We start from the raw sequence: 115343 nt of genomic DNA, 5'->3' as shown, positions 1-115343 counted from the left end.
AATGGCCTTGATCTCGGCCCAGCGTTGTTCGCCCTGGCGGGTGAGAATTCGCCCTTGCCATGACCAGTCGCTATCGGTGTCCAACGCCAGGTCCTGAGTCTGGTGATAGCTGGGCTTGTCAGCCGGATGCACCAGGCTGCGTAGTCCTTTGTCGCGATGAGCGAGGGTCGCCGGGGAGTAACCCACCAGGGTTTCGCTGCCTTCACTGATATAGGCAAAGTCGATCTGCCCCGTCACTGGCGCCCGCTCCAGGCGAAAGACCAACCCCGGGACGTTGGCGGCAATCCCCTGCAGCCGCGCTTCGCTTTCCTGCAGTGCGGCCAGGGCGCGACGGCGCTCGGTGACATCGTTGAGGTAGACCACCAGGTACTCGCCGTCACGAAATCGCAGGAAGCTCAACGACACGTCCGTTGGCAAAATACTGCCGTCCGCCCGAACGCAGTTGGTTTCGAAACTTTGCGGCCCCTCCTCGCTGGCACGGGCGCGCTTCCACAAGTTCAGCCAGCGATCCATGTGCAGGCCGGGTTCGAAATCGATCAGTGGCCGGTCAATAATCCCGCCTGCGGCATAACCCAGCATGGTTTCGGCGGCGCGGTTGGCATAGCGCACATGGCTGTCCCAATTCACCCACAGGATGCCGACCGTACTTTGATCGATGGAAAACTGCGTGAGCCGCAAGGCTTCTTCGCTGGCGGCACGCAAGGCAATGTCCTCGCGGGCGGCGGCCAGACGCTGCTCCAGGCTGTGCTGCTGGCGACGTTGCCAGAAGACGATGGCCATGCTGCTGAGCATCAACACCGCAAACAACAGGCACAGGTTTTGCCAGAACCCTGGCGACTCGGACAGCCGAGGGTACTTGGGCTGCAACCACTGGTTGTGCAATTGTTCGAGGTGCTTGGCCGGTATCGCCCGCAACGCCGCCTCGACGATGTCCGCCAATTCAGGCCAGTCGCGCCGAGTCGCAACCCGCAGCAATTGCGGCAAGCCAATGTCACCGACCACCACCAACCCGGCAAACTCCGGCTCGGCGGACAATCGCCCGAGCTGCGCCTCATCGACCACCGCGTAACTGGCCTGCTGGCTCAACAGCAGTTGCAATGCCTGGCGCTCGTTTGGTACGCCTTGCAGATTCAGATGCGGGTAGTTACCGCGCAGGTAGTCAGCGGTGGCACCGGGCATGCGCACCGCCACCCGGGTCTGGCTATCGAGTTCTTCCAACTCAACCACGCCAGCGCTCTTCTGATCACTGACCACCAGTTGCGGCACCCGCATATAGGGGTCGGAAAACTGCCACAGACGCAAACCGCTCGGGGTTTGCGCCAGCCCAGGAGCAATATCGATTTCGCCTTCTCGTGCGGCAGTCTCCAGTTGCGCAAGGTCGGGGAAATTACGCCAGCTCAATTCGACCTTGAGCGACTTGGCTACCCACTTCATCAGTTCGACATTGACCCCGGACAGCCGCTGCAAGCGCCGATCGTATTGGGCATAGGGTACTTGCAGCACCAGTCCGACGCGCAATTCGCCATGGCTGGCCAGCCACTGGCGCTGCGCCGACGACAGTTGCGCAAGGTGCTCAGGGGGCGCGGACGCAGCCCAACCCGCCAGGGAAAACCACAGACAGCCGATCATTAACAGGCAACGCACAAACATCATTAAAGCCCCACACACTGACAAATACTGACTAACCCATTAGGCTGCCGGAATCACTTCTGGCCTGGAAAATCCGATGCCCCCTGTCCACCGCCTGGCACTGCCAGCATTGTGCCTGTCGCTGATCCTGCCTTGCGCGCTTTCCGTCAAGGCGGCTGACCCGGCCCCTGCTCTTGCCGATTCCCCCGCAGCAACTGAGCCAACGGAACGCCAGCCGCTGCTTGAGCGTAGCCAGGAAAACGCTGCCGCACTTGAGCGCACCCTCCCCGCTCAGGAACAGCAACAGCTGCAAGCCGGTAGCGAAACTTTCCTGGCGCTGTGGAAGCCGGCGAATACTGCCGAGCCCAAAGGCGCAGTGATTATCGTCCCTGACGTCGGCGAGACAGCTGACTCACCGCAAGCGATCGGCCCATTGCGTCGCAAATTGCCGGATGCCGGCTGGAGCAGTCTGAGTATCACCTTGCCAGACCTGCAAAGCGATGCCATTGCCCCCCGCGTCCTCGAAGTGCCACCGGCCATCAAGGCACCTGATACAGGGACCAAGGATTCGACCACTTCCACTCCAATTGAACAGGCCGCCGGGGGCGAAGCGGATGTGGCAGACAAGGCGGTGGTCGAAAGCGTCGACGAACAGCGAAGAGTCGATGCCGAACGAATATTTGCCCGGATCGACGCGGCAATTGTCTACGCCGAAGGACAAAGCGCTCGCAGCATCGTCGTGCTAGGACATGGCACCGGCGGTTACTGGGCAGCCCGATACCTGAGCGAGAAGCAGCCGCCACAGGTCGAGAAACTGGTAATGGTGGCGGTCAAGACGCCGGCAGCCATCAAACCCGAACTGGTCGAGCTGACCTCGACACTCAAACTGCCTACCGCAGACATTTTCTACATGGACAAGCGGCTGGATCGCGATGCTGCGCTGAAGCGGTTGCAGGCGAGCAAGCGGCTGAAGACGGCAGCGTTCAGCCAGGTTTCGTTGAAAGGCTTGCCGGGCAACACCAAGGATCAACAGGAGCAACTGGTGCGCCGGGTGCGGGGCTGGTTGAGCCCGCACCCGGCGGATTGATTACCCGCAATTGGGTTGCTAACGAAAATCCCGGCGCTGACGAATCACCGTGTAGGCGTTGTGCAACTCGCGGGTCTTGTCCGTTGCCTCGCGAACCTGCGCTGTGGTTGCACCACTGCCGGCGATTTTGTCCGGATGATGCCGACTCAGCAGGCGACGGTAGGCATGCTTGATCTGCGCCGGCTCACTGGTGGCGGACACCCCCAATAGTCGCATTGCGTCCTGGTAACTCAGCGCACTGCTGATAACCGGACGTTTCTGTGGCTCGTATTCGCTGGCCAGTGCCTGCGTTTGTTGTGGCGTCCAGCCCAGCCAACGCCCCCACTGGGCAATCAGTTCAAGCTCACTGCGACCGGCACGCCCATCCGCCCAGATCATGCGCCAGCACGCGCGCAACACGCCTTCGGCAGCGAACGGTTGCGCGCTCAAGCGCCGCAGATATCTGCCCAGCCGGTCATGTCCCGATTTGCCGCGGTTGAACGCGGCAATCGCCCGGCGTTGCGCCGACTCGGTCATTTCCAGCGCACGCATTTCCTCTCGTGCCTGCTGGATGTGACCTGCCACCACATGCCCATCGCATTTGGCCAACCGCCCCAGCAGGATGAACAGCAGTTCATCATTGCGCAGGACTGGCCGGCCGCCGAGCTTTTCCCGCAAATGTCCCCAGCTCTGCAGCTGTAGGCGTCGATCCAGCGCCTGCCCTAATAATGCGCCGAGCATGGCCCCCGGAATGCTGGCGATGGCGAAGCCCGCCCCGGCTCCAATCAGAGTCCCTGGCCACAGCATCTCAGCGGCTCGCTTCTATCAGGGCTTGCGCTTGTGCCAGGCGCTCGTGAGTGCCGACATCCACCCAGTGCCCATCGAGGCGCTCGCCCGTCACTTGCCCTTGCTCCATGGCCGCGCGCAGCAAGGGCGCCAGTTTGAACGCGCCCGCCGAGCAATTTTTGAACAACTGCGGGTGCAGCACCGCAATTCCGCTGTAGGTCAGCGTTGCAGCATTTGCTTGGCCGTCATACACCTGCCCGTTGGTCAGACTGAAATCACCTGCCGGGTGATGCGCGGGGTTGTCCGCCAGTACCAAATGCGCCAGTCCGCTGATGGACTGATGCAACGCTCTGAAGTCATAGTCGGTCCAGATATCACCGTTGACCACCAGGAAAGCGTCGTCACCCAGCAACGGCAGCGCACGATGGATACCCCCGCCGGTCTCCAGCGGTTCGCCTTCCGGGGAGTAGTGAATTCGTACGCCGTATTGTGATCCGTCACCTAGATAGTTCTCGATCTGCTGACCTAGCCAGGCATGGTTGATCACAATCTCGGTAAACCCGGCGACCGCCAGGGCCTTGAGATGATATTCGATCAACGGCACGCCGCCGACACGCACCAGGGGTTTGGGGGTGGTCAGCGTCAGCGGCCGCATGCGTTCACCCTTGCCTGCAGCAAGAATCATCGCCTTCATGCTTCAGCTCCAGCACGCAAGCTATCCAGCAATGCGCCCAGCTCGGCCAACTCGGGTCGGCGCGCCACCACGGTGTCTATATAAGCAAAGAAGCGCGGCACGTCAGCCAAGTAGCGCGGCTTGCCGTCGCGGTGACAGATGCGGGCGAAGATGCCGATGACTTTCAGGTGACGCTGCACCCCCATCAGGTCGCTGGCGCGCAGGAAGTTTTCGAGGTCCGGTTGCACGGCAATGCCCAGCGCACCGGCCTGCTGCCAGTAATCCTCCAGCCAGCCGCGTACGCGCTCCTCGGGCCAACTGAGGAACGCGTCCTTGAACAGGCAGGTGACGTCATAGGTGACGGGACCGTAGACCGCATCCTGGAAATCCAGCACGCCGGGGTTCGGTTCGCTGAGCATCAGGTTGCGCGGCATGTAGTCGCGATGCACCAATACCTTGGGCTGGGCCAGCGCACTCTCGATCAACAGGTCGCTGGTTCGCTGCCACAGTGCTTGCTGGGTGGAGTCGAATTCGACGCCCAGCTCATGTTTCACATACCAGTCTGGAAACAATTCCAGCTCACGACGCAGCAAGGCCACATCATAACTCGGCAGTGGCGCCACCATTGGCAGTTGCTGAAAGGCCAGCAGGGCTTGCAAGGCGTCCCTGAACAAATCGTCGGCGTTTTCGCTGTCGATAACGTCCAGGTAGGTCTTGTTACCCAGGTCATTGAGCAAAAGAAAACCGCGCTCCAGGTCTTGTGCGTAAATTTTCGGCACATTGATACCGGATTTCGCCAGCAAAAAAGCGATGTCGACGAAGGGTTTGCAGTTTTCCTGGGGCGGCGGCGCATCCATCACGACGAAGCTGCGGCCCTCGCCCTCCCAGCGGAAATAGCGTCGAAAACTCGCATCACTGCTGGCCGCAGTCAACGTGGCCGGGGGTACGGCTCCCCAGCCCTGCTCTGCAAAGAGGGTGGCCAACTGTTCTTCGAGCCAAACTTTCAGGTGTTGCAAACGTACATCTTGGTCAGGCATTGCAAGGGTCTCCGACGGCGCTAGCCGTCAAGCGGGTCATGCTTTATTATCCAGCATCTTTTTCAGACCATCGAGAGGCGTGCGGCCCACACCGCGGGCAGATGGCACGCAGGAAGCCCGGACTAATAAGATGGCATTGAAATCCCCCGCGTTTCGTAAAAAATTTCCGTTGTTGGTTACCGGCAGTCTGCTGGCCCTGCAACCTCTAGCCACTTCGTTCGTGGTCGCCGCGGAACAGTATGACTGCTCAGTCTCTGCTTCGGGTGCCTGGGACTGTGCGCCAAAATCCCCAGCCGCTGCTTTACCTCCTCGCCCCGTCCATGACGGCAGCGCGGTGAGTGCAAGCGGCGAGACGCCTGCCGACAACGGTACGAGCGACGACACCGGCGCCAGGCCGGCACTGGTGACCGAGGCCAAGGGCCGCGGCCTGAAGTCTCGCAGTGCAGACTACAGTCACCTCGACTGGGTTCCGCGCGAGAACCTCACCGCAGCGCAATTGGCTGAAACCGGTCCTTACTGCTCTGGTTCCTATATCGAACCGATTCGTCCTGGCATGAATGACAAGACGAATAAAAGTGACGCCCCAACCTTTATCGGCGCTAAGGCCTCTCGCTACAAGCAGGATGAACAGGTTGCAGCACTGGCCGGTGACGTCGTCATGCGCCAAGGCAGCATGCAGGTCGAAGCGGACGAAGCCAACCTGTACCAGGCCGAGAGCCGCGGCGAACTGAACGGCAACGTGCGCATTCGCGACAATGGTGCCCTGATCGTTGGCGATCACGCCGATGTGCAACTGGACACTGGTGAAGCCAAGGTCGACAACGCCGAATACGTGATGCACAAATCCCGTATCCGCGGTAACGCCCTGTACGCCAAGCGTGCCGAAAACGCGATCATCCGTCTCAAGGACGGTACGTACACCACGTGCGAACCGAACAGCAATGCCTGGCAGCTCAAGGGTAATAACATCACCCTGAACCCAGCCACCGGCTTCGGTACCGCGACCAACGTGACCCTGCGGGTGAAGGACATTCCGGTTCTTTACACGCCGTACATCTACTTCCCGATCGATGACCGTCGCCAGTCCGGCTTCCTGCCGCCAACTATAGGCACCGGCAGCGATACCGGCTTCATGCTGGTGACTCCGTACTACTTCAACCTGGCACCGAACTACGACGCCACGTTGTACCCACGCTACATGAGCAAGCGCGGCCTGTTGATGGAAGGCGAATTCCGCTACCTGACGCCGTCCAGCGAAGGCCAGTTCGGCGCCGCGTACCTGAACGACGACGACACCGAGCGCAGCAAACAGACCGACTACGAAAAAACCCGCTACATGTACAACTGGCAGCACAAGGGTGGCCTCGACTCGCGGGTTCTCACGCAGGTTGATTACACCAAGATCAGCGATCCTTATTACTTTCAGGATCTGCAGACCGACCAGATTGGCGTGAAAAGCTCTGATTATGTGAATCAACAGGGGGCTGTCAGCTACCGTGGCGACAGCTACACCGCACGTGTGAACGCTCAGGCTTATCAGTTGGCGACTGTTTCAAACATCACGCCGTATGACCGTCTGCCTCAGATCACCTTCGATGGTGCTCTTCCGTACCATCCAGGCGGCCTAGACTTCTCATACAACACCGAGCTGGTGCGTTTCGACCGCGACTTGAAAAACGGTGGCTTCTCGGACGAAGACGGCATCGTGACTCCGCGCCTGGACACCAATGTAGTTGGCCTGGCCCGCGCCAATGGTGACCGGCTTAACCTGGCGCCTGCAGTCAGCCTGCCGCTGGACTGGTCCTACGGCTTCCTGAAACCGACACTCAAGTATCAGTACACCCAGTATCAACTGGACCTGGACAGTATCGGCAAATCTCAAATTGCCGCCCAGAATGCGGAACAGGACAAACTCAACGGCACGTTTGATACCAATCAAAACCGTGGAGTGCCGATTGCAAGTATTGACAGCGGCCTGTATTTCGACCGCAAAACCACATGGTTCGGCAAAAACTACAACCAGACACTCGAGCCGCGCCTGTTCTATCTCTATGTACCTGAGACGGACCAGGAAGACATTCCCGTCTTCGACACCAGCGAGTACACCTTCAACTACTCGTCGCTGTTCCGTGACAACCGCTTCTCCGGCACCGACCGCGTGGGCGACGAGAACAAGCTGTCCCTGGGTATCACCAGCCGCTGGATCGAAGAAAACGGCTTTGAGCGTCAACGTATCAGCGTTGGCCAGGCGCTTTACTTCAAGGACCGTGAAGTTCAGTTGCCGGGCATTAATGCCAAGACCCGTGATGACGCGAAATCCAATGTTTCGCCCTACGCGCTGGAATACGAGTACCGCTGGAACCGTGATTGGCGCACCACTGCCGATTACAACTGGGATCCGGACAGCCGCAGCCCCCGCTCGGGTAGCGCGATGTTCCACTACCAGCCTGAAGACAACCCGAACAAGGTCATCAACGCCGGTTATCGCTATCGCAATGACCAGGTTCGTTACGACCAGAACACGGGCAAGTGGGCTGTCGGCGGCGGTGACTACGGCACTCCAGGCCAACCGGGCTACGTGAAGGACTACTACAAGATCCAGCAGCACGACTTCTCGGTTATCTGGCCGATCGTGCCGCAATGGAACGCTATCAGCCGCTGGCAGTATGACTACAACCGCAACCGTACACTGGAAGCCTTCGGTGGCTTCGAGTACGACAACTGCTGCTGGAAACTGCGCGTGATCAATCGCTACTGGGTTGACTACGACGAAACCAGTCAAGACGCTCCGCAAAATGAAAAAGGCGACCATGGCGTCTTCCTCCAAATTGTTCTGAAGGGACTCGGCGGCCTCACCGGCGCCAAAGTAGAGAGCTTCCTCGACAAAGGCATCCAAGGTTATCGTGAACGTGAAGACCAAGCTTTCTGATTGTCTGCGCCCGCTCGTGCTGGGCGCGCTGTTCCTGGGTACCGCGGCCAACGCCGCGGTGCAGTCCATCGATAGAGTGGTGGCCATCGTCGATAACGACGTGGTCATGCAGAGCCAGCTGGATCAACGGGTTCATGAAGTGCAGCAGACCATCGCCAAGCGCGGTGCTGCCGCGCCGCCGCCTGGTGTGCTGGACCAGCAGGTACTTGAGCGTCTGATCGTCGAAAACCTGCAGCTGCAGATCGGCGAACGCTCCGGCATCCGCATTACCGATGAAGAGCTGAACCAGGCTGTCGGCACCATCGCCCAACGCAACAACATGTCGGTGGATCAATTCCGCGCCGCCCTGACACGTGACGGCCTGTCCTTCGACGACGCACGTGACCAGATCCGTCGCGAAATGATCATCAGCCGTGTACGTCAGCGTCGTGTGGCGGAGCGCATCCAGGTGTCCGAGCAGGAAGTGAAAAACTTCCTCGCTTCCGACCTGGGCAAGATGCAGCTGTCCGAAGAATTCCGCCTGGCCAACATCCTGATTCCTACGCCGGAAAGCGCCAACTCTGAAGCGATTCAGAATGCTGCCAAACAAGCGGATGCGGTTTACCAGCAGCTCAAGCAAGGCGCTGACTTCGGTCAATTGGCCATCGCCAAATCCGCCAGCGAGACCGCACTGGAAGGCGGCGACATGGGCTGGCGTAAAGCTGCTCAATTGCCACCACCGTTCGACCGCATGCTGAGCACCATGGCTGTGGGCGACGTCACCCAGCCAATGCGCACCCCGGGGGGCTTCATCATTCTGAAGATCCTCGACAAGCGTGGCGGTGAAGCCCAGGTGCGTGACGAAGTACATGTACGCCACATTCTGGTCAAGCCAAGTCCGATCCGTGACGAAGCGAAAACCAAGGCACTGGTCGAGTCCCTCTACACTCGCATCGAGTCCGGCGAAGACTTCGCCGAGCTGGCGAAAAACTATTCGGAAGATCCGGGTTCTGCCCTCAACGGCGGCGACCTGAACTGGATCGACCCGAATGCACTGGTGCCAGAGTTCCGCGAAGTGATGGCTAATACCCCGCAAGGCAAGCTGTCCAAGCCGTTCCAGACTCAATATGGCTGGCACGTCCTGGAAGTCCTGGGTCGCCGCGCCACCGACAGCACCAACCAGGCCCGCGAACAGCAAGCGATGACCGTGCTGCGTAACCGCAAATACGACGAAGAGCTGCAAACCTGGCTGCGTCAGATCCGTGACGAAGCGTATGTCGAGATCAAACTTCCTGGTGCAGACCAGGCAGCGCAGTGAACCCCAAACGTTTCGCGCTGACACCCGGCGAGCCAGCCGGCATAGGTCCTGACCTGTGCCTGCTGCTCGCCTCGCAAGCCCAGCCACACCCCCTGATAGCCATCACCAGCCGCGACCTGCTCATTGAGCGGGCCGCGCAACTGGGTGTGGCCGTTGATCTGCTGGCAGTGACACCGAACAGTTGGCCAGACGCTCCGGCGCCGGCCAACAGCCTGTATGTGTGGGATACGCCGCTCACTACCAAGGTGACTGCCGGGCAACTGGACAAGGCCAATGCCGCCTTCGTCCTGGAAACCCTGACCCGCGCAGGCAAAGGCTGCATGGCCGGGGATTTCGCCGGCATGATCACCGCTCCGGTACACAAAGGCATCATCAACGAATCCGGCATCGCCTTCTCCGGGCACACGGAGTTTCTCGCTGACCTGACCCACACGGCCCAAGTGGTAATGATGCTCGCGACCCGTGGCCTGCGCGTGGCGCTGGTCACCACTCACCTGCCGCTGCGCGAGATTGCCGACGCAATCACGCCTGAGCGCCTGGAGCGCGTGACACGTATCCTGCACACCGACCTGAAAGAGAAATTCGGCATCGCCCAGCCGCGCATCCTGGTTTGCGGGCTCAACCCGCACGCCGGTGAAGGCGGTCACCTGGGCCATGAAGAAATCGACATCATCGAACCTACATTAGAGCGCTTGCGCGGTGAGGGCATGGACCTTCGCGGCCCCCTTCCCGCCGACACTCTGTTTACCCCCAAATATCTGGAGCACTGCGACGCAGTGCTGGCGATGTACCACGATCAGGGCCTGCCGGTGCTCAAGTACAAAGGCTTCGGCGCGGCAGTCAATGTGACTCTCGGCTTGCCGATCATCCGCACTTCGGTCGACCACGGCACTGCCCTGGACCTGGCCGGCAGCGGCAAAATCGACACCGGCAGCCTGCAAGTCGCCCTGGAAACCGCCTACCAGATGGCCGAGACCCGTTTATGACCGAGCATTACCAACACAAGGCGCGCAAACGCTTTGGCCAGAACTTCCTGCACGATGCTGGCGTCATCGACCGCATCCTGCGCTCTATCCACGCCAAGGCCGAAGATCGCCTGCTGGAAATCGGCCCCGGCCAGGGCGCACTGACCCAAGGCCTGCTGAGCAGTGGCGGCCAACTCGACGTGGTGGAACTGGACAAGGACCTGATCCCGATCCTGAACCAGCAGTTTGCCGGCAAGAGCAATTTCAACCTGCACCAGGGTGATGCGCTGAAGTTCGACTTCAACAGCCTGAACGCAGCACCCGCCAGCCTGCGGGTGGTCGGCAACTTGCCGTACAACATCTCAACCCCGCTGATCTTCCACCTGCTGCACAACGCCCACCTGATCCGCGACATGCACTTCATGCTGCAGAAGGAAGTGGTCGAGCGTATGGCTGCAGGCCCCGGCGGTGGAGACTGGGGCCGCCTTTCGATCATGGTTCAGTATCACTGCCGGGTCGAACACCTGTTCAATGTCGGCCCTGGCGCATTCAATCCGCCGCCCAAGGTTGATTCGGCGATCGTGCGCCTGGTGCCTCACGCAGTACTCCCGCACCCGGCCAAAGACCACAAGCTGCTGGAACGAGTGGTTCGTGAAGCGTTCAACCAGCGTCGCAAGACCCTGCGCAACACCCTCAAGCTGCTGCTGAGCAATGCCGAAATCGAAGCCGCCGGCGTCGATGGCAGCCTGCGTCCGGAGCAACTCGACCTGGCCGCCTTCGTGCGCCTGGCCGACAAGCTCAGCGAGCAGGTACTGCAGGCACCTGCCGCCGACTGACTAGCGATGAGCGCTATCGGGTAGGACGCCAGTCTGGTTTACTACCCGGTACTTGGCCTAGACTGGTTCCATCAGCTACGCCCCGCGTCCCGCTTCGTTTTTAAGGCCTCTTGCATGTCCGATCCTCGCTATCAGGTCGACGTCAGCGTCGTCACCCGCTATCTGGCAGAACAATCGCAACCCGAGCACGAACGCTTTGCCTTCGCCTACACCATCACCGTGCACAACAATGGCGAGCTACCCGCCAAGCTGTTGTCGCGGCACTGGGTGATCACCGATGGCGATGGGCATGTCGAGGAGGTTCGCGGTGCGGGCGTCGTCGGCCAGCAACCGCTGATCGACCCGGGTAAAAGCCACACCTACAGCAGCGGTACGGTCATGACCTCCAAGGTCGGCACCATGCAGGGCACTTATGAAATGATTGCCGATGACGGCAAGCACTTCGACGCCATCATCGCGCCATTTCGCCTGGCGGTGCCCGGAGCCCTGCACTGATGGCAACGTACGCCGTCGGAGACCTGCAAGGCTGCCTTGACGCACTGCAATGCCTGCTCAGGAAAGTTGCCTTCGACCCGGCCCGCGACCGCCTGTGGCTGGTAGGCGACCTGGTCAACCGTGGCCCACAGTCCCTGGAAACCCTGCGTTTCCTCTATGGCATGCGCGAATCGCTGGTGTGCGTACTGGGCAATCACGACCTGCATTTGCTGGCGGCCGGGAAGAACATCGAACGCCTGAAAAAAGGCGACACCCTGCGCGAAATCATCGATGCGCCCGATTGCGCAGATTTGCTCGACTGGTTGCGCCAGCAAAAGCTCATGCATTACGACGAACAACGCAACATGGCGCTGGTGCATGCCGGTATCCCGCCACAATGGTCGCTACGCAAAGCCTTGAAATGCGCCGCGGAAGTCGAGACTGCCTTGCGCGACGACAACCTGCTGCCGCCCTTCCTCGATGGCATGTACGGTAATGAGCCGGCGAAATGGGACAGCGAACTCAAAGGCGTCACGCGCCTGCGAGTGATCACCAATTACTTCACCCGCATGCGTTTCTGCACGGCCGAGGGCAAGCTTGACCTCAAGAGCAAGGAAGGCCTGGATTCGGCACTACCGGGCTATAAGCCCTGGTTCCAGCACAAGGAACGCAAGGCCAAGGATCTGAAGATCATCTTCGGCCACTGGGCAGCGCTGGAGGGCAAAGTACTGGAGCCGGGCATTTCAGCCCTCGACACCGGCTGCGTCTGGGGCGGCGCCATGACCCTGATGAATGTCGACAGCGGCGAACGTCTGTCCTGCAAATGCGACGCCCACGGCCATGTCGCCGCTGCGCCCATCGACCCCACACTCACCGCATCATCGTCAGCCAGCGCTCAGCGCTAGGCTGCGCTTTCAGCCGAGCCACAGGAGCCCGCCATGAGCGAATTCAAACGTATCCCCCCAGAACAGGCACAGGCCCTGCGCGAGCAAGGCGCCGTAGTGGTTGATGTCCGCGACCCGGCGACCTTTGCCGCCCTGCACATCGCAGGTTCCAGACACCTGGACAACCACTCCTTGCACGCCTTCATTCAAGGTGCCGACCTCGACGCGCCGACCGTCGTCGTGTGCTACCACGGCAATTCCAGCCAGGGCGCGGCCGCTTATCTGATCAGCCAGGGCTTCTCCGATGTCTACAGCATGGATGGCGGTTTTGAGCTGTGGCGTACGACTTATCCTGCGGAAACTGCGCAAGGCACTGCCGAATAATTTTTTTGTAACGCGCAAGCCCCAGCCACTGCGGGCTAGCGCCGTGGCAGACGAACGGTCTGCCACAACTAATTACGTATCTCGCCTTTACCTCCCGAATTCCCAACTATCCTTAAGCCCAGGCCATCCAAAACAGGGGAGAGCCGGTACACCGGCGCGCGGGTCATCGGGAGTAGCTTTCGGAGTCGTCAGCTCTGAAAGAGTTCTGGGGGGTAAACAGCGACCGCCTGTTCGGTTGCTGCCAGCATCGACTGAGTGATCCGGCGTCGGCTCCACGTATCGAGCGAGGTGACGTCATGAGTATCTTTAGCCACTTCCAACAACGCTTCGAGTCCACACGCCAGGAAGAACTCTCGCTGCAAGAGTATCTTGAGCTGTGCAAACAGGACCGCAGTGCCTACGCTTCCGCCGCCGAGCGTCTATTGCTGGCCATCGGAGAACCGGAGCTGCTGGACACCTCGACCAATTCGAGGCTGTCGCGAATCTTTTCCAACAAGGTGATTCGTCGCTATCCGGCCTTTGAAGACTTCCACGGGATGGAAGAATGCATTGACCAGATCGTGTCGTATTTCCGCCATGCCGCTCAGGGCCTGGAAGAGAAGAAACAGATTCTTTACCTGCTCGGCCCCGTCGGTGGCGGTAAATCGTCCCTGGCCGAAAAGCTCAAACAGCTGATCGAAAAAGTGCCCTTCTACGCGATCAAGGGCTCGCCGGTCTTCGAATCCCCCCTGGGTCTGTTCAACGCCACAGAAGATGGCGCGATCCTCGAGGAAGACTTTGGTATTCCGCGGCGCTACCTCAACACCATCATGTCGCCATGGGCCACCAAGCGCCTGGCAGAATTTGGCGGCGACATCAGCCAGTTCCGCGTAGTGAAGCTGTACCCGTCGATCCTCAACCAGATCGCCGTGGCCAAGACCGAACCTGGGGACGAGAACAACCAGGACATCTCAGCACTGGTGGGCAAGGTCGATATTCGCAAACTGGAAGAATTCCCTCAAAACGACGCCGACGCCTACAGCTACTCGGGTGCATTGTGCCGGGCCAACCAGGGCCTGATGGAATTCGTCGAAATGTTCAAGGCGCCGATCAAGGTGCTGCACCCATTGCTGACCGCCACCCAGGAAGGTAACTACAACAGTACCGAAGGCCTGGGCGCGATTCCGTTCACCGGGATCCTGCTTGCTCACTCCAACGAATCGGAATGGCACACCTTCCGCAACAACAAGAACAACGAGGCCTTCATCGACCGGATATACATCGTCAAGGTGCCGTACTGCCTGCGCGTCAGCGACGAAGTGAAGATCTACGACAAGCTGTTGTTCAACAGTTCGTTGGCCAAAGCCCACTGCGCACCTGACACCTTGAAAATGCTCGCCCAGTTCACCGTGCTCTCGCGCCTCAAAGAGCCGGAAAACTCGAACATCTACTCGAAGATGCGCGTGTACGACGGTGAAAACCTCAAAGACACCGATCCGAAGGCCAAGTCGATCCAGGAATACCGCGACAACGCGGGCGTCGATGAAGGCATGAACGGCCTGTCGACCCGTTTCGCGTTCAAGATCCTGTCCAAGGTCTTCAACTTCGATCCGCACGAGATCGCCGCCAACCCGGTACACCTGCTGTACGTGCTGGAACAGCAGATCGAGCAGGAACAATTCCAGGCTGAGACCCGCGAACGTTATCTGCGCTTCCTCAAGGAATACCTGGCACCGCGTTACATCGAATTCATCGGCAAGGAGATCCAAACCGCCTACCTCGAGTCCTACAGCGAGTATGGGCAGAACATCTTCGATCGTTATGTGCTGTATGCGGATTTCTGGATCCAGGATCAGGAGTATCGCGATCCGGAAACCGGAGAGATTCTCAACCGTGTAGCGCTCAACGAAGAGCTGGAGAAAATCGAAAAACCGGCAGGCATCAGCAATCCGAAGGATTTCCGCAACGAAATCGTCAACTTCGTCCTGCGTGCCCGAGCCAATAACAACGGCAAGAATCCAACCTGGCTCAGCTACGAAAAACTGCGGGTGGTCATCGAGAAGAAAATGTTCTCCAACACCGAAGACCTGCTGCCCGTCATCAGTTTCAACGCCAAGGCCAGCAAAGAGGACCAGCAGAAACACAACGACTTCGTTACACGAATGGTCGAGCGTGGATATACCGACAAACAGGTACGACTGCTGTCCGAGTGGTATCTACGGGTGAGAAAGTCCCAGTAAGGGAGCTGCGGGCGGCAAACGACGAACCCTCCACAAATACATGGTGTTTGCGTACTTGTGGCCATATGTCGCGCGCCGCTTGTTTCTGAAGCTTCTGTCTTGCAGCTTGAAGCTTATGACTCGAAGCTCCCCGGAGGGCCTATGAGCTATGTGATCGACCGACGCCTCAATGGCAAGAACAAGAGCACGGTAAACCGCCAGCGGTTCCTACGGCGCTACCGTGACCACATCAAGAAAGCCGTCGAAGAGGCGGTCAGCCGGCGCTCCATTACCGACATGGAACACGGCGAACAGATCAGCATTCCTGGTCGCGATATCGACGAGCCGGTGCTTCACCACGGCCGTGGCGGCAAGCAGACCGTCGTGCACCCAGGCAATAAGGAATTCACCAGTGGCGAGCACATTGCCCGTCCACCTGGCGGTGGCGGCGGCAGAGGGCCCGGCAAGGCTGGCAACTCGGGTGAGGGCATGGACGAGTTCGTCTTCCAGATCACCCAGGAAGAATTCCTCGAGTTCATGTTCGAGGACCTTGAGCTGCCCAACCTGGTCAAGCGCAACCTGACCGGTACCGACACCTTCAAGACCGTGCGCGCGGGCATCAGCAACGAAGGCAATCCGTCCCGGATCAACATCATCCGCACCTTGCGCTCGGCCCATGCTCGGCGCATTGCGCTGTCCGGCAGCAGCCGGGCAAAGCTGCGTGAAGCCAAGGAGGAGCTGCTGCGGTTAAAGCGCGATGAACCAGACAACTTCGGCGATATTCAGGAAATAGAGGCGGAAATCGAGAAACTCAGTGCGCGCATCCATCGCGTGCCGTTCCTCGACACCTTCGACTTGAAGTACAACTTGCTGATCAAGCAACCCAACCCCAGTTCGAAGGCAGTGATGTTCTGCCTGATGGACGTTTCAGGCTCCATGACCCAGGCCACCAAGGACATCGCCAAGCGCTTCTTCATCTTGCTGTATCTGTTCCTGAAACGTAACTACGACAAGATCGACGTAGTGTTCATTCGCCACCATACCAGCGCACGGGAAGTGGACGAGGAAGAGTTCTTCTACTCTCGCGAAACCGGCGGCACCATCGTCTCCAGCGCCTTGAAACTCATGCAGGAGATCATGGCCGAGCGCTATCCGAGCAACGAGTGGAACATCTACGCGGCTCAGGCCTCCGACGGTGATAACTGGAACGATGACTCACCGATCTGCCGCGACATCCTGATCAACCAGATCATGCCATTTGTGCAGTACTACACTTATGTCGAGATCACCCCGCGCGAACACCAGGCCTTGTGGTTCGAATACGAACGCATTGCCGAAGCTTTCTCTGACACATTTGCCCAGCAGCAACTGGTCTCGGCCGGGGATATCTATCCGGTCTTCCGTGAACTCTTCCAGCGCAGGTTAGTGACATGACCGCCAAAGAGCAGAAGCGCCAACCCATTTCAACCGGCTCCGAGTGGACGTTCGAGCTGATCCAGGCCTACGACCGGGAAATCAGTCGTATCGCCGCTCGCTATGCACTCGATACTTATCCCAACCAGATCGAAGTGATCACCGCCGAGCAGATGATGGATGCGTATGCGTCGGTCGGCATGCCGCTGGGTTATCACCACTGGTCCTACGGCAAACACTTCCTCAGCACCGAAAAATCCTACAGTCGCGGCCAGATGGGGCTGGCCTACGAGATCGTGATCAACTCCGACCCATGCATCGCTTATCTGATGGAAGAAAACACCATCTGCATGCAGGCACTGGTGGTGGCGCATGCCTGCTACGGCCACAACAGCTTCTTCAAGGGCAACTACCTGTTCCGCACCTGGACCGATGCCAGTTCGATCATTGATTACCTGGTGTTTGCCAAGCAGTACATCATGCAGTGCGAAGAGCGTCATGGCATCGACGCGGTCGAGGACCTGCTGGACTCTTGCCACGCGCTGATGAACTACGGAGTCGACCGCTATAAGCGCCCCTACCCTATTTCGGCCGAGGAAGAACGCCGTCGCCAGAAGGATCGCGAGGAGCACCTGCAGAAGCAGATCAACGACCTGTGGCGCACCATTCCCAAAGGCGCGGACAAATACAGCGATAAGGACAACGCACGCTTCCCCGCCGAACCTCAGGAAAACATCCTGTACTTCATCGAAAAACATGCACCGCTACTGGAGCCTTGGCAACGCGAAATCGTGCGCATCGTGCGCAAGATCGCGCAATATTTCTACCCACAACGCCAGACTCAGGTGATGAACGAAGGCTGGGCTACGTTCTGGCACTACACGCTGATGAACGACCTGTACGACGAGGGCCTCGTCACCGACGGTTTCATGATGGAGTTCCTGACCTCTCACACCAGTGTGGTGATGCAGCCGGGCTTCGACAGCCCGTACTACAGTGGCATCAACCCCTACGCCTTGGGGTTTGCGATGTACCGCGACATTCGCCGCATGTGCGAAAGCCCCACTGAGGAGGATTACCGCTGGTTTCCCGACATTGCTGGCACGGACTGGCTCTCGAGCATCAAGTTTGCCATGAGCAGCTTTAAGGACGAGAGTTTCATCCTGCAATACCTGTCACCCAAGGTGATACGTGATCTGAAGCTGTTCAGCATTCTCGACGATGACCAGAAGGACGATTTGCTGGTCCCGGCCATTCACGACGAAGGAGGCTACCGGACTATCCGGGAAACCCTGGCGGCACAGTACAACCTTGGCAATCGTGAACCCAACGTGCAGATTTACAGCATCGATCGGCGCGGCGACCGCTCCCTGACCCTGCGCCATCAGCAGCACGACCGCAAACCGCTGGGCGAATCCACTGATGAGGTGCTTAAACATCTCCATCGGCTGTGGGGCTTCGATATCCATCTGGAAACCTTGCAAGGGGACCAGGTGATGAAAACCCAACATGTGCCCCCCAGAGGCGAACACACCGAAGGCGATTACGGCCGGCTAGACCTGGCGGTCATTCATCTTTGAATCCGTTTGTGCCTCCGTTGGCTCGACGCAAAGGTTATTCTGTCGAGCTAACGGAGGTTTTTTATGCAGATTTATAAAGTCGGCGGCGCGGTGCGCGATCGCCTGCTCGGTATACCGGTTACCGATATCGACTGGGTGGTGGTAGGCGCCACGACCGAGGAAATGCTCGCCAAGGGCTATCGGCCAGTGGGTGCAGACTTTCCGGTGTTCCTGCATCCAAAAAGCGGGGAGGAATATGCCCTCGCCCGTACTGAGCGCAAGAGCGGGCGCGGTTACGGTGGTTTTACTTTCCATGCCAGCCCCGAGGTCACGCTCGAGGAAGACCTGATCCGCCGCGACCTGACTATCAATGCCATGGCCGAGGACGAGCAGCATAATCTGACCGACCCCTACCACGGCCAGCAGGACTTGAAAGACCGCCTGCTCCGCCATGTTTCCCCCGCTTTCGCCGAAGATCCGCTCCGAGTGCTGCGCGTTGCCCGCTTCGCGGCTCGCTACGCCGCGCTCGGTTTCACAGTGGCGCCAGAGACTCTGGCGTTAATGCGCCAGCTCTCGGATTCCGGCGAACTGGAGGCGTTGACCGCTGAGCGCAGCTGGAAAGAAATCTCCCGCGCACTGATGGAAGACCAACCGCAAATATTTATTGAGGTGTTGCGCGAATGTGGCGCGCTCAAGGTGTTGATACCGGAAGTCGATGCGCTGTTCGGGGTGCCACAACCCGAAGCCCATCATCCGGAAATCGATACAGGGATCCATACACTGAGCGTGCTACAGCAGTCAGCGCTGCACAAACTGCCACTGACCGTGCGCTGGGCCTGCCTGCTGCACGACTTGGGCAAAGGGCTGACCCCGACAGAAGAATGGCCTCGACACATCGCCCATGAGCACACGGGGCTGAAACTGATCAAGGCGGTCAACGAACGCTACAAGGCGCCGAAGGACTGTCAGGAACTGGCGCTGCTGGTGGGCCAATACCACACCCACGGCCATCGCGCCCTGGAGCTGAAACCCTCAACCTTGCTGGAACTGTTGCAGAGTTTCGATGTGTACCGGCGACCACAGCGCTTCGAGGAGTTTATTGCGGCCTGCGAGATGGATGCGCGCGGGCGCAAGGGGCTGGAGCAGAGAAGTTATCCACATGCAGACTACATGCGCGGGGCGGCGACGGCCGCCCGTGGCGTGGCGGTTCAGCCGTTGCTGGAGCAAGGATTTAAAGGCCCTGAGCTGGGAGAAGCGATCAAGCGTGAACGGCTCAAGGCTTTGAAGGTTTACAAAGAGACTGCGTCGACCTGACTGACGCCATTGCGGGCAAGCCCGCCCCCACAGGAATTGCATCGTACCTGTGGGAGCCGGCTTGCCCGCGATGGCGCCATAACTGTCACAACAAATCTGAAGGTGTCAGTTGCCGACCGCGCCACTCAAACGCCACCGGCGCCAACACCTGATCAATCTGAGCTTCACTCCACAAGTTCGCAAAGCTTTTGCCTACACCCGGATGCACCCGGCCCGGCGCAATCAGCGACAACGGCCACAACACAAAGGCATTTTTAAGGATTTCTGCCCTCGGCAGAACCAGGCCATCGAAGTTGCCCACCAGGTCACCGAACAGCAACACGTCGATATCCAGGGGCAAACCTCGGCGATCCGGTGCGTAACGCCCGTTTTCAGCCTCGATAAACTTCAGCCGGCGATCCAGCTCCATTAGCGGCAGGTCGGTGTAGGCCGATACCACGAAGTTGAAAAATGGCCCGCTCTTGATGCCCACCGGCTGGCTTTCGAAGACCGCCGAGCAGCGTATATCCACCAGAAAACCCGCAAGGGCATCCAGGCCCGCCTGCAAATGGGCTTCGCGCTCGATATTGCTACCAAGCCCGAGATAAACCTGGGTCAGCGACATCCGCGCTCGATCTCCACACCCACGCCCCCGGTCGCCGCCGGGACAGCACCGGGTTTGGTCAGCTTGAGCCGCACCCAGGTGATCTTGAATTCGCTCATCAGGACTTCCACCAGACGCTCTGCAAAAGTCTCGACCAGTTGGTACTGCGCCTGCTCGGCAAAGGCCTGGATACTCGACGAAACGCTGGCGTAATCGAGTGCCAGGGTCAGATCGTCCCCCGCCGCAGCCGGGCGGTTATCCCAGGCAAAACTCAGGTCAAGACGCAAGCACTGCCGGATGCCCCGCTCCCAGTCGTAGGCACCAATGACGGTGTCGACTTCCAGCCCCTCGATAAACACTCTGTCCAAGCACTTTTCTCCGCTGCACGACAAGGGCGCAATGCGCCGTTAGAATCAGGGCGTCCTCGCCCGGAATAGTTAGCATGTTTTGGTTACTGGCGACTCTCGCCTACCTGCTCGGCTCGCTGTCCTTTGCCATATTGCTCAGCCGCATGACCGGGAACCCCGATCCGCGAATGAGTGGATCAGGCAATGCCGGCGCCACCAACATGTTGCGTCTGGCCGGCAAGAAACTGGCGGTCCTGACCTTGATCGGCGACCTCTGCAAAGGCCTGGTGCCCGTGTTGATCGCGGGCCTTGCGGGCCTTTCACTGCAGGAACAGGCCTGGATCGGCGTCTGCGCCGTGATCGGCCATCTGTTCCCGTTGTACTTCCGTTTTCGCGGCGGCAAGGGTGTCGCCACCGCTGCCGGGATGTTGCTCGGACTTTACCCACCCGCGGCATTACTGGCCGCTTGCGCCTGGCTTCTGACGTTCTACCTGACCCGCACCAGCTCGCTCGCCGCGCTGATCGCCACCCCACTGACCCTGCCATTGCTGGCGTGGCAGGAGCCGGCGGCCCTATTGCCCATCAGTGCGCTCACAGGGCTGATTGTCTGGCGTCACCGTGGCAATCTACGCGACCTGTTTGCCGGGCGCGAACGGCATTTCTAATTCTGCACGTGAGCGCCATTCATCGCAGGCGGATCAAAGCGCCGACAACTGCTCCATCGGCCATCGCGCCTGCACGCTGATCGCCAGGCTTTCATGCTGGCCAGCCTGCAAGCGCTGACAACCGGCAAACGCGATCATCGCACCGTTGTCGGTGCAGAACTCCGGACGCGCATAAAACACATCGCCCCGCATGTCGCCGAGCATCTTTTCCAACGAAGTGCGCAGCGCTTTGTTGGCGCTGACGCCCCCAGCGATCACCAGGCGCTTCATGCCTGCCTGTTTCAGGGCTCGCTTGCACTTGATGGTCAAAGTCTCCACCACGGCCTGCTGGAACGCCAGCGAGATGTCGCAACGAGTTTGATCACCGTCGTCCCCGGCGCTCACGCACTGCTGCCAGGTATTCAGCGCAAAGGTTTTCAGGCCGCTGAAACTGAATGCCAGGCCTGGGCGATCACACATCGGCCGCGGAAAAGTGAAACGTCCCGCAACACCCTGCTCTGCCAGACGCGAGATTTCAGGCCCACCAGGATAATTGAGGCCCATCATCTTCGCGGTCTTGTCGAAGGCTTCACCGGCAGCATCGTCGAGGGTTTCGCCCAGAAGGGTGTACTGGCCGATACCGTCGACCTGAACCAGTTGCGTATGCCCACCTGACACCAACAAAGCGACGAACGGAAATTCGGGGGGTTGCGCCTCCAGCATGGGTGCCAGCAAGTGGCCTTCCATGTGATGCACTCCCAGGGCCGGAATACCCCAGGCAAAGGCCAGCGCCTGAGCACAAGACGCCCCCACCAGCAATGCACCGACAAGCCCGGGACCTGCGGTGTAGGCGATCGCGTCGATTTCTGTAGGCACGCAGTCGGCCTCGGCCAACACCTGCCGAATCAAGGGCAGCATGCGCTTGACGTGGTCACGCGAGGCCAGCTCTGGCACGACGCCACCATAGGCGCGATGCAGGTCGATCTGGCTGAATAGCGCGTCGGCCAGCAGGCCGCGCTCACTGTCGTATAATGCGACACCTGTTTCGTCGCAAGAAGTCTCTAATCCCAGTACTAGCATGGGTTTGCGCCTTGTTTAGGCTGAATTCGAAGGCGCGCATAATAGTCGCCACGCGGAGCCCCGACCAGCGGTTTTCGATCAGAGGCTTTGCATTCCGAGCGATGAGGGGTTAACATCCGCAACCCTTAAAAACCGACGTCTTCAAGTGCTCTTTTGCCACGAGGATGTTGACCCCGGTAATGAATGAAGGTAGCTCTGGATGCCAGCCGTCAAAGTAAAAGAGAACGAACCCTTCGACGTAGCTCTGCGTCGTTTCAAGCGCTCCTGCGAAAAAGCCGGTGTACTGGCTGAAGTTCGTAGCCGCGAATTCTACGAGAAGCCTACTTCTGAGCGTAAACGTAAAGCAGCAGCCGCTGTTAAGCGTCACGCCAAGAAAGTACAGCGCGAACAGCGCCGCGCCGTTCGTCTGTACTAATACACAGACGTTCGTAGCAAGCTTCTGCCAAGCCCGGTCCTCAGCCGGGCTTATGGCATTTGCGGAAAACGCTTGATGCTTCACCGTCAAAGCCGCAGACGCGACTTAGACAAATCTGCTTCACAGCGTCAGACCTGGCTCTTTTGCCAGCGGTGCACGTCTTTTCTGACGAGCCTTCCAAGGCTACTGACGAGCACACCCACTGATTCCTCTCACGACGATCAGCCCAAGGCACCCTCTTGCGTGCCCGCTTATGAGCTATCCGAGGCCACCGACTGGCGGTAGCGGATTTCAGCGCAATATTTTCAAACGGTCGAATACTGATGGGTACTAACGTCAGTTGATTTTCGACAGATACACTTCCCTACAGCGATTACGCAAACGAAAGGTTCGAGCCGCCTTAACACGCGCCTCAAGCAGCGGACCGCGCTCGCTCGCCGCAGGTTTTGGATCCATTCAGCGCAGATGACGAGAACGCCATGGCCGGGCTAATTCCCCAGAGCTTCATTGACGACCTTCTGAACCGCACCGACATCGTCGATGTGGTGAGCTCGCGCCTGCAAATGAAAAAAGCCGGCAAGAACTACACTGCCTGCTGCCCGTTCCACAAAGAAAAAACCCCGTCTTTCAGCGTCAGCCCTGACAAGCAGTTCTACTATTGCTTCGGCTGTGGCGCTGGCGGTAACGCCCTCGGCTTCATGATGGACCACGACAACCTGGATTTCGTCCAGGCCGTCGAAGAGCTCGCCAAAGCCGCGGGCATGGAAATCCCCAGGGAGGAAAGCGGCCGGCCGCACAAACCGCGACAGCCGACCGACTCTCCGCTATATCCCCTGCTGACCGCCGCTGCCGAATTTTATCGGCAGGCGCTCAAAAGCCATCCATCGCGCAAAGCCGCCGTGGATTACCTGAAAGGTCGCGGCCTGACCGGCGAAATAGCCCGGGACTTTGGCCTTGGTTTCGCGCCTCCTGGCTGGGACAACCTGTTCAAGCATTTGAGCAGCGACACCTTGCAGCAGAAAGCCATGGTCGACGCCGGCTTGTTGATCGAGAACGCCGAAACCGGCAAACGCTATGACCGCTTCCGCGATCGCGTGATGTTTCCGATCCGCGACAGCCGGGGCCGCATCATTGCCTTTGGCGGCAGGGTACTGGGTGACGACAAGCCCAAGTACTTGAACTCGCCGGAAACCCCAGTGTTCCACAAGGGCCAGGAACTCTACGGTCTCTACGAAGCACGCAAGAACAACCGCAATCTCGACGAAATCATCGTGGTCGAAGGTTACATGGACGTCATTGCCCTGGCCCAGCAAGGCCTGCGCAATGCCGTCGCAACGCTGGGCACAGCCACCAGCGAAGAGCACTTGAAGCGACTGTTTCGCGTAGTGCCCAACGTACTGTTCTGCTTTGACGGCGATCAGGCCGGCCGCAATGCCGCCTGGCGCGCGCTCGAAGCGACGCTGCCTTGCCTGCAGGACGGGCGGCGTGCGCGCTTCCTGTTCCTGCCAGAAGGCGAGGACCCGGATACCCTGGTCCGCTCGGAAGGCACCGACGCCTTCCGCGCCCGGATCAACCAGCACGCACAACCACTGGCCGACTACTTCTTTCAGCAACTGACCGAAGAATCGGACCCGCGCTCGCTTGAAGGCAAGGCCCACATGGCCACTCTGGCCGCACCGCTGATCGACAAAGTCCCCGGTGCCAACCTGCGCATCCTGATGCGCCAGCGCCTGAGCGAAATCACCGGCCTGAGTGGCGAAGCCGTCAGCCAGCTGGTGCAGAGCGCACCGCAAGATGCGCCACCAGCCTACGATCCGGGCATCGATTACGATGCCATGCCCGACTACAGCGACTACCATCAGCCGCAGTCCCCCGACATGTACGCGCCGCAGCAGGAGTGGACGCCGAAGAAACCCGGCGCCAGCGGCAAGAAGTGGGACAAGAAGCCCTGGGACAAGAACGGCAAGCGTGGCGGTGATCGCGATCAGCAGAGCGCACCGCGCACGCCGATCGCTGTAGAAGCCCCTACGCTGATTGCACTTCGCACACTGATTCATCATCCGCAACTGGCCGGCAAGGTGGAAACCGCCGACCATTTCGCCAATGAAAGCAATACCTACGCACAACTGCTAGTCGCCCTTATCGAGGCGGTGCAGAAAAATCCTAAGCTAAACTCTATCCAGCTGATGGCCCGCTGGCACGGTACCGAACAGGGTCGCCTGCTCAAGGCTTTAGCGGAAAAGGAGTGGCTGATTGACGGCGACAACCTTGAACAACAGTTTTTAGACACCATTACTAGGTTGTCAGCAGGTCAACACACAGACAGCCTGGAAGTTCTGATCAGGAAAGCAAGGCAGCCAGGATTGACTGCCGAGGAAGCAAATCAGATCGCAAATCAGATGCGCGACCTATTAAAACGTAATGTGGCTGTATCAAACCCGACCTCAACTGGCGCGTGAGGTCATAGCTCAGGTATAATCCTCGGCTTGTTTTTTGCCCGCCAAGACCTTCAGTGGATAGGGTGTTATGTCCGGAAAAGCGCAACAGCAGTCTCGTATCAAAGAGTTGATCACACTCGGTCGTGAGCAGGGCTACCTGACTTACGCGGAGGTCAACGACCACCTGCCGGAGGATATTTCAGATCCGGAACAGGTGGAAGACATCATCCGCATGATCAACGACATGGGGATCAACGTATTCGAGGTTGCGCCAGATAAGGATTCCCTTATGCTGGCCGACGCCGATACCGACGAAGCCGCGGCCGAAGAGGCAGCAGCAGCGTTGGCAGCGGTCGAGACCGACATTGGTCGCACCACCGACCCAGTGCGCATGTACATGCGTGAAATGGGTACGGTAGAGCTCCTCACTCGTGAAGGCGAAATTGAAATCGCCAAGCGTATTGAAGAGGGCATCCGCGAAGTGATGGGCGCAATCGCGCACTTCCCTGGCACGGTTGACCATATTCTCTCCGAGTACACTCGCGTCACCACCGAAGGTGGCCGCCTGTCCGACGTCCTGAGCGGTTATATCGACCCGGACGACGGCATTGCGCCGCCTGCTGCAGAAGTGCCGCCGCCAGTCGATCCGAAAGCCGTGAAAGCGGATGACGACACCGACGACGATGACGCCGAAGCAACTGACGACGAAGAAGAAGCCGAAAGCGGTCCGGATCCGGTCATCGCAGCACAGCGCTTTGGCGCTGTCTCCGACCAGATGGAAATCACCCGCAAGGCCCTGAAAAAGCACGGTCGTGGCAACAAGCTGGCAATTGCCGAGCTGGTGCTTCTGGCTGAGCTGTTCATGCCGATCAAACTGGTGCCGAAGCAATTCGAAGGCCTGGTCGAGCGTGTTCGCAGTGCCCTGGATCGTCTGCGTCAGCAAGAGCGCGCGATCATGCAACTTTGCGTTCGTGATGCCCGCATGCCGCGTACAGACTTCCTGCGCCAGTTCCCTGGCAATGAAGTTGACGAAAGCTGGACCGATGCGCTGGCCAAAGGCAAAAGCAAATACGCTGAAGCCATTGGTCGCCTGCAACCGGACATCATTCGTTGCCAGCAGAAGCTGACCGCGCTGCAAACCGAAACCGGTTTGACGATTGCCGAGATCAAGGACATCAACCGTCGCATGTCGATCGGTGAGGCCAAGGCCCGCCGCGCGAAGAAAGAGATGGTTGAAGCGAACTTGCGTCTGGTGATCTCCATCGCCAAGAAGTACACCAACCGTGGCTTGCAGTTCCTCGATCTGATCCAGGAAGGCAACATCGGTCTGATGAAAGCAGTAGACAAGTTCGAATACCGTCGCGGCTACAAGTTCTCGACTTATGCCACCTGGTGGATCCGTCAGGCGATCACTCGCTCGATCGCCGACCAGGCCCGCACCATCCGTATTCCGGTGCACATGATCGAGACGATCAACAAGCTCAACCGTATTTCCCGGCAGATGCTGCAGGAAATGGGTCGCGAACCGACCCCGGAAGAGCTGGGCGAACGCATGGAAATGCCTGAGGACAAAATCCGCAAGGTATTGAAGATCGCGAAAGAGCCGATCTCCATGGAAACCCCGATCGGTGATGACGAAGACTCACACCTGGGTGACTTCATCGAAGACTCGACTATGCAGTCGCCAATCGATGTAGCTACCGTTGAGAGCCTTAAAGAAGCCACTCGCGAAGTGCTGTCCGGCCTCACTGCCCGTGAAGCCAAGGTACTGCGCATGCGCTTCGGTATCGACATGAATACCGACCACACCCTCGAGGAGGTTGGTAAGCAGTTCGACGTGACCCGTGAACGGATTCGTCAGATCGAAGCCAAGGCGCTGCGCAAGCTGCGCCACCCGACGAGAAGCGAGCATCTGCGCTCCTTCCTCGACGAGTGATCACAAAACCCCCGGCCCAGGCCGGGGGTTTTGCTTTATGCAGATTAAATCCCCCGCACCTCCCTCCCGCCGAATTGCCCGTCTACACTCGAAACATTCCCCCGAGCCATAACGAGAGCGTTATGCCCAGACTGCCGACCGTGCTTTTTTTGCTGTCGCTGATGACCTGGACCGCAACGGCTGGCGCTCTGACTCTAACCGACGACGAACGTAGCTGGCTGAACGCACATCCGCACCTGCGCCTGGGTGTCGATGCATCCTGGCCACCTTTCGAGTTTCGTGACGATCAGGGCCGCTATCAGGGTCTTGCCGCAGACTATATAAATCTAATTCGGCAACGCCTGCCCGTCGACCTTAAACCTGTCGAGCCTGTCAGCTGGACGGTGGTCCTGGAACAGGCAAGACAAGGCAAGCTGGATCTGTTGCCGGGCGTCATGTCGACCCCGGAACGCCAGTCATATCTATCCTTCACTCGCCCCTACCTGGACTTTCCAATTGTCATCCTCGCCCACGTGGGCGGCGCCCAGCCGCGCAAAATCGCTGACTTGTACGGGCTGAAAATCGCCGTGGTGAACAACTACGCCCCCCATGAACTGCTGCGCACCCGTCATCCCGATCTGAACCTGGTGGCCATGCCCAACGTCAGCTCGGCGCTTCAGGCGCTGGCAACGGATGAGGTGGACGCCGTGGTCGGCGACCTCGCCTCCAGCGTCTGGAGCCTGCGCCAGCTCAAGCTCGACGGTCTCTATGTGAGCGGCGAGACGCCCTACCGCTATCAGTTGGCCATGGCCGTGCCCAAGGACAACAAAATACTGGTTGGCATCCTCGACAAGGTTCTGGCAGACATGAGCCCGGCCGAAATCAGCGCCATCCAGGAGCATTGGGTCGGCAACGTACTGGACCACCGGACATTCTGGTCTGACCTGCTGGTTTATGGCCTGCCAGGATTATTGCTGCTGATTACCGTGCTGGCTGTGGTGATCAGGATCAATCGCCGATTGAGCTCGGAAATCTCGCGCAGGGTCGATCTCGAGCAGGAGTTGCGCAGCAGCGAGTATCACTACCGCGGCCTGGTCGAGAGCCTTTCAGCCATTGCCTGGGAAGCGCGGATCAGCGACTTCACTTACAGCTACGTGTCGCCGCACGCCGAAGACCTGCTCGGCTACCCTCTCTCCCACTGGCTGATTCCAGGCTTCTGGCGCAACATCATTCACCCTGCAGACCTGACCCGTGCCCAGACATTCTGCGACCATGAGGTCCTGGCCGGGCGTGATTACTCGATCGATTACCGGGTAATCACGGCGGACGGTCGCTGCCTGTGGGTACGCGACATCGTCAGCCTGATCGAGCATGGACATGAACCGGTGCTGCGCGGCCTGATGATCGACATCAGCGACGCCAAACGCACGGAAGAAGCACTGCGCCTGTCAGAGCAGAAATTCGCCTCGGTGTTCCAACAGTGCCCCGACATTCTGGTCATTGCGCGACTGTCCGATGGCTGCCTGCTGGAGGTCAACGAAGCGTTCGAGGAGCAAATCGGCCTCACCGCCGAGGAGGTCATCGGCCAGACTGCCACCAACCTGAACATCTGGGGCATCCCCGGGGTCGGGCCGGGTCTGCTGCAGAGATTGCAGGCAGGTAGCATCCGCAACCTTGAGATGCCCTTCCGCCGCAACAACGGCCAAGTATTCACCGGCCTGATCTCCGCCGAACCCTTCGACCTTGATGCCACACCGGCGCTGGTCGTTGTCGTCCGTGACATCAGCCAGCTCAAGGAGACCCAACAGCAACTGCAAATCTCCGAAGAGAAATTCGCCAAGGCATTCCACGCCTCCCCGGACGGCTTGCTGCTGTCGCGCCAAAGCGACGGTCTGCTGATGGAGGTCAACGACGGTTTCAGCCGCATCACCGGCTTCAACAGTGCGATGTCGGTGGATCGTTCCTCTCTGGAGCTGGGCATATGGGTCAACCTCAACGAGCGCAAACAGATGCTCGACCTGCTCAAGCGCGATGGTTTTGTCCGCGACTTCAGTTGCCACATCCGCCGCAGCGACGGGCAGATCCGCCTTTGCGAGGTGTCCAGTCGGCCACTACCGATTGGCAATGAAGATTGCATGCTGACCATCGCCCGGGACATTACCGAGCGCCACCTGATGCAGGAGAAGCTGCAACAGGCAGCCACCGTGTTCGAGAGCACCGCCGAGGGCGTGTTGATCACCGACACCCAGCAGCACATCAGCGCGGTCAACCGTGCGTTCACCGAAATCACTGGCTACAGCGAAAGCGAAGCACTGGGCCACACCCCGCGCCTCCTTGCATCAGGTCTGCATGACAGCGCGTTCTATGCCGCCATGTGGCATCAACTGACTGCCGAAGGCCATTGGCAAGGGGAGATTTCCAACCGCCGTAAAAATGGTGAGCTGTACCCCAGTTGGCTGACCATCAGTGCGGTGCGCAACCGCGATCGATTCATTACCCACTTTGTCGCCGTGTTCGCCGATATTTCCAGTATCAAGCACGCCCAGGCCAAACTCGACTACCAGGCACACCATGACCCCCTGACGGGCCTGCCTAACCGCACATTGTTCGAAAGCCGACTGCTGACTGCGCTGAACCATCAGCAGGAAAACGGCAGCCAGGGCGCAGTGCTGTTCCTCGACCTCGACCGCTTCAAACACATCAACGACAGCCTCGGCCATCCGGTCGGCGACCTGTTACTCAAGGGCATCGCCGTGCGCCTCAAAGAGCAACTGCGGGACATAGACACCGTGGCGCGACTCGGTGGCGATGAATTCATCATTTTACTCCCGGGCTTGCAACAACCCAGCGATGCCGACCACCTCGCCAATAAGTTGCTCAATTGCTTCTCGGCGCCGTTCCAGGCCGGCGAACATGAGTTCTTCATCAGCGCCAGCATTGGCACCAGCTTCTATCCCCGGGACGGCAATGATGTGTCCACACTGGTCAAGAATGCCGACGCGGCGATGTACCGCTCAAAGGCCAAGGGCCGCAACCGCGTCGAAAGCTACACGCGCGACCTGACCGCCCAGGCCAGTGAACGGGTCGCACTGGAACACGAATTGCGCCGCGCCATCGAACGCAATGAGCTGCACTTGCACTACCAGCCGAAGATCAGTCTCGACGACCATCGACTGGTCGGCGCCGAAGCACTGATTCGCTGGCGCCACCCCACTTTCGGTGATGTGCCGCCAGAGAACTTTATTGCCCTGGCCGAAGAAAACGGCATGATCCTGCAGATCGGCGACTGGGTACTGGAAACCGCCTGCCGCCAGATGTTCGAGTGGAATCAGCGCTACCAAAGCCTGGGCCCGCTGTCGGTTAACCTGGCAGGCGCCCAGTTGCGTCAGCCCAACCTGCTCGGACGCATCGAACAACTGCTCAAGGACAACCGTCTCAGACCGGATCTACTGCAACTGGAAATTACCGAAAACTTCATCATGAGCCAGGCAGAAGAAGCGCTGACAGTCCTGCACCAGCTCAAACACCTGGGCGTGCAACTGGCCATCGATGACTTCGGCACCGGCTATTCATCCCTGAGTTACCTCAAGCGGCTGCCGCTGGACATCCTCAAAATCGACCAGTCTTTCGTCCGTGGCCTGCCGGACGACCCACACGACGTAGCCATCGTTCGCGCAATCATCGCCCTGGGCCGCAGCATGCAATTCACCGTAATCGCCGAAGGCGTCGAGACCCAGGCCCAGCAGCAATTCCTCACCGCCGAAGGCTGCGAACAGATTCAGGGCTACATCGTCAGCCTGCCCCTGCCCCCCGACGAATTCGCCGCGACATTTCTTCGTACAACAGTTTCAAGCTTTTCAGATAGCACAGCCGAGAAACCATCGTTATAATCCGCGACCTACTGAGGGCCTATAGCTCAGTTGGTTAGAGCAGAGGACTCATAATCCTTTGGTCCACGGTTCAAGTCCGTGTGGGCCCACCAAACAAAAAAAGCCGCGCATTGCGCGGCTTTTGCGTTTTTCTCTTCCTGGCTTAATTCTAGTCAGAACCCCACGCGCAACACTGTCCGCCACAGATTCTTCAGCACGGAGCGCTTATGCCGCTTCCAGTTGCGCTCCCACCACTCATCCTCATTAATGCCCACCTTCTCGATGTCGCTGCCTGTCACCACCGCTGCGTGTTGGCGGAATAGCATCGGAAACACGCAGTGTTGCTTGATCCGGCGCTTGAACACGACATCGACCGGTACTCCACAATAAGGTGCATCCGCGAGGATCTGGCAGCCTTCGCGAGAGAGGATGTAGGCGTGCAACGCCACCACTTTGCCGCGGGCGATGAAGGGGAACCACGTCATCCATGTGCGGCCCATGCTGTAGCCCAGATGCAGTGCCTGGAAAGGCTGCTCGCGGACAAACCGGTTGACCCAACGAATCTGAACCTTGTGCAAGTCGTAAGGCTGGGCATCGTCCTCGAATATCAGGATCCTGTCCCAGCCCTCGGCCAAGGCTTTTCTGGCGAGTGCCTGATGCGATTCATAGCAGCCTCGCACCGGGTCGCTGCAGCGTTCCGTCAGATGAAACTCGATCCGGTTGGTAATGAGTGATTCGACGGTTTGACGGAACAGCCAGCGCCTGTCGGCGCGCTCGGTGAGCGATATGCAGTACGCATGGTCGACGTCAAAGGAGGTCCTGGCCACAGGCCCTCCTTGCCTTTACACAACGCAGATAGAAGTACGCCACCTGAAACCCTTCCAAGACCTTCGCCGCAGCGCTGTGCCGCAGGAAAGAACCCATGATCAACACAACGCAACGTGCTGTATGTCAGACGCGTCTCTAAATCATGCGCGACAGTCAGCACTGCAAGGTGGAGTTTCGTTTACTTCAGGTGTCGGAATATCGGATGACGCCTGCAGACGTTGTAGGCAAAATCCGAATCTGGCGTCTGGGCACTTTGATGCCTTGTTGTGCTTTTCTTTGACGGGATACTCTCCGGGCGTCGCTGCAAATGCAGTGATCGGGTGTGGTAACCCGGTGAAACCAGCGCAACAGTGTGATCGTCGCGAATATAGGCAGTGGTTCAGGCCTGATATCGATATGGCGGCTGTGCGTGGGACGTCCTCGGGCGTGCCGGTTTCCTTGGTTCCCGGTTTACCACCCTGCGTACAGCTGCCACCCTTTCGTGTGGTAACGAAGATGGCAGCTCCTCGAACCAGGAGCAAAAAGCATGACCCACAAAACCCCGTCCGAACCCTCGGAGCTGAAAACCGTCGGCTTCACCCCCTTCATCTACTGTTCGAACCAGGCATTGTTCCATGTCAGCCGTGGCGTCCCGCTCGGCGATGCGTTAGCCATGGCTTCCGACTTTCTGTTTCTCGCAAAAGAGCTCACTGAAGAGGCGGCCTACGGCAGGGACACTCAACGCCACGCGCGGGCTGCGTATTATCTGACCACCATGAGCAAGGCCGTGATTGATGATGTAACGAAAGTGCTGACGCGGGAAACAGCTCAAAGTGCGATGAGTCTCAAGGCATAGAGGCCAACACCTGAGCGGAACCAGCCCCGTTTTTCGGGGCTTTCACAGGTTCTACAACACACCTCACTGTGTCGGTGCCACCCGAACCAGTGGAATATCCCGCACCAAACCCAGCCGCTCAAGCATTGCCCCGGTCAACACAACTTCATACGTATCCACCGGCCGGCCCCACTGCTCCACGATAGTCATGCCATCTACTAACACGCTTGCTAACCCAGTAATCGTCTCGGCCAATTCCTCGACGATTTTCTGAGTCCGGGCCCACAGGTCGTCTGTCATCACCTTGAGCTGCGCCGTTACCCGTTCGCACGACGCGGGATCCGTATCGGGACAAGTGATATTGCGCAGCAGATGCTGAAGCTCTTTAACTTTTGCGTAGTCCTGTTCAGCGCCATGCGCTCCTTTGAGAATGGTTACTGCCTTGGACTTATCGACTCGCCTGGCATTCGGATTCGTTGGCGCCAACGTCTGACCCACGGCGCCCGCCAGCAGCACAATCACCCTGGCCTCCAGATGCGCCTTCATCGCCTCCATAGAAGCAATCGGGCGCGCCAAAGTGATCGAAGCCCCGCCTTGATGTCGCAAGTCCATGGTCACGGACAGCGTCACGCCGCCCGTTGCAAACCCCATGGCTCGGGCGACGACGTAGTGCCCCATTTCGTGGTGCGCAATCTGCAGTGCTCGTTCCCGGATGGCCGGGGGCAACTTGCTCGTCATTTTTATCGCCTCGCATCCCTGGATATGCCATTCGACTACGAGCGACGGTAGCTGTCCATCCTGGCGCACGGCACCCATAAAAAACCGCGCAATCCGCGCGGTTTTTTCGCCTCTGCAATCAACCCTTACTCAGGCAGCGCATACGCAATCACATAGTCACCACGATCCGGCGACTGCCGCGCACCATCCACTGTGAGCAGAATGTACTGTTTGCCAGTCTTGGGCGAAACATAGGTCATCGGGCCGGACTGACTACCTGTCGGCATCCAGGGCGAACACCTTGCCGTAGGCGGTGCAGGTGTAGACCGTGTCGCCGATTTGCAGTTCTCAGCCTGGATCTACCATCCGCGATGCGTGGCAGGCCTGTAACATGCAGCCCTAATGATTCATGCCGCTGGAGACGCCCTTGCCTGACATTCGCCCGCCTGTCCTTGACGAAATCGACCGCCAATTGATCGCCGCCCTGCAGATCAACGCCCGTGAAAGCGTGGCCATGCTCGCCAGGCAACTGGGCATCGCCCGCACCACAGTGACTTCGAGGCTGGCACGCCTGGAAAAGGCCAAGGTCATCACCGGTTATGGCGTGCGTTTGGGCCAGCGTGTGGTCGACGGTGGGCTGCAGGCGTATGTGGGGATCACCGTGCAACCGCGCTCGGGCAAGGAAGTGCTGCGCCGGCTCAGTGCCATGGCGCAGGTCCAGCAACTGTGTGCGGTGAGTGGCGAGTTTGATTATGTGGCCTGGTTGCGCACGGATTCGCCGGAGCAGCTGGATCAGTTGCTGGATCAGATCGGGAGTGTGGATGGGGTGGAGAAGACCACCACTTCGATCATTTTGAGCAGCAAGATTGATCGGGGGCAGCCGGTTTGAGTTTCAAGTTTCCATAGATGGTCGATATGCATGTTTAATTCGTCACACTGATTGGTAAACCATCAAAACGACGACACATTGCGTCTTATTAACGTATTCAAGGCTCTCTAGAATGGCTGACATCTTTTCCTATACTCAGATGCGCATTCCGCGTCGGGTCGCCAGCAAGGTCAGCCATGAACAAGAACAATCGCCATCCTGCAGACGGTAAGAAACCAGTCACTATCTTCGGCCCGGACTTCCCGTTTGCCTTTGACGACTGGATCGAGCACCCGGCAGGCCTGGGCAGCATTCCTGAACACCACCATGGCGCCGAAGTCGCGATTGTCGGCGCGGGCATCGCCGGGCTGGTGGCAGCTTATGAACTGATGAAACTGGGCCTCAAGCCCGTCGTCTATGAAGCCTCGAAAATGGGCGGGCGCTTGCGGTCTCAGGCTTTCAACGGCGCTGACGGGATCGTCGCCGAGCTGGGCGGCATGCGTTTTCCCGTGTCGTCCACGGCGTTCTACCACTATGTCGACAAGCTCGGCCTGCAGACCAAACCGTTCCCGAACCCGCTGACCCCGGCGTCAGGCAGCACGGTGATTGATCTGGAAGGTAAAACCCATTACGCACAGAAACTGGCCGACCTTCCTGCACTGTTCCAGGAAGTCGCTGACGCCTGGGCGGACGCACTGGAAGCCGGCTCGCAGTTTTCCGATATCCAGCAAGCCATCCGCGACCGTGACGTACCGCGCCTCAAGGAACTGTGGAACACCCTGGTTCCTCTGTGGGATGACCGCACCTTCTACGACTTCGTTGCCACTTCCAAGGCATTCGCCAAGCTGTCGTTCCACCACCGTGAAGTGTTCGGCCAGGTAGGTTTCGGCACCGGCGGCTGGGACTCGGACTTCCCCAACTCGATGCTGGAAATCTTCCGGGTGGTCATGACCAACTGCGACGACCACCAGCATCTGGTGGTGGGCGGCGTGGAGCAGGTACCGCTCGGCATCTGGCGCCATGTGCCGGAACGTTGCGTGCACTGGCCTCAAGGCACCAGCCTCAGTTCGCTGCACAGCGGCGCACCGCGTTCGGGGGTGAAGAAGATTGCCCACGCGCCGAACGGGCGCTTCACCGTCACCGACAACTACGGCGACTCCCGCGAGTACGCAGCGGTGCTGACCACTTGCCAGAGTTGGCTGCTGACCACCCAGATCGAATGCGACGAAAGCCTGTTCTCGCAAAAAATGTGGATGGCCCTGGACCGCACCCGCTACATGCAATCCTCGAAAACCTTTGTGATGGTTGACCGGCCATTCTGGAAGGACAAGGATCCAGAGACCGGCCGCGACCTGATGAGCATGACGCTCACCGATCGACTGACCCGCGGCACCTACCTGTTCGACAACGGCAAATATGACAATGGCGTCGACAAGCCCGGGGTGATTTGCCTGTCGTACTCGTGGATGAGCGATGCCCTGAAGATGCTGCCGCACCCGGTGGAAAAACGCGTGAAGCTGGCGCTGGATTCCTTGAAAAAGATCTACCCTAAAGTCGACATTGCCGCGCGCATCATCGGCGACCCGATCACCGTTTCCTGGGAAGCCGACCCGCATTTCCTCGGCGCATTCAAGGGTGCCCTGCCGGGTCACTACCGCTACAACCAGCGCATGTATGCCCACTTCATGCAGGACGACATGCCCGCTGAGCAGCGTGGGATCTTCATCGCAGGCGATGACGTGTCGTGGACGCCGGCGTGGGTTGAAGGCGCCGTGCAGACGTCGCTCAATGCGGTGTGGGGCATCATGAAACACTTCGGCGGTGAAACTCACGCCGAGAACCCGGGTCCAGGAGATGTGTTCAACGAGATCGGTCCGATCGCCCTGCCCGAGTAAGAGGAATCTGAAATGCGCGTAGCCCTTTACCAATGCCCGCCGCTGCCCCTGGATGTCGCCGGCAACCTGCATCGCCTGCATCAACTGGCACTGGAGGCCAAAGGTGCAGATTTGCTGGTACTGCCGGAGATGTTCCTGACCGGCTACAACATCGGCATCGATGCCGTCAGCGTGCTGGCAGAAGTGCACAACGGTGAATCGGCGCAGCAAATCGCGCGCATCGCTAAAACAGCCGGCATCGCCATCCTTTACGGCTACCCCGAGCGCACAGAAGAGGGGCAGATCTACAACTCGGTGCAGTTGATCGACGCCAACGGCGAACGCCTGTGTAACTACCGCAAGACGCACCTGTTCGGCGACCTCGATCACTCGATGTTCAATGCCGGCGCAAACGACTTTCCGGTGGTGGAACTCAACGGCTGGAAACTGGGTTTTCTGATCTGCTACGACCTGGAATTCCCGGAAAATGCTCGACGGCTGGCTCTGGCAGGTGCCGAGCTGATCCTGGTACCGACGGCGAACATGGTTCCCTACGATTTCATCGCCGACGTCACCGTCCGCTCCCGGGCTTACGAGAATCAGTGCTACGTGGCCTATGCCAATTACTGCGGGCATGAAGGCGACATCCATTACTGCGGCCAGAGCAGCATCGCCGCGCCGGATGGTAGCCGCATTGCCCAGGCCGGTCTCGATGAAGCCTTGATCGTCGGCGAGCTGGATCGGCAGTTAATGCTCCAATCCCGGGCGGCCAATCGTTACCTGATCGATCGTCGTCCCGAGCTTTATGGCGACCTGAACAAGCGCTGATCCACCGTTATCCGCTAGCATTAGCGCTTCTCTGTACTGGAAGTGCTCATGCCTGCGCCGAATCCCTCCCGCCCCCACACTGAAACCCTGGCCAACGGCCTGCGGGTGACGCTGCGCCATGCGCCGCATCTAAAGCGCTGCGCCGCTGTGCTACGGGTGAATGCGGGCAGTCACGACGTGCCACTGGCCTGGCCTGGCCTGGCGCATTTTCTTGAACACCTGCTGTTTCTAGGTACCGAACATTTTCCCGTAGGCCAGGGGTTGATGGCCTACGTGCAAGGGCATGGTGGACAAGTCAATGCGCGTACCAGCGAGCGCACCACCGACTTTTTCATCGAACTGGCGCCATCGGTGTTCCGCGGTGGGCTGGAGCGCCTGTCAGACATGCTCGCTCACCCGCGTATGAACCTGGACGATCAGCTGCGTGAACGGGAAGTGCTGCATGCGGAATTTGTTGCCTGGTCCCTGGACGTTACGGCCCAACAGCAACTTGCACTGTTCGAAGGACTGTCGGCCACTCACCCGCTTCGGGGTTTTCATGCGGGCAATCGCGACAGTCTTCCGATAGACCGGCCTGAGTTTCAGCACGCGTTGCAAGGCTTTCATCAGCAATTTTATCAAACCGGGCAGATGACATTGAGCCTGGCAGGGCCGCAGAGTCTCGAGGATTTGAGGGCGCTGGCCGAAGCATTCGCCCATCCTATTGCCACAGGTGCAAAAGCCCCGCAAACAGCGCCTGCAGCGCTGATGCAATCGGCAAGCAAAAGTTATCAACAGGCCAATGAAGATCGTCTTAATCTGCTGTTCGTATTGGAAGCCCTGCCGGGAGCGTCCAGCGAAGCGCTGGCGTTTTTGTGTCACTGGTTGAACTCTGCCAAACCCGGAGGGCTACTCGCGCAGTTGCGCAGTCGTGGGTTGGCTGAACAATTGACCGCCAGGCCGCTGTATCAATTTGCCGAACAAGCGCTGCTGCATCTGGCATTCACTAACGCCGGACCTGAACCAGTGCTTCGCGAGCAACTGCTGGATTGGCTGGGCTTTTTTGCCTCCCAGCAGCATCAGCCGCAATGGCGCGAAGAATATAACGCCGTGCAACAACGCCAGCAGCGAGTCAGCGGCGCCCTGCGCCTGGCGCAGATGGACAGCGAACAGGTCGAGACGAGTGATCAGGAGGCTCTCGCGCTTGAGGAAATCCTGTCGCAAATCGGCGCTGTGGATAAGTTCAGCGTCCCATGGCAATTACCAGCCCCCAACCCGTTCCTGCGTACAGAAATGGCCGCGCCCAGTGCCGGACTGATTCGGGGCCAGACCAGCAAGCATCGAGGCCTGCGTACCTTTGCTCAGGATCGCTTGCGCAGTCGCCGTGAACAGTCACCCATGCAGTTCAGCCAGGCGTTGCCGGATAACACGGATGAAGGCACGATTCATCTGCGCTGGCGACTGCCGGCCAGGCCCCGGCGAGACCTTCAAGCAAACCTGGAACAGCGTCTTCTGACCTTGCGCGAAGACGCTCGCCAGGCGGGGGTCGAATTCTCCTTCAGTGCATCCGGCAATCAATGGCTGCTGAACATGACCGGCCTGCAGGAACCCATGCCCACCATCCTCGAGCATGCGCTGAAAGAACTGACACAGGCCGAAACCGATTTCCCACCGGAAGTACCCAGGCGCCTGCCACTGATACCTATTCGGCAGTTGCTCGAAGCGTTGCCCGAGCAATGCCTTGAGCACCTCGAGGACTCGACTGGCCTGCAGCGGCTCTGGTCTGAAGCGCGCTGGGACGGCCTGGCCACTGGTCTTTCCACCCAAACGCAGGCGGCACTGGGCCTGGCATTGAGTCGCGTGCCTGGCGTGGCGGACACCCAACTGACAGCGCCCGCTTCGATTAACGCTCGGTACCTGTGGACAACTATCGATACGGCCTCCAGTGAACACGCTCTGCTGCTGTTCTGTCCGGTCGCTACCCAAGAGATACCTGATGAGGCTGCCTGGCGCCTGCTCGCGCACATTTGCCAGACGCCCTTCTACCAGCGGCTTCGCGTGGAACTGCAACTGGGTTATGCGGTGTTCAGTGCGCTGCGACAGGTGCACGGACAGGTAGGAATCGTTTTTGGCGTGCAATCGCCAAACGTTGTTCCCCACGAGCTGCTCAAGCACATCGAGACTTTCATCAGCGAATTGCCGGGGATGATCGAGGGCTCCGACGAGGTAGCCCTCATCACCCAGCGCCAGGCGTTGGCGGATCAGTTCGATATCAGCGCATTGGCGCAGTCCCAGGCCAGCGAAATATTATGGCAGGGCAAACTGGCCGGCCACTCGTCGGATTATCTGGAGCAGTTACAACGAGCTCTTCTTGCGACAGACGCAAAAGCCTTGCTCAATGCAGCCCGCAGCCTGAATGAGGCCGGTGGCGGGTGGCGCTGCCTGGCCAGCGCTGTGTCCCCCGGCCTGCCCTGGCAAGTGACAGAATGATCATTACCGAGGTTGCAAAGAGCTTTCTCAAAGTTTCACGGGCAAGAGTTCGGTAATTTTGAGTAACATAGCCACCTAACTATCTGAACATCTCCAGCTGGAGGTGGACTATATGTATAGACCTCCCTGTCCCAACCACCTGAAGGAGCACTCCCATGTCCTGGTCCAAACCTGCTTACACCGACCTGCGTATCGGCTTTGAAGTCACCATGTATTTCGCAAGCCGCTAAGTTGTACTCGCGGTTCAGCGCCTCGGTTCACCGGGGCGTTTTTATTTTAGGATTTGAAATGTTGGAGCGGCCATGTTTGTCCAGATTCTAGGTTCCGCCGCCGGCGGTGGTTTCCCCCAGTGGAACTGCAACTGCGCGAACTGCGCAGGCTTTCGCGACGGCAGCCTGAGGGCGACCGCGCGCACCCAGTCGTCCATCGCGATATCCGATGACGGCGTCAATTGGGTCCTGTGCAACGCCTCGCCGGACATCCGCGCCCAGCTTCAGAGCTTTGCGCCGATGCAACCGGGCCGCGCACTGCGCGATACGGGCATCAGCGCGATCATCCTGATGGACAGCCAGATCGACCACACCACCGGACTGCTCAGCCTGCGCGAAGGTTGCCCGCACCAGGTGTGGTGCACGGACATGGTCCACGAAGACCTAAGCACCGGTTTTCCGTTGTTCACCATGCTGACCCACTGGAACGGGGGGTTGAACTGGAACCGCATCGAGCTCGACCACAGCTTCAGCATCCCCTCCAGCCCGAATCTGCGCTTCACCCCGCTGCCTTTGCGCAGCGCTGCACCGCCCTACTCACCCCACCGGTTCGACCCGCATCCGGGTGACAACATCGGCCTGATCGTCGAAGACCTGAATACTGGCGGCACGCTGTTCTATGCGCCAGGCCTGGGCAAGGTCGATGCGCCGTTGCTGGAGATCATGGCCGGGAGTAATTGCGTGCTGGTGGACGGCACGATGTGGGATGACGACGAGATGCAGCGCCGCGGCGTTGGCACGCGCACCGGTCGGGAAATGGGGCATCTGGCGCAAAACGGCCCGGGAGGTATGCTCGAAGTGCTGGAACAGTTGCCCAATCAGCGCAAGGTGCTTATCCACATCAACAACACCAACCCGATTCTTGATGAGGATTCACCGGAGCGTGCGGAACTGGTTCGACGCAAGGTTGAAGTGGCCTATGACGGCATGAGTATTGTGCTGTAGCTGACGGCCCCATCGCGGGCCAGCCTTGCTCCCACAGAATCACCGAATCTGGGGGAGCCAGCCTGCTGGCGATGAGGCCAGACCAGACACCACCGAACACCGGAGAACCGACGTGACCGACACCCCAATGTCCCCCACCGAATTTGAAGCCGCCCTGCGCGCCAAGGGCGCCTACTACCACATCTACCACCCCTACCATGTGGCGATGTACGAAGGCCGCGCCACCCGCGAGCAGATCCAGGGCTGGGTCGCCAACCGCTTCTATTATCAGGTGAACATCCCCCTGAAAGATGCGGCGATCCTCGCCAACTGTCCGGACCGCGAGATCCGCCGCGAGTGGATTCAACGCTTGCTCGACCACGACGGCGCTCCCGGCGAAGACGGCGGGATCGAAGCCTGGTTGCGCTTGGGCCAGGCAGTCGGCCTCGATCCGGATCAACTGCGCTCCCAAGAGCTGGTATTGCCGGGTGTGCGCTTTGCCGTGGACGCTTATGTCAATTTCGCCCGCCGGGCCAGTTGGCAGGAAGCCGCCAGCAGCTCCTTGACCGAATTGTTCGCGCCGCAAATCCACCAGTCGCGCCTCGACAGCTGGCCGCAGCACTACCCGTGGATCGACCCCACCGGCTACGAGTATTTCCGTACCCGCCTGGGTCAGGCACGCCGAGATGTCGAGCATGGACTGGCCATCACCCTGCAGCACTACACGACGCGGGAAGGCCAGGAGCGCATGCTGGAAATTCTCCAGTTCAAACTGGACATTCTTTGGAGCATGCTCGATGCCATGAGCATGGCTTACGAACTGAACCGCCCGCCGTATCACAGCGTGACCGAACAACGGGTCTGGCATAAAGGAATTATCTGATGAGTTTTGATCGCAGCAAGACCCCCACCTGGCGCCCGGGCTACCGTTTCCAATATGAACCGGCGCAGAAAGGCCACGTGCTGCTCTACCCCGAAGGCATGATCAAACTCAACGACAGCGCCGCGCTGATCGGCGGCCTGATCGACGGCAATCGTGACGTGGCAACGATCATCGCCGAGCTGGACGCGCAGTTCCCGGGCGTGCCGGAGCTCGGTGACGACATCGAGCAATTCATGGAGGTTGCCCGTGCTCAGCACTGGATCGAACTTGCCTGACAGCGTGTCAGGCAAGTTACCGCCCAAGCCTGAAATCGGCCTGCCACTCTGGCTCCTGGCCGAGCTGACCTATCGCTGCCCCCTGCAGTGCCCCTACTGCTCCAATCCCCTGGATTTCGCCGAGCAGGGCAAAGAGCTGAGCACCGAACAGTGGATCAAGGTATTTCGCGAGGCGCGGGAAATGGGCGCCGCGCAGTTGGGCTTTTCCGGCGGTGAACCCCTGGTGCGCCAGGACCTCGCAGAACTGATCGCCGAAGCGCGTAAATTGGGCTTCTACACCAACCTGATTACCTCTGGCATCGGGCTGACCGAACAGAAAATCAGCGACTTCAAGAAAGCCGGGCTGGACCACATACAGATCAGTTTCCAAGCCAGCGACGAGCAGGTGAACAACTTGCTGGCCGGCTCGAAAAAGGCGTTCGCGCAGAAGCTGGAAATGGCCCGGGCAGTGAAAGCCCATGGCTACCCGATGGTGCTGAACTTCGTGACCCATCGGCACAACATCGACAAGATCGATCGTATTATCGAGCTGTGCATCGCCCTTGAGGCGGATTTCGTCGAGCTCGCGACTTGTCAGTTCTACGGTTGGGCTCAGCTCAATCGGGTCGGCCTGTTGCCGACCCAGGAACAACTGGTGCGCGCCGAGCGCATTACCAACGAATACCGCGCAAAACTGGAAGCCGAAGGGCATCCGTGCAAGCTGATCTTTGTCACGCCGGACTACTACGAAGAACGCCCGAAAGCCTGCATGAACGGCTGGGGCAGTATTTTCCTGACGGTCACCCCGGACGGCACGGCCCTGCCCTGTCATGGCGCGCGACAAATGCCGGTACAGTTTCCCAACGTGCGCGATCACAGCATGCAGCACATCTGGTATGACTCATTCGGCTTCAATCGATTTCGTGGTTACGACTGGATGCCCGAACCGTGCCGCTCGTGCGATGAGAAAGAAAAGGACTTCGGCGGCTGCCGCTGCCAAGCCTTCATGCTTACCGGCGACGCGGCCAATGCCGACCCGGTATGTAGCAAGTCGCAACACCACGACGTGATTCTCAAGGCCCGCGAAGAAGCCGAGCACGCGACCCAAACCATCGAACAACTGGCCTTTCGCAATGAACGAAACTCACGCCTCATCGCCAAAAGCTGAGCCTTTCAGCGCCGCCAAGGCCGTCGCCGCCGGTCTCGACTTTGCGCAGCTGCAACTCGGTCACCAGGGCCTGTTCTGGAACGAATACCGTCCTGAGGATGGCGCGTGCCGCATCTGGCATTGGCGCGATGGTCAGGCACGCTGCCTGACGCCTTCCGGGTTCAGCGTGCGAAGCCGAGTCTACGAATATGGCGGCGGCGCGTTCTGCCTGACCGATGACGGGATCGTTTTCGTCAACGAGGCCGACCAGCAAATGTATCGACAGTCGCTCGCGGGTGAGACACCCGTGGTGCTGACTTCAGGTGAATGCCGTTACGGTGACCTGCAATTCGCCGATGGCCAGGTTCTGGCCGTCGAGGAGAACCGGGACCACCATCGGCTGGTCGCCATCGATGTGGCAGACGGCACGCGTCAGCTGCTGTTCGAAGGTGCCGACTTCTATGCCGCGCCGACCCTGAGCAAGGACGCCAGACGCCTGGCGTGGATCGAATGGAGCCGACCGCACCAGCCGTGGACGGCGACCCGGCTAATGGTCGCCGAACGCGGGAATGACGGCGGTTTCGAGAGCCCGCGCTGCATGGCTGGTGACGGGAACGAAGAATCGCTGCAGCAACCTCGCTTCGATACCCATGGCCGCCTGTTCTGCCTGACCGATCGCGCCGGGTACTGGCAGCCCTGGGCCGAGGCCGACGATGGGTTGCGCCCGCTTCCCGCAGCAGCAGCCGACCATGGCCCCGCGCCATGGGAGCTCGGCGCTTGTACCTGGCTGCCCCTGGGCGACGGCAGCTACCTGGCAAGCTGGACCGAACAAGGCTTTGGCAAATTAGGCCTGGCCGGCCATCAAAATGAAGATTTCACTGGCGGCTACAGTCGCTTTCGCCATCTCGCCCTTGATGAGCGATTCATCTACTGCATCGCTGCTTCGCCGGTCAGTCCATCGGCCGTCATTGCCATCGATCGCTGCACCCGCGAGGTCAACGTGCTGGCAGGAGGCATCGCGCCGCTGCCTGCCGATCAGATCAGCATTGCGCAAACCCTGCGTTACCCAAGCGGATCGGGTGAAGCCCACGGCTTCTTCTATCCGGCAATGACCGCTGAGACGAAACCGCCGCTGGTGGTTTTCATCCACGGCGGCCCGACCTCCGCCTGTTACCCGATGCTCGATCCGCGAATCCAGTATTGGACGCAGCGTGGCTTCGCCGTGGCCGACCTGAATTATCGTGGCAGCAGCGGTTATGGCCGGGCCTATCGCCAGGCGCTGCATTTGAGCTGGGGCGAAGTGGACGTCGAAGACGCCTGTGCGGTCGTTTCCCATCTGGCGGACTGCGGTTTGATTGACGGTGACCAGGCGTTCATCCGCGGCGGCAGCGCCGGTGGCTATACCACCCTGTGTGCGCTGGCTTTTCACCACGTCTTCCGTGCTGGCGCCAGTCTTTACGGCGTGAGCGACCCGGTGGCTCTTGGCCGGGTTACTCACAAGTTCGAAGGCGACTACCTGGATTGGCTGATCGGCGACCCGGTGCAGGATGCCGAACGCTACGCCGCACGAACCCCGTTGCTGCATGCGAGCAACATCCGTGTGCCGATGATTTTCTTCCAAGGCGAACTGGATGCCGTGGTAGTGCCGCAGCAGACCCGTGACATGGTCAAGGCGTTGCAGGACAACGGCATTACGGTAGAAGCGCATTACTACGCGGACGAACGCCATGGCTTTCGCAAGGCGAGCAATCAGGCGCACGCGCTGGAGCAGGAGTGGTTGTTCTATCGGCGAGTGATGGGGCTGGACACCTGATATAGAGCGCCCGCATACCCGGAAAGCCAGCGCCTACCCGTGTGGGAGCTGGCTTGCCAGCGATGACGATCTACCTGATGCAACAACTCTCAACGCTTGGCGATGATGTAAACCGCATGCACGATCCCGGGAATATATCCGCATAACGTCAACAGAATGTTAAGCCAGAACGCCCCGCCGAAACCTACCTGCAGGAACACGCCCAGTGGTGGCAACAGAATGGCGATAATGATTCGAATGAAATCCATGGGTCACTCCTGATTGAAGTCGGCTCCTGTGAGCCACACACCTAATCGACCCGCGCCGTTCGTCAGGGTTCACTGGGTACACCCTTTCCGTATCCTTACAGGCAAAAAAACGCCCCACGCCAAAAAAATCAGGCTGGGGCGATGCGTTATACCGCGAGACGGTTCGGACATTCGTTTGAGGCGGGTCTGATCAGACGGCAATCCCTTTGCGGCACTGCAGTTGCGCGGTGCGTACGCGAGAGAACGCACGGGCCAGGCGTAGGAGCATCTCGTCTACGTTGGCTTTGCTCACCGTAAGTGCGGGGGTAAAGCGCAGGCAGCCAGGTTGCGGGGCATCGATCAGCAAGCCTTCGTACAGCGCGGCCTTGACCACCGCCTCCGCCGAGTCGTCGGAAAGACCCAGGCCCCAGAGCAGCCCTTGACCACGCAGTTCGCCGTGACCGTAGCGATGAGCCAGGCGCGCCAACCCCTCGCGCAGGTAGTGGCCTACCCTGTCGACATGTTCGAGAAACCCCCTGTCCTGCAGCGCACTCAGTACCGCCAGGCCCGCCGCCGTCATCAACGCATGACCATGGTGGGTCCCCGTCAGCTCACCGACGTCGAAACAGCAGGCCGTGCCTCGGGCGAGCAACGCTGCCAGCGGTACACCACCGCCCAAGCCTTTGCCCAGCACGACGATATCGGCTCGCACCCCGCAGGACTGTTCCGCCAGCATCTGGCCACATCGGCCGATACCGGTCTGTACTTCGTCGAAGATCAGCAAAATGCCCAATTCGCGGCACAATCGCTCGACGCCTTTGAGGTAATGCTCGGTGGCCGGGATGACCCCGGCTTCGCTCTGGATCGGCTCAAGCATAATCGCCACGGTGCGGGCATCGACAGCCGCATGCAGGGCCGCAAGGTCGTTGAACGGAATGTGGCTGAAGCCAGGAAGTTGCGGTTCGAACCGATTGGTCAGCGTCAAACTGTCCGAGGCCGAAATCGTGGCGAGACTACGGCCATGGCAAGCGTTGCTGGCAACGATGATGCGCGAGGCTCCGGCACGATGCCGCTGGCCCCATTTGCGCGCCAGCTTGATGGCCGCTTCGCAGGCTTCACTACCGGTGTTGAGCAAGTACGCCTGGTCGCTACCGGTGAGGCGGCACAGCCGCTCGCAGAGGCTGAGCATGCCGCGGTTGTGCAAAGCAGAACCTGGGTTGATCAGCGCCTGCGCCTGCTCGGCAATAGCATTCACCACTACTGAGGGGCTATGTCCAAGGCTGTTGGCACCACGCCCCTGAGAGAAATCCAGATACACACGGTCGGCACTGTCCCACAGCCAGGAACCCTGACCGCGCACAAATACTTGCAGGGGGCGCTCGACGCTGGGCATGAGGTAATCATTGGACGGGTTCGCCGTTGTAGATGGCTGGATAGGGTCCAGGGAGAGATCGTCGAGGTCCGGGAGGCTGCGACGCAGATTGAACAGATTCATCAGAATTCACCTCGGTCGAGGTTTTTTGTGTTGCCTATGTAAATGACTTCGACGTAATCGGTGTTCATCGTCCACGGTGGCCCTGTAAGCCTTCTGATTGCAGTTAGACTAGGCGGATGGGCAGCGTCAGACCATTTCGATTTAGCAGTATTTTCGATAAGAGTTACTTATGGATTTCAAGCAACTGCGATATTTCGTCGCGGTCTACGAAGAAGGTCACGTTGGCCGGGCGGCCGAGCGCCTGGCCATCTCCCAACCTGCACTGTCACAGCAGATCCGCCACCTTGAGGACAACCTCGACGTCAGCCTGTTCGAACGCAGCAGCAAGCGCCTGCTGCCGACGCTCGCCGCTCACACGCTGTACAACCACGCCCTGCCCCTGCTCGACGGCTTGCAGCGAGCGCGGGAAGCATTGGGCAGCTTCAAGGGCCAGGCCCTGCGTACCCTGGCCATCGGCGTATTGCAGACCGTCCACACCAGCCTGGTACCCCAGATGCTCGAACGGGTGCGCAAGGCCCAACCGCATCTGGTGGTGCAGATTTATGAACTGACGGGCCTTGAAATCGAAAGGCGGTTGCTCAATGGATCGCTGGATATCGGCATCAGCTACCTGCCGCCCCGTCAGCCTGGTTTGCACGGAGTGCTGCTGTACGAAGATGAACTGACGCTGGTCATCCCGGCGGATCACCCGCTGCGTGAATTCAAGAAAGTCTCGATGAGCCAGGCCGCGGAACTGCCGATGTTGTTGCTGGGGGAGGAGTTTCAGGTGCGACAGATCTGGCAGACACAGCTAGCCAACCTCGGACGACGCCCACAAGTGCAGGCAGAACTGAACAATATGGCGGGGATTCTCGATAGCCTGCCGCACACCCGCCTGGCCACCGTGCTTCCGGGGCGCTCGCAAAAGGCATTGGGCAACGATGAGTTGCTATGGAAACCGCTGACAGAGCCGCGGGTGCCGTTGAAGGTAGGGCTGGTGTGTCGCGATGTGCAGCGCCAACAAGCCTCGCTGGCATTATTGCGAACACTGCTGGAAGAGGTCATCAATGGTCCGGCCGAGCGTTAGACGCGCAGCCCGGCACTTTCTTGCGGACAAAGAAAACCCCGCCGAAGCGGGGCTTTTCAGACTGTTTCCCTGACATCCATTTCGCTCCGCCATCCTGGCAGAATCCTACGTGTCCGTGTTGTTGCTTTGCGCTTCCTGCGCGACGTCCATGTGAAGTAGATTAGCTCTGGATCCAATTTTCGCATAGGGCAGATCGACAGCACGTCGTGTAAGCAAATGCTTACATAGCGTTACATCTTTAAAATTGTGCTGCATCCAGCAGGAACAGCGACTCGCTGCCCGCCTTTACCGAAGCGCTCAACGAATGAATACGCGGCAGCAGGCGCGCGAAGTAAAACCGCGCGGTGCCCAGTTTGCTTGCGTAGAAATCGTCCTGGGTTTCCTTGCCGAACGCGGCCTTGGCCATGAGCGCCCACATATAGGCGTAGGCAACATAACCAAAGGCCTGCAGGTACTCGACCGACGCGGCGCCAATTTCATTCGGGTTGTTTCTGGCACAGTCCAGCAGCCAGGCAGTCAGTTCGTCGAGTGTCGTCACGGCATCGTTGAGCGGCTTGGTGAACTCCGCCAGGTCGACGCTCGCTGTCGCGGTGAAGTGACGGATCTCGTCAGTGAACAGGTTGTAAAACGCCCCGCCATTGCCAACGATCTTGCGGCCGACCAGGTCCAACGCCTGGATGCCGTTGGTGCCTTCGTAGATCTGGGTGATGCGCACGTCACGCACCAGTTGCTCCTGGCCCCATTCGCGAATGTAACCATGGCCGCCAAAGATTTGCTGGCCGTGCACGGTAGTCTCCAGACCCAAGTCGGTCAGGAACGCCTTGGCGACCGGGGTCAACAGCGCCACCAGGTCTTCTGCACGCTTGCGGGTGGTGGCGTCTTCGCTGAACTTGGCGGTGTCGAGTTGCATGGCCACGTAGGTGGAGAATGCACGGCCGCCTTCGTTCGAGGCTTTCATGGTCAGCAACATGCGCCGCACGTCCGGGTGGACAATGATCGGGTCCGCCACTTTGTCCTTGTTCTGAGCGCCGGTCGGCGAGCGGCTCTGCAGCCGGTCGCGAGCGTATTCAATGGCGTTCTGGTAGGAGCGCTCGCCCGTGGCCAGCCCTTGAATGCCGACGCCCAGGCGCTCGTAGTTCATCATGGTGAACATAGCCGCCAGGCCTTTGTTCGGCTCGCCGACCAGATAACCCACGGCTTCGTCGAAGTTCATCACGCAGGTCGCGGACGCCTGGATGCCCATCTTGTGTTCGATTGATCCGCAGTTTGCCGGGTTGCGCGCGCCCAGGCTGCCATCGGCATTGACCATGAACTTGGGCACCAGAAACAGCGAAATGCCCTTCGGCCCTGCGGGTGCGTCTGGCAGTTTGGCCAGTACTAGATGGATGATGTTCTCGGTCAGGTCGTGTTCGCCACCGGTGATGAAAATCTTGGTGCCGCTGACTTTGTAGGAACCATCGGCCTGAGGCTCTGCCTTGGTGCGGATAATTCCCAGGTCAGTACCGGCGTGCGGTTCGGTCAGGCACATCGAGCCTGCCCAGATCCCGGCGTACATGTTCGGCAGGTAGGCAGCTTTGAGCTCTTCGCTGGCGTGAGCATTGATCGACAGGCAGGCACCAGCCGTCAGCATCGGATACAGGCCGAAAGACAGGCTCGCGGAGTTGACCATCTCTTCGACCTGAGCCGATACCGCCTTGGGCATGCCCATGCCACCGTAGGCCGGATCACCACCAACACCGACCCAACCGCCTTCGGCGTAAGTCTGATAAGCCTGCGGGAAGCCTGCCGGCGTGGTCACGGCACCGTCCGCCCAATGGCAACCTTCTTCGTCGGCCGTGCGACTGAGCGGTGCGATACTTTTGCTGGTGACCTTGCCGGCTTCCTCGAGAATGGCCTCTACGGTTTGCGCGTCGACGGTGTCGGCCAGCGCAGGCAACTCGGCCCAAAGTTTGGCGACCTCGAACACTTCATTGAGGACGAAGCGCATATCGCGCAGGGGCGCTTTGTAGTCAGCCATGGCAAACCTCGCAGGATCAGTACAGTTGATTCACAGAAAATATTTCGGTTGAATCGAGTGTACCTCAACAACTTTTACGACACATAGGGTCTACTTGTGACTTGTTTGTAATTTTTAGTCACTAACAGAAACATCGCAACCACCGCCTGCCCTGCAGGAGCTGCCGAAGGCTGCGATCTTTATGACTTATAGCGCAAACAACTCCGCCGGCAACTTCATCAGGCAATCGCTACCCGCCTCGATTGCCGCCCGATGAGCGGCTGTTCGTGGGAGCAGGCGCTTGAAGTAGAACTCGCTGGTGGCCAGTTTAGCCCGGTAGTAATCGACATCAGCACCACCCTCGTCCAACTGCGCCTGAGCAACCAGGGCCATGCGCAGCCACAGATAGCCAAGGATGATGTAGCCGCTGTACATCAAGTAATCCACAGAGGCGGCGCCGACTTCGTCCGGGTTTTTCATTGCGGCCATGCCCACCTGGGTCGTCACCTCGCCCCATTGCCGGTTCAGATCGTTGAGCTGCGCCACGTAGCTGGACAGTTGCGGATGAGCGGCATTGGCGGCGCAGAACTTGTGCACGATCTTGGTAAAGCCCCGCAGCAACGTGCCCTGGCTGCCGAGCACTTTGCGCCCCAGCAGGTCCAGCGCCTGGATGCCGTTGGTGCCTTCATAGATCGGCGCAATGCGGCAGTCCCGCACCAGCTGCTCCATGCCCCATTCGCGGATAAACCCATGGCCGCCGTACACCTGCATGCCGAGGTTGGTCACTTCAAGGCCGGTATCGGTCATAAAGGCTTTGCAAATGGGTGTCAGGAACGCCAGCAAGTCCTCGGCGTCCTGTCGCACTGCTGCATCCGGGCTCAAGTGCGCCACATCCAGCAACTGCGCGGTGAAATAGGTGAGTGCCCGATTGCCTTCGTTGAAGGCTTTCATGGTCAGCAACATGCGGCGCACATCGGGGTGCACGATAATCGGATCGGCGGGTTTGTCCGGAGCCTTCGGCCCGGTCAGCGCACGCATCTGCAGGCGATCATTGGCGTACTTGATCGCGCCCTGAAAACTCGCCTCCCCCAGGCACAACCCCTGCATTCCGGTGCCAAGACGTGCGTGGTTCATCATGGTGAACATGCAGTTGAGGCCCTTGTTCGGTTCACCGATCAGGTAACCCGTGGCGCCGTCAAAGTTCAGCACGCAGGTGGCCGAGGCCTTGATGCCCATCTTGTGCTCAATCGAACCGCAGGAAACACCGTTGCGCTCGCCGGCTTCGCCCTGGGTATCGGGCAGGAACTTAGGCACGATAAACAGCGAGATACCTTTGGTGCCGGCCGGCGCATCCGGCAGTTTTGCCAGTACCAAGTGAATAATGTTGTCACTCAGGTCATGCTCGCCGGCCGAGATGAAGATCTTGCTGCCGGAGATCGCATAGCTGCCATCGCCTGCCGGCACGGCGCGGGTCTTGATGATGCCCAAGTCCGTGCCGCAATGGGCTTCGGTCAGGCACATGGTGCCGGTCCACTGGCCGGCCGTGAGTTTACTCAGGTAGGTCTGTTTCTGCTCTTCAGTGCCATGGGCGTGAATGGCCGACATTGCGCCGTGGGTCAGCCCCGGGTACATGCCCCAGGACGTGTTGCTGGAACCAACCATCTCGCTGATCACCAGCCCCAGGGAACTGGGCAGACCCTGGCCGCCGTATGCCGGATCAGCCGCCAGGCCATGCCAGCCACCTTCAACGTATTGCGCGAAGGCCTGCTTGAAGCCCACCGGCGTAGTGACGACCCCATTATCGAAATGGCAGCCTTCTTCGTCGCCGCTGCGGTTGAGTGGTGCGAGTACGTTCTCGCAGAATTTCGCGCCCTCTTCGAGGATCGCACTGACCATGTCCGGGCTAGCGTCAGTGGCGCCGAGGGCCGCGTAGTTGCTGTGAAAGTCGAACACGTGGTCGATCAGGAAGCGCATGTCGCGCAGGGGAGCTTTGTACTCGGGCATGGTCATTTCTCCGGCAGCAGATGATTCCAAGCTACTGCCGCCGAAGGCGTCGGACAATCACACTCCAGACGCTGAATGCGCCATCATCACTCAATCCGCAGCGGCGTCCATACGCACTGCGCCACGGCGGTTCTGCCCGAAGGCCACCACACAGTTTCGCCCGGCAGCCTTGGCGCTGTAGAGCGCTTCGTCCGCCGACTTGAGCACGCGCTCCGGCGTTCGCTGCTCCAGCCGTTCGGCCACGCCGATGCTGACTGTCACCGACACACTCGATGCGCTTGCTCCCGCGCGCCGCTGGCGTCCTTGCTGATCATCCTGGGGACGGCTGTCCTGGTGACGCAGATGGATCGCGTAAGTGGCGATGGATTCGCGAATGAGCTCCAGGTGCGGCAAACATTCATCCAGGGTCTTTGCGGCGAACACCAGGGCAAACTCCTCTCCGCCATAACGATACGCACGCCCACCACCGCCGACCTTGGACAGCTTGCTGGCCACCAGCCGTAGCACCTGATCGCCGACATCGTGGCCATGGGTATCGTTGAATTTCTTGAAGTGATCGACGTCGCTCATCGCCAGCACATAATTGCGCCCCAGGCGTTGCATGCGCTCATTCAGGGCGCGCCGGCCGGGGAGTCCGGTGAGTTCATCGCGAAAGGCCATCTGATAGGCTTCATGGGCCACCGCTGCCGCGATCATCAGCATCACCTGGCTGCACATGATGTTCAGGGTGAGCGGCAGGATGAACGTCTTCGGCAACATCCAGAACAGGCCGATCAGGCCGACCAATTGCGCTGCATGCAGGGGCCTGGGGTGACGCCAGTATTGCCACGCCAGCAGCAGGAAAGCCGCGATGAACACCGGATAGGCCAACTGGATCAGGCTCATCCACGCACCATGCAGGGCGGGCCAGCGAATTCCCGCCAGCCACGTCAGCAAGGCCTGGGGATAACTTTGCTCCAGCGCCAGCGCGACACTGCCAACGGCCAGCAACACCGCGAACCGCGCCACCATGTCCTGGAACAAATGGGTGCGCTCCTGCCAGGCGGCAAATACTGCAAACATCAGCGGCAGTAACAGGCAGCACAGATGAAAAACCACCGCAGCATCCTCACGCACCTTGCCGTTGTCGCGGTAATAATCGGTCTGGGTGTCGAGCAGGTAGTAGGCGATGTACACCGTCAGCATCAGGAACAATTCGCGCTGACGCCGATAAACCGCGCAATAGGCGCCGCCCAGCAGCAGCACCAGGGTTGGCAGCACATTGAACAACGAAGTGAAAAAGACGTTGAGATCCTTGATGTAGGCAGCCGCGAGCCCCGCAAGCAACAGTAGCAATGAAGGCAGGAAATGGCTGAGACGTACAGAGGAAGAACGCGGCAAGGGTAGGTTCCAGCCTGCTAAGGTTGATGGCAGTGCGCGCGAACAGTCGCAGTAAAACACAGCCCGGAAAGAGATGTCATATGGCCACCTTCTTTAACGGCCCAAGAGAGACATTTCTTGATGGGCCGGGGCAAATATTTATGTGTCCCTGGCTACTCCCGGTAAATGACAGGCGTAAAAAAACCGCTGCTCCCGAGGAAGCAGCGGTTTTGTCGTACCTGCCCGAGGCTTAGTAGCCCAGTGCGAAGTTCTCTTCTTTCATGTCCATCAGGTTGCCAGCACCCGACAGCATGGTTGCCACGTGAGTGCGAGTACGCGGCAGAATGCGCTGGAAGTAGAAGCGCGCAGTCTGCAGCTTGGCGGTGTAGAACGCCTCTTCGGAAGTGCCGGCAGCCAGTTTCTCGGCAGCCAGGCGCGCCATGTCAGCCCAGAAGTAGGCCAGGCAGGCGTAACCGGAGTACATCAGGTAATCCACCGAGGCCGCGCCGACTTCTTCGCGGTCCTTCATGGCGGCCATGCCGACCTTCATGGTCAACTCGCCCCACTCTTTGTTCAGCGCAGCCAACGGGGTGACGAACTCCTGAACAGCTTCGTTGCCTTCGTTGGTCTGGCAGAACTTGTGAACGATCTTGGTGAACCCTTTCAGGGCTTCGCCTTGGGTCATCAGCACTTTGCGGCCCAGCAGGTCGAGTGCCTGGATGCCGGTGGTGCCTTCGTACAGCATCGAAATGCGACTGTCGCGAACGTTCTGCTCCATGCCCCACTCGGCGATGAAGCCGTGGCCGCCGTAGATTTGTACGCCGTGGTTGGCGGATTCGAAACCGACTTCAGTCATGAAGGCCTTGGCAATCGGAGTCATGAACGCCAGCAGTGCGTCGGCTTTCTTTTTCTCTTCTTCGTCCACGCCGTATTTGACGATGTCGACCTGTTTGGCAGTGAAGTAAACCATTGCCCGGTTACCTTCAGCGAAGGCCTTCATGGTCAACAGCATGCGACGTACATCAGGGTGCACGATGATCGGGTCAGCGGCTTTTTCCGGCGCTTTCGGGCCAGTCAGCGAACGCATCTGCAGGCGATCGCGAGCGTATTTCAAGCCGCCCTGGAAGCCGATCTCGGCGTGTGCCAGACCTTGCAGCGCGGTACCCAGACGTGCGGTGTTCATAAAGGTGAACATGCAGTTCAGGCCCTTGTTCGCCGGGCCGATCAGGAAACCGGTGGCCGCGTCGAAGTTCATCACGCAAGTGGCGTTACCGTGGATGCCCATCTTGTGTTCCAGGGAACCACAGCTCACGGCGTTGCGGGCACCGATCGAACCATCGGCGTTCGGCATGAACTTTGGAACGATGAACAGCGAAATGCCCTTGGTGCCAGCCGGCGCATCCGGCAGGCGTGCCAGCACGATATGGACGATGTTGTCGGCCATGTCGTGTTCGCCAGCCGAAATGAAGATCTTGGTGCCGGAGACTTTGTAGGAGCCGTCGGCCTGAGGTTCGGCCTTGGTGCGCAGCATGCCCAAGTCGGTACCGCAGTGTGGTTCGGTCAGGCACATGGTGCCGGTCCACTCGCCGGATACCAGCTTGGTCAGGTATGCCTCTTGCTGCTCAGGCGTGCCGTGCTCGGAAATGGTATTCATCGCACCGTGTGAAAGGCCAGGGTACATGCCCCACGACCAGTTGGCTTCGCCGACCATTTCGCTAACTGCCAGCCCCAGGGACTCCGGCAAGCCTTGCCCACCGTGCTCCAGATCGTGAGCCAGGCTCGGCCAGCCGCCTTCAACGAATTGCTTGTAAGCCTCTTTGAAGCCAGTCGGGGTCTTAACGCCGGACTCGCTCCAGGTGCAGCCTTCGGTGTCACCCACGCGGTTCAGCGGAGCCAATACCTGCTCACAAAACTTGGCGCCTTCTTCGAGAATGGCGTCAACCATGTCCGGAGTTGCGTCTGCACAAGCCGGAAGGCTCGAATAGTGCGCTTCATAGCCGAGCAGCTCGTCACGAACGAAGCGAATATCACGCAAGGGGGCCTTGTAGTCAGGCATAGCGATAAACCTCTGCTGATGTAACCGGGGATGAACAACCGCCTTGATTTGTTATGGCGGTCAAACAGTTGTTTGAAACATACGTTTACGACCAAATCTTGTCAAGCGCCGATCTTTTGCCGTTCGTCATCAAGGCTTCGGCGTTTTCAACACGCAGCCGTACCCGGCCGCTGGCAGATCGAAGCGGGCTATAAGAAAGATTAGTTGAACAAGAAGGACTTACGTACAAAAACGCCGCGAACAGGCGCGGCGTCAAGGTTGTTCAGCAAGGATGGATTCAGGCGTAAGTGTCGATCAACGTACCGAGCACTTCATCGGAAGCCTTGGCCACTTTCACGCCCAGCTCGGCTTGAAGCCTGCCTTGGGACATTTCGATCAGGTTGCTGGCCAGATCGGACTGCTGACTGCTATCGACCGAACGCAGGCGACCGGCCTGGATTTCGGAAGACTGACTGAGGGCCGACCGTTCAAGGCTGTTATTGGCAATTTGCCCGGCAGCCTGGTCTATACGGTTCTGCCCGGCCTGAACTGTGCCCAGACCGGCATAAAAAGCGCTGTTACCTGAGATTTCCATCGCAGAACTCGTCCTTGTGAAGGATCAACAACCCTCATTGAAGCAGACCTGCCAAGAAAAGACCCGACAAAAACACTAATGGCACAGTGCCTTGTCATAGACAAAAACTAGTCCAGCAGATCCAGCTGCAGATGCTCGGCCACGGCTTCAGCGCTCACCAGTTTGAGTTTTGGTACCCGGCCGAGGCAAGGCGCCGGGATCCGCTCGGCCAGTGTCGCGAGATTTTCCTCCAGGCGCGAGGTCTTCGGATCGATGATATTGGCCACCCAGCCCGCCAGCTGCAAACCATCGCGGGCGACCGCTTCTGCGGTCAAAAGTGCGTGATTGATGCAGCCCAGGCGCACGCCCACCACCAGGATCACCGGCAGGTTGAGCGCTTTCGCCAGGTCCGACAGGTTGTCCTGGTCCGCCAAGGGCACCCGCCAACCGCCGGCCCCTTCGATCAAGGTGAAGTCCGCCTGCATGTCCAGAATATGCTGCATCGGAATGAGCAGCGATTGCACTGTCAACGCCACGCCAGCTTCCCGGGCGGCCAGATGCGGGGCAATGGCGGGCTCGAACGCGACTGGATTGACCTGCACATATTTCAACGGCAAGGAACATTGCGCGAGCAATGCCAGTGCATCGGCATTGCGCAACCCCTTGGGCGTCACATCGCAGCCGGAGGCCACCGGTTTACCCGCTGCCGTGCTCATGCCCGCCGACCGCGCGGCATGCAGCAAGCCAGCGGCTACGGTGGTCTTGCCCACATCGGTGTCCGTACCGGTGATGAAATAGGCTGCGCTCATAAAGGTTTCTCCAGCACCGCGTAGACCACTTGATAAGTCGCCGGCAGACCTTCGGCCTGACGAAACTGCTCATAAGCCTCGATCAAGCCGAGGATCCGCGCACGACCGGTCAAACCACCGGGCCGTCCAGGATTGAGGTTATGTGCACCCAACGCCTTGAGTTCATGGGTCAGACTGCGTACATCCGGGTAATGCAGCACATGCGCACAGGTTTGCAGGCTTGCCACACGCAAGCCACTGTCCGCGCACAAATGCTGATAGATACCCAGTTCGCGGAAGCGATTGACATGCACCAGGCCATCCACCCTGCGCCAACTATCACGCAACTCAAACAACGTGCCCACACATAGACTAGCAAACGCGAAAACGCCTCCCGGTTTCAGCACCCGCCGGGCTTCACTGAGCACCGAGGCGAAGTCCGAGCACCACTGCACTGCCAAGCTGGAAAAAATCAGGTCACAGCTCGCATCCTGCAGCGGCAGGCACTCCGCGTCCCCGGCAACGAAGTGGGTAGCGCCACCCAGAGGCCGAGCGTAAGTGAGCATGCCCTGGGCGATGTCCAGGGCCACGCCCTGCGCGCCCGTAAAGCGCTCGCCCAGCGCACGACTGAAATAGCCAGTGCCACAGCCCAGGTCGAGCCAACGATCAGGTGAAAAATCTTCAGGCAAGCGACTCAGTAACTGGCTGCCGACATCGCGCTGCAATTCGGCCACGCTGTCGTAGGTGCCTGCCGCCCTGGAAAAGGAGGCCGCCACTTGGCGCTTGTCCGGCAAACCGCCGCACAGGTTGGGAAGGGACAGATCAGTCATCGCCGCACTCATGCAAAAAGGCCTGGATGGCCCCGGCCACTCCGTGCGGGTCCTCCAGTAGAAACGCGTGACCGGCCCGTTCAATCAGGCCGATTTCCACATCCGGCAGCAACGCCAGTAACTCGCCTGCAGCTTCAGCAGGCACCAGCCCGTCCAGGCCGGCGAACAGGTGCAACTGCGGACCGCGAAAGGCCTGCAACGCCTGGCGGGTATCCAGTTGCGCGAGCAGCTCCAGGCCGCTCATCAAGACCTCTGGCGAGCTGTGTGGTGCACCTCCCAGCAACAGCCGCGACAGACCGCGGGAATCCTCGGCGCCCTGGGCGCACAGCAAGGAAAAACGCTTGAGGGTCATTCGCGGATCATCGCGACAACCGGCCAAAAAAGCATCGAAGGTCTCACCAGGCATCGCGCTGGGCCATTGTTCATGGGCGACGAACGAAGGATTGCTCGCCAGCGTCAACAGACCGCAGCAGCGATCACCGCGTCTGGCCGCCAATTCGGCTGCCAGCATGCCGCCCAGCGACCAGCCGCCCAGCCATGCGTCTTGAGGTATGGTCGAGTCGAGTTCATCCAGCCAGTCTTCGAGGTCACTCGATTCCAGCTCCGGCAGCGGTTCGATCTCGACACGCAGGTGTTCATCCAGCCCGTGCAAAGCGACCGACAATGGCTCCAGCGGCGAAATCCCCAGCCCCCAGCCTGGCAGCAGAATCAGTCGATTACGCATGGCTTGGCTCAGCTCCCAATTGTTGAAAACAATCTGCCAGTGCGTTTAACAATAGCTGCACCTGCGCTTCGCTGTGCGCAGCGGTCAAGGTCACCCGCAACCGGGCGCTTGCGGCAGGCACAGTGGGCGGGCGGATTGCGGTCACCATCAGGCCGCGCTCGCGCAGCATTTGCGACAGGCGAACCGCGCGACCGGCATCGCCGATCATGATCGGCTGGATCGGCGTGAAGCTGTCCATCAACTCCAGGCCGATCTGCTGCGCACCGTGGCGGAACTGGCCGATCAACGTCTTCAGGTGTTCACGCCGCCAGTGCTCGCGGCGCAACAATTCGAGGCTTTTCAGGGTTGCGCACGCCAGGGCTGGCGGCTGACTAGTGGTGTAGATATAAGGGCGCGCAAACTGGATCAGGCTTTCGATCAGCTCTTCGCTGCCGGCGACAAAGGCTCCCGCCGTGCCGAAGGCCTTGCCCAGCGTGCCCACCAGCACCGGAACATCGTCCTGGCTCAGACCAAAATGCTCGACTACCCCTCCGCCGTTTGCACCCAGCGGCCCAAAACCGTGGGCATCGTCGACCATCAACCACGCGCCTTTGGCCCGGGTCTCACGAGCCAGGGCGGGCAGGTCGGCGATATCGCCGTCCATGCTGAACACACCGTCGGTGACCACCAGGGTATTGCCAGTGGCTTTTTCGAGTCGCTTGGCCAGGCTTGTCGCGTCGTTATGCAGGTAACGATTAAAGCGCGCGCCAGACAGCAGGCCGGCGTCCAATAATGACGCGTGATTGAGCCGATCCTGGAGAACTGTATCGCCCTGCCCCACCAACGCGGTCACCGCGCCGAGATTGGCCATGTAACCCGTAGTGAACAACAAGGCGCGGGGGCGACCGGTCAGGTCAGCCAAGGCTTCTTCCAATGCGTGGTGTGGCCCGCTATGACCGATCACCAGATGTGAAGCCCCGCCACCCACGCCCCACTTCGAAGCGCCAGCGCGCCAGGCTTCGATCACTTGCGGGTGATTAGCCAGGCCAAGGTAGTCGTTATTGCAGAAGGCGAGCAACGGCTGGCCGTCTACCACCACTTGCGGGCCTTGGGGGCTTTCGAGCAGCGGGCGCTGGCGATAGAGGTTTTCGGCACGACGGGCAGCAAGGCGTGCGGAGAGATCAAAAGACATGCAGGCCTCGGAGGTTAAATCACAAAAAACAATGTGAGCACACTCCCTGTGGGAGCGAGCCTGCTCGCGATGAGGCCAGAACACTCAATATCGATGTCGACTGGTCTAACGTATCGCGAGCAGGCTCACTCCCACAGGGTTTGTATTCCAGTCAGCGGCAGCGGGATCTTCAAACAGCCGCGTTGTAGAACTGCTCGCTGCTCTTCTGCTCCACCAACGCCTGTTCGATCGCCGCCTGGTGTACCTCGTCTGCATGCTCTTCACGCGCTTCCGGCAGGATTCCCAGGCGCGAGAACAGCTGCATGTCCTTGTCAGCCTGCGGGTTGGCGGTGGTCAGCAGTTTGTCGCCATAGAAAATCGAGTTGGCGCCGGCGAAAAATGCCAGGGCCTGCATCTGCTCGTTCATCGCCTCACGACCAGCGGACAGGCGCACGTGGGACTGCGGCATGAGAATGCGCGCAACCGCCAGCATGCGGATGAAGTCGAACGGATCGATGTCTTCGGCATTTTCCAGTGGTGTGCCGGCGACTTTCACCAGCATGTTGATCGGCACTGACTCCGGATGCTCCGGCAGGTTGGCCAGTTGGATCAGCAGGTTGGCGCGGTCATCGAGGGACTCGCCCATACCCAGGATTCCGCCGGAACAGATCTTCATCCCAGAATCACGCACATAGGCCAGGGTTTGCAGGCGCTCGCCGTAGGTGCGGGTGGTGATGATGCTGGCGTAGAACTCCGGCGACGTGTCGAGGTTGTGGTTGTAATAGTCCAGGCCAGCCTGGGCCAGCGCCTGGGTCTGGTCCTGATCGAGGCGACCGAGGGTCATGCAGGTTTCCAGGCCCATGGCTTTCACACCTTTGACCATCTCCAGCACATAGGGCATGTCCTTGGCCGAAGGATGCTTCCAGGCCGCGCCCATGCAGAACCTCGTCGACCCGATGGCCTTGGCGCGAGCGGCCTCTTCGAGGACCTTCTGCACTTCCATCAGCTTTTCTTTTTCCAGCCCGGTGTTGTAGTGACCCGACTGCGGACAATATTTGCAATCTTCCGGGCAGGCGCCCGTCTTGATCGATAGCAAGGTGGAAACCTGGACGCGATTGGCGTCGAAATGCGCGCGGTGCACCGTCTGCGCCTGGAACAGCAGGTCATTGAATGGCTGCACGAAGAGTGCTCTGACTTCGGCCAAAGACCAATCATGACGCAGGTTTGCAGTGGTGCTGGCGCTCATGGGCGTTTCCTTGTTTTATGCTTGGCAGGCGCCGGTTATGGAATAACCACAGGCGCGACACGGATGTTCGGCATATTTAAGGAAGATCGATGCACTGTCAACCACGTTACGATGGAACGGTTTACATCTGGTTAAAAAACAAACAGCCCTGCTTGCTGTGTCAGGAAGAAGTCGAAGAGCCAGCGCCGATCTGCATGGCCTGCGAAACCGACCTCCCATGGCTGGGCGATCAGTGCCAGACCTGTGCACTGCCCCTGTCCGCGCCAGGCATGACCTGCGGGCAGTGCCTGAAGCAACCGCCGGCGTTCGAACAGGTCGCCGTGCCCTGGCTCTACGGTTTTCCGATCGACAGCCTGATCACACGCTTCAAACACAGCGCGAAGTGGCCATATGGCCGCCTGCTCGGCGAACTTCTCGCGCAATTCCTGCAGCATCGCTTCGACGAACACATGCCGCGGCCCGACGCCCTGGTGCCGGTCCCCATGGCCACCCGCCGTTTGCGCCAACGGGGCTTCAACCAGGCGGCGATGCTGGCTCGCTGGCTTGCTCAAATGCTTGAAATTCCGTGTGACGAGAAGTTGGTCCGGCGGATTCAGGACACCCGTGCGCAGCAGGACCTTAAGGCTGATGCCCGGAAAAAGAACCTGCATGACGCTTTCGACCTGACGCCCAATGCATCGATCAAGGGGCGTCACCTGGCACTGGTCGACGACGTGCTGACGACCGGCGCTACCGCCCAGGCGTTAGCGCGTTTGTTGATGGCCGCCGGCGCTGCAAGGATCGATGTCTATTGTCTGGCGCGCACACCAAAACCCGGTGATAACACGCCCAAAACCTTGTAAGAGCAAGCTCGCGCCTACAAGAATCGAGAATACCCTGGCTTGACTAGCACGCGCCAAGCCGCCAACGTCCTGCTCATCGCCACAGCCAAAGCACCCTGCCATGTCTTTGCCAACGTTGTTATCCCAGCACATTGTCCGGCGCCCCCAGCGCATCGCCCTGCTGCAACACATTGCCGAGCAGGGCTCAATCACCCGCGCCGCGAAGAGCGCCGGGCTGAGTTACAAGGCTGCCTGGGACGCCATTGATGAGCTGAACAACCTGGCGCAAAGACCCTTGGTGGAACGCAGTGTCGGCGGTAAGGGCGGTGGCGGCGCCAGGCTTTCCAGCGAAGGTGAGCGCGTGTTGCGCCTGTATCAGAAGCTCCAGATCCTGCAGGCTCAGGTACTGGAGACGGCTGAAGAAGCCAGCGACCTGGACCTGCTCGGTCGCCTGATGCTCAGGACCAGCGCGCGCAATCAGTTGCACGGAAAAGTCATCGCGATAGAGGCCCAGGGGCGTAATGATCGGATCCGCCTGGAAATGGCCGCAGGCCTGGTCATCGACACGCAGATAACTCACGACAGCACCCTGCGCCTGGAACTGCAGACCGGCACCGAAGTAGTGGCGTTGATCAAGGCCGGCTGGCTCGAATTGCTGGGGATGGATCAACAGTCGATACCGGGCACCAACTGCCTGGAGGGCAGGATCGAAGAAATACTCGACGCCGAGGATGGCCCCAGTGAGGTGCGCATCAGCCTGCCCAATGGGCAGACCCTCTGCGCGCTAGCCGAGCCGCGACACCTGAGACCACAAGGCCTTGGCGTTGGCAAGCCGGTGCAAGTGCAATTCGCACCCTCCAATGTTCTGCTGGGTACACCGCTCTGAAACATTAGCGTCATTAATGCTCTTTAAGGTGGCTGCAAAATCCTGCAGGGAGCCTGATGTGAGCCTATTAGAAGAAAACCAGTCCACCGACCTCGAAAAAATGGTCGGCCTCAGCCGCCGCGGCTTTATCAGCGCTGGCGCCCTCTGCGGCGCGGCCATGTTCATGGGCGGTAGCCTGCTGAGCCGCAGCGTACTGGCCGCCAGTGTCAGCGCCGGGACCAGCAAGCTGCTGGGTTTCGACAGCATCCCCGCCGCGACCAACGATGCCATCAGCCTGCCGCCGGGCTACCGGTCCTCGGTACTGATCAGTTGGGGGCAGCCGCTGCACAAGGACGGTCCGGCCTTCGATCCAAGCGGCAACGGCACCGCAGAGCAACAGGAAATGCAGTTCGGCGATAACAACGACGGCATGAGCCTATTCGAGTTTCCGGGCGAAAAAGACCGCGCGCTGATGGCGATCAACAACGAATACACTAACTATCGCTATCTCTACCCGCACGGCGGCATGCCGCAATCGGCCGCCGACGTGCACAAGGCCCTGGCCTGTGAAGGCGTGTCTGTGATTGAAGTACAGCGCAAGGGCGGCCAATGGCACTTCGTGCAAGGCTCGCGCTACAACCGGCGCATCCATGGCAACGCGCCCATCAACCTGAGCGGTCCCGCAGCCGGCCACGCACTGGTTAAAACCAGCGCAGACCCACAGGGCAAACAGGTTCTCGGTACTTTCCAGAACTGCGCCAACGGCAAGACACCGTGGGGCACTTACCTGACGTGCGAAGAAAACTTCACCGACTGCTTTGGCAGTAGCGACGCCGGGCAGCCGTTCGATGCCGCGCAAAAACGCTATGGCGTGGTCGCTACCAGCAAGGAAATCAATTGGCATCCCCACGACCCACGCTTCGACATGGCGAAGAATCCCAACGAGCTCAACCGCCACGGCTGGGTGGTGGAGATCGACCCGTTCGATCCGCAGTCGACTCCGAAAAAGCGCACAGCCCTGGGCCGCTTCAAGCATGAAAACGCCGCGCTGGCAGAAACTGCGGGCGGCCATGCCGTGGTGTACATGGGCGACGATGAGCGCGGTGAGTTCATCTACAAATTCGTCAGCCGCGACAAGATCAATCATGCAAATCCCAAGGCCAACCGCGACCTGCTGGATCACGGCACCTTGTATGTCGCGCGCTTCGACGCCGGTGACAGCAATGCCGATCACCCCAAAGGTCATGGCGAATGGATCGAGTTGACCCACGGCAAGAACGGGATCGATGCCAGCAGCGGTTTTGCCGACCAGGCGCAAGTGCTGATCCATGCGCGCCTGGCTGCCAGCGTGGTCCATGCCACCCGCATGGACCGCCCGGAATGGATCGTCGTCAGCCCCAAGGACGGCCAGGTCTACTGCACCCTGACCAACAATGCCAAGCGTGGCGAAGAGGGCCAGCCGGTGGGCGGGCCTAACCCGCGGGAGAAGAATGTCTACGGGCAGATCCTGCGCTGGCGCACCGATCGCGATGATCACGGCGCCAACAGTTTTGCCTGGGACCTGTTCGTCGTTGCCGGCAACCCGGGCGTTCATGCCGGTACGCCAAAGGGTGGCTCGTCGAACATCACGCCGCAGAACATGTTCAACAGCCCGGACGGCCTGGGATTCGACGACGAAGGCAGGTTGTGGATTCTCACCGACGGCGACTCCAGCAATGCCGGCGACTTCGCGGGCATGGGCAACAACCAGATGCTCTGCGCCGACCCGGTGACAGGCGAAATCCGCCGGTTCATGGTTGGCCCGGTCGGCTGTGAAGTCACCGGGATCAGTTTCTCGCCGGACCACAAAACCCTGTTTGTCGGGATCCAGCATCCGGGGGAGAACGGTGGGTCGACCTTTCCCGAGCATCTGCCGAACGGCAAGCCACGGTCCTCGGTGATGGCTATCAGCCGTGAAGATGGCGGGATAGTCGGCGCCTGATCGGCCCTCTTCGCGGGCAAGCTCGCTCCCACAGGTCTATGTGCCATTTTAGAGTCGGCACCAACCCTGTGGGAGCGGTCTTGCCCGCGAAGGCGTCCGCCCAGACAACACACATCTGAACCCCGCCCCCTAAACAAGCCCCGTCTGCGCTACCATGCTTGGCCGGACGCGGCAGCCTGCTGCGCGCAGGAGTCAGCATGGCCCACCCGTTTGCAACCCTCACCCCAGATCTTGTGCTCGATGCCGTCGAAAGCATCGGTTTTCTCAGCGACGCCCGCATCCTGGCCCTCAACAGCTACGAGAACCGTGTCTATCAAGTTGGCATCGAAGACAGTGAACCGCTGATCGCCAAGTTCTATCGTCCACAGCGCTGGACCAACGAAGCGATCCTTGAAGAACACCAGTTCACCTTCGAACTCGCCGAATGCGATGTGCCTGTGGTTGCGCCAATGATTCACAACGGTGCCAGCCTGCACGAGCACAACGGTTTTCGTTTCACTCTGTTCCCGCGCCGTGGTGGCCGCGCGCCGGAGCCGGGCAATCTCGACCAGTTGTATCGCCTGGGCCAATTGCTTGGGCGTCTGCACGCCGTGGGCGCGACCAAACCTTTCGAACATCGCGAAGCACTGGGCGTGCAGAACTTCGGCCATGCCTCGCTGACGACGTTGCTTGAAGGCAACTTCATTCCTAAAAGCCTGCTCCCCGCCTACGAGTCAGTCGCCCGCGACCTGCTCAAGCGCGTTGAAGAGGTCTACAAGGCCACTCCACACCAGAACATCCGCATGCACGGCGATTGCCACCCCGGCAACATGATGTGTCGAGACGAAATGTTTCACATCGTCGACCTCGATGATTGCCGGATGGGCCCCGCTGTACAGGACATCTGGATGATGCTCGCCGGCGATCGCCAGGAATGCCTCGGCCAGTTGTCGGAGCTGATGGACGGCTACAACGAGTTCCACGACTTCGACCCGCGGGAGCTGGCGCTGATCGAACCGCTGCGTGCGTTGCGCCTGATGCACTACAGCGCCTGGCTGGCCCGGCGCTGGGATGACCCGGCGTTCCCCCACAGCTTTCCGTGGTTCGGCACTGAACGATATTGGGGCGATCAGGTGCTGGCGCTGCGTGAACAACTGTCAGCGCTTAACGAAGAACCGCTGAAGCTTTTTTGAGATCAAAAGATCGCAACCTTCGGCAGCGCCTACAGTTCAACCCTGAGCTGCCGAAGGCTGCGATCTTTTTGTTTTCTGACACGACACATCTATACAACCGCCCTACAATCCCCTCTTTGTTAGCTACCTAAGCAAGGATTCTGCATGCAAGCCGCCAACCCGCGTCGCGGGTACATCCTGGGCCTGAGTGCCTACATCATCTGGGGACTTTTCCCGCTCTACTTCAAAGCCATCGCCAGCGTCCCCGCCGTGGAGATCATCATTCACCGCGTGCTCTGGTCGGCACTTTTCGGCGCCTTGCTGCTGATGGTCTGGAAGCACCCAGGCTGGTGGCGCGAATTGCGTGAAAATCCTAAACGGCTGGCGATCCTGGCCTTGAGCGGTACGCTGATCGCCGCTAACTGGCTGACCTACGTGTGGTCGGTGAACAATGGGCGCATGCTCGAAGCCAGCCTGGGGTACTACATCAACCCGCTGGTAAACGTGCTGTTAGGCATGCTGATCCTCGGCGAACGCCTGCGACGGATGCAGTGGCTGGCAGTGGGTCTGGCGGCGGTCGGCGTCGCACAGCAGGTATGGCAAGTTGGCAGCCTGCCCTGGGTGTCACTGGTGCTGGCATTGACCTTCGGCTTCTATGGGTTAATCCGCAAGCAGGCTCCGGTCAAGGCCCTACCCGGCCTGGTGGTCGAAACCTGGATGCTGGTGCCGATCGCAATAGCATGGCTGCTCTTCAACCCCGGGGCGAGCAGTGCGCAAGCCGAATTCTGGACCACCTCCGAAGCCTGGTGGCTCGTGGCTGCCGGACCGGTGACGCTGATTCCGCTGGTGTGTTTCAACGCCGCCGCGCGACACCTCCCCTACACGACGCTGGGGTTTCTCCAGTATCTGGCGCCAACCCTGGTCTTGCTGCAGGCCGTGCTGTTATTTGGCGAGCACTTGTCCTCCAGCACCTTGGTGGCCTTCATCTTTATCTGGGCGGGACTGGCGGTTTACAGCGTTGATGCAGTGATCAATCTGCGTCGGCGAAGCTGATCAAAAAACATACAAATCTCTGCAGGCCACGAATTTCGTGGCCTGCAACCATCTGCCCCAAGGTTATCCACAGCGTGATCCCCGGCGTTTGTGCGCAAGTTATTGAAACTGCTGGTTTTTTGATCAACACCCGAAGAGGCCCAGCCCGCTTGGGCTGGCGAGCTGTCTCTACAGGTTATCCACAGGCAGGTGCACGTTTAACTTGGATAACCCCTTCAAGCCTCGCTGCGTAGCACCAGTTCCACCATCAAATCATCGGCCAGGGTTTCCAGGCGCGACTGCAACACATCCAGTGACAGTGTCAGCGGCACTGCGAGAATCGCTTCGGCGTGGAACAGCGGTTCGCTGCTCATGGGTGCAGGACGCACTTCGGTAACCAGCCGTTCGAGATTTACTCCTTGTTCACTGAGCAGGCGAGTGATGTCGCGCACTATCCCCGGGCGATCATTGCCCACCAGTTCCATGGCGATCGGCTTCCAGGTGCAGGACTGCTCAATGCCACTTTCGGCAATGAGCACACGGATCCCGTGGGCGGACAAGGCTTGCAGTGCATCGACCAGTTCGTCATAGGCTTCGGCCGGCACCCCCACCCTCAGGATCCCGGCGAACTGCCCGGCCATCCGCGACATTCGACTTTCCAGCCAGTTACCGCCGTGCTCGGCAATGCACTGGGCGATGCGCTCGACCTGCCCAGGTTTGTCCGGAGCGAAAACTGTGAGTACGAGGTGGTCCATTTCGCAGCCCTCTTTTGTTATAGAAAGAGAAGTATAGGCAAGGGGAGATTCTGTGTTGAATCGTCTGCCGTCATCGCGAGCAGGCTCACTCCCACACTGATTGCGCCCTGTGGGAGCGAGCCTGCTCGCGATTGGATCACCCATGAAAGACCTGCAAGCCACAAATCGTGTACAACTTTGTATATTTAACTGGAACAATCCATCACTTTTTTGAGAACATCCCGTTCCCTGTCGCGACCGCAATGCGTCATGGGGTCGCAGAACGACGTAATTAGTCTAATTTTCACAACCGCAATTCATCATGTAGTATGCCGCAGCGCGCACTACATAACGTTGGATCGATGTCTGCCAAGGCACAGTCGCAACCCCTGAAAGCCCCGTCAGCAAGGCCTCAAGCCGTTGATTGGACCAACCCCAGCCGCCCGCAAGGGCATGTACTGGCGCCAGGGTTTGTGGTTTAAATGGCCAGAGGCTTCATTGTCATAATTGAAGAGCTGAAAAGCGAAATAGCTGAGCAGAGTGAGGCAAGCAATGACTGAACACGTTCAAGTCGGTGGCCTGCAGGTCGCCAAAGTCCTGTTCGACTTCGTGAACAACGAAGCCATTCCCGGTACCGGCCTCACCGCCGATAAGTTCTGGGCCGGTGCCGACAAGGTCATTCATGACCTGGCGCCGAAGAACAAAGCCCTACTCGCCAAACGCGATGATTTCCAGGCTCGTATCGATGGCTGGCACCAAGCTCGTAAAGCTCTTGGGGTAGCTCAGACGCATGACGCCGTGGCCTACAAAGCCTTCCTGCAAGACATCGGTTATCTGCTGCCAGAAGCGGCCGATTTCCAGGCAACGACCCAAAACGTCGATGACGAAATCGCCCGCATGGCCGGCCCGCAACTCGTGGTACCGGTGATGAACGCGCGCTTCGCGCTCAACGCCTCCAATGCCCGCTGGGGTTCGCTATACGACGCGCTGTACGGCACCGATGCCATCAGCGAAGCCGATGGTGCGGAAAAAGGCAAAGGTTACAACAAGGTCCGCGGCGACAAGGTCATTGCCTTCGCCCGCGCCTTCCTCGACGAAGCTGCGCCTCTGGCTGCTGGCTCCCACGTCGACTCCACCGGGTACAAGGTTGTTGACGGCAAACTGGTGGTCGCCCTTAAAGGCGGCAGCAACTCCGGCCTGCGCGACGACGCTCAACTGATCGGCTTCCACGGCGATGCAGGGGCACCTACCGCGATCCTGCTGAAGAACAACGGCCTGCATTTCGAAATCCAGGTCGATGCCAGCACCCCGGTCGGCCAGACCGACGCTGCCGGCGTCAAAGACATCCTGATGGAAGCCGCGCTGACCACCATCATGGACTGCGAAGACTCAGTCGCTGCTGTCGATGCCGATGACAAAGTTGTTATCTACCGCAACTGGCTCGGCCTGATGAAGGGCGACCTGTCGGAAGAAGTTTCCAAAGGCGGCAAGACGTTCACCCGCACCATGAACGCCGACCGCACCTACACCGGCGTCGATGGCAAGGACCTGAGCCTGCATGGCCGCTCCCTGTTGTTCGTGCGTAACGTGGGCCACCTGATGACCATCGATGCCATCCTCGACAAGGATGGCAACGAAGTGCCGGAAGGCATTCTCGACGGCCTGGTGACCTGCCTGGCCGCGATCCACAGCCTCAACGGCAACAACTCGCGCAAGAACAGCCGTACTGGCTCGGTCTATATCGTGAAGCCAAAGATGCACGGTCCGGAAGAAGCCGCGTTCACCAACGAGCTGTTCGGGCGTATCGAAGACGTGCTGGACCTGCCGCGCAACACCCTGAAAGTCGGGATCATGGACGAGGAACGCCGCACTACGGTCAACCTCAAGGCGTGTATCAAGGCGGCCGCCGAACGCGTGGTGTTCATCAACACCGGCTTCCTCGACCGCACGGGCGATGAAATCCACACCTCCATGGAAGCCGGGCCGATGGTGCGCAAGGCCGACATGAAGGCTGAAAAATGGATCGGCGCCTACGAGAACTGGAACGTGGATATCGGCTTGAGCACCGGCCTGCAAGGTCGTGCGCAAATCGGTAAAGGCATGTGGGCAATGCCCGATCTGATGGCGGCGATGCTTGAACAGAAAGTCGCTCACCCTCTGGCTGGCGCGAACACCGCCTGGGTACCGTCGCCGACCGCCGCTGCGTTGCACGCCTTGCATTACCACAAGGTCGACGTGTTCGCCCGTCAGGCCGAACTGGCCAAGCGTGCGCGTGCTTCGGTGGACGATATCCTGACCATTCCGCTTGCCGTGAACCCGAGTTGGACCGCGGAACAGATCAAGAACGAACTGGACAACAACGCCCAAGGCATTCTCGGCTATGTGGTGCGCTGGATTGATCAGGGCGTTGGTTGCTCGAAGGTGCCGGATATCAATGACGTTGGTCTGATGGAAGACCGTGCGACGCTGCGTATTTCCAGCCAACACATCGCCAACTGGCTGCGTCACGGCATCGTCACCGAAGCGCAAGTGATGGAAAGCCTCAAGCGCATGGCGCCGGTGGTCGACCGTCAGAACGCCAACGATCCGCTATACCGCCCACTGGCTCCAGACTTCGACAGCAACATCGCCTTCCAGGCGGCGGTCGAACTGGTGGTGGAAGGTACAAAGCAGCCCAACGGTTACACCGAGCCGGTATTGCACCGCCGTCGTCGTGAGTTCAAGGCTGCGAATGGCCTTTGAGTAAGCGTTAGCCCGAACAAAAAAAGGCCCTGATCTTCGGATCAGGGCCTTTTTGTTTTAACGACTCACAAATCCATACCCAACTCGTGCTTCACCAATTCCAGCAACTTCGCGGTATCAATGGGCTTGAGCAGAAAATCCACCACGCTCAGGTGCATCGCGGCGATGGCGTCTTTCACATCGGCATCCCCGGAAACTATGATGATCGGCATCGCCGCTCGTACTGATTCACGAACCTGGCGAATCAGGTCCAGGCCATCGACATTCCCCAGCCGCAGATCAGTGATCACCAGGCCAATCGAGGGTTTCTCGCTCAACATCTTGAGTGCAGTTTCACCACTGGCCGCGGTCATGCAGTGAATACCGTCCAGCGCCAGAACCTCCGACAACAACTCACGTGCATCTTTGTCATCATCGACGATCAGCACGCGCTGGGGCGCCAGATCGGGTTCGAGCATGACCGCACTTAGCGCCTCGCGCTCGGCGTCACTCAGAATATCGTTGTCGGACATGGCTTTCTCAAAGGTTTCAAATCGTTCCTGGCCCACTGGTGAGACATCGCCAGGCAGATGTTCAATGTGCACTTCGTCGGATTTATTTCCAATAGGCGGGAGGTGGGATTTTTCCCGCAATCGCGTCGGAATCTTCCGATAGTAGATCCGGCTGTTGCCTACCTAGACTTACGTCCAATGGGCACCCGGTGTCCATGGGCCGACCATGGTGAAGTCATCCGACAACAACAATTCAAAAAGACTGCGGTAATGGTTATGAGTAAAGCGGACGCCTTCACCCAGGCAGGGAAGACTGCGGTGTTGCAAAACATCCAAGGTACTTTGCAGTTTCTTCAGCGCTTCCCGCCGTTCAATCAAATGGAACACGCCCACCTGGCGTACCTCGTGGAGCAATGCCAGCTGCGTTTTTACGCACCCGGCGAGAGCATCATCAAGCCCGACGATGGCCCGGTAGAACACTTCTACATCGTCAAACAAGGCCGGGTCGTGGGCGAACGCCCGCATACTGCCAAAGGCGGGACCGAAACCACGTTCGAAATCACTACCGGCGAGTGCTTTCCCCTCGCGGCGTTGCTAGGCGAGCGGGCGACCCGTACCGAACACCTGGCGGCCGAAGACACCTTCTGCTTGCAACTGAACAAGCTGGCATTCATCAAACTGTTTGCGCTTTCACACACCTTTCGCGATTTTGCCCTGCGTGGCGTCAGCAGCCTGCTGGACCAGGTCAACCAGCAAGTCCAGCAAAAAGCCGTGGAAACCCTGGGCACCCAATACTCGCTCAATACCCGCCTGGGCGAATTGGCCATGCGTCATCCGGTGACGTGCAGCCCGGTTACCCCCCTGCGCGAGGCAGTGACCCTCATGCATGAACAACAGGTTGGCAGCATTGTGGTGGTTGATGGCGATAAAGCCCCGCTGGGCATTTTCACCCTGCGCGACTTGCGGCACGTGGTGGCAGGCGGCACCAACGACTTCAATGAGGCCATCGAACGGCACATGACCCGCGCACCGTTCTTTTTATCGCCGGACCACAGTGCATTTGATGCAGCGATAGCCATGACCGAGCGGCACATTGCCCACGTCTGCCTGGTCAAGGACCACCGCCTGTGCGGCGTGGTATCGGAGCGCGACCTGTTTTCCCTGCAGCGGGTCGATCTGGTGCACCTGGCCCGGACTATCCGTAGTGCCCAGCGTGTGGAAAGCCTGGTGGCGCTGCGCGGCGAGATCGGCCAACTGGTGGAGCGCATGCTGGCCCACGGCGCGTCTTCAACCCAGATCACCCACATCATCACCCTGCTCAACGATCACACGGTGTGCCGGGTGATCGAGTTGACACTGGCCGAGAAGGGCGACCCGGGGGTGCCATTCAGCTGGCTGTGTTTCGGCAGCGAAGGCCGTCGCGAGCAGACGCTGCACACCGACCAGGACAACGGCATTCTGTTCGAGGCGAGGGACGCCGAGCATGCGGCAGAAATTCGCGGCAAGTTGCTGCCCATCGCTCAACAGATCAATCAGAGCCTGGCGCTCTGCGGGTTCACCCTGTGCAAGGGCGACATCATGGCCGGCAACCCCGAGCTGTGTTTGTCCCGGGCTGAATGGGCGCGGCGTTTTTCGGCATTTATCCGCGAAGCCACACCTGAGAACCTGCTGGGTTCGAGCATCTATTTCGACCTGCGCGTGGTCTGGGGCGACGAGCAAAGCTGCGAGCAGTTGCGCCGCGGGATTCTCGATCAGGTCGCCGACAACCGGCTGTTCCAGCGAATGATGGCCGAGAACGCCCTGCGCAACCGTCCGCCCGTAGGACGTTTCCGCGAGTTTGTGCTCGCGCGCAAGAATGGTGAGAAAGCCACGCTGGACCTGAAAGTCCAGGGACTGACCCCGTTTGTCGACGGCGCCCGATTGCTGGCGTTGGCCCACGGCATCGAGGCGAACAATACGCTGGAGCGCTTCCGCCAATTGGTCGACAAAAAAGTCATCGAACGACTGGATGGTGCGGCGTACGAAGAGGCGTATCACTTCATCCAGCAAACCCGCATGCAGCAACATCAGCTGCAGACCCGGGAGAATTTGCCCTACTCCAACCGGGTCGATCCCGACAGCCTCAATCATCTGGACCGGCGCATCCTGCGTGAATCCCTACGCCAAGCCCAACGCCTGCAAAGCAGCCTGACCCTGCGGTATCAGCTATGAGCCTGTTTTCATGGCTACGCCCGGCGGGGCCTATACTGTCCGGGGAATTGCAACAACGTCTGCAACGCTTGCCGACGGGTGCCGAGCTCAGAGAATGCAGCCTGCGCGAACAGCGCTGGGTGGTATTGGATCTGGAGACTACGGGGCTAAACCTGAACAAGGATCGGGTGCTGTCTATCGGCGCGGTGGTCATTGAGGACGGGGCGATCGACTTCAGCCAGCAGTTCGAACGCACCCTGCAATGCGCAGACATGAAATTGGCGCCGAGCGTGTTGATCCATGGTTTGGGCCCGAGCGCGATTGCGGCCGGCAGCGATCCGGTGCAGGCCTTGGTCGAGTTCATGGAGTTTGTCGGCGACAGCCCGCTGCTGGCGTTTCATGCGCCGTTTGATCAGCACATGCTCGGCCGCGCCCTGAAAGATCATCTGGGCTACAAGTTGCAGCATCCGTTTCTAGATGTGGCAGATATCGCGCCCCTGCTCTGCCCTCAGGCGCACATTCGCGAGGCGGGGCTGGATGAGTGGATCGACTGGTTCAAGCTCGAGGTGTTCGAGCGTCACAACGCCAGTGCCGATGCGCTGGCGACTGCCGAGCTGGCGCTGATCCTGTTCAGTCGCGCGCGCCAGCAGCAGATTCATAGCCCGTTGAATCTGCAGCAGCGGTTGAGTCAGTGGAAACGCAGACAACGCACGCCATCCTTCTAAAGTTGTAGCGCCAGTCCCGACGGTGCTGGCAAGCCAGCTCCTACAGGCGCCTTGAACATTTCTGGACCACCAACGAAGCCTCTTGAGCTGTCGGACCAACGCGCTATGCTGCCGTCACTGTCCACCGACCGAGACGCTGCCATGTCCGCCCCGAGCATGACTCTCTACCACAACCCGCTGTCACCATTCGTTCGCAAAGTCATGGTGCTGCTGCACGAAACCGGTCAGCAAGACCGCGTCGTCCTGCAAAACTGTGTGCTCACGCCAGTCGACCCGGATTTGACCCTGATCGACGACAACCCGTTGAGCAAGATCCCAGCCTTGCGCCTGGCCGATGGCAACATCATCCACGACAGCCGGGTGATCCTCGATTACCTCGACCACCAACACGTCGGCAACCCGCTGATCCCCCGTGAAGGCTCGGCCCGCTGGCGTCGCCTGACACTGGCCTCCCTGGCCGACGGGATCATGGACGCTGCGGTGCTAGTTCGCTATGAAGTCGCCCTGCGCGCCCCGGAAAAACACTGGGACGAATGGCTCGACGGTCAGCGCGACAAGATCCGCCGCGCCTTGGCCTTGCTGGAAGCGGAGGCGATTGCCGAGTTGACCAGCCATTTCGATGTGGCGGCGATCAGCGTGGCATGTGCGTTGGGTTACCTGGATTTGCGCCATCCGGACCTGGTATGGCGCGATGCAAATCCGTTGCTGGCGGCGTGGTATTTCGAGGTGAGTCAGCGACCTTCGATGCTGGCGACAATGCCCAAGATTTGACGCTAATGGCGCCAGCACCCTATTCACTCCAACCAAAATGGGGACAGACTTATTCGATGTATCTGTCCCCAAGCCCCCATACCTTGCTATGCCCCACCTCTCTTGACTACCCGCCAGTCGGAAACAACCGCGCAATCAACATCGCCAACAATCGCCCCTCCCTCTGATCCTCCCGCAATCCCAACGACCGGCTCATTCCACCACCCCGATATCAAATTCCAGCGGCTGGGCCGTCTTCTGCCCAACCCCATACCAATCCAGCTTGCGCGTCAGCACCATAAACACACCCAACAAGCCAAACAGCAGCAACGATCCCATCAGCAGCGCGTAATCCTCTGCACTCAATAAGCCATAAAGCAGCCCATACAACGCCGCCAATCCCGCCGAAAAACCCAACCCGTGACGTACGCTGCGCAGCACATGGCAGACATAAAATCCGATCAACAACACACAACCGCTGGCCGACAACAGATACGCCAGGGCAAAACCAATGTGTTCAGACAGTGACAACAACAGCAGGTAGAAAAACGCGAGTGCCACGCCCACCAACGCATATTGCACCGGGTGCACCGCCAGGCTTTTGAGCACTTCGAAGAGGAAGAAACCTGCGAACGTCAGGACGATGAACAGCAGTGCGTATTTGATCGCTCGGTCGCTCTTCAGGTATTGGTCCACGGGGTCGATGAAGCTCACGCCGAAGCTGCGGGAATTGAACGCATCGCAAACACCGCTGGATACGCAACTGCTCAGCGCTTCTTGCAGGTTGGTGGAGAAAAACGACGTCTGCCAGTTTGCGCTGAAGCCTTGATCGGTGACTTCGCGCTGGGCCGGCAGGAAGTTGCCGATGAAGCTCGGATGCGGCCAATTGGCGCTCAGCGATACCTTGCTGGTCTTGCCCACCGGGAGGATCTGCAGCTGGCCAGTGCCTTGCAACCGCAGGCCGAAACCGAAGGCCAGTTCCGTGGCTCGTTGTGCATCGAGCGCCGGCAGCGTCACATGCACCCCCTCCCCCAACCAGCCCACCTGGCTACCGGGAACGAAGTCCAGACGATCACCGTTGAGTTCAAGTTTCAGCGCGTTCTCGATACCCCGAATGTCGCTGATGCCGACGGCCAGAAAGGGTTGATCGAACTGGTAGTCGGCAAAATCTTCCTTGATGCCCAGTTGCGCCGGGATCGAAAAATGCCCATTGATGCGGTTATCGGCGTGAAACAGCCGCGCCTGGTAGATACCGCGCGAACGCAGTTCGGTCTCGACCTTGCCATCGAGTTCGAAACGCTCAGGCAGGAAATACAAGCGGCCCCGCTCTTCACCGAGCTCCTGATAGCGCTGATTGGTTTTTTCGTTGAGCTTCCAGGTCCGCACCACTTTGCGGTATGGCACCACCATCAAGGGTCCACTGACTTGCTGGTGATAGCTGGAACTGCGTGCGATGTCTTCGAGCACACCGTCGCGTAATTCCTGGCGGTCCTGGATCAAGCCATTGATCATCAATAGCGGGATCAGCAACAACAGAATCAGCAGGGCAATGGCCCCGATTTTCAAAGTCAGATTTCGGTTCATGGGACTCTCCCTGTTTGGATGGGGAGAGCTTGCAAGCCGAATGTGGGGCTTATAGGGGGGTAGTATGGAGATTATGTGGAGACTGCAACCCTGTGTGGGAGCGGGCTTGCTCGCGAATGCCGTGACGCGGTTCTAAGCCATGCTGATGACGACCTCAACCCCACCCTCAACATTACCAATCGACAACGTCCCGCCATGCAACTTGACCACTTCTTCGACAAAGTTGAGCCCCAGGCCAGTACTCTTGCGCCCGCTGTCCGGACGAGGCAAAGAGTAAAAACGCTCACTCAATCGCGGTAATGCATACTCCGGGATGGTTTCTGCCAGGTTGAACAGCCGGAACTCAATCTGCTCCCCGACGCGCTTGGCGCCGAATCGCAGCAGCCCATTCGCGGGGGTGAAATCCAGCGCATTTTCCAGCAGGTTCCCCAGCGCCTGACGCAATAGAAAAGGCTCACCCATCAGCTCCAGATCCACAGGAATCGCTCGCTCCACACGCAGTTGCTTGCCTTCGATGCGCGCAGCCTGAGCGCTCAGCAACTCATCAACCAAAGCCGCCAAGGGCACCCCGACGCGCTCCTCCAGGCCTTGACGCTGCTCCACTTGAGCCAGATTGAGCAACCGCTCGATCAACTGCTGCATGCGCACGCTTTCGCTGTCGATATTGCTGACGAAGCGTTGCCGTTGGGCCAACGGCATCTCGCCTTGCAGCAATTCCGCCGCACCACGAATCGCCGCCAGTGGGCTCTTCAGCTCATGAGTCAGGGTGTGCACATACCGCTCAACATAAGCTTTGCCTTCCAGTTGGGTACGCATGTGCTCGACCGCAGTGGCCAGTTGCTCCATTTCCCCGCCACGATAATGCGGCACCTCGACGCGCCGCCCTTCACTCACCGCCTGGGCATACGCCGTGAGGCGTCGCAGGGCAGCGCTCAACCACCAGGACAACAGCGCGCCGAACAACAAACCCAGCCCGATCAACCCGGCGCCATAGGCAAGCAATCGGCGCTCGGTGCGATCCACGTAAGGCTGCAACGAGCTGTTGGGTTTGGCCACTGTGACCACACCGATGATCTGGCCGTTTTCGCGGATCGGCGCACCAACGTGCATCACCGAAGAGTTCGCATCGCTCGGATCGCTGCGACTGGAACGAGCGCCGTACTCACCGCGCAGGGTCAGCAAAACGTCGTTCCACCGCGAGTAGTCCTGCCCCACTGCAACCCCGCTGGAGTCCAGCACCACAATGCCGTTGGCGTCAGTCACGTAGATGCGATGGTTGACCTGATTCTTCGCCAGCCCCCAGATACTCGCCTTCGGCTGCCGCTCGCCGTAGGCCTTGAGCAGCTCGGGCCAGCGGTTCTGGTTGAGGGTGCCGGCCTTGAAGTCGTCGCGCAGAATCTCGGCCATCAGGTTCGCCGTGTCCACCAGGGTTTCTTCGGTGGACTGGCGCACGCCGGGGCGGATTTCCTCCATCACGGTGTTGAGCACGAAGTAGCCCGTCAGGCCGATGAACAGTACATAGACCAGGAAGATCCGGATCCCCAACGACATCAGCTGCGCCCTGGACTGTAGCTGTAGCCGAGGCCGCGATGCGTCTGGATCGGTTCGGCATCGGCGTTCACCAGGCGCAGTTTGGCGCGCACACTCTTGATGTGGCTGTCGATGCTGCGCTCATAGCCAGCATCGGCGGCCACGCCCAGCGCATCAAGCAACTGCTCGCGGCTGAAGACTCGTTCGGGCTGATCGAGCAGGCACTGCAGCAGACGGAATTCGTGGCGGGTCAGGCTCAGGGCCTGATTGCGGTAAGTGATCTGCACGCGCTCGTAGTCGACGCGAAACAGCGCTGAAGAGGTATCAGCCAATGCTCGCGGCACCACGCGCTTAAGAATCGCCCGGACCCGCGCCGCCACTTCCCGGGGGCTGAACGGCTTGACCACATAATCGTCGGCGCCGATTTCCAAGCCCACCACACGGTCGATTTCGCCATCGCGGGCACTGAGAAACATCACCGGTACTTCGCTGAAACGCCGCAGTTGCCTGCAGGTTTCGAAGCCGCTGATGTCGGGTAGGCCGATGTCCAGAATGATCAGGTCGGCCGGGGTCTGGCGCTGATGCTCCAGCGCCGCCGCGCCCAGGCTTACCCAGGTCGTGGTAAAGCCCTCGCCTTGCAAGGCAAAGATCAGGGTGTCGGCAATCGCGGCTTCGTCTTCGACAATCAGGATATGGGGCATGGCGTCCGAGCCCGTCAGTTGAGTGGGCGAACGGTGAACCATGGTGGTGGCGGCGTCAATCGGCAGTGGACGTCAGACGGTCGGGACTAGCAGTTCTGATAGTAGGCAAAAGCCTAAGAGGATCCGATGCTGCAGGTCCGGCTTATGAACCCTGAAAGGAGCTGCGCTGATGCCTACGTCCTCTCGCAAAATAACGTTGCTGGCTACTGACCAACAGAGTTCGGTGCTGAACGTACTCGTCGATGATCGGCACTACCCCATTGCCTATACACCCTACGGTCATCGACCCCCAGAGAACGGCTTGCTCAGCCTGCTCGGTTTCAACGGCGAACAGCCCGACCCTCTGACCGGGCATTACCATTTGGGGAAAGGGTACCGACAGTTCAATCCGGTGTTGATGAGGTTTACCAGACCGGACTCTTGGAGTCCGTTTGGGGGGGGCGGCTTGAATGCTTACGTTTATTGCGGTGGCGATCCGCTTAATCGGGTGGACCCCACAGGTCATAAATGGGGGCTCAAGAAATGGTTCAACCGGGTAATTGGCAGAAAACCGAAGGTGAAAAAACCCGCAGCTGCAGACAGTGTGGTAACAACTACGTCTACTCAGCATAAATCCAGCGATAACATCTCTTCCCCGGGAAGTGCCAAGCCCCAATCTGTCAATGAATCTGGCCCGAGCAATTTGATGAGGAACGACAGTATCGACCCGAGTATGCGTCGACGACTGAATGAGCTGAAGTCTAAACCTGCAGATTCGCCAGCACCGCCAACGCGCACTATTGCCAGCGAGACTCCAGACGCTTCCGATTTCTCATACTCCGCCGAAGCCATGACCACAGCTGATTTGAATAACACTAGAAGACAAATCGACGCATGGCCCTCAGGCGGGGAGCGAAGCAGAATGCTAAGAACAATCGATAACGAGCAGACGCTCAGACGCTTAAACGTCTGGGGCGCCCCTGCGAAGAGTAACCGCTCCATACGACAAGGAGAGCCGGGTTACAGCAATAACTGAGTGAGATGATTAATGGGCGCGCTGCGATAGCGCGCTTAGATATCCCATCAGCAATCCGGCTTGTCCGCCGTAAAGCGCCGAGCCGGATTCACCGCAGCACCAAACTCACGCAGAGCTTTCGCTCCAATCAACAACGGATAATTGAAGCTGCTACGGTCGGTCAGATTAACTTCCACAGTGCGCTTGACGTTACCCAGGCACAGCTCCAGATCGACTACTGGCCGCTTGGTCGGCGCCGCCGACTCATCGTCATCCGCATCCTCTTCCGAGCGGGTCTTGATCTTGCTGATCCGCGCAATCTTGTGCTCGTAGACCTTGTTGCTCGCACCCTTGGTCGCCAGGCGGAAACGCACCCACTCATCACCGTCACGGGTGAAGGTCTCGATGTCCTTGGCCGACAGCGACGCGGTCAGGGCGCCGGTGTCCATCTTGGCCTTGAGCACTTCGCCGCCGATTTCCGGCAGCGCGATGTATTCGTAACGACCGTATAGGGTCGGCTCGGCGGCCATCACTGGCAGGGCCACCAAGGTCAGCAGGGCTAAGAGGGATTTCACGTAGTGGGCATCCTTGAAAAGTGGGCAGCGGAATTTTAGACCGCCAGTGAGGAATTCGTTCGGACTTAAGATCGCTTCGCGGGCAAGCCCGCTGCCACAAGGTTTGGGACGGTTCAAAAAATCGTATACGCCTCAATTTACTGTGGGAGCGGGCTTGCCCGCGAAGAGGTCGGATCAATCACCACAAGACCTGAGGACTGTTAATGAGGTCAAGCATACCGCCAGCAAGGTGAAACATTCGTCACCCCCCATTTGGCCTCACGCCCGAAGCTGCTTATCATGACGCGCCCAAATGATTTCAAGAGTGACTTATGCGCCGACTGCTCACCGGCTGTTTCGTTACCCTGCTGCTGTTGCTCAACACCCTGGTCCTGTTCGGGCCACTGATGGTGTTTGCCTTGCTCAAGCTGGTGCTGCCCGGGCGCCTGCGCGACTGCGCGTCGGGGGCGGTGATGTGGATCGCCGAGACCTGGGCCGAAATCGACAAGCTGATCTTCCGCCTGTGCATCCCCACGCAATGGGACATCCGTGGCGGCGATAGCTTGCGCACCGACACGTCCTACCTGGTGATCAGCAACCATCAATCCTGGGTCGACATCCCGGCGCTGATCCAGACGCTGAACCGGCGCACGCCGTTCTTCAAGTTCTTCCTCAAGAAAGAACTGATCTGGGTGCCCTTCCTCGGTCTGGCGTGGTGGGCACTGGATTACCCGTTCATGAAGCGCTACACCAAAGCCTTCCTGGCGAAGAACCCGGAGCTGGCTGGCCAGGACTTGAAAATCACCAAGGCGGCCTGCGAACTGTTCAAGCGCCAGCCGGTGACGGTGGTCAATTACCTGGAAGGTACCCGGTTCACTGCCGCGAAAAGCGCCCAACAGCAATCACCCTTCACCCACCTGCTCAAACCCAAGGCGGGCGGTGTGGCGTTTGTGCTGGCGGCGATGGGCGAGCAACTGGATGCGATTCTCGACGTCACCGTGGTCTATCCGCAACAGAAAATCCCGGGGTTCTGGGACCTGATCAGCGGCAACGTGCCAAGGGTCATCATCGACATCACCACCCGCGAACTCGACCCCGCGCTGTGGCAGGGCGATTACGAAAATGATCCGCTGTTTCGCGAAAGGGTCCAGAACTGGGTCAACCAGCTCTGGATCGAGAAGGACCAGCGCATCGACGCCTTGCGCGCCGGGCGCCGGTGAATCAGGTGCCGGTACCGGCGCCCCAGATGCTGCCGAGGCTTTGCAGCAGCGAACCACCAACGCCCTGTTGACCGAGGTATTGCAGGATCACCGGGGCAAACTGGCCAATCATGCCGCTGTCCATGCCCAACGCGCTGAACGCATTGTTCAGATCGTTGGTGTCCTTGACGTTACCCAAGGCATTGTCCAGACCGGCCGCCTTGCCGGACGAACCGAGCAAACCGGCGAGGGCACCCAGCTCTCCGCCGCCAGACAGCGCGTCGATGCCCGGTACGTTTTTGGCCAGTTCCGAATAGTCGGTAGAACTCAATTGATTTTTCGCCAGACCGAGCATCGCTCCGGTGCCGCCAACGGCTTGTTGTGGCGTCACGTTCAACTGGCTGAGTGCACCCAGCAAACCGGCGGTCTGCGACGTCGGCGCTGCCGCTGTAGCGGCGTTATCGCCCTTCATGCCCGAGATGGCATTGGCCGCATCGTTCAGGCTGAACTGGGCAAAAACCGGGCTGGCCGCCAGGGTCATGAGCGATGCCAGTGCAAAACCGCGTGAAATCTTCATCCAGACATCCTCTTGTGCCATGAAAACCGCCCGGCACTGGGCGGCCAAAAACTGTGTGTTGGACTGGCGTCCCCTGCGATTGTTCCCAGCCCCAATACACCTGCAGGAGCGAGCTTGCTCGCGTTAGGCTTGAGGGCGACAGGTTGATCCAGAAAGTGCGCGTTATCGTTAACGTCCATCGCGAGCAAGCTCACGCCTACAGGGATCATGTACATCTCAAAAAAATGCTCCGGTGCTGCATCCGGTTCAGGCCAGCCCGCGTATATCAAGCACGGACAGACATTCCTGGCCGATTCCCTCCACAAGGATCACCACCATGAAACGCACTTCGATGAAAACGCCGTTGATTGCCAGCCTGCTGACCCTGGCCCTTGGCGGCGGATCCGTCCTGAACACCGTGCAAGCGGCAACCATGAGCCATGACGCGGTGATGGTCGGCGGCCAAAGCATGCTGCCGAGCAAAGACATCGTCGATAACGCGGTGAACTCCTCAGACCACACCACGCTGGTCGCCGCCGTGAAAGCCGCCGGCCTCGTCGACACGCTCAAAGGCAAAGGGCCATTTACCGTGTTCGCACCGGTCAATTCGGCCTTCACCGCCCTGCCCGCCGGCACCGTCGATACGCTGCTCAAACCTGAAAACAAAGCCACCCTGACCAAAATCCTCACCTACCACGTCGTCGCCGGCAAACTCGACATGATGACCCTGACCGAGAAGATCAAGGCCGGTGGCGGCAAGACCGAACTCACCACCGTCGCTGGCGGCAAGCTCTGGGCGATGATGAACGGCCCGCACAACATCACCATCAAAGATGAAAAAGGTGATGTCGCCGATATCACCACCTACGACGTGTACCAGTCCAACGGCGTGATTCAGGTCATCGACAAAGTGCTGATGCCGAAAGGTTGAGTTGTACCGCCGGCCCTGCGCATCGGGGTCGGCGGATTTTTCCGAGGTGTCCGCCCGTGAATGGAACAACTGCGCGCCGTGAACTAACCTCTGCCTGCAACCGGCACCGCGCGCAGCCCCACGTCACCACCTCGACTGTTTGGAGAACTGTTATTTCCATTGCCGACACCGATCAGCTCAGGCAGCTTCTGGCCCAGTGTTCGCTGGGTGACCGCCGCGCATTCGAGACGCTTTACCGCAGTGTCGGCCCACGTTTGCACGGCGTTGCGCTGCGATTCATGGGGCGTCCGGACCTGGCCGAGGAAGTGCTGCAGGAAAGCTTCGTGCGCATCTGGAACAACGCATCGCGCTATGAGGCGCATTTGTCGGCACCGCTGACCTGGATGATCAACATCACCCGCAACCAGGCCATCGACCAGTTGCGCAAACACCGCGACCGGCCGTTGACCGATCTCGAAGAACAGGCGCTGGTGGATGAAAGTCCTTCGGCCCATGAACAATTGAGCAGCGCCCGCGAGGCCACCGCGTTGAACCGCTGCTTGGAAAGCCTTGAAGGCATGCAGCGTCAATCGATCACCGTCGCCTACTTTCAAGGGTTGTCGTGCTCTGAACTGGCGGAACATCTGGCCGCACCGCTGGGTTCGGTGAAATCGTGGATCCGCCGTGGTATGGAGCGCCTGCGCAGGTGCCTTGAATCATGAACTATCAAACCCCGAGCCTGCGCCGAGCCCTCGCTGCCGACTACGCCATTGGTTTGATGCCTTTGGCTGCGCGTCGGCGATTTGAGCAATTGCTGCTGGACGATGCGGCGCTTCGTGCGGAGTTGGCGCAATGGCAGGAAAGCCTCGCGAGCCTGACCGAAGCACTGCCCGAGCAACCCGTGCCGGATCGCGTCTGGCACGGCATTACGGCGCGAATCGAGCCGCAGGTGCTACATGTGCCAGAGAAGCGTCCGTTCTGGAACTGGTTGAGGATCACGGCGGCACTGTGTTCGCTGGTGATCGCAGTCACCCTGGGCGTGATCTACAACCGCGACAGTGCACGTTACAGCGCCACGCTGCTGACCGCCGATGCGCAACCTGCGCTGAAGGTTGAAGCCCATGAGGATTATCTGAAGGTCGAGCCGCTGACATTGGCTGCGGTTGACCCGGGGCGCAGCCTGGAGCTGTGGGTGATACCGGCGGATGGCAAACCGATTTCGCTTGGGGTGATTCCGGCTGATGGCAAAGGTCGCGTCGAGCTGAGTGATGCGCAGAAGGTGTTGCTCGGCAAACCGATTGCGTTGGCGGTCAGTCTTGAACCGAAGGGAGGCTCACCGACGGGCAAACCGACAGGCCCGGTGCTGTATCAAGGGGCATTGGCAACGCTGTAAATGATCATTGCACCCACACAAAAACGGCGACCCGAAGGTCGCCGTTTTGCTTTGCGTGAAGCCTTACGCCGCACTAAACAACTTATGCGGATCAATCACAGACTTCCTCGGCACGCCCGCATCGAACTCGCCATACCCTCGCGGCGTATCATCCAGGCTAATTACCTCAGCCCCGACAATGTCCGCAATATGAATACGGTCCACATGATCGCCTGCATCAGCTGGCGGTTGTATTTCATCACTGGCGTCTGCCCGGTGTGGAAGCTGTGTGAGCTGGCCCAGCCCAAACCGAAGCGGACGCTAAGGCTGCACATTTTCGCGGCAGCGGCCACCGCTTCTATGGCGCAGCGGCAATGCGCCACTATCCTTTCTACTAGTAGGCAGCCTTAGCCAATTGCGAGACATTGAACCCCGGAACTGACTGACTCTTCCGAGGCTCATCACCATGCCGTCAAACCGAATTACGCTACTCTGCCGCTACCGCTACGACCCGCTGGATCGTCTGGTCGATTGCGCACAGTCGGGGCAGGAAGTCGACCAGCGCTTTTATCAAAAATATCGCCTGGCCACGGAAATCAGCGGCGTCGTACAGCACTCATTCATGCAGCATGCAGACCAACTGCTGGCGCAACAACAGCTCAAGACTGACTCCGTAGAAACCTGCGTGCTATCCACCGATCAACAGGGTTCGGTGCTGAACGTACTCACCGTGCCCACTCCTCAGCCAATCGCTCACACACCTTACGGTCACCGCCCATTCGCCAGCGGCTTGCTCAGCCTGCTCGGCTTTAATGGCGAACGACCGGACCCGGTGACCGGGCACTATTTGCTGGGGAACGGGTATCGGGCGTTTAACCCTGTGTTGATGAGGTTTAACTGTCCGGACAGTTGGAGCCCGTTTGGGAAGGGAGGGTTGAATGCGTATGCCTATTGTGTGGGGGATCCGGTGAATAGGATGGATCCGACAGGTCACGTTACTTGGCGGAGCTTGATGAAAAAACACTTTCCAAAAGAGGTGAACGCAGCTAAAAAACTAACTCCGGCGGCGCCATCGCTAACCTCCACGCGAATGCTTAATGACTTGCCTAATGAAGTAATTGATAAGATTGTCGATTATTTGCCAGGAAAAAATATTGCTTCATTCACATCAACGTCTCAGCGTATGAAATCTGTAGTTTACTCAGAGGCCAGATATCAGCGATTTGTAAATTATATGGAAACAGCCAGCGAGCCATTAGAGCGATTACTTAAACTGGATGCGGTCGGAGTTGGGGCCGTGAACGGGATGCCACCAAAATATGCTGTCGACTCTGGCTACACTCGCCCTGAACTCTTATCGACAATCGTCGAACGAAATCGCCTTCCCTACTTGCCAGCGATTGAAAGGGTGGAAACACAAAGGCGAACAAATGAACTTGGGCGTGTATCAGAAGAAATAAGAGCGTCCTATGGGGATCTCTGGTAATTCTAAACCGTGAAAAGGGCGACTATCCGGTCGCCCTTTTCCTTTATCTAAACCTCTTACGCCGCACTAAACAACTTATGCGGATCAATCACAAACTTCTTCGGCACGCCCGCATCAAATTCGCCATACCCACGCGGTGCATCATCCAGGCTGATCACCTCGACGCCCACAATGTCCGCAATATGAATACGGTCCCACATGATCGCCTGCATCAGCTGGCGGTTGTACTTCATCACAGGGGTCTGGCCGGTGTGGAAGCTGTGGGATTTGGCCCAGCCCAGGCCGAAGCGAATGCTCAGGCTGCCCATTTTCGCGGCAGCGTCTACGGCACCCGGATCCTCTGTCACGTACAGGCCAGGGATACCGATTTTGCCAGCCACGCGCACCACGCCCATCAACGAGTTGAGCACGGTAGCCGGAGCTTCGTGCTTCACGCCGTCATGGCCATGACCACGCGCTTCGAAGCCCACGGCGTCGACGGCGCAATCCACTTCTGGTTCACCCAGCAGTGCGGCGATCTGTTCGTGCAGCGGCGTGTCCAGGGACAGGTCCGCGATTTCAAAACCCTGCGCCTTGGCATGCGCCAGGCGGACGGTGTTGACGTCACCGATGATGACCACGGCAGCGCCCAGCAGACGAGCAGACGCGGCTGCGGCCAGACCGACCGGGCCGGCACCGGCGATGTACACGGTGCTGCCCGGGCCAACGCCGGCCGTCACTGCGCCGTGGTAACCGGTTGGCAGGATGTCGGAGAGGCAAGTCAGGTCGCGGATTTTTTCCATTGCGCGATCGCGATCTGGCAGCTTCAGCAGGTTGAAGTCGGCGTAAGGCACCAAGGCGTATTCAGCCTGGCCGCCGGTCCAGTCGCCCATGTCGACATAGCCGTAAGCACCACCTGGGCGCGCCGGGTTCACGCTGAGGCAGACACCGGTGTGCATTTCCTTGCAGGAACGGCAGCGCCCGCAAGCGACGTTAAACGGTACGGACACCAGGTCGCCGATCTGCAGGTTCTCGACGTCGCTGCCCTTCTCGATCACTTCACCGGTGATTTCGTGACCCAGCACCAGGCCGGTTTGAGCAGTGGTACGACCGCGCACCATGTGCTGGTCGGAACCACAGATGTTGGTGGACACTACGCGCAGGATCACGGCGTGGTTGATCTTCCTGCCGCGCGGGTCCTGCATTTTCGGATAGTCGATTTTCTGTATTTCGACCTTGCCATTGCCGAGATACACCACACCACGATTGCCAGACATGCTTTCACCTCGCTGTTGTTTTTATGTAGCGGTCACGTCGCCATGGAACTGCGGCGCGTTGATTGCTCGGGTACAGATGCTGTTTATGTGTTGCTTGTAATGGCCTCATCGCTCGCAGGCTAGCTCCCACTGCGATTCGGGTGAGCACCGGATTTGTGAACAACCCAAAACCCTGTGGGAGCTAGCCTGCTAGCGATGGCGATTTAAAGAACAACGGTGCGATTGGCGTTCAAAAACACGCGTCGCTCAATGTGATAACCAACGGCTCTAGCCAACGTCAGCCCTTCGATATCCCGCCCCTTGGCGATCAGGTCTTCCGGGTAATGGCTGTGATCCACCGCCTCCACGCCCTGAGCAATGATCGGCCCTTCGTCCAGGTCGTTGTTGATGTAGTGAGCAGTGGCACCGACCAGCTTCACGCCCTTGTTGTAGGCCTGGTGATACGGCTTGGCGCCTTTGAAGCCTGGCAGCAACGAGTGATGAATGTTGATGGCCTTGCCATCGAGCTTGCGGCACAGCTCCGGTGACAGGACCTGCATGTAGCGCGCAAGGATCACCAGTTCCGCACCACACTCTTCGATCACCTGCCACACCTGACGCTCCTGTGACGGCTTGTCGTTCGGGTCGAGCGGGAAGTGGTGGTACGGAATCTGGTGCCAGTCGGCCAACGGCTTGAGGTCCGGGTGATTGGACACCACTGCGGCGACGTCCATGGACAGTTGGCCAATGCGTTGACGATAGAGCAGATCGTTGAGGCAGTGATCGGCCTTGGACACCATGATCACCACTTTTGGCCGATAGTTCGGCGCAGTCAGTTCGAAGATCATGCCGAAGGCTTCACCGCGCTCCTGCAAGCCGGCGCGGAATGACTGTTCATCGAAGCCGTCGGGCTGGCGAAATTCCACCCGGATGAAAAACCGGCCCGAGAGCCGGTCGTCGAAGGAATGGTGCTCGGTGACGTAGCAGCCCTGCTCGAACAGAAAGCGCGTCACCGCGTCCACGGTGCCGAGGACGCTTGGGCAGTCGGCAGTCAGAATCCATGTGTCTGGGGCGCGGCTCATAATGCAGTAACTCCTGAAAATCTGTAATCGAAGCTGCCTGCCACTGTAGGAGCGAGCTTGCTCGCGAAGGACTTCAAGGCGACGCGTTCATCCAGGTAAAACGCGGTCTCGTTATCGTCCATCGCGAGCAAGCTCGCTCCTACAGGGGTTTTTTGATCAAGCCTGGACGCTAAGGCCGTACTCGGCCGCAGCATCCTGCAGCCACAACCACCAGTAATCCGAGAAGCTGCGACGAATCAGCAGTTCCCAAGTGTCTTCGCCGGTATGACGGATCACCAGCTGCGACTTGGCGAACACCGTGCCCACGGCCTTGCCCACTGGAAAGCTGTTCGGGTGCACGTCGTAGCTGGTCGATTTCATCAATAACTGACGCACATTCGGGCCGCTCAGTTCGAGGATCTGCTGGCCGCCGCTGACATTGACGATCTGGATGTGCAAATCGCCCAGCGCTTCACGGAGTTTTTGTTCGGCGGCAAATTCTTCACCGGTCGGCACGATCAGCAGCCACTCATCCGGGCCCATCCATTGCAGGCTGGTTTCGCCTTTGACGATCACGCTCAGGGCGCCCGGCAATTCAATGCCCAGGGCTTTGTGCACGCCTTCGGAAAACGCGGCATCGTGACCATCGCCACGAATCGTCAGGTGACCTAGGAGTTTCTTCTCACGCACGATCACGCCGGCGTTCTTGCGACCCTTGCCCACCAGGCTGGCGAGGTCGGCATGATGCAGCGACGACTCGGCCTTGGCGCCGGTGGTTGGGCGTTGTTGGTACACATTGGCTGCGGTCATAAAGCACCTGTTCCTGAATTCGTGTGCCCTGTGGGAGCGGGCTTGCCCGCGATGGGAGCGACGCGTTCTGCCTGAAGCACCGCGTTATCGTTCATCGCGGGCAAGCCACGCTCCCACAGGTACTGTGGTGTTACACGTTCTGACGATCCCCTTTCGGATCGAAGAACACCGAAGAAACGATTTCCGCCTCGATCACACTGCCATCCGCCAGCGGCGCGAACACTCGCTCGCCCATGCGGTTCAGGCCGCCTTTCACTACGCCCATGGCAAACGAATAACCCAGGGAGTTGTGCGCGTAGCTGGAGGTCACGTGCCCGACCATGCTCATCGGGATCGCCTGCTTGGTGTTGAACACCAGCTGCGCACCCTCGGGGAGCCACTTGGTCGGATCGATCGGCTTCAGGCCAACCAGCTGTTTGCGCTGATCACGCACACAGTCTTCGCGGTTCATGCCGCGCCAGCCGATCCACGAGAACGGTTTGGTGCGGCCCACACACCAGCCCATGTTCAAGTCGTCCGGCGTCATCGAGCCGTCCGTGTCCTGGCCCACAATGATGAAGCCCTTCTCGGCCCGTAGTACGTGCATGGTTTCGGTGCCGTACGGCGTCAGGTTGTACTGCTTGCCCGCCTCGACAATTTTCTCCAGTACGCCCATGGCGTAGTCGGCTTGCACGTTGACTTCATACGACAGCTCACCAGTAAACGAAATCCGGAATACCCGCGCCGGCACACCGCCGACCAGGCCTTCTTTCCAAGTCATGAACGGGAAGGCTTCGTTGGTCAGATCAATGTCGGTGACTTGGCTGAGCAGCTTGCGGCTGTTCGGCCCGGACAGGGTCATGGTTGCCCAGTGATCCGTCACGGACGTGAAGTACACCTTCAGGTCTGGCCATTCGGTCTGGGAGTAGATTTCCAGCCATTGCAGCACGCGTGCCGCGCCGCCAGTGGTGGTGGTCATCACGAAATGGTTATCCGCGAGGCAAGCGGTTACGCCGTCGTCGAACACCATGCCGTCTTCTTTGCACATCAGGCCGTAACGCGCCTTGCCCACGTCGAGCTTGGTCCAGGCGTTGGTGTAGATGCGGTTCAGGAACTCACGCGCATCCGGGCCTTGAATGTCGATCTTGCCCAGGGTCGAGGCGTCCAGCAGGCCAACGCTGTCGCGCACGGCTTTGCATTCGCGCTTCACGGCGGCGTGAAGGTCTTCGCCGTTTTTCGGGAAATACCATGGACGTTTCCACTGGCCGACATCTTCGAACTCGGCACCGTTTTTCACGTGCCAGTGATGCAGCGCGGTGAAGCGTACTGGTTCGAAGATGTGCCCACAGTGGCGACCGGCCACGGCGCCGAAGGTCACCGGCGTGTAGTTCGGGCGGAACATGGTGGTGCCCATCTGCGGGATGGTCACGTTCAACGAACGGGCGGCGATAGCCAGGCCATTGACGTTGCCGAGCTTGCCTTGATCGGTGCCAAAGCCCAGTGCGGTGTAGCGTTTGACGTGCTCGACCGACTCGAAGCCTTCACGGGTCGCCAGTTCGATGGCGGCGGCGGTGACGTCATTTTGCAGGTCGACAAATTGCTTCGGCGCCCGTGCGGTGTTCTTTTCATGGGGCACCTGGAACAGCGCCAGTGTGGGCTCTTCGAACCGGCTCAGGGCTTTCGGCAAGGTGCCTTCGACGATGCTGAAACCGGCTTCGCTGGCGGCGCGAGCGCCACCTTCAAAACCATCGGCCAGGGAATCGCCAAGACCGTAGACGCCGTTGATGCCACCGACGCACACACGTTTCTGCGGTGCTTCGCCCGGTACGAAGCCGAGGATGTCTTCACGCCAGGTCGGCTTGCCGCCCAGGTGCGAAGCCAGGTGGACCACCGGGCTGTAACCGCCGGATGTCGCAACGAGGTCGCAATCGAGCCATTCGCCAGGACTGGTCACGGCGTGGGCTTTGACATCAATCGCGGCAATGCGGGCAGCGGTGACGTGCTTGCTGCCACGGGCCTCGATCACGGCGCTGCCGGTGAGGATGCGAATACCTTTGGCACGAGCTTCTTCCACCAGTGCACCGCGCGGGTTGCTGCGCGCATCGGCGATGGCCACCACTTGCAGGCTGGCATCGAGCCAATCCAGGGCCACGCGGTAGGCGTGGTCGTTGTTGGTGCTCAAGACAAGCTTCTTGCCCGGTGCCACGCCGTAACGGCGAACGTAAGTCGATACAGCGCCGGCGAGCATGTTGCCCGGCACGTCGTTGTTGCCGTAGACCAGGGGACGCTCGCAAGCGCCGGTTGCCAGAACCACACGCTTGGCGCGAACCCGGTGGATGCGCTGGCGCACCTGGCCAATCGGAGCACGATCGCCGAGGTGATCGGTCAGGCGTTCGTGAATGGTCAGGAAGTTGTGATCGTGGTAGCCGTTGACCGTCGCGCGCGGCAACAGCAGCACGTCCGGGGTGTCTTTCAGTTCGGCGATAACGCTGGCAACCCATTCGGTCGCAGGTTTGCCGTCGAGGCTTTCACGGGAATCGAGCAGGCTGCCGCCGAACTCTTCTTGCTCATCGGCCAGGATCACGCGAGCACCGCTGCGCGCAGCGGCCAATGCCGCGGCCAGGCCAGCAGGGCCACCGCCGACGATCAGCACGTCGCAGTGCTGGTTCATGTAGTCGTAGGTATCCGGATCGTTCTCGGTCGGCGAACGGCCAAGACCTGCAGCTTTACGAATGTACTTCTCGTAGGTCATCCAGAACGATTGCGGGTACATGAAGGTTTTGTAGTAGAAGCCCGGCGGCATCAGCTTGCCGCCGACCTTGCCGAGAATCCCCATCATGTCGTTGTTCACGCTCGGCCAACCGTTGGTGCTGGTGGCGACCAAACCTTGGTACAGCGCCTGTTGCGTGGCGCGCACGTTCGGGATCTGCGTGGCTTCGGTCGCGCCGATCTGCAGCACGGCGTTCGGCTCTTCGGCACCGGCGGCAAAGATGCCGCGCGGACGGGAGTATTTGAAGCTGCGACCGATGATGTCGACACCGTTGGCCAACAAGGCTGCGGCCAGGGAATCACCTTCAAAGCCTTTGTAGCTCTGGCCGTTGAAGGTGAAGCTCAGCACTTTGTTGCGGTCGATCCGTCCGCCGTTGGACAGGCGATTGATCTGGCTCATACCTTCTCTCCCAGAGCCGTGGCGGCCGCTTTCGGGCTGTCGGTCTTGTCGGTGAATTGTGGCTTGGTGCCGATCTTGTAGGTTTCGAGAATCTCGTAGGTCACGGTGTCACGGGTGGCGTTGAAGTACTGACGGCAACCGGCGACGTGATCCCACAGTTCGTGGTGCAGACCGCGAGGGTTATCGCGGAAGAACATGTAGTCGCCCCACTCCTCGTCGGTGCAGGTAGTCGGGTCCAGAGGGCGCGGGATGTGCGCCTGGCCGGATGCGTGGAATTCCTCTTCGGAGCGCAACTCGCCGCAGTGAGGACAGAAGATATGCAACATGGGGATTTCTCCTGTTAGTGGGCAACCGCAGCAGCGCCGTGTTCATCGATCAACGCACCGTTGTGGAAACGGTCGATGGAGAAAGGTGCAGCCAATGGGTGCATTTCACCCTTGGCCAGGCTCGCGGCAAATACGTTGCCCGAGCCAGGTGTTGCCTTGAAGCCACCGGTGCCCCAACCGCAGTTGAAGAACATGTTCGGTACCGGGGTTTTCGAAATGATCGGGCAGGCGTCCGGCGTGGTGTCGACGATGCCGCCCCACTGCCGGTTCATGCGTACCCGCGACAGCACCGGAAACATCTCGACGATGGCCTGGATGGTGTGCTCGATCACCGGGTACGAACCACGCTGGCCGTAGCCGTTGTAGCCGTCGATACCCGCGCCGATCACCAGGTCGCCCTTGTCGGACTGGCTGATGTAACCGTGCACGGCGTTGGACATGATCACGCTGTCGATAATCGGTTTGATCGGCTCGGACACCAGCGCTTGCAGCGGGTGGGATTCGATCGGCAGGCGGAAACCGGCGAGTTTGGCCATGTGCCCGGAGTTACCGGCGGTCACGACACCAACGCGTTTGGCGCCGATAAAGCCTTTGTTGGTTTCTACACCGATGCACACGCCGTTTTCCTTGCGAAAACCGATCACTTCGGTCTGCTGGATCAGGTCCACGCCCAGTGCATCCGCGGCACGGGCAAAGCCCCACGCCACGGCATCGTGACGGGCCACGCCGCCGCGACGCTGGACGGTAGCGCCCAACACCGGGTAGCGGGTGTTCTTCGAGCAGTCGAGGTATGGGATCTCGTCAGCCACTTGCTTGGCGTCGAGCAATTCACCGTCGACGCCGTTGAGGCGGTTGGCGCTGACCCGACGCTCGGAATCACGGATGTCCTGCAGCGTGTGGCACAGGTTGTAGACGCCACGCTGGGAGAACATCACGTTGTAGTTCAGATCCTGAGACAGGCCTTCCCACAATTTCATCGCGTGTTCGTACAGGTGCGCCGACTCGTCCCACAGGTAGTTGGAGCGAACGATGGTGGTGTTGCGCGCGGTGTTACCGCCGCCCAGCCAGCCTTTCTCGACCACGGCCACGTTGGTGATACCGTGCTCTTTGGCCAGGTAGTAGGCGGTCGCCAGACCATGCCCGCCACCGCCGACGATGACCACGTCGTAGACCTTTTTAGGGGTCGGCGTGCGCCACATCTTCTGCCAGTTTTCGTGATGGCTGAGGGAGTGCTTGAAGAGGCCGAAGCCCGAGTAGCGTTGCATAGTCATTTACTCCAAAACCGCGCTCAGCGATAAACCGGGAAGTCCGCGCACAGGGCCGACACTTGCTGGGCAACATTAGCCTCTACGTCGGCGTCGCCGAGGTTGTCGAGGATGTCGCAGATCCAGCCAGCCAGCGTGACGCACTGGGTCACCTTGAAGCCGCGAGTCGTCACCGCTGGGGTGCCGATACGCAGGCCGGAGGTCACGAACGGCGACTGTGGATCGTTCGGGACAGCGTTCTTGTTCACGGTGATGTGGGCGCGACCGAGTGCTGCATCCGCGTCTTTGCCGGTGAGGCCCTGACGGATCAGGCTGACCAGAAACAGGTGGTTATCGGTACCACCGGACACTACATCGTAGCCGCGTTTGATAAATACGCCGGCCATGGCCTGGGCGTTGTCGATCACTTGTTGTTGATAAGCCTTGAAGCTCGGCTCCAGCGCTTCCTTGAAGCACACCGCTTTACCCGCGATCACGTGCATCAACGGGCCGCCCTGGGCACCGGGGAAAACTGCCGAGTTGAGCTTCTTCTCGATTTCTTCGTTGGCCTTGCACAGGATCAGGCCGCCACGCGGACCGCGCAGGGTCTTGTGGGTAGTGGTGGTGACCACGTCGGCATACGGCAGCGGGTTCGGGTACAGGCCGGCAGCGACCAGACCGGCAACGTGGGCCATGTCGACGAACAGCAGCGCGCCGACCTTGTCAGCGATCTGACGGAAACGCGGGAAGTCGAGGGTCTTGGAGTAGGCCGAGAAGCCGGCAACGATCATCTTCGGCTTGCATTCCACGGCCAGACGCTCGACTTCGTCGTAGTCGATCAAGCCGGTTTTGGTGTCGATGCCGTACTGCACGGCGTTGTACAGCTTGCCCGAGGACGACACCTTGGCACCGTGGGTCAGGTGACCACCGTGGGCCAGGCTCATGCCGAGAATGGTGTCGCCCGCCTGGATCAGGGCCAGGTAAACGGCGCTGTTGGCCGAGGAACCGGAGTGCGGCTGGACGTTGGCGTAATCAGCGCCGAACAGCTGCTTGGCGCGCTCGATGGCCAGGGCCTCAACCTTGTCGACGTGCTCGCAGCCACCGTAGTAGCGCTTGCCCGGGTAGCCTTCGGCGTATTTGTTGGTCAGGCCGCTGCCTTGCGCTTCCATCACGCGCTTGCTGGTGTAGTTCTCGGACGCGATCAGCTCGATATGATCTTCCTGACGTTGCTCCTCGGCATTCATCGCCGCCAGCAGTGCATCGTCGTAACCCTGGATCTGGTCTTGCTTGCTGAACATCGCGTCTCTCCCAGCGGCATCTATGCGCCATTCGTCTCGGTAAGGCACTGGTGTTTCGGCAGTGCCCTTTGATGCGATGGTATGACCGGCGCAGACAGGCCAAATGCCTACGGACGCCACGCAAAGGTGCGTTTACGACATGGGCTGAAATGGCTGACCTCACACCGCTCTGAAATTAGCAAGAGACCCTGTGGGAGCTGGCTTGCCAGCGATGGCGGCTGCTCCACCGCTATCACTGGCAAGCCAGCTCCCACAGGGTTATGTGAATGCCTGACGCATCGCGAGCAGCAGGAGGAAATGCGCGGGATACAGCGCGTAAGCCCAGCGGCGCATGGCTGGCGGGTGCAGGGATCCGGCGTGTCGCAACAGGAGCATTCCCAATAGTGGCGCAAACAGGCATGCCGCGAGGCCGAGGATTGCGACGCTATTGCCGAATCGCGCCGCCTCCAATAGCACCTGCCATTGGTTCGCTGCCAGACAGATCAGCCCTGGCAGCAAGCCGAGATACCAGCGCTGGTTGAACACCAGCAACATCGCCAACGGCAGCAGCACACCGAAGAAACCGAACATCAGCCGCTCCGGAAACATTGCCGCCAGCAACAACGAGCCCACAGCAAGCAGGCGCGCTACCAGCGATGGATCCTGCCATCCGCGCGCCACCAGCAACCCCAACGCCAAAGTCGGCATGACGTTCAAGGTGTCGGGATCAGGAATGTACAACCGATAGGGAATCTCGCTGAGCGCACTGAACACCAGCAACCAACCCAGATAACGCCACTCGGTCTTGCGCGCCCCGCTTCGTGCAAGATTCGCCGCCATCGCCAGACAGAACCACGGGAACGCGAGGCGCCCGGGCACATACAGCCAATCGGCGCTGATCCCGACATATCGCAGGTGATCTTGCAGCATGCTCAAAAGCGCCAGCCACTTGAGCAGATCGAGTGCACCCTCGCGTTGAGTCATGTGCATAATTACCCGCCAAGGCTGTATTTTTTCGAAAGCAACATCCCGTGTGCCCCCCGGACGATCTTCGGTAAAGTGCGCACCATCATTGACCACGAATGCTCTTCACCATAAGAGCTTCGATCACGGAAGCCGGCCATGACCGACAAGAGCCAACAATTCGCCAGCGACAACTATTCCGGTATCTGCCCTGAAGCCTGGGCGGCCATGGAACAAGCCAACCACGGCCACCAGCGCGCCTATGGCGACGATGAATGGACCGCGCGCGCGTCCGATCAATTCCGCAAATTGTTCGAAACCGACTGCGAAGTGTTCTTCGCCTTCAACGGCACCGCCGCCAACTCCCTGGCACTGTCGTCGCTATGCCAGAGTTACCACAGCGTGATCTGCTCGGAAACGGCCCATGTCGAAACCGACGAATGCGGCGCGCCGGAGTTCTTCTCCAACGGCTCCAAACTGCTGGTTGCGCGCACCGAAAACGGCAAGCTGACTCCCGAGTCAATTCGCGAAGTAGCCCTCAAGCGTCAGGATATTCACTATCCAAAACCCCGTGTCGTAACCCTGACCCAGGCCACCGAAGTCGGCAGCATCTACACCCCTGAAGAAATCCGTGCCATCAGCGCCACCTGCAAGGAGCTCGGCCTGAACCTGCACATGGACGGCGCGAGATTCTCCAACGCCTGCGCCTTTCTCGGCTGCTCTCCAGCGGACCTGACCTGGAAGGCCGGTGTCGACGTTTTGTGTTTTGGCGGCACGAAAAACGGTATGGCAGTGGGTGAAGCGATTCTGTTTTTCAACCACAAACTGGCTGAAGACTTCGACTACCGCTGCAAGCAGGCCGGGCAGTTGGCCTCGAAAATGCGTTTCCTCTCGGCACCGTGGGTCGGGATCCTGGAAAACGACGCCTGGCTCAAATACGCCCGCCATGCCAATCACTGCGCGCAATTGCTGGCCGAACTGGTCAGCGATATTCCCGGAGTGGAACTGATGTTCCCGGTACAGGCCAACGGCGTGTTCCTGCAACTGTCGGAACCGGCCATCGCCGCACTGACGGCCAAGGGCTGGCGCTTCTATACCTTCATCGGCAACGGAGGCGCGCGGTTCATGTGCTCTTGGGATACAGAAGAAGAACGTGTACGTGAATTGGCGACGGACATTCGCGAGGTCATGTCCCGCTAAACAGCAACCCGATCCCCTGTCGCGAGGGAGCTTGCTCCCGCTCGGCAGGGCTCTCCCCCCCTGCAGGAGCGAGCTTGCTCGCGATGGCCTTGAATACGCCGCGTTTATTCAGTAATTGCGCGTTATCGTTAGCGTCCTTCGCGAGCGAGCGCCCTCCCGCAGGGACACATCAAAACTCGATGCGCACATCACCTTTCGGCACGCTGCAGCACGACAGGATGTACCCTTCGGCTTCGTCTTCCTCGGTAATCCCGCCGTTGTGGTCCATCTCCACCTCGCCCCCCAATTTCAACACCTTGCACGTACCGCAAATCCCCATCCCACATGCCTTCGGGATCAGCAAACCGAGCTTGGCAGCTGCCGCATGCACGGTTTCCCCGGGGGCCACACGAATACTCTTGCCAGACGAGATAAATTCGACTTGATGCAGGTCCGCCAAATCGACTTCCGGCGCGTCGGCAGCAATTTCGGCCTGTTCCACCGCATCCGCACGGGCTTCCGGTGGCGTGGCACCGAACGATTCTTCGTGATAACGCGACATATCGAAGCCGACCGCCTCGAGCATACGCTTGACCGCATTCATGTACGGCGTCGGCCCGCAGCAGAACACTTCACGCTCCATGAAGTCGGGCGCCATGAGTTCCAGCATCTTATGGTTCAGGTAACCGCGATAACCGGCCCACGGCTCGCCCAGACCATGTTTCTCGCAAATCAGGTGCAGACTGAAGTTGTCGATCCGCGACGCCATGTGTTCCAGTTCGCGGTGGTAGATGATGTCTTTGGGCGAACGGGCGCTGTGGATAAACACCATATCAACGTTGCCGTTGGTGTCGTAGAACCAGCGCGCCATGGACATCACTGGCGTGATGCCGACGCCGCCGCTGAGGTACAACACTTTTGGCGCGGTGAAGTCCATGGCGTTGAACAGCCCGACGGGGCCGTGAACCGCCAGCTCATGGCCTTCGTGCAGGGTGTCGTGCAACCAGTTCGACACCTTGCCCCCCGGCACGCGCTTGATAGTCACGGAAAAACTGTAGGGCACCGAGGGCGAGCTGGAGATGGTGTACGAGCGCATGATCGGCACGCCGTCGATTTCCAGCTCCAGGGTGACAAATTGCCCCGGCTTGAAAAAGAACAGAATCGGCTGGTCCGCCATAAAGCAGAAAGTGCGCACGTCCCAGGTTTCCTGGATGACTTTGACGCAACGGACGATGTGTCGACCATTGGCCCAGGTCTGGGTGGTTACCGGATTCAGGAAGCTGTTGGACATGCTGTTCTCCACCGCCGATGGTCGGCCTTATGTTGGCGATTCTGCGTAACGCGCAGTCCACCCATTTACCTAACTGCGACATTCACATACTTATCGCGACCAGCCCCCAACGACCGGGGGTTGCGCGTCGGGAACAGATTGGGCCATGTCGCCCATGGATAAGGTTCTGGCGTGCACCGGCCCCACACTCGCTCCACACAACGACAGATTCTTTACACCTTGCGTAGCAACCCGTGGCCGATGTGGCGGGTTTGGGTGGAGCAGGTTCGGATGCATGAAGTTGACTTCAGGCGCCGAACTTGCCCAACCAAACCCGCCACACCGACCACCAAGCCACTTTCGCGGCCACGCAGATGGCCTTGAGGAAACACACGATGGACGTCACCGCAAAAATCAGCCTGGGCGATCCGCTGGAACCCGCACGCAAGGCCACCGCGCAAATGTTGCAAGAGCGCGAGCGCACCTTCTCGCTGCCACAGCCGTTTTACTCTGACGAGCGGCTGTTTGATATCGACATGCAGGAAATTTTCCAGAAAGAGTGGTTGATTGCCGGCATGACCTGCGAGATCCCGACCAAGGGCAATTACCTCACCCTGCAGGTTGGCAAGAACCCGATCATCGTGATCCGCGGTGCCGAAGGTGTGGTGCATGCGTTCCACAACGTCTGCCGTCACCGTGGTTCGCGTTTGTGCACAAGCGAAAAAGGCAAGGTCGCCAAACTGGTCTGCCATTACCACCAGTGGACCTATGAGCTGGACGGCCGCCTGCTGTTTGCCGGCACCGAGATGGGTGCCGACTTCGACATGAAGCAGTATGGCCTCAAGCCTGTGAACGTGAAGACCGCCGGCGGCTACATCTTCATCAGCCTGGCGGAGAATCCGCCGGCCATTGATGACTTCCTGTCGACGCTGAACCACTACATGGAACCGTACGACATGGAAAACACCAAGGTGGCAATTACCACCACCTTGGTTGAAAAGGCCAACTGGAAGCTGGTACTGGAAAACAACCGCGAGTGCTACCACTGCAACGCCTCGCACCCGGAACTGCTCAAAACCCTGCTGGAATGGGACGACGTCACCGACCCGCGCGCCGACCAGGCGTTCAAGGACCATGTAGCCGCCTCGGCCGCTGCCTGGGAAGCCGAGAAGATCCCTTACGCCCACGCCAGCTTCGGCCTGCGTAACCGCATCGTGCGCATGCCGCTGCTCAAGGGTACCGTGTCGATGACCCTGGACGGCAAACAGGGTTGCACCAAACTCATGGGCCGCATCAAGAACCCGGACCTGGGTTCGATGCGCATCCTGCACCTGCCGCACTCCTGGAACCACTGCATGGGCGACCACATCATCGTGTTCACCGTGTGGCCGATCAGCGCCCAGGAAACCCTAGTCACCACCAAGTGGATCGTGCACAAGGACGCTGTCGAAGGTGTGGACTATGACGTCGACCGCATGCGCCAGGTGTGGGATGCCACCAACGACCAGGACCGTCGCCTGGCGGAAGAGAACCAGCGCGGGATCAACTCCACGGCTTACCAACCTGGGCCTTATTCGAAGACCTATGAGTTTGGCGTAGTGAACTTCGTAGACTGGTACAGCGAGCGCCTGCTGAGCAACCTGGGGGCCGAGCCTGCGCCGTACCTCAAAGGCGTACCGGTCCAAGGCTAAACATCTCCCCTTGTAGGAGCGAGTTTGAACGCGAAAAACCCACGGCCACCGCTGGCTGGTTTCCCGCGTCATCGTTCACCTCCATCGCGAGCAAGCTCGCTCCTACAAGGGGTTTGCTCGCGACAGGTTTCTCTCCCGCTTACGTTCTCTTCGGTTAGAACTGTACGAAATATGATCTATTTCGTTTAGCGCTATGCAATGCGCACGCTACAGCCTTCCACAAACAAGTTATCCACATCTCCACCCACAGCAAATGGGAACAACTGTGGAAATGCACAAAATTTTTCCACATAAATCAAAGAAAATCCGTGACTTATCCGAAACCCGCGTTTCCAGAAGCCATTGATCGTTTTTTAATCTAATGCGTCAAAGCCACGCACTGCCTGGCCTGCAGAGAATCGCGAACACCTTATCCACAGAACCGCCAACAGTCTTTGGGGGCAACTTCGAGAGAGCTGTGGAAAACCGCTGAAAGCCGCAAAATTTCAAGGTCAGCGCGCGATTCTTTGGTTGAAACAGCCCATTTGATCACTTCTCAACCAACGCTCTGGAGGGCACGAATTTAAAGGCCTGCAGCATTAAGCGAACATCTTATCCACAGAAGCGCCAACAGAGATTGGGGGCAAGTCCATGTGCACAAAGACTCTTTCCCCCAGGAAAAACCATAAAGAACCGCAGCTTAGGCTGGTTGTTTTTTACGTTCTGGCCGGAGGGTACGGTTTCCAGGGGGCGCAGCAAGGGGCGAACATGTTATCCACAGAAGCGCCAACAGGAATTGTGGGTAAACAAGAGATCTCTGATGAACTCCCAACCGTACTGCGTCTTCGAACACCACATGGAAAAACTGTCGCTCAGCGGAGCAGTATCCTGAGCCAAAGCGAACATTGATGTAACAATGGAGTAGTTCGCTATAGACGGGTCGAATTTTGGGCGCTCGATAAATTCGGACCTCGTATTTCGCGAGCGATCACGGCCACGCCGTCCTGGATCGTGCTTGCGTGACTTGCGTGAGGAACCTGGCCGATGTCCCGCCCCCGAAGCAAGTTATAGCCACTGACTTCCTTGAGTGTTTCAACTGCCACTTGCCTCACGGACTGGCCAGTTGCACGAGCTGTTGCCAGCGTTGTCCGCGCCAGATTCACATTCGAGATAGTCCCCCCGACGAAAGTCGAAATCTGACTGACAACATTGCCTGCGACAGAAGTGGCCTGCATTACATTGGGTAAAACTGCGGATAGAGCGGCTGGAACTCCCAGTGGGCGAACGGCGAGAGCTGAAACACCGCCATAAAAACTGAATATGTTAGCCAAGCGCGAACTGGTGCTGAGCACTGCCCTGTTAACTACTGCAGATGCCGTCCTGATAGTAGCTGCACTCATAAAGAGCGCACCCACCGCAGTACCAACCACCTGGCCTAAGACCGGAACAGCAAACCACACCTGCCCGGTAGGATCGACCCGATTCACGGGAGACCCGCCACAGTAGGCATAGTGATTGATTCCCCCCTTCCCAAACGGACTCAACCGGTCTGAGCTGTGGAATCGCATCAGCACCGGGCTGTAGATCCGATGGCCATTGCCCAAGTGATACCAACCGGTTGAACGTTCTTTAAGTTGCCCATTGAAGCCCACATGCGCAGAGGCCCGGCTCATCCCGCTTTGCAAGCCATAAGGAGAATAGGCGAAGGGGTTCGGGCCCCCGCGGTCCCGCTCGACGAGAACACTTTGCTGGAGGTCGCTGGCGAGCAGCAGGGTGCGCGAGTACCGCGGATCTGCTGCTGCAAAGGGTTCCACAGGTCGAGCCTGGCGGGAGATGGGCATGAGTCGCGTCCTTGATGAAACCTGATGACCCGCCGCGCCGTGCCTGCCACTGACAGGCCCTGTCGCAGAAGCGGGTACCAACTGTCAGCTACCCTAACAAACCGCCAGTAAAGCTAACACTAGCAGTTCTGCTAGGGTCGCCCGCCATTGGAAGCCCGCTACGGCCGATGCATCAAATAGGCCTCACCCGTGACCCGGATCATCGGATGCGGTGTGATCCGGCAGGTATCGACAATGCGGAAGCCGTGGCGCTCATAGAAGCGCCGGGCACCGGTGTTCGCGGCATAATCGATCAGGCTCAGGCCATTGAGCCCAAGCCGATCGGCGCGGTCGTAGGCGTAAGCAAGGAACTGCTTGCCCAGCCCCTGGTTTCGCCAGCCTTCATGCAGTGCCAGACTGGAAATATAAAGGGTATCGGGGATTTCCATTTTGGCGTACGGCGCCAACACCGGGTCGGTCACTGGCGCTGCGAGCGGGTCGTGGCGCATCACGTAGCTGTGCAGCATGCCAATGACTTCACCTTCGGCTTCGGCCATCAGGCAGTTCTGCCAGGAGAAATCCACATCATCACGGGCATATCGCAAGGCTCCGACGTCCAGCAGATCCTGGCCAGGCTCGGCTATCTGGCTCCAGATGTAATCCGAAGCACCCTCCGATGAAATCTGGAACAAACGCGCAATCTCTCGCGCATCCGCGCGCACTGCCGAACGAAATTCAACCGACATTTATTGGAACTCCACTAATCTTCGAGCGCCCGTTTTAACGTGGGCGTTTAGTGCGTAGCAACGCGCCAGAGGGCAAATGGTTTTTCCGGGTGTTGCCGCTTGAAGTTCAACGTCAACGCACCACGCCCTCTTCGATCAGCAATTTGAGAATCGCCTCAGCTCCCGCCTGGGCGGTTACGCCCTTCAACACCTGCCCGCCACCGCCACTGGCCTTGGCCGTTGCAGCTTTCATGCGATCTGCGCCACTTTTGGCCTTGATCACCTTCAAGCGTTTCGGCCGCGGTTTGGCCGGTTGCAGGGTCGCCAGCGCGAGTAGTTCATCGTCGAATACCTCGACTTCATCAGCCTGCAACACACCGCGCCGCGCCGGGCCGTAGGCGCTCTGACGAGGCTTGGGTGCAGCGTTATCCACAGTGGCCAGAAACGGCAGCCTTACTTTAAGACGACGCCGTTGGCCGCGCGGTAATGCCTGGAGCACCAGCGCAGAACCGCCGTCAATGGATTCAACCTGGGCAAGCCCCACTATCAAGGGCCAGCCCAGGCTTTCTGCCAGCAGGAACGGCAGCATGCCCGAACCTTCGCCGGTTTCCGCCTGGCTGCCGGTCAGCACCACTTGTGCCCCGGCTTCGCGCAGATAGTCGGTCAATGCGGGCAGCGCATCAGCACCAACCGATTGTTCCAGCACATGCAGTTGTTCCAGGCCCATGCCCAGATAGGCACGCAACGCAGGCTCGGCGACGTCGCCAGCGTGCAGTACTTGCAAGTTATCCCCAGCCAGTTGCAGGCCCAGTTCCACCGCGCGTGCATCCTGCTCCGCGCGACGTGGCCGGCCAGAGGTCGGGTGGGCGCCGATGGACACCAGGCTGATGATTTTCGTGCTCATGACCTTTTCCTTCCCTTAAGCCGCATCGCGCTTGGCATCGTTGCGATAAGCCGCTATCGCATCGATCAAGGCTTGGAGAATCTCGGCACTCTCGCCGATCACCGACAGGTCGGCGCGTTTGATCATGTCGCAACCAGGGTCAAGGTTGATCGCCACCACCTTGTCGCAGGCACCGATGCCTTGCAGGTGCTGAATCGCCCCGGAAATCCCCACTGCGACATAGACTCGCGCAGTGACCCAGGTACCGGATGCGCCCACCTGGCGATCGCGCGCCATGAAGCCGTCATCGACCGCTACACGAGAAGCGCCTTCAGTGGCACCGAGTGCTTCGGCGGTCCTGTGGAACAGCCCCCAGTCCCTGACGCCATTACCACCAGAGAAGATGAATTCCGCTTCGGCCATGGGGATGGCTGCCGGGTCGACAGCCACTGCACCCAGGTCTTCTATGCGGGAAAGACTGCGCGCCACGGTTGTGGATAACTCCACCGGAACGGCTTCATGTCGGGTTTCACTGACCGGTTCGGCGCATTCGACAGCGCCCAGGATCAAGCGAGCAACCGGACGGGCGAGGTCTTGCAGGCCAGCACCGGCACGGCCGATGCATTTCTGACCCTTGACCTGCCATACCCGTGTTGCCGGGCGTTCGCCCAGAGCTGCGGCAAAGCGGCGGCCGAGTTCGCCGCCGCCGGTACGACTGTCCGGCAGCAACCAGTGGCGCGGATTGAACTGGTTATCCACAGCCCGCAGTCCCTGTACCCGTTGTTCCGGTGCATAACCGCTGAATTCCTCGCCATTGAGCACCAACAGGCGATCGACACCTGCGGTGGCAAACCCGCTTTCCTTGTGTTCACCGAACACCACAGCCAGCACCGCGCCCTCGCTACCGGCCATCTGATGCGCCAGGCCCAGCAGGTCACGGTCATGGCTGCTCAAGCGGCCACCGACCATATCCGGCACCACGCTGATGTAGAACGCCGGTTGTGGCACTTGATGCAGTGGCAGTTGAACTTCCACGGCGGCTGAACGCTTGGTTGAGCCGCCCTGTTGAGCGCCGCTGCGGTCGATGCGCTTGAGGCCATTGGGGCCGATAAAGCCGATGCCATGGGGATTCTTGCGGATGACCCCGTTAGGCCCCATCCAGCTGTGTTGCGCCGGTTGCATGGCCGCGTGCAGCGGGTGCAGGCGGTTGCGGGCGATCCATTCGGCACGGGGATCGCGGCGGATAATGTCACTCATCAGTGGGCCTCCGCAGGTTCTTCACGTTTGGCCGGTGCATTCGGCTTGCTCTGGCCCGAATCGTCAAGCAATGCGTCAGCCACCAGTTCGGCAATATCCTTGATCAGCGGGCGCGGTTCGACCACCCCTTCAAGCATCGCGGTGCACTGTGGACAACCCACGGCCACCAACTCGGCTCCGGTTTCGCGGATGTCTTCCATGCGCATGTCGGGGATCCGTTGCTTGCCCGGAATGTCGGTGATCGGCGCACCGCCACCGCCACCGCAGCAACGCGAACGGAAACCGGAGCGCTGCATCTCTTGGACTTCGATGCCAAGGGCACGCAGCACCTCACGGGGCGCCTCGTACTCGCCGTTGTAGCGGCCGAGGTAGCACGGGTCGTGATAAGTCACGCTGCTGCTTTTGTGCTGGCCGAGGCTGAGGGCGCCAGCGCCGATGATTTCCGCCATGTAGGTGCTGTGGTGCTGCACGAGATAATTGCCGTCAAAGGCGCCGTATTCGTTTTTAAGCACGTGGAAGCTGTGGGGGTCGCAGGTGACGATACGGTTGAAGCTGTACTTGGCCAGGGTCTGGATATTGCGCTTGGCCAGCAATTGGAAGGTCGCCTCGTCGCCCAGGCGTCGGGCCACGTCGCCGCTGTCACGCTCTTCGAGGCCCAGCACGGCGAAATCGACTTTTGCCGCTTTCAGTACTTTGACAAACGCCCGCAGGGTCCGCTGGTTGCGCATGTCGAAAGCACCATCGCCGACCCAGAACAGTACGTCGGTGGATTTCTTTTCGCTCAGCAGATTGAGATTCAAGTCCGCCGCCCAGTTCATCCGCCCGCCCGGTGCGAAGCCGCCCGGGTTGTCGGTAGCGATCAGGTTTTCCAGGACTTCGGCACCCTTGTTCGGGGTCGCGCCTTTTTCCAGGGTCAGATGGCGACGCATGTCGACGATGGCATCGACGTGCTCGATCATCATTGGGCATTCCTCGACACAGGCGCGGCAGGTGGTGCACGACCACAGGGTGTCGGCGTCCACCAGGCCGTTGACGATCGGCTGATGCGGATTACCCGCGTGCTCACCGATGGCCTTGCCGGGATAGGGGCTGCCGGCAAACTTAGCATCGGTGCCACCGGCCAGGCCAACGACCATGTCCTGAATCAGTTTTTTCGGGTTCAGCGGCTGGCCGGCGGCGAATGCCGGGCACGCGGCTTCGCATTTACCGCACTGCACGCAGGCGTCGAAGCCGAGCAACTGGTTCCAGGTGAAATCCTTGGGCTTTTCCACGCCCAGCGGCGCTGTCGGATCGTTGAGGTCCAACGGTTTCAACCCGGTGGAGCGACCGCCGCCAAAGCGCTCAGCACGACGGTGCCAGGCCAGGTGCAGGGCGCCGGCAAAGGCGTGCTTCATCGGGCCGCCCCAGGTCATGCCGAAGAACAACTCCGAGACGCCCCACAACACACCGACAAACAGGATGGCCGCCAGGATCCAGCCGCCGAAGTTTTCCGGCAGGATGCCTGCGACCGGCAGGGTCACCAGGAAAAACGAAGCGGAGAACGCCAGGAGACTTTTCGGCAGGCGCATCCACGGGCCTTTGGACAAACGGGCCGGAGGATTGCGTCGGCGCAGGTAGACGAAAATCGCCCCCACGAACATCACGGCAGTCATCAGCAGCAGTGCATACCCGAGGAAGCGGTTATGCAGGCCGAAACCGTGAACCAGAATCGCCAGCACGGCGGAAGCCACCGCACCCCCGGCGGTGGCGACGTGGGTATTGGCGATGTATTTGTCCCGCGCCACCACGTGGTGCAAGTCGACCATGTAGCGCTTGGGCATGGCGAACAGGCCGCCGATCAGGTCGACTTTCGAAGCTCGCCCCCGACGCCACATGGCCACCCGCCGCAACGCGCCAAGGACAGCCAGGCCCAGGGCGGCAAACAACAGGATTGGAAGAAGGGTGTTCAACATAGATGTTGCTCCCAAAGACCGCAGGGTCTTGCAGGCCTAACTATCTGGATGCCTTGCTCGATCCCCTGTAGGAGCGAGCTTGCTCGCGAAAAACCTGAGAACGTCGCGTTAAGTCAGACTGCCCGCGTCATCGTTCACGTCCATCGCGAGCAAGCTCGCTCCTACAAGGGTTATCAACAAGCTCTTAGAAATCCTTGCACAACCGCAACGCGTCATAGATCGCCGCGTGCACGTTGCGCTGGGCGACGCAGTCACCGATGCGGAACAGCAAATAGCCGTCGCCGCTCTGTTCCAGACAAGGCTGCGGCTTGATCGCAAACAAGGCTTCGACGTCGATCTGGCCCTTATTACGCGAGCCTTCCTTCAGCGCGTAATAGATTTCTTCGTCAGGGCGCACCCCGTTTTCCACGACCACCTGATCCACCACCCGCTCCTCCTTGGCGCCGGTGTATTCGTTCTCCAGCACCGCCACCAGTTTGTCGCCCTCGCGGTAGACCTTCTCCAGCATCATGTCGCCAGTCATGATCACTTCTTTCGGGTACATGCTGCGGTAGTAGGTCGGGAACGATGTGCCTCCAATCGCTACGCCGGGCTTGATGTCGTCGGTGACGATCTCGACCTGACTGCCTTTGTCGGCGAGGAAGTCGGCGGTCGACATGCCGGTAAACTCGCAGATAGTGTCGTAGACCAGCACGTTCTTGCCCGGTGCAACCTTGCCATCGAGGATATCCCAGCTGCTGACCACCAGGCCTTCAGCCGCGCCCCAGTGCTCATTCTGCTCCAGGAAGGGATGACCGCCGACGGCGAGCACGACCACATCCGGACGCACGTCCATAATGGTCGGCGCATCGGCCGCCACCCCCAGGCGCAGGTCGACTTTCAAACGCGCCAGTTCCAGCTGATACCAGCGAGTGATACCGGCGATCTGGTCGCGCTGCGGCGCTTTCGAGGCCGTGGTGATCTGCCCGCCGATGAATTCCTTCTTCTCGAACAATGTCACGTCGTGGCCACGTTCGGCAGCCACGCGCGCTGCTTCCATACCGGCAGGCCCGGCACCCACAACAACGACCTTGCGCTTAACCCCGGTAGTCTTTTCGATGATGTGCGGCACGCCCATGTATTCACGGGAAGTCGCAGCGTTCTGGATGCACAATACATCCAGGCCCTGGTATTGCCGGTCGATGCAATAGTTGGCACCGACGCACTGTTTGATCTGGTCGATCTGGCCCATCTTGATCTTGGCGATCAGGTGCGGGTCGGCGATGTGCGCGCGGGTCATGCCTACCATGTCGACGTAACCGCCTTCAAGAATGCGCGTCGCCTGGTTCGGGTCCTTGATGTTCTGCGCGTGCAGCACCGGGGCCTTGACCACTTCCTTGATACCGGCTGCCAGGTGCAAAAACGGCTCCGGTGGATAACTCATGTTCGGGATCACGTTGGCCAGGGTGTTGTGGGTGTCGCAACCCGAGCCCACCACGCCGATGAAGTCCAGCATGCCGGTGTCGTCGTAATACTTGGCGATCTGTTTCATGTCCTCGTGGGACAAACCATCCGGATGGAATTCGTCGCCGCACAGGCGGATACCGACGCAGAAATCAGGACCGACTTCGGCGCGTACGGCTTTCAATACTTCCAGACCAAAACGCATGCGGTTCTCGAAGCTGCCGCCCCATTCATCAGTCCGCTTGTTGACGCGCGGGCTCCAGAACTGGTCGATCATGTGCTGGTGCACGGCGGACAGTTCGACACCGTCCAGACCACCGGCCTTGGCGCGACGTGCCGCTTGCGCGTAATTACCGATGACCCGCCAGATCTCTTCCGGCTCGATGGTTTTACAGGTAGCACGGTGCACTGGTTCACGCACGCCGGACGGCGACATCAGGGTCGGCCAGTTGAAGCCGTCCCAGCGCGAACGCCGACCCATGTGGGTAATCTGGATCATGATCTTGGCGCCGTGCTTGTGCATGGCGTCGGCAAGATTCTGGAAGTGCGGAATGATGCGATCGGTGGACAGGTTCACCGAGCTCCACCACTCCTGCGGGCTGTCGATAGCCACCACGGAAGAACCGCCGCAAATTGCCAGGCCGATCCCGCCCTTGGCTTTCTCTTCGTAATACTTGACGTACCGGTCGGTGGTCATGCCGCCGTCGGTCGCGTAGACCTCGGCGTGCGCGGTGCTGAGCACCCGGTTGCGGATGGTCAGTTTGCCGATCTGGATCGGCTGGAACATTGCTTCGAAAGCCATGGCGGGTTCCTCGACTTACAACGGCTTGACGGTGAACAAACCGTCTTCGTGGCCTTCTTCGGAGCCACCGTAGACTTGTTCGGCAACCGTGCGGACCTGGCTGCCGCGGGCTTGCAGAATCTGATCCATGGCACCGGCAAACCAGCCAGTGAACATGTAGTCAACCTTGCGCCCGACCTTGCCGTACACGTAGACGAATGCGGAGTGCTCAAGCTTGATGCTGGCAGTGCCTTTGTCGAGGTCGATGTCCTGGATCTTGAACAGGCCCCAGCCACGTTGCGACAGGCGCTTCATGTAGTGCTCGAACACCGCAACGCCCTCCAGACCGTGACATTCGGCTTCTTTCTCGCACCAGTGCCAGGCGGACTTGTAGCCGGCCTTGTAGAGAATTTCGGCATAGGCGTCAGCGCCCAGCACTTCCTCGATGCCCATGTGATTGTTGACGAAGAAGTGACGCGGTACATACAGCATCGGCAGGGCGTCGGAGGTCCAGACACCGGTTTCGCTGTCGACTTCGATGGGTAATTGCGGGGCGATCTTGGCCATGGAAACTTAACTCCAGAAAATTCGTTGTGTAGCCTGCGGCGCGGACGGCCGCAGGAAAGGAATCAGAAGTGCGGTGGCTTATTCGCCCCAGACGTCTTTCAAAACGTTCACCCAGTTTTCGCCCATGATCTTGCGCACCACGCGCTCGGAATGGCCGCGCTTGAGCAGGGTTTCGGTGAGGTTCGGGAACTCGCCGACGGTGCGGATGCCCAGTGGGTTGATGATCTTGCCAAAGCTGGTCAGGCGGCGGGCGTAGCCCTTGTCGTGAGTCAGGTACTCGAAGAAGTCCTGGCCATGACCCTGGGTAAAGTCGGTGCCGATACCGATGGCGTCTTCGCCGACGATGTTCATGGTGTATTCGATGGCTTCGGCGTAATCGTCGATGGTCGAATCGATGCCCTTGGCGAGGAACGGCGCGAACATCGTCACGCCGACAAAACCACCGTGATCAGCAATAAACTTAAGCTCTTCATCGGATTTGTTGCGCGGATGAATTTTCAGGCCCGACGGCAGGCAGTGGGAGTAGCAGACGGGTTTCTTCGATTCGAGAATGACCTCTTCAGAGGTTTTCGAACCGACGTGGGACAGGTCGCACATCACGCCAACGCGGTTCATCTCGGCGACGATTTCACGCCCGAAACCCGACAGGCCACCATCGCGCTCGTAACAGCCGGTACCCACCAGATTCTGGGTGTTGTAGCACATCTGCACAATACCAACGCCGAGCTGCTTGAACACCTCGACATAGCCGATCTGGTCTTCAAAGGCGTGGGCGTTCTGGAAGCCGAACAGGATGCCGGTCTTGCCCTGTTCCTTGGCCTTGCGGATGTCGGCGGTGGTGCGGACCGGAATGACCAGGTCGCTGTTTTCGCGGATCAGCTTCTGGCTCGCGGCGATGTTGTTGACGGTGGCCTGGAAGCCCTCCCACACCGATACGGTGCAATTGGCCGCAGTCAGGCCGCCCTTGCGCATGTCCTCGAACAGCTCGCGGTTCCACTTGGCGATAATAAGCCCGTCGATAACGATGCTGTCGGCGTGCAGTTCGGCTGGGCTCATCAGGCTGTCCCCTATTGTCGATTCATGCGCCGAATCGTGTGTCGGCGCTTTGGAGCCAGCATATGCCTGAGCACTGGGACAGCCGGGTGCAAAAACGACAGGGGAATTGCCGAAAGCGTCAATCCGCGACAAAGGGTCGTCGCCACGCCCGCTCACCCGCCTGTTCAAGCCCGCGCGCTTGAGCCAGAATCCGCCGCACGACTGGATGCTTCACTGAGGCTCTACTGGAATGAAGGACGCTAGCGCAATGAAAATGATCTTTCTGGTTCTGGCATTGATCGCCACGGGTGTGCACGCGGAAGAAGAATCCGAGAGCACCCCCTGCGACGCTGTCGAAAACGACGTCCAGACCCTCGAATGCTCGGTCTACGGACGAACCGCCGCCGAAGACCTGCTCAAGGACAACTACCAGACCCTGGCCGAGCGGATGCAAACGCTCTACGGCAATAACCCGGCCCAGTTGGCAGACATCACCGCAAAAATCAAAGCGGCACAGCAACAATGGCTGAAAACGCGGGACGCCGATTGCGCAGTTGAAGCGTTCCCGGCGACGAGCGGCAGCAAGGCGTTCAAGATCGCGCAGAATGACTGCGTGGCACGGATGAGTGATGAGCGGTCGGAGTTTCTGGAGTCGGTTGGGCAGGACTGATTTGCCTGTGTAGGAGCTGTCGAGTGCAACGAGGCTGCGATCTTTTGACCCGGCTCATCCCGGGCTGAGTGAAGGCGCACGCCTCCACCCCACGAAAAACCGCCCTACCCTATCACCTCCAGAAACCCTCATGCGCCCGGGCCGCCTCGGCTTCCAGCATCGGCCCGAATGTCGGAATCTGCCGCTGTCCGCGAGCGAACACTTCCCGGCACGGCAACGAGAAAGTCGGGTTTTCCGGGTGGTCACCCGTGAGGCCAAGCAGGGCATGTTCGGACAGCGCATAGACCACACGACCAATGCCCGTCCAGTAAATCGCACCCGCACACATGCAGCAGGGTTCGGCGCTGGTGTAGAGGGTGCACTGGGCCAAGTCAGCCGGGCTTAGCAGCTTGGCCGCCTGTGCCGCGGCGACCAGCTCGGCGTGTTGAGTGGGGTCGCCCTCGGGCGGCATGGAGTTGTTACCCGCCGCCGCGATAATAGTACCGCTGGCATCTGCGACCAATGCAGCAAACGGATGACGGCCACGGGCCTTGGATTCTTCGGCCAGCTCAAGAGAACGGCGCAGCAGTTGCAGATCAAGTTCGGTGATGCCGGCAGGTACAGCGCAAGTGAAGCTTGTCATGTGAAACTCCTTATTATTTTCAACTGTGCCCCTGACCGCACCGGACAGGGGCTAAACACCTGTCAGTCGGCCAGCTCCGCGGCTTGTGCCGCAGGCTCGCGCCTGCTCTGCGGGTTGAGCAGGATATTGAGCACGATCGCGGTGATCGCGCCGAGGAAGATGCCGCTTTCCAGCACCAGCTTGAGAGCGCCGCTGGCGTGTTCGAACAGCGCCGGGAACGACATCGGCAACACGCCGACACTGATCGATACAGCGACGATGATTGCGTTGCGAGTGCCCTCGAATGTCACCCGCGAGAGCTCCTGGATACCGGCCACCGTGGTCATGCCGAACATCACCACGGCACAACCGCCCAGCACTGGTGTCGGCACCGCAGCGATCAGCGCACCTAGCTTGGGAAACAGGCCCATCAGCACCATGATTGCCCCTGCCGAGGCCACGACATACCGGCTCTTGACGTTGGATAGCGCAATAAGGCCGGTGTTTTGGGTGAAAGCGTTGTAAGGAAAGCTGTTAAACAACCCGCCGAGCATTGTTGATAGCCCGTCGGCACGGAATGCATTGCCGAGGGTTTGTTGGGTGGTGGTCTTGCCGGTCAATTTGCCGATCGCCAGGCAGTTGCCGGTGGTTTCGGCCATGATCACCAACATCGCCAACGTCATGACCAGGATCGGCATCAAGGAAAACTGCGGCATGCCGAACGCCATGGGCGGGCTCAGCTCGAACCAGGCCGCGCTGCTAACCTGCCCGAAGTGCGTCATACCGAACGCTGCCGCGATCAGGCTGCCCACGAACAAGCCGATCAATACGCTGAGGTTGCCAATGAAGCCGGAAAATTTGGCATAAATCACCAAGGTAACGATGACCGTGGCCAGCCCCAGTAGCAGATTCGACGGCGAGCCAAAGTCTGCCGAATCGGGGTTGCCGCCACCTAGCCAGATCGCCGCGGCTGGCATCAGGGAAATACCAATGATGGTTATCAGGCTGCCGATCACCACAGGTGGGAAAAACCGCAGTAACCGACTGAACACCGGCGCCAGGGCAATGGTGATCGCCCCCGCCGCGATCACCGCGCCGAACACTTCAGTGAGCCCGAACTCATTGCCGATCATGATCATCGGCGCCAGGGCAATAAATGAGCAGCCCTGAATCAGCGGCAGGCGAGCCCCGAACTTCCAGAAGCCGAGGGTCTGAATCATCGTGGCGATGCCCGACGTCAGCAGATTCGCATTGATCAACGTCACCACCTGCGCCGACGTCAGCCCCAGGGCGCTGCCCAAAATGAGTGGTACCGCCACCGCACCTGCATACATCACCAGCACATGCTGCAAACCGAATGTCACCAACTGGCGAACCGGCAAGACTTCGTCCACCGGATGAACCTGTGAATTGCTCATATCGAATGTCTCCTGAAGTGCTTTTTCTTGTAGTCCTGGGAGGCGTCCACAGGCCAGGCACAGCGCAAATCGATGCAGCAGAAGAGCTCGTTTCAGGCCCGATACTCTCTGCTTGTAAACGATGGAGCAAATGAGCAACCATCGTCTTTAACGATAGATATGCCCATTGAGGTCACGCCCATGCAGTTCTCGCTGGACCAATTGCAAACATTCGTCCAAGCCGTGCAAAGCGGGTCGTTTTCTGCGGCCGCGCGCAAGCTGGGCAAGACTCAGTCGACCGTGAGCGTGGCGATTTCCAACCTGGAACAGGACCTGGGCGTGGAACTGTTCGATCGCTCGAATCGCAACCCGGTACTGACTCAAGCCGGCCACAAAATGTTGTTGCAGGCGCAGTCGGTGCTGGAACGTTGCCTGACCCTACAGGCACATGCGGACTGCCTGTCCGACGCGATCGAACCCAGCGTTTCACTGGCCATTGAAACGCCCTACAACGCCGTCATGCCGGCGCTACTGGAGTTCGAACAGGCTTTCCCCTATGTTGATCTGGTTATCCGGCACCCGGTATATGGGGATGTCAGCGAACTCGTAGCCCAAGGCCAGGCCGTACTGGGGATCGCTTTCTCCCAGCCGCAGTACCCGCCGCAGCTCGAGTTCCAGCAGATGGGCAAGTTGATCATGCTGCACGTGTGCCACCCGGCTCATGCGCTGGCGAAGTTGAGTAGCGTGACCTTCGAGGACCTGCACGTGCACCGCCGCCTGGCGTTCAGCGCTCACGCCGAGAAATTACCCAGCAGCGAGTATCTTCGTTCCACCCGGCTCTGGCAGGCCGAAAACTACTTGGCGCTACTGGAAATGGTCCGGGCCGGCCTAGGGTGGGCAACGCTGCCACGCCAGTTGATCCAACGTGAACTGGCCAGTGGCGAACTGGTCGAACTGCAATTGGGCGCGTATCCCCACACTGACTGGCATGTGGGCGTTGACCTGCTCTGGGCACGCACTCGCAAGATGGGCAAAGCCGAGCATTGGCTGAAGACACGGCTGCAACAGAACAAAGTGTTTGAACTGGACCGTCGGGGGCAGTCGACCACCCTGTAACAATCATGCCGTGACTTCACTTCGAGGCTGCGTCACCCTCACATTTCACCGACTGAAAAGGGCACGAAATGAAAATCTGCGGCATTGAAATCAAAGGCAGCGAAGCCATCATCGCCGTCGCGTCCCTCGACGATCAGGCGCTCAGACACCTGCCCCTGCCCACCAAGAAAATCGCCCTGGACGATGACGACGAAGCCGCGAACGTCAAAGTGTTTGCCGCGCAGGTTGCGTCGTTTATTCGGGAGAACGCCATCGACCGGATCGTGATCAAAAAACGCAGCAAGAAAGGTGAGTTTTCCGGTGGGCCGACCACCTTCAAAATCGAGGGGGTTTTTCAGTTGTTGGAGAGTTGTGAGGTGACATTGCTGTCGCCGCAGACAATCAATGCCCAGGCCAAGAAGCACAATTTTGAACTGCCGGGGACGTTGAACAAATACCAGCATGAGGCGTACAAGGCGGCGTGTTCTGCCCTGATGAAGAAATAAAGCGAAAACAGATCAACTAAGTGTGAGCGGGCTTGCTCCCGCAGGGTTCTCAGGTGTTTATGCTTTTGCGGTGCGGCGGTCTTCTCGTGGACACCGCTCAAATTTCGCTCGATAGCTGCGAGTGAAATACGACGGCGATTCAAACCCGCACGCAATGCTCACTTCCAGTACGCTCATGTCCGTTTGACGCAACAGTTGCTGCGCCTTCTCCAGCCTCAACCGCAGATAAAAATTGCTCGGTGTGTCGTTCAAGTGCAGGCGAAAGAGGCGTTCCAGTTGCCGGCGCGTCACCCTGATTGATTCGGCCAGCGCCAGCGTACTCAACGGCGGCTCGCTGTGCTGCTCCATGTCGCCGATCACCTGCACCAGTTTCTTGTTGCGAATGCCGTACCGACTGGCGACCTCCATGCGCTGGTGGTCCTTGCGCGGCCGGATGCGGCCGAGCACGAATTGTTCGCTGACCTGAATCGCCAGTTCCGGACCGTGGGCCTGGCCGATGAGGTCGAGCATCAGGTCGATGGATGCCGTGCCGCCAGCTGAGGTGATGCGCTTGCGGTCAATCTCGAAAAGCTCCTGGGTGACGCTGAGCAGCGGATAGGATTCCTTGAAGGCGTCGATGGCTTCCCAGTGCAGAGTCAGACGATGGCCATCAAGCAGCCCCGCCTCGGCGAGGACGAAGCTGCCGGTATCGATTGCGCCCAGGATCACGCCTTCACTGTCCAGCCGGCGCAGCCAGTGCTCAAGCGCGGGCGTGGCGAATTTCAGCGGTTCGAAGCCGGCGACCACCAGCAAAGTCGCCCCCTTGCCAAGCGGCTCCAGCGCGGCATCGGCGTTGACCGACATGCCATTACTGGCGAGGACGGCGCCGCCGTCGGCACTCAATACGTGCCAGCGGTAGAGCTCACCGCGAAAGCGATTGGCCACCCGCAGCGGCTCGATGGCCGAGATGAAACCGATGGCGGAAAAACCCGGCATCAACAAGAAATAGAAATCCTGAGACATGGAGCGCACTCGACTGGCAGGTAACGAGAGGGCGGGAAGCGTGTGAACGTTGATACGCCAGTTGCAAGGGGCATTCAAGAGGACAGGTCGCTCCAGTGCAAGAGCTGGTCGCCATAGTGCGCGTTCACGGGAGCTTAGCTGCGTAACTTGGCATCACCGGTGCACATAGACACCGGAACCCACAATAACGTCTGCCGAGGAACCCGACATGAAACGACTCATCCGCAGCTGTGTTCTTGCACTCAGCGGTACCGCTTTCCTGACCACCGGCGTCATGGCGGCCGAACCCGCGTCCTGCCAGAACGTACGTATGGGCGTGGTGAACTGGACCGACGTAATCGCCACCAGCGCCATGACCCAGGTCTTGCTCGACGGCCTCGGCTACAACACCAAACAAACCAGCGCATCCCAGCAAATCATCTTCGCCGGGATTCGCGACCAGCGCCTGGACCTGTTCCTGGGCTACTGGAACCCGCTGATGACCCAGACCATCACCCCTTTCGTCGACGCCAAACAGGTCAAGGTGCTTGATGCGCCGAGTCTGAAAGACGCCCGCGCGACCCTCGCCGTTCCAACCTACCTGGCCGACAAAGGCTTGAAGACTTTCGCCGACCTCGCCAAGTTCGAGAAGGAACTGGGCGGCAAGATCTACGGCATCGAGCCAGGCTCGGGCGCCAACACCCAGATCAAGGCGATGATCGCCAAGAATCAGTTCGGCCTCGGCAAATTCCAACTGGTCGAGTCCAGTGAGGCCGGCATGCTCGCGGCAGTGGATCGTGCCGTGCGGCGCAAAGAGGCCGTGGTGTTCTTCGGCTGGGCGCCGCACCCAATGAACGTCAACGTGCAGATGACCTATCTCACCGGCAGCGAAGATGCCCTGGGCCCGAACGAAGGTATGGCCACGGTCTGGACCGTTACCGCGCCGAACTACGCGCAGCAATGCCCGAACATCGGCCGCCTGCTGAGCAACCTGACCTACTCCGCCGAAGACGAGAGCCGGATGATGCAGCCGCTGCTGGATCACAAGGACGCGTTCGAATCGGCCAGGCAGTGGCTCAAGGATCACCCGCAGGACAAACAGCGCTGGCTCGAAGGCGTGACCACCTTCGACGGCAAACCGGCAGCTGAATACCTGAAACTG

Annotated in this window: 97 protein-coding genes, 1 tRNA gene and 3 pseudogenes (2 of these 101 cut by a window edge); 51 read left to right on the top strand and 50 right to left on the bottom strand. The window is 59.5% G+C overall.

From position 1 onward, the window contains the following. Positions 1-1653, bottom strand: a pseudogene (locus L9059_RS12210) (PAS domain-containing sensor histidine kinase); it reaches 743 nt to the left of the window's first position. 73 nt (positions 1654-1726) lie between these two features. On the opposite strand from L9059_RS12210, the gene L9059_RS12205 reads away from it, so the two are divergent. After that, a complete protein-coding gene (locus tag L9059_RS12205) occupies positions 1727-2716 on the top strand; it encodes an alpha/beta hydrolase family protein (RefSeq protein ID WP_247291158.1) in 990 nt (329 codons plus the stop codon). A gap of 18 nt (positions 2717-2734) precedes the next feature. On the opposite strand, the gene L9059_RS12200 is transcribed toward L9059_RS12205, so the two are convergent. Genes L9059_RS12200 through L9059_RS12190 form a run of 3 tightly spaced genes read right to left on the bottom strand, consistent with a single transcriptional unit; the run spans position 2735 to position 5191 of the window. Further along, the gene (locus L9059_RS12200) at positions 2735-3502 is read right to left on the bottom strand and encodes a DnaJ domain-containing protein (protein ID WP_247291157.1); all 768 of its coding nucleotides are present in this window, start codon (positions 3500-3502) and stop codon (positions 2735-2737) included. 1 nt (position 3503) lies between these two features. Then, positions 3504-4175: an N-acetylmuramate alpha-1-phosphate uridylyltransferase MurU gene (murU, locus tag L9059_RS12195; protein ID WP_247291155.1), complete on the bottom strand. Its 672-nt coding sequence runs from the start codon at positions 4173-4175 to the stop codon at positions 3504-3506. Beyond that, entirely contained in the window at positions 4172-5191 is a 1020-nt protein-coding gene (locus L9059_RS12190) for an aminoglycoside phosphotransferase family protein (RefSeq protein ID WP_247291153.1), read from the bottom strand. The genes murU and L9059_RS12190 overlap by 4 nt, the downstream gene beginning before the upstream one ends. Positions 5192-5321: 130 nt before the next feature. On the opposite strand from L9059_RS12190, the gene L9059_RS12185 reads away from it, so the two are divergent. The 11 genes from L9059_RS12185 (at position 5322) to L9059_RS12135 (ending at position 19444) form a co-directional block, all read left to right on the top strand. Next, entirely contained in the window at positions 5322-8120 is a 2799-nt protein-coding gene (locus tag L9059_RS12185) for an LPS-assembly protein LptD (protein ID WP_247291151.1), read from the top strand. Further along, complete coding sequence (gene surA / locus L9059_RS12180; protein WP_428480261.1) at positions 8101-9417, top strand: peptidylprolyl isomerase SurA; 1317 nt, start codon at positions 8101-8103, stop codon at positions 9415-9417. The genes L9059_RS12185 and surA overlap by 20 nt, the downstream gene beginning before the upstream one ends. Beyond that, a complete protein-coding gene (gene pdxA, locus L9059_RS12175) occupies positions 9414-10403 on the top strand; it encodes a 4-hydroxythreonine-4-phosphate dehydrogenase PdxA (protein ID WP_247291147.1) in 990 nt (329 codons plus the stop codon). Before surA ends, pdxA begins: the two co-directional genes overlap by 4 nt. Continuing rightward, positions 10400-11218, top strand: a complete 819-nt coding sequence (gene rsmA, locus L9059_RS12170) for a 16S rRNA (adenine(1518)-N(6)/adenine(1519)-N(6))-dimethyltransferase RsmA (protein WP_247291145.1) — start codon at positions 10400-10402, stop codon at positions 11216-11218. Before pdxA ends, rsmA begins: the two co-directional genes overlap by 4 nt. Before the next feature lie 114 nt (positions 11219-11332). After that, positions 11333-11713 carry a Co2+/Mg2+ efflux protein ApaG gene (gene apaG, locus L9059_RS12165; protein ID WP_247291143.1) on the top strand — a complete coding sequence of 127 codons (381 nt, stop codon included), beginning with the start codon at positions 11333-11335 and terminating at the stop codon, positions 11711-11713. Beyond that, on the top strand, positions 11713-12597 hold the full coding sequence (locus L9059_RS12160) for a symmetrical bis(5'-nucleosyl)-tetraphosphatase (RefSeq protein WP_247291141.1): 885 nt from the start codon (positions 11713-11715) through the stop codon (positions 12595-12597). Before apaG ends, L9059_RS12160 begins: the two co-directional genes overlap by 1 nt. Positions 12598-12630: 33 nt before the next feature. Further along, a complete protein-coding gene (gene glpE / locus L9059_RS12155; RefSeq protein WP_247291140.1) occupies positions 12631-12960 on the top strand; it encodes a thiosulfate sulfurtransferase GlpE in 330 nt (109 codons plus the stop codon). A 296-nt stretch (positions 12961-13256) separates the two neighbouring features. Continuing rightward, positions 13257-15179 carry a PrkA family serine protein kinase gene (locus L9059_RS12150; protein WP_059407387.1) on the top strand — a complete coding sequence of 641 codons (1923 nt, stop codon included), beginning with the start codon at positions 13257-13259 and terminating at the stop codon, positions 15177-15179. Between the two features lie 141 nt (positions 15180-15320). Next, a complete protein-coding gene (locus tag L9059_RS12145; RefSeq protein ID WP_010467159.1) occupies positions 15321-16592 on the top strand; it encodes a YeaH/YhbH family protein in 1272 nt (423 codons plus the stop codon). Further along, a complete protein-coding gene (locus L9059_RS12140; RefSeq protein ID WP_247291138.1) occupies positions 16589-18151 on the top strand; it encodes a SpoVR family protein in 1563 nt (520 codons plus the stop codon). Before L9059_RS12145 ends, L9059_RS12140 begins: the two co-directional genes overlap by 4 nt. A 63-nt stretch (positions 18152-18214) precedes the next feature. Continuing rightward, the gene (locus L9059_RS12135) at positions 18215-19444 is read left to right on the top strand and encodes a multifunctional CCA addition/repair protein (protein ID WP_247291136.1); all 1230 of its coding nucleotides are present in this window, start codon (positions 18215-18217) and stop codon (positions 19442-19444) included. An 85-nt stretch (positions 19445-19529) separates the two neighbouring features. On the opposite strand, the gene folK is transcribed toward L9059_RS12135, so the two are convergent. Both folK and folB read right to left on the bottom strand, forming a co-directional pair. Further along, positions 19530-20048 (bottom strand): 2-amino-4-hydroxy-6-hydroxymethyldihydropteridine diphosphokinase, encoded by a 519-nt coding sequence (folK, locus tag L9059_RS12130; RefSeq protein ID WP_247291134.1) that lies wholly within the window; start codon positions 20046-20048, stop codon positions 19530-19532. Next, positions 20039-20395 carry a dihydroneopterin aldolase gene (gene folB / locus L9059_RS12125; protein ID WP_247291132.1) on the bottom strand — a complete coding sequence of 119 codons (357 nt, stop codon included), beginning with the start codon at positions 20393-20395 and terminating at the stop codon, positions 20039-20041. Before folB ends, folK begins: the two co-directional genes overlap by 10 nt. Before the next feature lie 74 nt (positions 20396-20469). Between folB and plsY the strand changes: the two genes are divergently transcribed. Next, entirely contained in the window at positions 20470-21039 is a 570-nt protein-coding gene (gene plsY / locus L9059_RS12120) for a glycerol-3-phosphate 1-O-acyltransferase PlsY (protein ID WP_247291130.1), read from the top strand. A gap of 33 nt (positions 21040-21072) precedes the next feature. Here the strand turns inward: plsY and tsaD are convergent, their stop codons facing one another. Further along, a complete protein-coding gene (tsaD, locus tag L9059_RS12115; RefSeq protein WP_247291128.1) occupies positions 21073-22098 on the bottom strand; it encodes a tRNA (adenosine(37)-N6)-threonylcarbamoyltransferase complex transferase subunit TsaD in 1026 nt (341 codons plus the stop codon). 199 nt (positions 22099-22297) lie between these two features. Here tsaD and rpsU point away from each other — a divergent pair, with 199 nt between their 5' ends. From rpsU to L9059_RS12090, 5 genes are all read left to right on the top strand, one after another. Next, a complete protein-coding gene (gene rpsU / locus L9059_RS12110) occupies positions 22298-22513 on the top strand; it encodes a 30S ribosomal protein S21 (RefSeq protein WP_002551877.1) in 216 nt (71 codons plus the stop codon). 479 nt (positions 22514-22992) lie between these two features. Then, entirely contained in the window at positions 22993-24972 is a 1980-nt protein-coding gene (gene dnaG / locus L9059_RS12105; RefSeq protein WP_247291126.1) for a DNA primase, read from the top strand. A 67-nt stretch (positions 24973-25039) separates the two neighbouring features. Then, positions 25040-26887, top strand: a complete 1848-nt coding sequence (gene rpoD / locus L9059_RS12100; RefSeq protein ID WP_247291123.1) for an RNA polymerase sigma factor RpoD — start codon at positions 25040-25042, stop codon at positions 26885-26887. Between the two features lie 122 nt (positions 26888-27009). Next, entirely contained in the window at positions 27010-30756 is a 3747-nt protein-coding gene (locus tag L9059_RS12095; RefSeq protein WP_247291121.1) for an EAL domain-containing protein, read from the top strand. A 15-nt stretch (positions 30757-30771) separates the two neighbouring features. After that, positions 30772-30848: transfer RNA gene (locus L9059_RS12090), tRNA-Ile, on the top strand. 60 nt (positions 30849-30908) lie between these two features. Here the strand turns inward: L9059_RS12090 and L9059_RS12085 are convergent. After that, positions 30909-31562: a hypothetical protein gene (locus L9059_RS12085; protein WP_247291119.1), complete on the bottom strand. Its 654-nt coding sequence runs from the start codon at positions 31560-31562 to the stop codon at positions 30909-30911. Positions 31563-32089: 527 nt separating this feature from the next. On the opposite strand from L9059_RS12085, the gene L9059_RS12080 reads away from it, so the two are divergent. Next, positions 32090-32398 (top strand): DUF3077 domain-containing protein, encoded by a 309-nt coding sequence (locus L9059_RS12080; RefSeq protein ID WP_247291118.1) that lies wholly within the window; start codon positions 32090-32092, stop codon positions 32396-32398. 63 nt (positions 32399-32461) lie between these two features. Here L9059_RS12080 and L9059_RS12075 read toward each other — a convergent pair whose 3' ends face one another. After that, a complete protein-coding gene (locus L9059_RS12075; protein ID WP_247291116.1) occupies positions 32462-33115 on the bottom strand; it encodes a zinc metalloprotease in 654 nt (217 codons plus the stop codon). Positions 33116-33240: 125 nt separating this feature from the next. Further along, positions 33241-33381, bottom strand: a pseudogene (locus L9059_RS12070) (hypothetical protein); the annotation flags it as partial. 140 nt (positions 33382-33521) lie between these two features. Here L9059_RS12070 and L9059_RS12065 point away from each other — a divergent pair. The 10 genes from L9059_RS12065 (at position 33522) to L9059_RS12020 (ending at position 44423) form a co-directional block, all read left to right on the top strand. After that, the gene (locus L9059_RS12065) at positions 33522-33983 is read left to right on the top strand and encodes an Lrp/AsnC family transcriptional regulator (RefSeq protein ID WP_046029956.1); all 462 of its coding nucleotides are present in this window, start codon (positions 33522-33524) and stop codon (positions 33981-33983) included. 176 nt (positions 33984-34159) lie between these two features. Beyond that, complete coding sequence (locus tag L9059_RS12060) at positions 34160-35857, top strand: flavin monoamine oxidase family protein (protein WP_247291114.1); 1698 nt, start codon at positions 34160-34162, stop codon at positions 35855-35857. A gap of 12 nt (positions 35858-35869) precedes the next feature. Further along, positions 35870-36664 (top strand): carbon-nitrogen hydrolase family protein, encoded by a 795-nt coding sequence (locus L9059_RS12055; protein ID WP_247291113.1) that lies wholly within the window; start codon positions 35870-35872, stop codon positions 36662-36664. A gap of 48 nt (positions 36665-36712) precedes the next feature. After that, positions 36713-39133, top strand: coding sequence for a pyrroloquinoline quinone biosynthesis protein PqqF (pqqF, locus tag L9059_RS12050; RefSeq protein WP_247291111.1), 2421 nt, complete (start codon positions 36713-36715; stop codon positions 39131-39133). A 155-nt stretch (positions 39134-39288) separates the two neighbouring features. Beyond that, a complete protein-coding gene (pqqA, locus tag L9059_RS12045) occupies positions 39289-39363 on the top strand; it encodes a pyrroloquinoline quinone precursor peptide PqqA (protein WP_009045898.1) in 75 nt (24 codons plus the stop codon). A 72-nt stretch (positions 39364-39435) separates the two neighbouring features. Next, on the top strand, positions 39436-40347 hold the full coding sequence (pqqB, locus tag L9059_RS12040; protein WP_247291110.1) for a pyrroloquinoline quinone biosynthesis protein PqqB: 912 nt from the start codon (positions 39436-39438) through the stop codon (positions 40345-40347). A gap of 127 nt (positions 40348-40474) precedes the next feature. Beyond that, a complete protein-coding gene (gene pqqC, locus L9059_RS12035) occupies positions 40475-41209 on the top strand; it encodes a pyrroloquinoline-quinone synthase PqqC (protein ID WP_247291216.1) in 735 nt (244 codons plus the stop codon). After that, entirely contained in the window at positions 41209-41484 is a 276-nt protein-coding gene (gene pqqD, locus L9059_RS12030; RefSeq protein ID WP_247291109.1) for a pyrroloquinoline quinone biosynthesis peptide chaperone PqqD, read from the top strand. Before pqqC ends, pqqD begins: the two co-directional genes overlap by 1 nt. 4 nt (positions 41485-41488) lie before the next feature. Beyond that, positions 41489-42631, top strand: coding sequence for a pyrroloquinoline quinone biosynthesis protein PqqE (gene pqqE / locus L9059_RS12025; protein WP_247291214.1), 1143 nt, complete (start codon positions 41489-41491; stop codon positions 42629-42631). Then, the gene (locus L9059_RS12020; RefSeq protein WP_247291108.1) at positions 42597-44423 is read left to right on the top strand and encodes a S9 family peptidase; all 1827 of its coding nucleotides are present in this window, start codon (positions 42597-42599) and stop codon (positions 44421-44423) included. The genes pqqE and L9059_RS12020 overlap by 35 nt, the downstream gene beginning before the upstream one ends. 89 nt (positions 44424-44512) lie before the next feature. Here the strand turns inward: L9059_RS12020 and L9059_RS12015 are convergent, their stop codons facing one another. After that, entirely contained in the window at positions 44513-44671 is a 159-nt protein-coding gene (locus tag L9059_RS12015) for a YqaE/Pmp3 family membrane protein (protein ID WP_003228885.1), read from the bottom strand. Positions 44672-44861: 190 nt separating this feature from the next. Then, positions 44862-46145 (bottom strand): aspartate aminotransferase family protein, encoded by a 1284-nt coding sequence (locus L9059_RS12010; protein ID WP_247291107.1) that lies wholly within the window; start codon positions 46143-46145, stop codon positions 44862-44864. A gap of 169 nt (positions 46146-46314) precedes the next feature. Between L9059_RS12010 and L9059_RS12005 the strand changes: the two genes are divergently transcribed. Further along, positions 46315-47211: a LysR family transcriptional regulator gene (locus L9059_RS12005; protein WP_247291106.1), complete on the top strand. Its 897-nt coding sequence runs from the start codon at positions 46315-46317 to the stop codon at positions 47209-47211. Between the two features lie 238 nt (positions 47212-47449). Here L9059_RS12005 and L9059_RS12000 read toward each other — a convergent pair whose 3' ends face one another. The 10 genes from L9059_RS12000 to bioB all read right to left on the bottom strand — a co-directional run bounded on the left by L9059_RS12000 (position 47450) and on the right by bioB (position 59917). Continuing rightward, positions 47450-49228 (bottom strand): acyl-CoA dehydrogenase C-terminal domain-containing protein, encoded by a 1779-nt coding sequence (locus tag L9059_RS12000; protein ID WP_247291105.1) that lies wholly within the window; start codon positions 49226-49228, stop codon positions 47450-47452. 186 nt (positions 49229-49414) lie between these two features. Beyond that, positions 49415-51211 (bottom strand): acyl-CoA dehydrogenase C-terminal domain-containing protein, encoded by a 1797-nt coding sequence (locus L9059_RS11995; protein ID WP_247291104.1) that lies wholly within the window; start codon positions 51209-51211, stop codon positions 49415-49417. Positions 51212-51301: 90 nt separating this feature from the next. After that, positions 51302-52591, bottom strand: coding sequence for a GGDEF domain-containing protein (locus L9059_RS11990; RefSeq protein ID WP_247291103.1), 1290 nt, complete (start codon positions 52589-52591; stop codon positions 51302-51304). Between the two features lie 229 nt (positions 52592-52820). Next, on the bottom strand, positions 52821-54626 hold the full coding sequence (locus tag L9059_RS11985; RefSeq protein WP_247291101.1) for a phenylacyl-CoA dehydrogenase: 1806 nt from the start codon (positions 54624-54626) through the stop codon (positions 52821-52823). Between the two features lie 277 nt (positions 54627-54903). Beyond that, positions 54904-55200, bottom strand: coding sequence for a pyrroloquinoline quinone biosynthesis protein PqqE (locus L9059_RS11980; protein WP_247291099.1), 297 nt, complete (start codon positions 55198-55200; stop codon positions 54904-54906). A 107-nt stretch (positions 55201-55307) separates the two neighbouring features. Beyond that, positions 55308-55988, bottom strand: coding sequence for a dethiobiotin synthase (gene bioD, locus L9059_RS11975; protein WP_247291097.1), 681 nt, complete (start codon positions 55986-55988; stop codon positions 55308-55310). Then, a complete protein-coding gene (gene bioC, locus L9059_RS11970) occupies positions 55985-56797 on the bottom strand; it encodes a malonyl-ACP O-methyltransferase BioC (protein WP_247291095.1) in 813 nt (270 codons plus the stop codon). Before bioC ends, bioD begins: the two co-directional genes overlap by 4 nt. Next, the gene (locus L9059_RS11965) at positions 56790-57521 is read right to left on the bottom strand and encodes an alpha/beta fold hydrolase (protein ID WP_247291093.1); all 732 of its coding nucleotides are present in this window, start codon (positions 57519-57521) and stop codon (positions 56790-56792) included. The genes bioC and L9059_RS11965 overlap by 8 nt, the downstream gene beginning before the upstream one ends. Then, complete coding sequence (bioF, locus tag L9059_RS11960) at positions 57514-58692, bottom strand: 8-amino-7-oxononanoate synthase (protein WP_247291091.1); 1179 nt, start codon at positions 58690-58692, stop codon at positions 57514-57516. The genes L9059_RS11965 and bioF overlap by 8 nt, the downstream gene beginning before the upstream one ends. 169 nt (positions 58693-58861) lie before the next feature. After that, entirely contained in the window at positions 58862-59917 is a 1056-nt protein-coding gene (gene bioB / locus L9059_RS11955) for a biotin synthase BioB (protein WP_247291088.1), read from the bottom strand. Between the two features lie 89 nt (positions 59918-60006). Here bioB and L9059_RS11950 point away from each other — a divergent pair, with 89 nt between their 5' ends. The 5 genes from L9059_RS11950 to rarD all read left to right on the top strand — a co-directional run bounded on the left by L9059_RS11950 (position 60007) and on the right by rarD (position 65788). Beyond that, positions 60007-60759, top strand: coding sequence for a ComF family protein (locus L9059_RS11950; RefSeq protein WP_247291086.1), 753 nt, complete (start codon positions 60007-60009; stop codon positions 60757-60759). A gap of 100 nt (positions 60760-60859) precedes the next feature. Further along, on the top strand, positions 60860-61624 hold the full coding sequence (locus tag L9059_RS11945; protein ID WP_247291084.1) for a TOBE domain-containing protein: 765 nt from the start codon (positions 60860-60862) through the stop codon (positions 61622-61624). A gap of 58 nt (positions 61625-61682) precedes the next feature. Continuing rightward, positions 61683-63584 carry a PhoX family protein gene (locus L9059_RS11940; RefSeq protein ID WP_247291082.1) on the top strand — a complete coding sequence of 634 codons (1902 nt, stop codon included), beginning with the start codon at positions 61683-61685 and terminating at the stop codon, positions 63582-63584. Positions 63585-63781: 197 nt separating this feature from the next. Further along, positions 63782-64756, top strand: coding sequence for a serine/threonine protein kinase (locus L9059_RS11935; protein ID WP_247291080.1), 975 nt, complete (start codon positions 63782-63784; stop codon positions 64754-64756). 144 nt (positions 64757-64900) lie between these two features. Then, positions 64901-65788 carry an EamA family transporter RarD gene (gene rarD / locus L9059_RS11930; RefSeq protein ID WP_247291078.1) on the top strand — a complete coding sequence of 296 codons (888 nt, stop codon included), beginning with the start codon at positions 64901-64903 and terminating at the stop codon, positions 65786-65788. 215 nt (positions 65789-66003) lie between these two features. Here rarD and L9059_RS11925 read toward each other — a convergent pair whose 3' ends face one another. Next, positions 66004-66522 (bottom strand): glycine cleavage system transcriptional repressor, encoded by a 519-nt coding sequence (locus tag L9059_RS11925; protein ID WP_045059928.1) that lies wholly within the window; start codon positions 66520-66522, stop codon positions 66004-66006. A 531-nt stretch (positions 66523-67053) separates the two neighbouring features. Here L9059_RS11925 and L9059_RS11920 point away from each other — a divergent pair. Beyond that, on the top strand, positions 67054-69243 hold the full coding sequence (locus L9059_RS11920; protein ID WP_247291076.1) for a malate synthase G: 2190 nt from the start codon (positions 67054-67056) through the stop codon (positions 69241-69243). Positions 69244-69308: 65 nt separating this feature from the next. Here the strand turns inward: L9059_RS11920 and L9059_RS11915 are convergent, their stop codons facing one another. Further along, positions 69309-69755: a response regulator gene (locus L9059_RS11915; protein WP_247291074.1), complete on the bottom strand. Its 447-nt coding sequence runs from the start codon at positions 69753-69755 to the stop codon at positions 69309-69311. A gap of 249 nt (positions 69756-70004) precedes the next feature. Here L9059_RS11915 and L9059_RS11910 point away from each other — a divergent pair, with 249 nt between their 5' ends. From L9059_RS11910 to L9059_RS11900, 3 genes are all read left to right on the top strand, one after another. Continuing rightward, positions 70005-71945 carry a putative nucleotidyltransferase substrate binding domain-containing protein gene (locus L9059_RS11910; RefSeq protein ID WP_247291072.1) on the top strand — a complete coding sequence of 647 codons (1941 nt, stop codon included), beginning with the start codon at positions 70005-70007 and terminating at the stop codon, positions 71943-71945. Further along, complete coding sequence (locus tag L9059_RS11905) at positions 71942-72649, top strand: 3'-5' exonuclease (RefSeq protein WP_247291070.1); 708 nt, start codon at positions 71942-71944, stop codon at positions 72647-72649. The genes L9059_RS11910 and L9059_RS11905 overlap by 4 nt, the downstream gene beginning before the upstream one ends. 141 nt (positions 72650-72790) lie before the next feature. Further along, entirely contained in the window at positions 72791-73420 is a 630-nt protein-coding gene (locus L9059_RS11900) for a glutathione S-transferase family protein (RefSeq protein WP_247291069.1), read from the top strand. 192 nt (positions 73421-73612) lie between these two features. Here L9059_RS11900 and creD read toward each other — a convergent pair whose 3' ends face one another. From creD to creB, 3 genes are all read right to left on the bottom strand, one after another. Beyond that, positions 73613-74983 carry a cell envelope integrity protein CreD gene (creD, locus tag L9059_RS11895; RefSeq protein ID WP_247291067.1) on the bottom strand — a complete coding sequence of 457 codons (1371 nt, stop codon included), beginning with the start codon at positions 74981-74983 and terminating at the stop codon, positions 73613-73615. 132 nt (positions 74984-75115) lie between these two features. Then, complete coding sequence (gene creC / locus L9059_RS11890; protein WP_247291066.1) at positions 75116-76534, bottom strand: two-component system sensor histidine kinase CreC; 1419 nt, start codon at positions 76532-76534, stop codon at positions 75116-75118. Beyond that, the gene (creB, locus tag L9059_RS11885) at positions 76534-77214 is read right to left on the bottom strand and encodes a two-component system response regulator CreB (protein WP_247291064.1); all 681 of its coding nucleotides are present in this window, start codon (positions 77212-77214) and stop codon (positions 76534-76536) included. Before creB ends, creC begins: the two co-directional genes overlap by 1 nt. A gap of 169 nt (positions 77215-77383) precedes the next feature. Here creB and L9059_RS30910 point away from each other — a divergent pair, with 169 nt between their 5' ends. After that, positions 77384-78229, top strand: a complete 846-nt coding sequence (locus L9059_RS30910; RefSeq protein WP_428480260.1) for an RHS repeat-associated core domain-containing protein — start codon at positions 77384-77386, stop codon at positions 78227-78229. Between the two features lie 47 nt (positions 78230-78276). Here the strand turns inward: L9059_RS30910 and rloA2 are convergent, their stop codons facing one another. Beyond that, a complete protein-coding gene (rloA2, locus tag L9059_RS11875; RefSeq protein WP_247291062.1) occupies positions 78277-78783 on the bottom strand; it encodes a retropepsin-like aspartic peptidase RloA2 in 507 nt (168 codons plus the stop codon). Between the two features lie 311 nt (positions 78784-79094). Between rloA2 and L9059_RS11870 the strand changes: the two genes are divergently transcribed. Continuing rightward, complete coding sequence (locus L9059_RS11870) at positions 79095-79982, top strand: 1-acylglycerol-3-phosphate O-acyltransferase, YihG family (RefSeq protein ID WP_247291060.1); 888 nt, start codon at positions 79095-79097, stop codon at positions 79980-79982. A gap of 1 nt (position 79983) precedes the next feature. On the opposite strand, the gene L9059_RS11865 is transcribed toward L9059_RS11870, so the two are convergent. After that, a complete protein-coding gene (locus tag L9059_RS11865; RefSeq protein WP_247291059.1) occupies positions 79984-80538 on the bottom strand; it encodes a DUF2780 domain-containing protein in 555 nt (184 codons plus the stop codon). 316 nt (positions 80539-80854) lie between these two features. Here L9059_RS11865 and L9059_RS11860 point away from each other — a divergent pair, with 316 nt between their 5' ends. From L9059_RS11860 to L9059_RS11850, 3 genes are read left to right on the top strand one after another with little or no spacing between them, the layout of a single operon-like run. After that, positions 80855-81448 carry a fasciclin domain-containing protein gene (locus tag L9059_RS11860; RefSeq protein WP_082069185.1) on the top strand — a complete coding sequence of 198 codons (594 nt, stop codon included), beginning with the start codon at positions 80855-80857 and terminating at the stop codon, positions 81446-81448. A gap of 56 nt (positions 81449-81504) precedes the next feature. Next, positions 81505-82149 carry a sigma-70 family RNA polymerase sigma factor gene (locus tag L9059_RS11855; RefSeq protein ID WP_247291057.1) on the top strand — a complete coding sequence of 215 codons (645 nt, stop codon included), beginning with the start codon at positions 81505-81507 and terminating at the stop codon, positions 82147-82149. Next, complete coding sequence (locus tag L9059_RS11850; protein ID WP_247291056.1) at positions 82146-82820, top strand: anti-sigma factor; 675 nt, start codon at positions 82146-82148, stop codon at positions 82818-82820. The genes L9059_RS11855 and L9059_RS11850 overlap by 4 nt, the downstream gene beginning before the upstream one ends. Before the next feature lie 63 nt (positions 82821-82883). Here L9059_RS11850 and L9059_RS11845 read toward each other — a convergent pair. After that, positions 82884-83155, bottom strand: a pseudogene (locus L9059_RS11845) (formaldehyde dehydrogenase, glutathione-independent); the annotation flags it as partial. 110 nt (positions 83156-83265) lie between these two features. Here L9059_RS11845 and L9059_RS11840 point away from each other — a divergent pair. After that, entirely contained in the window at positions 83266-84285 is a 1020-nt protein-coding gene (locus L9059_RS11840; protein WP_247291053.1) for an RHS repeat-associated core domain-containing protein, read from the top strand. 56 nt (positions 84286-84341) lie between these two features. Here the strand turns inward: L9059_RS11840 and fdhA are convergent, their stop codons facing one another. The 8 genes from fdhA to L9059_RS11800 form a co-directional block, all read right to left on the bottom strand. Then, on the bottom strand, positions 84342-85541 hold the full coding sequence (fdhA, locus tag L9059_RS11835) for a formaldehyde dehydrogenase, glutathione-independent (protein WP_247291052.1): 1200 nt from the start codon (positions 85539-85541) through the stop codon (positions 84342-84344). Positions 85542-85744: 203 nt separating this feature from the next. Further along, the gene (gene purU, locus L9059_RS11830) at positions 85745-86602 is read right to left on the bottom strand and encodes a formyltetrahydrofolate deformylase (RefSeq protein WP_247291050.1); all 858 of its coding nucleotides are present in this window, start codon (positions 86600-86602) and stop codon (positions 85745-85747) included. A gap of 156 nt (positions 86603-86758) precedes the next feature. Next, complete coding sequence (locus L9059_RS11825) at positions 86759-87391, bottom strand: sarcosine oxidase subunit gamma (protein WP_247291048.1); 633 nt, start codon at positions 87389-87391, stop codon at positions 86759-86761. Positions 87392-87521: 130 nt separating this feature from the next. After that, on the bottom strand, positions 87522-90539 hold the full coding sequence (locus L9059_RS11820; RefSeq protein ID WP_247291046.1) for a sarcosine oxidase subunit alpha: 3018 nt from the start codon (positions 90537-90539) through the stop codon (positions 87522-87524). Further along, positions 90536-90865, bottom strand: coding sequence for a sarcosine oxidase subunit delta (locus tag L9059_RS11815; RefSeq protein WP_059407449.1), 330 nt, complete (start codon positions 90863-90865; stop codon positions 90536-90538). Before L9059_RS11815 ends, L9059_RS11820 begins: the two co-directional genes overlap by 4 nt. A gap of 14 nt (positions 90866-90879) precedes the next feature. Continuing rightward, positions 90880-92130, bottom strand: coding sequence for a sarcosine oxidase subunit beta (locus tag L9059_RS11810; protein ID WP_123410388.1), 1251 nt, complete (start codon positions 92128-92130; stop codon positions 90880-90882). Between the two features lie 23 nt (positions 92131-92153). Beyond that, the gene (gene glyA, locus L9059_RS11805) at positions 92154-93407 is read right to left on the bottom strand and encodes a serine hydroxymethyltransferase (RefSeq protein ID WP_247291044.1); all 1254 of its coding nucleotides are present in this window, start codon (positions 93405-93407) and stop codon (positions 92154-92156) included. 258 nt (positions 93408-93665) lie between these two features. Then, on the bottom strand, positions 93666-94376 hold the full coding sequence (locus L9059_RS11800) for a TraX family protein (protein ID WP_247291042.1): 711 nt from the start codon (positions 94374-94376) through the stop codon (positions 93666-93668). 132 nt (positions 94377-94508) lie between these two features. Between L9059_RS11800 and L9059_RS11795 the strand changes: the two genes are divergently transcribed. Further along, positions 94509-95549, top strand: a complete 1041-nt coding sequence (locus L9059_RS11795; protein ID WP_247291040.1) for a threonine aldolase family protein — start codon at positions 94509-94511, stop codon at positions 95547-95549. A 169-nt stretch (positions 95550-95718) separates the two neighbouring features. Here the strand turns inward: L9059_RS11795 and gbcB are convergent, their stop codons facing one another. After that, positions 95719-96819 carry a glycine-betaine demethylase subunit GbcB gene (gene gbcB, locus L9059_RS11790; RefSeq protein WP_247291038.1) on the bottom strand — a complete coding sequence of 367 codons (1101 nt, stop codon included), beginning with the start codon at positions 96817-96819 and terminating at the stop codon, positions 95719-95721. 374 nt (positions 96820-97193) lie between these two features. On the opposite strand from gbcB, the gene gbcA reads away from it, so the two are divergent. Continuing rightward, a complete protein-coding gene (gbcA, locus tag L9059_RS11785) occupies positions 97194-98489 on the top strand; it encodes a glycine-betaine demethylase subunit GbcA (protein WP_247291213.1) in 1296 nt (431 codons plus the stop codon). A 908-nt stretch (positions 98490-99397) separates the two neighbouring features. Here gbcA and L9059_RS11780 read toward each other — a convergent pair. From L9059_RS11780 to L9059_RS11745, 8 genes are all read right to left on the bottom strand, one after another. After that, positions 99398-100309 (bottom strand): RHS repeat-associated core domain-containing protein, encoded by a 912-nt coding sequence (locus tag L9059_RS11780; RefSeq protein WP_247291036.1) that lies wholly within the window; start codon positions 100307-100309, stop codon positions 99398-99400. A gap of 158 nt (positions 100310-100467) precedes the next feature. Next, a complete protein-coding gene (locus L9059_RS11775; protein WP_247291034.1) occupies positions 100468-101034 on the bottom strand; it encodes a GNAT family N-acetyltransferase in 567 nt (188 codons plus the stop codon). Between the two features lie 112 nt (positions 101035-101146). Then, positions 101147-101917, bottom strand: a complete 771-nt coding sequence (etfB, locus tag L9059_RS11770; RefSeq protein WP_247291032.1) for an electron transfer flavoprotein subunit beta — start codon at positions 101915-101917, stop codon at positions 101147-101149. A 15-nt stretch (positions 101918-101932) separates the two neighbouring features. Then, positions 101933-103153, bottom strand: coding sequence for an electron transfer flavoprotein subunit alpha (gene etfA / locus L9059_RS11765; protein ID WP_247291030.1), 1221 nt, complete (start codon positions 103151-103153; stop codon positions 101933-101935). Further along, positions 103153-105105: a dimethylglycine demethylation protein DgcB gene (gene dgcB, locus L9059_RS11760; RefSeq protein ID WP_247291028.1), complete on the bottom strand. Its 1953-nt coding sequence runs from the start codon at positions 105103-105105 to the stop codon at positions 103153-103155. Before dgcB ends, etfA begins: the two co-directional genes overlap by 1 nt. A gap of 184 nt (positions 105106-105289) precedes the next feature. Then, complete coding sequence (dgcA, locus tag L9059_RS11755; protein ID WP_247291026.1) at positions 105290-107350, bottom strand: dimethylglycine demethylation protein DgcA; 2061 nt, start codon at positions 107348-107350, stop codon at positions 105290-105292. Positions 107351-107365: 15 nt separating this feature from the next. Continuing rightward, positions 107366-107896: a DUF5943 domain-containing protein gene (locus L9059_RS11750; RefSeq protein WP_247291025.1), complete on the bottom strand. Its 531-nt coding sequence runs from the start codon at positions 107894-107896 to the stop codon at positions 107366-107368. 78 nt (positions 107897-107974) lie between these two features. Then, complete coding sequence (locus tag L9059_RS11745; protein ID WP_008033250.1) at positions 107975-108952, bottom strand: dipeptidase; 978 nt, start codon at positions 108950-108952, stop codon at positions 107975-107977. A 247-nt stretch (positions 108953-109199) separates the two neighbouring features. Between L9059_RS11745 and L9059_RS11740 the strand changes: the two genes are divergently transcribed. Next, positions 109200-109601, top strand: a complete 402-nt coding sequence (locus L9059_RS11740; protein WP_247291024.1) for a lysozyme inhibitor LprI family protein — start codon at positions 109200-109202, stop codon at positions 109599-109601. 112 nt (positions 109602-109713) lie between these two features. Here the strand turns inward: L9059_RS11740 and L9059_RS11735 are convergent, their stop codons facing one another. Next, positions 109714-110223 (bottom strand): nucleoside deaminase, encoded by a 510-nt coding sequence (locus L9059_RS11735; RefSeq protein ID WP_247291023.1) that lies wholly within the window; start codon positions 110221-110223, stop codon positions 109714-109716. Between the two features lie 62 nt (positions 110224-110285). Then, complete coding sequence (locus L9059_RS11730; RefSeq protein ID WP_247291022.1) at positions 110286-111620, bottom strand: nucleobase:cation symporter-2 family protein; 1335 nt, start codon at positions 111618-111620, stop codon at positions 110286-110288. A 180-nt stretch (positions 111621-111800) separates the two neighbouring features. Here L9059_RS11730 and L9059_RS11725 point away from each other — a divergent pair, with 180 nt between their 5' ends. After that, positions 111801-112715, top strand: a complete 915-nt coding sequence (locus tag L9059_RS11725) for a LysR family transcriptional regulator (RefSeq protein WP_247291021.1) — start codon at positions 111801-111803, stop codon at positions 112713-112715. 68 nt (positions 112716-112783) lie between these two features. After that, positions 112784-113200: a DUF3010 family protein gene (locus tag L9059_RS11720; protein ID WP_247291020.1), complete on the top strand. Its 417-nt coding sequence runs from the start codon at positions 112784-112786 to the stop codon at positions 113198-113200. Positions 113201-113257: 57 nt separating this feature from the next. Here L9059_RS11720 and L9059_RS11715 read toward each other — a convergent pair whose 3' ends face one another. Continuing rightward, positions 113258-114202: a GlxA family transcriptional regulator gene (locus L9059_RS11715; RefSeq protein ID WP_247291019.1), complete on the bottom strand. Its 945-nt coding sequence runs from the start codon at positions 114200-114202 to the stop codon at positions 113258-113260. A gap of 208 nt (positions 114203-114410) precedes the next feature. Here L9059_RS11715 and choX point away from each other — a divergent pair, with 208 nt between their 5' ends. Continuing rightward, positions 114411-115343, top strand: the 5' portion of a protein-coding gene (gene choX / locus L9059_RS11710) for a choline ABC transporter substrate-binding protein (protein WP_247291018.1). Its footprint extends 12 nt past the window's final position; the window shows 933 of its 945 coding nt (coding positions 1-933); the start codon lies at positions 114411-114413; its stop codon lies off the right edge, out of view.

Source organism: Pseudomonas violetae (assembly GCF_023072615.1).
Lineage (GTDB): Bacteria > Pseudomonadota > Gammaproteobacteria > Pseudomonadales > Pseudomonadaceae > Aquipseudomonas > Aquipseudomonas violetae.
The sequence above is the reverse complement of the archived record's forward strand: the minus strand, read 5'-3'. Positions and strand labels throughout refer to the sequence as shown.

Bases quoted from the DNA above. Each gene is read 5' to 3' on its own strand.
- L9059_RS12205 (WP_247291158.1), top strand. From the start codon at position 1,727: ATGCCCCCTGTCCACCGCCTGGCACTGCCAGCATTGTGCCTGTCGCTG.
- L9059_RS12200 (WP_247291157.1), bottom strand. From the start codon at position 3,502: ATGCTGTGGCCAGGGACTCTGATTGGAGCCGGGGCGGGCTTCGCCATC.
- murU (WP_247291155.1), bottom strand. From the start codon at position 4,175: ATGAAGGCGATGATTCTTGCTGCAGGCAAGGGTGAACGCATGCGGCCG.
- L9059_RS12190 (WP_247291153.1), bottom strand. From the start codon at position 5,191: ATGCCTGACCAAGATGTACGTTTGCAACACCTGAAAGTTTGGCTCGAA.
- L9059_RS12185 (WP_247291151.1), top strand. From the start codon at position 5,322: ATGGCATTGAAATCCCCCGCGTTTCGTAAAAAATTTCCGTTGTTGGTT.
- rsmA (WP_247291145.1), top strand. From the start codon at position 10,400: ATGACCGAGCATTACCAACACAAGGCGCGCAAACGCTTTGGCCAGAAC.
- apaG (WP_247291143.1), top strand. From the start codon at position 11,333: ATGTCCGATCCTCGCTATCAGGTCGACGTCAGCGTCGTCACCCGCTAT.
- L9059_RS12160 (WP_247291141.1), top strand. From the start codon at position 11,713: ATGGCAACGTACGCCGTCGGAGACCTGCAAGGCTGCCTTGACGCACTG.
- glpE (WP_247291140.1), top strand. From the start codon at position 12,631: ATGAGCGAATTCAAACGTATCCCCCCAGAACAGGCACAGGCCCTGCGC.
- L9059_RS12150 (WP_059407387.1), top strand. From the start codon at position 13,257: ATGAGTATCTTTAGCCACTTCCAACAACGCTTCGAGTCCACACGCCAG.
- L9059_RS12145 (WP_010467159.1), top strand. From the start codon at position 15,321: ATGAGCTATGTGATCGACCGACGCCTCAATGGCAAGAACAAGAGCACG.
- L9059_RS12140 (WP_247291138.1), top strand. From the start codon at position 16,589: ATGACCGCCAAAGAGCAGAAGCGCCAACCCATTTCAACCGGCTCCGAG.
- L9059_RS12135 (WP_247291136.1), top strand. From the start codon at position 18,215: ATGCAGATTTATAAAGTCGGCGGCGCGGTGCGCGATCGCCTGCTCGGT.
- folK (WP_247291134.1), bottom strand. From the start codon at position 20,048: ATGTCGCTGACCCAGGTTTATCTCGGGCTTGGTAGCAATATCGAGCGC.
- plsY (WP_247291130.1), top strand. From the start codon at position 20,470: ATGTTTTGGTTACTGGCGACTCTCGCCTACCTGCTCGGCTCGCTGTCC.
- tsaD (WP_247291128.1), bottom strand. From the start codon at position 22,098: ATGCTAGTACTGGGATTAGAGACTTCTTGCGACGAAACAGGTGTCGCA.
- rpsU (WP_002551877.1), top strand. From the start codon at position 22,298: ATGCCAGCCGTCAAAGTAAAAGAGAACGAACCCTTCGACGTAGCTCTG.
- dnaG (WP_247291126.1), top strand. From the start codon at position 22,993: ATGGCCGGGCTAATTCCCCAGAGCTTCATTGACGACCTTCTGAACCGC.
- rpoD (WP_247291123.1), top strand. From the start codon at position 25,040: ATGTCCGGAAAAGCGCAACAGCAGTCTCGTATCAAAGAGTTGATCACA.
- L9059_RS12095 (WP_247291121.1), top strand. From the start codon at position 27,010: ATGCCCAGACTGCCGACCGTGCTTTTTTTGCTGTCGCTGATGACCTGG.
- L9059_RS12080 (WP_247291118.1), top strand. From the start codon at position 32,090: ATGACCCACAAAACCCCGTCCGAACCCTCGGAGCTGAAAACCGTCGGC.
- L9059_RS12075 (WP_247291116.1), bottom strand. From the start codon at position 33,115: ATGACGAGCAAGTTGCCCCCGGCCATCCGGGAACGAGCACTGCAGATT.
- L9059_RS12060 (WP_247291114.1), top strand. From the start codon at position 34,160: ATGAACAAGAACAATCGCCATCCTGCAGACGGTAAGAAACCAGTCACT.
- L9059_RS12055 (WP_247291113.1), top strand. From the start codon at position 35,870: ATGCGCGTAGCCCTTTACCAATGCCCGCCGCTGCCCCTGGATGTCGCC.
- pqqF (WP_247291111.1), top strand. From the start codon at position 36,713: ATGCCTGCGCCGAATCCCTCCCGCCCCCACACTGAAACCCTGGCCAAC.
- pqqB (WP_247291110.1), top strand. From the start codon at position 39,436: ATGTTTGTCCAGATTCTAGGTTCCGCCGCCGGCGGTGGTTTCCCCCAG.
- pqqC (WP_247291216.1), top strand. From the start codon at position 40,475: ATGTCCCCCACCGAATTTGAAGCCGCCCTGCGCGCCAAGGGCGCCTAC.
- pqqD (WP_247291109.1), top strand. From the start codon at position 41,209: ATGAGTTTTGATCGCAGCAAGACCCCCACCTGGCGCCCGGGCTACCGT.
- L9059_RS12020 (WP_247291108.1), top strand. From the start codon at position 42,597: ATGAACGAAACTCACGCCTCATCGCCAAAAGCTGAGCCTTTCAGCGCC.
- L9059_RS12015 (WP_003228885.1), bottom strand. From the start codon at position 44,671: ATGGATTTCATTCGAATCATTATCGCCATTCTGTTGCCACCACTGGGC.
- L9059_RS12010 (WP_247291107.1), bottom strand. From the start codon at position 46,145: ATGAATCTGTTCAATCTGCGTCGCAGCCTCCCGGACCTCGACGATCTC.
- L9059_RS12005 (WP_247291106.1), top strand. From the start codon at position 46,315: ATGGATTTCAAGCAACTGCGATATTTCGTCGCGGTCTACGAAGAAGGT.
- L9059_RS12000 (WP_247291105.1), bottom strand. From the start codon at position 49,228: ATGGCTGACTACAAAGCGCCCCTGCGCGATATGCGCTTCGTCCTCAAT.
- L9059_RS11995 (WP_247291104.1), bottom strand. From the start codon at position 51,211: ATGCCCGAGTACAAAGCTCCCCTGCGCGACATGCGCTTCCTGATCGAC.
- L9059_RS11985 (WP_247291101.1), bottom strand. From the start codon at position 54,626: ATGCCTGACTACAAGGCCCCCTTGCGTGATATTCGCTTCGTTCGTGAC.
- L9059_RS11980 (WP_247291099.1), bottom strand. From the start codon at position 55,200: ATGGAAATCTCAGGTAACAGCGCTTTTTATGCCGGTCTGGGCACAGTT.
- bioD (WP_247291097.1), bottom strand. From the start codon at position 55,988: ATGAGCGCAGCCTATTTCATCACCGGTACGGACACCGATGTGGGCAAG.
- bioC (WP_247291095.1), bottom strand. From the start codon at position 56,797: ATGACTGATCTGTCCCTTCCCAACCTGTGCGGCGGTTTGCCGGACAAG.
- L9059_RS11965 (WP_247291093.1), bottom strand. From the start codon at position 57,521: ATGCGTAATCGACTGATTCTGCTGCCAGGCTGGGGGCTGGGGATTTCG.
- bioF (WP_247291091.1), bottom strand. From the start codon at position 58,692: ATGTCTTTTGATCTCTCCGCACGCCTTGCTGCCCGTCGTGCCGAAAAC.
- bioB (WP_247291088.1), bottom strand. From the start codon at position 59,917: ATGAGCGCCAGCACCACTGCAAACCTGCGTCATGATTGGTCTTTGGCC.
- L9059_RS11950 (WP_247291086.1), top strand. From the start codon at position 60,007: ATGCACTGTCAACCACGTTACGATGGAACGGTTTACATCTGGTTAAAA.
- L9059_RS11945 (WP_247291084.1), top strand. From the start codon at position 60,860: ATGTCTTTGCCAACGTTGTTATCCCAGCACATTGTCCGGCGCCCCCAG.
- L9059_RS11935 (WP_247291080.1), top strand. From the start codon at position 63,782: ATGGCCCACCCGTTTGCAACCCTCACCCCAGATCTTGTGCTCGATGCC.
- rarD (WP_247291078.1), top strand. From the start codon at position 64,901: ATGCAAGCCGCCAACCCGCGTCGCGGGTACATCCTGGGCCTGAGTGCC.
- L9059_RS11925 (WP_045059928.1), bottom strand. From the start codon at position 66,522: ATGGACCACCTCGTACTCACAGTTTTCGCTCCGGACAAACCTGGGCAG.
- L9059_RS11920 (WP_247291076.1), top strand. From the start codon at position 67,054: ATGACTGAACACGTTCAAGTCGGTGGCCTGCAGGTCGCCAAAGTCCTG.
- L9059_RS11915 (WP_247291074.1), bottom strand. From the start codon at position 69,755: ATGTCCGACAACGATATTCTGAGTGACGCCGAGCGCGAGGCGCTAAGT.
- L9059_RS11910 (WP_247291072.1), top strand. From the start codon at position 70,005: ATGGTTATGAGTAAAGCGGACGCCTTCACCCAGGCAGGGAAGACTGCG.
- L9059_RS11905 (WP_247291070.1), top strand. From the start codon at position 71,942: ATGAGCCTGTTTTCATGGCTACGCCCGGCGGGGCCTATACTGTCCGGG.
- L9059_RS11900 (WP_247291069.1), top strand. From the start codon at position 72,791: ATGTCCGCCCCGAGCATGACTCTCTACCACAACCCGCTGTCACCATTC.
- creD (WP_247291067.1), bottom strand. From the start codon at position 74,983: ATGAACCGAAATCTGACTTTGAAAATCGGGGCCATTGCCCTGCTGATT.
- creC (WP_247291066.1), bottom strand. From the start codon at position 76,534: ATGTCGTTGGGGATCCGGATCTTCCTGGTCTATGTACTGTTCATCGGC.
- creB (WP_247291064.1), bottom strand. From the start codon at position 77,214: ATGCCCCATATCCTGATTGTCGAAGACGAAGCCGCGATTGCCGACACC.
- L9059_RS30910 (WP_428480260.1), top strand. From the start codon at position 77,384: ATGCCTACGTCCTCTCGCAAAATAACGTTGCTGGCTACTGACCAACAG.
- L9059_RS11870 (WP_247291060.1), top strand. From the start codon at position 79,095: ATGCGCCGACTGCTCACCGGCTGTTTCGTTACCCTGCTGCTGTTGCTC.
- L9059_RS11865 (WP_247291059.1), bottom strand. From the start codon at position 80,538: ATGAAGATTTCACGCGGTTTTGCACTGGCATCGCTCATGACCCTGGCG.
- L9059_RS11860 (WP_082069185.1), top strand. From the start codon at position 80,855: ATGAAACGCACTTCGATGAAAACGCCGTTGATTGCCAGCCTGCTGACC.
- L9059_RS11850 (WP_247291056.1), top strand. From the start codon at position 82,146: ATGAACTATCAAACCCCGAGCCTGCGCCGAGCCCTCGCTGCCGACTAC.
- L9059_RS11840 (WP_247291053.1), top strand. From the start codon at position 83,266: ATGCCGTCAAACCGAATTACGCTACTCTGCCGCTACCGCTACGACCCG.
- fdhA (WP_247291052.1), bottom strand. From the start codon at position 85,541: ATGTCTGGCAATCGTGGTGTGGTGTATCTCGGCAATGGCAAGGTCGAA.
- purU (WP_247291050.1), bottom strand. From the start codon at position 86,602: ATGAGCCGCGCCCCAGACACATGGATTCTGACTGCCGACTGCCCAAGC.
- L9059_RS11825 (WP_247291048.1), bottom strand. From the start codon at position 87,391: ATGACCGCAGCCAATGTGTACCAACAACGCCCAACCACCGGCGCCAAG.
- L9059_RS11820 (WP_247291046.1), bottom strand. From the start codon at position 90,539: ATGAGCCAGATCAATCGCCTGTCCAACGGCGGACGGATCGACCGCAAC.
- L9059_RS11815 (WP_059407449.1), bottom strand. From the start codon at position 90,865: ATGTTGCATATCTTCTGTCCTCACTGCGGCGAGTTGCGCTCCGAAGAG.
- L9059_RS11810 (WP_123410388.1), bottom strand. From the start codon at position 92,130: ATGCAACGCTACTCGGGCTTCGGCCTCTTCAAGCACTCCCTCAGCCAT.
- glyA (WP_247291044.1), bottom strand. From the start codon at position 93,407: ATGTTCAGCAAGCAAGACCAGATCCAGGGTTACGACGATGCACTGCTG.
- L9059_RS11800 (WP_247291042.1), bottom strand. From the start codon at position 94,376: ATGCACATGACTCAACGCGAGGGTGCACTCGATCTGCTCAAGTGGCTG.
- L9059_RS11795 (WP_247291040.1), top strand. From the start codon at position 94,509: ATGACCGACAAGAGCCAACAATTCGCCAGCGACAACTATTCCGGTATC.
- gbcB (WP_247291038.1), bottom strand. From the start codon at position 96,819: ATGTCCAACAGCTTCCTGAATCCGGTAACCACCCAGACCTGGGCCAAT.
- gbcA (WP_247291213.1), top strand. From the start codon at position 97,194: ATGGACGTCACCGCAAAAATCAGCCTGGGCGATCCGCTGGAACCCGCA.
- L9059_RS11780 (WP_247291036.1), bottom strand. From the start codon at position 100,309: ATGCCCATCTCCCGCCAGGCTCGACCTGTGGAACCCTTTGCAGCAGCA.
- L9059_RS11775 (WP_247291034.1), bottom strand. From the start codon at position 101,034: ATGTCGGTTGAATTTCGTTCGGCAGTGCGCGCGGATGCGCGAGAGATT.
- etfB (WP_247291032.1), bottom strand. From the start codon at position 101,917: ATGAGCACGAAAATCATCAGCCTGGTGTCCATCGGCGCCCACCCGACC.
- etfA (WP_247291030.1), bottom strand. From the start codon at position 103,153: ATGAGTGACATTATCCGCCGCGATCCCCGTGCCGAATGGATCGCCCGC.
- dgcB (WP_247291028.1), bottom strand. From the start codon at position 105,105: ATGTTGAACACCCTTCTTCCAATCCTGTTGTTTGCCGCCCTGGGCCTG.
- dgcA (WP_247291026.1), bottom strand. From the start codon at position 107,350: ATGGCTTTCGAAGCAATGTTCCAGCCGATCCAGATCGGCAAACTGACC.
- L9059_RS11750 (WP_247291025.1), bottom strand. From the start codon at position 107,896: ATGGCCAAGATCGCCCCGCAATTACCCATCGAAGTCGACAGCGAAACC.
- L9059_RS11745 (WP_008033250.1), bottom strand. From the start codon at position 108,952: ATGAGCCCAGCCGAACTGCACGCCGACAGCATCGTTATCGACGGGCTT.
- L9059_RS11740 (WP_247291024.1), top strand. From the start codon at position 109,200: ATGAAAATGATCTTTCTGGTTCTGGCATTGATCGCCACGGGTGTGCAC.
- L9059_RS11735 (WP_247291023.1), bottom strand. From the start codon at position 110,223: ATGACAAGCTTCACTTGCGCTGTACCTGCCGGCATCACCGAACTTGAT.
- L9059_RS11730 (WP_247291022.1), bottom strand. From the start codon at position 111,620: ATGAGCAATTCACAGGTTCATCCGGTGGACGAAGTCTTGCCGGTTCGC.
- L9059_RS11725 (WP_247291021.1), top strand. From the start codon at position 111,801: ATGCAGTTCTCGCTGGACCAATTGCAAACATTCGTCCAAGCCGTGCAA.
- L9059_RS11720 (WP_247291020.1), top strand. From the start codon at position 112,784: ATGAAAATCTGCGGCATTGAAATCAAAGGCAGCGAAGCCATCATCGCC.
- L9059_RS11715 (WP_247291019.1), bottom strand. From the start codon at position 114,202: ATGTCTCAGGATTTCTATTTCTTGTTGATGCCGGGTTTTTCCGCCATC.